We start from the raw sequence: 115343 nt of genomic DNA, 5'->3' as shown, positions 1-115343 counted from the left end.
TAAGGCTATGTTTATTCACAACGTTTTCTACGACTCTCAATGAAGTAAATGATATCCTAAAAAACTTAAAAACAAGTAGCATAATGAAGATATCCTATCAGCATCAACTGGAATCTATTCCAATGCTGGGCACAGGAAAGCCTGATTACCGAGCTTTAAATTCTCTAGCTCTTTCTCTGTTTCATGGGGACTAAAAAGACACTTGAATAGTTAAAGATTCTAGATTTCAAGGAAAAGATCTTTAATGAGCGAATGCCCAATAGATTTTGTAACTAATGATTTCTTAGGTTTCTCCCGTTCTATAACATTGGTCAATGAAGTTGAGAGACGTTACCGTGTATATTGCGATGAATTCCCTCAAGCACAACTGGGAGCACGCGGTTCTCGAGCTATTGTCGGCTCTTCTCCAATTCTACAGAATTTAGAAAAGAAAATAATGGATTTCCATAATGCTGAAGCAGCATTTGTTGTTCATAGCGGCTATATGGCGAATCTAGGATTTTGTTATCACGTCTCTAAAGATACCGATATGGTATTTTGGGATGAGTCTGTGCACGTATCTGTTGTGCAAAGTTTAAAGATGATCTCCGGGAAACAGCAATCATTTCAACATAATGATTTGAATACATTAGAATCTTTACTCATCTCTCAGAGAACAATTTCATCGGGAAGAATCTTTATTTTCGTCTGTTCTGTATATTCTTTTTCGGGAACACTAGCTCCTCTTGAAGAACTTATAATCCTTTCAAGAAAATATAACGCTCACCTAATTGTAGATGAAGCTCATGCTATGGGAATTTTCGGAGAAGAGGGTCGTGGATTATGTTATGAATGGGGATATGAGAGTTTTTACTCTGTACTTGTGACTTATAGTAAGGCTATGGGAGCTATGGGGGCAGCAATTCTTTCCTCTTCAGAAGTGAAAACAGAATTGATGTTGAATTCCCCGCCCTTACGTTACACTACAGCATTAGCTCCTCACGCGTTGATTACGATAGATGCGGCTTATGATCATCTATCTTCAGAGGGCAAATATTTTAGGGAACAGATCTTTAGCTTGAAGGCATATTTTCAGAAACATTTTGGATTACATTCACAATGTTGTGGCCAGCCTATATTTTTAAGAGATTTTAATAAGGATCTTCTTATTTCAATGTTGGATGAGGTTAATTTACGTATTGGATTAATGACTTTTGTAAATAAGCCTTTTATACGAGTAAATTTCCATGCGTATAATACTCATGACGAGGTCGATATCTTAATTGCTATGTTACGTAGCTATTTAGAAAAATGTTGTTGTGGGATCGACATCGATCATGAACTTCACTTTGGGTGATAGTTTCGCTGATAATAAAACTTCATGAAGCTTTTTATTTACTGGTAGAACTTGTTTACTCTTTATCAAAAATTGATATCGAAACACGTCTTTGATTTTAAAATGTCCACAAGGAGTGATTTGCATGAGTTGAGTGTGGATATCTAACTGTTTTCCAAGTAATAAGTGAATGCGATGAGCTTCTTTCCAAGTCAGCTTGGGGCATTTTCCTATGAATATACAGCGTACAAGACGAATAAATGGTGGATAACTACATAATTCCCTTCCAGGGATCTCTTGGTTATAAAAAGCAGGATAGTTTTGTTGCATAGCACAACGAATCGTATTGTGATCCGGAAGAAAAGATTGAATGAGTACCTCTCCAGGAAGATGGCTTCTACCTGATCTTCCTGTTACTTGAGTAATGAGTTGGAATACCTGTTCAGAAGCTCGGAAATCAGGAATATAGAGGCCCGAGTCTCCATTTAAAATTATTGCTAGAGTGACTGCGGGGAAATGCATGCCCTTAGCAATCATTTGTGTGCCGATCAAAATATCAGCTTTTCCTGTAGCGAATTGTTTTAATAAGGATTCATGGCTTCCTTTAAATTTCGTGGTATCAGAATCAATACGTATCGTGCGAACTTGTGGGAAGATACTATGAAGTACCTTTTCTATTTTTTCAGTCCCTGATCCACGATATTGTAAAGTCATGACACCATGACATTTGGGGCAGGATGTCTGAGGATCTTTAGGAGAGGAGTTACAAAGATGACAGAGAAGAACATTAGCGTATTTATGAAAAGTCAATACCATGTCGCAGTGAGGACATTTTAATGTATGTTTACATGAGGAGCATGAAACATTTGTATGGTAGCCACGACGATTAAAGAAAACAAGAACTTGCTCACCAACAGTAAGACGCTTCTCAATACTTGTAATTGCTGCTTGTGAAAATAATATTTTTGTTTTTGTCTTTTCTCTCTCCATATTCATATCAATAAGGGAGACTTTAGCAGGACAGGCCGCAGCAGCGCGTGTTGATAATTCTGAAAGGATATATTTTCCTGATAGTGCATTGGAATAGCTTTCTAGACTCGGGGTGGCGCTTCCTAGTATCACAGTAGCGTTAGCAAGTTTCCCTCGCATAACAGCAACATCACGGGCGTGATAACAGGGATGGCTTTCACTTTGTTTATATGCAGGATCGTGCTCTTCATCAACGATAATTAATCCTAATTTCTGTACAGGACAAAATAGGGCAGATCTTGGACCTATGATGATACTAATGTTTCCTTTTGAGGCTTCTCTCCAGGTCTTATTTCTATCACTGTCACTGAGCTTGTGATGGAGAATACCAACTTCTTTTCCAAAATGTGCTTTAAATAAGGTGACTGTTTGTATGGTAAGAGCGATTTCAGGAACTAAAAGGATAGCGCTTTTCCCTAGTTTTCTTGCCTCACGAATAGCTTGGAAATATACCTCTGTTTTTCCACTTCCTGTTACACCAAAAAGAAGATGGGTTTGAAATTTTCCCAAGGATAAAGATAAAGAAATCTTATCTACAGCAGATTGTTGCTGAGGATATAAAGGATAGGGATCAGGTAGGAAAAATGTTAAACTATCTTCTTGAATTTCGAGATCTGCAGCATTAACGATTTCAATAACACCGAGTTTTTCTAGGGAATGGATAGGAGATTGGGAAATCTTAGCTTTATCCATAAGTTCAGAGAGGCCAGGAGGAGAATTATAAGATAGTAATATTTTTAGAGCTGCTGCTTGCGAAGGAGATTCCTTTTGAATGGTGAGAATCATTGCTTTTGTCTTCGCTTTGCTTTGTTTGAGTATAACTCGGTAATGTTGTTTTGGTTGTATAATGCTTGAGGATATTCCTGGGAGTACTAAACGTAGTATCTTTCCTAAAGGAGCAAAGTAGTACCGACTCATCCAAAACATAAGTTCTAAAAGGTCTTGGGGGAGTACAATTCCAGAACCAATAACACCTAGGATTGGGAGAACTCGTTTACATTCCGTTGTTGTTTTAATTTGATGGACGATCCCATACTTTTTTGTGCCTCGTAGAGAGACACTAACACCAGTACCTTTAGTAATGTGTTCAAGATTTTCAGGGAGTCCGTAGTCTAATACCTTATTGATATTAGAGTTTACTATGACTTCTGCGTATAGGCGAAAGGTAGTTGATTCAATATTACCCATAGATCTCGTTTCAATTGCGGATCATTTTCATAGTATACTGAAGAATAAATAGGAATCCAAGTACACCCATCCTTAGTGAACGATTGATGATAACGTGTATTGGGCATTTTATAACGTATCATTGTTAAAGGTGCTAGACATAAAGAGAAGCTCTTATTCTTGTGAAAAATATCTTTATGACCTGTTAGTAAGATGAGCCGTGAGGGAAAAATTTGTTGGGTGAGAATTTTCGTTAGTCTGTTGAAAAATAAAACTTCCTCATCTTTTTCTTCATCTACAAAAATACCGCATGGAATACTCAAAGGAGTTTTTACACACTGTGATTGTAAAGCAGTATAACGAAATTTGAGAATTTCTTCTTTGGACAGATCTGGAGGAGGCGGAATACATTCCCATGAAGATTTTTTTATACGCTCATGAATAATGGGTAAAGGAGGTTCTTCATTATTTTGGAGTGGATTGACCGGAGAATTTTCTAATTTTTTATCTACTATGGTAGGTTGTACAATAGTTTTTGGTTTAATAGATGCAGAAGTTTTTATAGGAATTCTGTTTATTTCTTCCTTAAGATTTAAGGGGATAAGCTTTGCTAAGGATGGATAACACGGCTCTAAGTAACGCTTAATGATTTCTTGTAAAATCAAAGGAATTGAGGGATTCGGATGTGTCATACGAATATAAAAATGGCGAAGATATCTATGGATTCACTATAGATATAGATGGTTTATTCATCCATGCTCTTTGTCTCCGAATGTAAAAATCCCCTTGCTTTTTACGCACAACAGGATAATACACTACGGTAAATAAGGGAAAATTCTACACTATTTTTTTAAGAGGATTTGCATGAAACGTTGGTTGCAAGGAAGTTTAATAACTCTCTGTTTATTACTCACATTGCCTTGTTGTGCAGCAAAAAGACGTTCTCATTATCAAAAGGACTCCGGGAAACCCGCCATTCAACAAGTGAGCACTTCGGGAGTTAAATGGGAAAGTTATAACCATGCTGTTGAACAATCGAAAAAAGATAAAAGACCTATAGGTCTATTTTTCACAGGTTCCGATTGGTGTATCTGGTGTATAAAAATGCAGGATCAGATTTTAAATACTCCTGAATTTCAAAATTATGCTAATGAAAATTTACATATGGTGGAATTAGATTTTCCACAGTCTAATAGTCAACCTTCAGATGTAAAACAGCAAAACCAAGCTTTAAAATCCAAGTACGGTGTAAACGGATTCCCAACATTAATCTTTATTGATGCTAGTGGAGCCGAGAAAGCTAGAATGGGATTTGAGTATGGTGGTGGTGAGAATTACGTTAAGAAAATCAAAGCCGCTTTGCATAAAAAGTAGTAAATCTCTTCTTAAAGAATTTTAGAGAGGAGATCTTCCTCTCTGAAGTTCTCTTTTTCTCTTAATTAAACATTCATCTTTTTTGTTATTTTTGAGAAAATCTCTATCTTATAGTGAACTTTTAATACCCACTTTCTTCGGATAGCATCGAATTTCTTGCATTGTAGATTATGTTTTCGAAAATAGAGCAATCTTTGGAGAATAAGAAATAGGCAAAAGGATTTAGAAAAAATGTCAGAAGCTGAATACCTAACACAAGAAGATTTTCTCCAAAGAAGTAATAAACTCCAGGAAATATCTGACCTAGGTATCAATCCTTATCCTTATGAATTTCCAGGAACAACTAGTGTTGAGGAGATTAAAAAAGAATATTCGTCGCAGACTCTTGGTAATAGCGAAGATGCTACAAATAGGACGACTCCTAAGGTGAAAGTCTCAGGGCGCATGGTACTTTTTCGTTCTATGGGGAAGAATGCTTTTGCTCAAATTCTAGATAATGATCAAAAAATCCAAGTCATGTTCAACAGAGATTTCTCTTTGGTTGATGGGCTTACTAAAGATGTAGAGATTACCCCGATAAAGTTCATAGAGAAGAAACTAGATCTTGGAGATATTTTAGGAATCGAAGGTTACCTATTTTTCACGCATTCCGGAGAACTTACTATTCTTGTAGAGACTGTCACTTTGCTATGCAAAGCATTAATTTCTCTTCCCGATAAACATGCAGGATTAAGTGATAAAGAAATTCGCTATAGAAAGCGTTGGTTAGACCTGATTTCTTCTGATGAAGTACGTCAAACTTTTTTAAAGAGAAGTCGTATTATTAAATTAATCCGTCAGTACATGGATGCTCAGGGATTTATAGAAGTAGAAACTCCTATATTACAAAATGTTTATGGTGGTGCTGAAGCCACACCTTTTATAACCACTTTGAATGCTTTGCATTCAGAAGTGTTCTTAAGGATTTCTCCTGAGATTTCTTTGAAAAAAATCCTTGTTGGAGGAACCCCACGTATTTATGAAATCGGTAAAGTATTTAGGAATGAAGGGATTGATAGAACTCATAATCCTGAATTTACTATGATTGAGGCCTACGCAACTAACGTGGATTATCATAGCGTTATGACATACGTAGAGAATCTTGTTGAATACTTAGTCTGCGCGTTAAATGACGGCAGTACTATTTTAACCTACTCACATTTGAAACAAGGACCGCAATCTGTTGATTTTAAAGCTCCTTGGATTCGTATGACTATGAAAGATAGTATCAAGACATATGGAGATGTAGATGTCGATCTCCATGCAGATCATGAATTACGCAATATTTTAAAAGAGCGTACTTCATTACCAGAAGAATCTTATGCAACGGCACCAAGAGGTTTATTAATCGCAGCATTATTTGATGAGTTGGTATGTGATAAATTGATTGCTCCTCACCATATTACTGATCATCCTGTAGAAACAACACCTTTGTGCAAGTCTTTGCGTTCAGGAGAGACAGATTTTGTAGAGCGTTTTGAAAGTTTTTGTTTAGGAAAGGAACTTTGCAATGCCTATTCAGAATTGAATGATCCGTTGCGTCAAAGAATGCTTTTAGAAAAGCAAATGGAGAAAAAAGCCTTAGATCCCGATAGTGAATATCATCCTATTGATGAGGAGTTTTTAGAAGCCTTATGTCAAGGAGTGCCCCCTGCAGGAGGATTTGGAATAGGAATTGATCGTTTGGTGATGATCCTTACTGATTCGGCCTCCATTCGTGATGTTTTATATTTCCCAGCTATGCGTCGTTTAGAATCAGAAAATGACTAAAGTTTTTTTACTTTAGGTCCTGATTTAGCATCCTCAATAACATAGCCAAAGGAAATAACCTGATCTCGTAGAATATCCGCCTGTTTCCAATTTTTTTCTCTACGAGCAATTTCTCGTTTTTCGATAAGTTGCATGACTTCATTAGGGATTTCTAGATCAGCAGAGGAAGGGATCACACCAAGTACGGTATTGATTTTCTTCATAATATCTAAAACATAATTGGCATCAGCTTGTGTGAAGTTCACTTTATCGATGGTTGAGTTGATTTGATGGATAAAATCAAATAAAGCTGCAAGAGCTACTGCTATGTTTAAATCGTTGGCAATAGCCTCTGAGAATGTGTGTAGAAATACTTTCCCTTGCTCATTTATATTTTCTGAAACTTTTGAATGTTCAGGATAGGGGTTTTCTAATCGGGAAATAAAATCACGTAGACGTTTTAGTGCTTGCCGACACGCAATTAATCCCTCTTCCGTGAAGTTTAATTGCATTCTATAATGGCTCTGTAAGAGCATATAACGAATTTCTTCTCCAGAAAATCCACGATCCAATAAATTTCTTAATGTGAAAAAATTACCTAAACTTTTCGACATTTTTTTCCCATCAACAAGAAGGTGCTCTGAATGGAGCCAATAACGAGAAAAAGGTTCATGAGATAAAGATTCTGATTGAGCGATTTCATTTTCATGATGAGGAAAGATATTATCTACACCACCTGCATGAATATCAATAGAAGTACCAAGAAGTTCCATAGCCATGATCGAGCATTCGAGATGCCACCCTGGACGCCCTTTGCCAAAAGGACTTTCCCAGTAAATATGACCATCTCTCTTTTCATCGTATGCTTTCCATAATACGAAATCAGAAAGATTTTCTTTGTCATATTCATCAGAGTTTACTCTAGAACAACATTGTAAGTCTTGTAATTTCAATTGAGATAACTTCCCATATGTCGGAAATTTTCCTATGGAAAAATATACAGAACCGTCCTGAACCACATAAGCAATCCCATCATTTAAAAGCTTTTTAATAGCTTCAATCATTTGAGGAATATAGTGCGTAGCATGGGGATAGATATCTGCGGGGAGGATATTTAATGAGGCGATATCTTCAAAAAAGGCTTGTGTATACGGAGCAGTATAAACGTCCAGGGAGACATTTTTCTTACAAGCTCCTGCTAAAGTCTTATCATCTACGTCTGTAATATTCATAATGTGCTTTACAGAGTATCCGAAGAATAAAAGAGTTCGTTTTAATAAATCTTCGAATACATATGTGCGAAAATTTCCAATATGCGCGTAGTCATAGACTGTAGGACCACACGTATATAATTTCACAGTATCGTTTAAAGAAGAAAAAAGTTCTTTCGTCCTCGATGATGTATTATACAAATAAATTTTCTGTTTATTTTCAGATGATTGTCTCATGTATAGACTCTCAGAGGTTCTAGATTGTTTGCCGATGAGAGCGTCGACTTAAGCTTGTGACAAGGTGCTATACTAACGCCTCAATATGAAAGAAGAGTATATTTTCTTGTGACTTTAACATAAGATCGTTTCCTGATCCACGGTTTTTCTAAGGAACACATTAGAGGAATTAATAATACAAGATTATTTAAAAGAAGAATTAATCTAAGGATTTTACGCATAAATATTCCTAAGAAATACATGATTATCTAATCCAATAGACAATTGTGTTTGATTGTAGAAAAGATCAAAACTTTTAAGTGGTGTTTTTTATTTCGTTTTAATAAAAAAAAGACTATACAACAAGGATGGTTGATAGAATGCCTTGAGAGCATTCTGTGACGCCTAAATAGAACGAGTTGCGTCCTATTCACTCGGAGAAGGAGAGGAAGCCCATGATCCTGTTACAGATTATGAAGAAATATTCTTTGAAGCAACTGAAGATATTAACAACGTTTCTATTAGGTGCAAGTTCTCTAAGTTTGCATGGCGTTGTTCATGACAATTCTTCTAAGCTTGTTTGGCATGTAGATTATAATGAGGCTGTGAAAAAAAGCCGCGATTCTGAACTGCCAATGTTAATCTTTTTTTCTGGTTCCGATTGGAATGGTTCATGCATGAAAATTCGTAAAGAGGTTCTTACTTCTTCAGAATTTTCCAAAAAGGTAAATGGTAATTTCATATGTTTAGAAGTAGATTTCCCTCGACATTCTTCACAAAGTGAAACACTACGTACACAGAATGCTTATCTAAAAACTAAGTTCAAAATTGACGAGTTCCCATGTCTTCTTCTACTTTCTCATGAGGGAAGAGAGATTTATAAAATCGGTTCTTTTGGTAATGAGACGGGAGAAAATTTAGGCGAGAGTCTATGTCATATCATCGAGAGTGATTTCTTAATAAATAATGCCTATCCAATTATTCATACACTGTCTATGGAAGAGCTTCAGAAGTATTATCGACTTTCTGAAGAGCTTTCACGAAAAGATTTCATGGCAAAAGCCTTGGAATTAGGTGTACGTAATGATGATTACTTCTTTTTATCAGAAAAGTATCGTCTTCTTGTTGAAGGCGGAAAAATGGATTCTGAAGAATGTCAGAGAGTAAAACGCAAGTTACTCAATAAAGATCCGAGAAATGAAAAACATACTCACTTTACTGTCGCTTTGATTGAGTTTCAGGAGTTAGCAAAGAGATCTCAAGAGGGCATACACCAAGATCCAAGTCAAGTAATTGCTCCTTTAGAATCTTATTTAGCAGAATTCGGTCAGCAAGATCAGGAAAATGTTTGGAGAATTGAGATGATGATAGCTCAATTTTACTTAGATTCTGACCAATGGAAAAGTGCTTTGCAGCATGCCGAGGTTGCTTTTGAAACAGCACCTAAGGAAGTGCGGTCTCACATTTCTCATTCTTTGGATTACATTCGACACCAGTCGTAGGCTTGTTTTTTGCTGACTTGTTGTTGAGTGCTTCCGGAATTTGTTGAGTAAAATCTTGAAGCAGATCTTTAAATCTAGGCTGTTGTTTATTTTTAGGCATAACAACAACTTGACAAGCTGGAAGAGAATGACGTTTTTGACGAAAAGCTTCACGAACAAGTCGTTTAAAATAATTCCTTTTATGTGCTTTACCAAACTTTTTTGATACGGTTATTCCTAACTTGCAGCATCCAGAGTATTTAGATGGAGCAACGTGAAAAATAACCTGACTACCTTGACAATGAGATCCTGCTCTAGAAATATAGAGAAATTGCCTTCTCTTTAGCACACGAGCATATTTGGGTAAGGTTGATCGATGCACAAAACAAAATATTTTATAGGTCGACTAGATTGTGTCTGCCATGACGGCGACGGCGGTTTAGTAAGTTTCTTCCGTTTTTTGTAGCCATACGGGTGCGGAAACCCACAGAGTTTCGACGCTTTCTTTTGCTAGGTTGATAAGTTCGTTTCACAGTACCTTCCTATGGTTTCTCAAGTTTTCCTAGTCTATTGAATGAGTGCACTAGAAAAAACTCTCCGTAAGTTTATAAAATTGGATTAATAAGATCAAGAGAACTAAAGAGATTCTTGCTTTAGATGATGGAACTTATCGTCTAGTTAAGTCTGCTGTTGTCAAAAAGTGCCAAAGGGATTAAATTAGTTCCTTTTAGCGATATTCCATAATTTAGAGCGTCTTTCTCTCTATTAGAGAGAGGCCATCAGGGTATAGTTTTCATGAAAGTGAGTTCATCTATCAAAGCAGATCCTTCAAAAGGAGATAAGCTTGTTCGTCGTAAAGGGCGCCTTTATGTTATTAATAAAAAGGACCCTAATCGTAAACAACGTCAAACGGGCCCTGCGCGTAAAAAATAATTTAATAAGTTTTAGGTAAGAACGCATGGCGAAAAAGTCAGCAGTAGCGAGAGAAAATAAGCGCCGACGATTAGTAGAGGCGAACTACAAAAAAAGAAGTGAGCTTCGCAACATTGCAAAAAGCTTAACTGCTAGCGAAGAAGAGAAGGAAAATGCACGTGTGGCATTGAATAAGATGAGAAGAGACACGGCTCCTATTCGTTTACACAACAGATGTTTGTTAACAGGTCGTCCTCGTGGTTATCTAAGAAAATTCGCTATTTCTAGAATTTGTTTTAGAGAGATGGCTTCCATGGGAGAGATTCCTGGAGTTGTCAAAGCAAGTTGGTAAGATTTCTAGAATCATATATCTACCACTAGAAACGATGCGTTAAATTTTTTTAAAGTTATTTAAGAATTTTTAACGCTTCGTTGAGTTCTGGGATGTTCCTTACTCTTTCCCAATTTTCCATTCCTTTTTTCCAAACCCAGATGTCCTCAGGATTTGTATTTTCTGTAGTATGCTTTTCCTTATCTCTAAGGAATAGAAGAAGATCCTCTAGAAACATGGGGCCAACATTCTGTTTCTCTTTATTTAGATAAAACCATTTTTCTGTATCTCTAGGCACCTGGTCAATGGGAGGCGGGGATGAAATAACAGAAGAATCTTCTAAAATAGAATGCAAAATATTATTGGATGGTTCGTTATCATCAGAAGATGGGGTGGAATTACCATTCTTAGGGGGAAGGTCCGGGAGGATAAGAAGTATAATGATTCCGAAGAACCCGAAGCACATACCCGCGAGAAACCAACCAATCGGGTTACGATTTTTTTTAACAGCCAGGTAAGCGGCTAAAAACCCTAACAGAATGTAAATCAAAAAAAAAGAAATAGGAAGCATTGAGGGTAGCATATTAACCGCTTGACCATTAGACTAATCACTAGCGCTTATTATTTCTATAGAGTACATTTCTCGCTAGCGAAATAGGCACATAGGAGGAATATGGATAAGCAGAATTTAAAACTAGATGTAAAAGAAATTGAATTTCCAGAGACTGTATTCAGCCGCGATATAGAGACTCGTGTAATTCAAGTAATAATTTTACATTGTTTAGCTAAAATCAATGGGGTTTCTCTTTTAGGGGGAAATTTAATTGATACTTTATTCGGTAGAGATATCGAGAGAATGAAGGGAATCTACGTAGAACAAGATTCTAAAAATCATCTAGTAAAAGTTCGTGTCGAAGTAAACGTTGACTACGGTGTTTCTATACCAGAAAAAACCGAAGAAATTCAGGGCTGTATAGTTTCTGAGATATCTGAATATACAGGTCTTCATGTAGCTTCTGTTCATGTGATCATTAAGGGGTTAACTCAGCCTAAGGATCGCTCTGAATCGGAATCAGAAGATGAGTTAGAAGAGTTGTGTGTTGCAGATCTGCCCTCAGCAGAGGACTTTCTAGAGGAGATAAAGGAAGAAGTTGAAGAGTAATATTCTTTTCAGTCTTCAGCAGACTTTAACTTCTCAGCTTGCTTAGCCAGCAATTGTTTAATGTCTTTTTTCGTTAGCCCAGGGATGGTTTCAAGCTCTCCCTGGGAAGCTTTCATAACTTGTTTCCAGCTTTTAAATTTTTGTAGTAAACGCTTCCTCTTTACCTCTCCAATTCCTGGAATTTTCTCTTGAGGTAATAAGAGATCTTTATTTCGTTTTTTGCGATGTCTACCGATTGCAAATCTATGCGCTTCATCTCGAAGTCTTTGAAAAAATTGTAAAAGCTTTGATGTTGGAGATAAATGGAGTCCTTGAGGGAAAGTATCACAGAATAATTTTTCATTTTTTAATGAGCCGCTATGGTTGCTCGCTTCTTTAGCTATGGAGACAACCTGGATTCCTGTGAGATTAAGTTCTTTTAATGTTTTTTTTGCCTGAGAATATTGCGCGCGTCCTCCATCTATGACAATCATGTCAGGAAGAGAAGAGGTGAGAGAATTAAATCTACGGGATAATACTTCATGGAAAGCTGCTAGGTCATTATGCGCAGAAGTTGAGATAGAGAATGTTCTGTAATTTTTGGGAGATAGAGCATCGTTTTCGTAGACGATATATACCCCAACAGCATGAGAACCTTGTAGATGAGCATTATCATAGCATTCTATGCGGTAAGGATAGTCCGGAGATTTTAGAATTTTTTTCATCTCTTCATAGGGTAGTCCTGAAGATTCTATAGTTGTTTCGGCATGTACTTTAGCATTGTTTTTAGCTAAGTTTAGTAGTTCTTTCCCGTAACCTGTTTTCGGAGAGCGTAACTGTGGGGGCGCATCTTTGTTTAATAGATATGGAAGATCAGGGATATCTAGAGAAATAGGAGTAAGAATTTCTTTTGGTGTCTGCGGTTGACTTGTATAGTATTGTAAAATAAAAGAGGAAAGCAAATCAGTATCTTCTTGAGCATTTTCTGAAAATGGAAAATGACGAGCTCCAAGTAATTTTCCTGAACGCACTGTTAGAACAGTAATGACTGTTTCTCGGTGTTTTCTATACAGACCAATAGCATCAAGGTTTTGAAAATGAAACTTCTCTACATGCTGTTTTACCATAGCCTGTTGAATAAGCTTTAACGTACGATAATAGACTCCTGCTTGTTCGAACTTCTGTTCTTGAGAGGACTTCTCGATGGATTTCTCTAAATCTTGAATGATTTTTGAGACCTTGCCTTTTAAAAATAGTATAGCTTTTTCCAAAGTCTCCTCGTATTCTTCGTGAGAACATAAATTTACACAAGGTGCTAAGCACCGTTTCATCTCATAAAGGATACAAGGACGTTTTCTCGAAGAGAATTCCTGATTAGAACAAGTGCGTAGGGGAAACCATTGACTGATAACTTCTAAAAGGGTTCGACAGGCTTCAGCACTTACATATGGGCCAAAAATTATCTGTTTTTTTGAAGATATAACTGCCTTGGTGCGGATAGCATCTATTTTCGGCCAGGGGTGTGTTAGAGATATCGCTAGACAGAAAAAGGTTTTATCATCTTTTAAAAGTACGTTGTATTTCGGACGATATTTTTTTATTAAGTTATTTTCTAAAAGAAGAGCTTCAGTTTCATTAGAGACTAAAATTGTTTCTATATTGGTTGTTTTCTTCATTAAGAAAGGGATTCTTTCTCTAGAATCCCTTTGTTTCTGAAAATACGTTGTTATGCGATTGCGTAAATTTTTTGCCTTTCCGATATACAATACCTCTCCAGAACTATCTTTCATGAGATAAACACCCGGAGATGTGGGAATCAGTTTCGGAGTAAAATCCTTTACATGCATATTTAAAATAACGTGAGCTGCTGTACTTTTTCTTGGGTTTGTTTAGAAGTTAATTCCGGACCTTCTAATTGACGTAAGATCTGTTGTGCTCTCGATATCACACAAAGAGGAAAGCCAGCAAGTTTTGCAACATGTATTCCAAAACTTTTCTGGGAATACCCTTTAAGAATTTCATATAAAAATACAGGTTGTCCACCGCTTTCTCTCACACCTGCATGGAAATTTTCTACATGTGGGCAATGATTTTCTAAATCGGTTAATTCTTTATAATGCGTTGCAAATAGGGTTTTAGCTTTTTTCCCTTCAGTAAATAAGAGATATTCTACAACAGATTTTGCAATTGCTAATCCATCATAGGTACTCGTTCCCCGACCGACCTCATCAAGAATGACCAAAGAACGATCAGTAGTATTGTGTAGGATATTGGCGGTTTCTGCCATTTCAACCATAAATGTTGACATTCCTTTAGATAAATTATCTCCAGCTCCTATACGCGTGAAGATCTTGTCGATCATTCCGATGTGTGCTGACCTTGCAGGGATGAATGAGCCCATTTGTGCCATGATGACAAGCAGAGCGATTTGTCGGATATATGTGGATTTCCCAGCCATATTTGGCCCGGTGATTAAAATCATCCGGGTTTGTGTGCTATGCATTTTTATATCATTGGGGATAAAAGTTCCCCTATCTAATAGAGTTTGTGCAACAGGATGAATTCCTCCCGATATAGATAGTGAATCACTAGTATCTACAACAGGACGACAATAGCTATACTCTGCGGCAAGATCAGAAAGAGAAAGAATGTAATCAGTGTCTGCTATTACCCGGGATAAAGCAAGAATAGCATCGCGTTGTTCCAGAATTTGTGAACACAAATCTTTGAATAATTGAGTTTCTAGTGTTTGTAATTTGTCAGAGACATTGAGCATGTCATCTTGAAATTCTTGTAATTTTTCTGTTGTAAAACGCTCAGCATGGAGGCGTGATTGTCGCCGAATAAATTCTTTAGGCAATAGAGGAGCAAAGTCACTGCTCACCTCTATGTAATAGCCTAAAACTTGGGAATAGCAGACTTTTAGTTTTTTCACTCCCGTTTGTTTACGAATGGTTTCTTGATATTGCCACAGCCATTCTTTGGAATTCTCACGAGTATAGCGCAGGCGTTTAAGATCAGGGTGATGATTATCAGAGAAAATATTTCCTTCAGAGATTCTTAAAGGTAGTTCTCCTAAAAGTGCTTCGGAAAGCAATTCTAAAAGGGAAGCTATACCAATAACAGGTATAAATTTCCCCTGGAAGAATTCTGGCAAAGATAAGGGAGACAGTATTTCACAAACACGCATACTTGCATTTAATGAATCGCGAAGCATGCCTACATCTTTAGGACCTGCTAATGCAGTAGTGATCTTCGTAATTAAACGTTCTAAATCGCGTACTTGAGAGAGGAAAGATCTTAGATTTCTCCTCAATTCCGAACGATTCAAGAGAAACTCTACAGCATCTTGACGTAGTAGGATTTCATTTTGATCATAAAAAGGATTTACTAGAGTATTGCGTAACAATCTGCCTCCCATAGGAGTACAGGTGCGTTCCATAACATGTAAAAGAGAGCTCTTCCCCTGAGGATCATGAATTGGAGTTAAAAGCTCAAGATTTACCTGAGACGCAGTATCTATGAGAAGGTGTTTTTGATGTCGATGTGTTTTAGGTACGGAAATATGTTCAACAGGTAAAAGAAGTTTGTCTTGAAGGTAGGAAAGTAGCGCCCCGGCAGCATTAATAGCGGGAACTAAACCTTTGAGTCCAAAACCATCTAGGGACGATACATTGAAATGAGAGGATAATTTTTGTGTGGCAAATTGATGTTCGAAAGCCCAATCAGAATAGGTGGACAAGGTAAGTTTTAAATGTTGTTGGATTTGCTCTACAATATCAGAATGTTTTTTATAGAATTTATCACAGCTTAAAATTTCTGTAGGAGCTAGGCGACAGATTTCATCAATCAGATCCTTCATATTGTCGTATTCTTGTAATAGAAACGATCCTGTGGAAAAATCCAGACATGAAAATCCAAATAGGGCGCCAACACGATTAATAGAGACAATGTAGTTGTTTGCTTTTTCTGGAAGTAGGGAAGAGGAGAGTAACGTTCCTGGTGTCACAAATCTTTGCAGTTCTCTAGATAGGGGTTCAGATTTTCCCTTATTGTTTTGTGCTTCATCAATCTGTTCCGCAACAGCGACTTTAAATCCTTTGCTTACTAAACGATCTATATACCCATTTATTGTAGATACAGGAATACCACTCATAGGGATTCCTTGCCTTTGTGTAAGGGTGAGATCTAAATTTTGGGAGAGCAAAATCGCATCGTCATAGAAAGCCTCGTAAAAATCCCCCATGCGAAAGAGAAGGAGAGATTCCCCAGCTTGCTCCTTACATTGATGCCATTGCTTCATCATAGGTGTAGGTTTTTTTGATGTCATAGTTCTTCTTCTGAGGAAAAATATTATCTAGAGATTAACCTAGTCGAGTGGAAGACAACCCTTAGAAATGTTACATTCCATAAATCCAATAACTGTTGGTTAGATTAGCAAACTCATGTAAAAGACCATAGAGATTTTGCCGAATTTTCCTATGCGTTAGTCAGGTAGACTACTACATTTATTCTTCAGGATCAAGATGGGTTTCGTCTGAAGTTTGATTGGTTGCTAATTCATAAAATGAGCCATCTTTCATTTAAAGCAGTGAATATGGCATAACCAAGGAACAGCCAAGCTTATAACTTATGTATACAGAAGAAAGTTTAGATAATCTTAGACACAGCATTGACATTATCGAAGTGCTTTCGGAACATCTCCATTTAAAAAGAAGCGGAGCTACCTATAAAGCATGTTGTCCTTTTCATGTAGAGAAAACGCCTTCTTTTATTATTAATCCGACAGGAGCCTACTACCATTGTTTTGGTTGTGGAGCTCACGGGGATGCTATTAGTTTTTTAATGAACCATCTTGGATATACATTTAGTGAGGCTGTTCTTACTTTATCAAAAAAATTTCATGTAGACCTTGTTATCAAAATTAAGGACACGCAATCCCCATTTCCTACGGGAGCCAAAGATGAATTGCGTCAAATTAATAGTGAGGCAGAAAAATTTTTTCGTTTTTGCTTATATGAACTTGCTGAGGGTAGAGATGCCTTGCAGTATTTATACCGTCGTGGGTTTTCTCCAGATACTATAGATCGTTTTCACCTGGGCTATGCTCCAGAACAAACCTTGTTTACCCAAGCGATGCGGGAAAGAGATATTTCTGAACAACAACTCGAAAATGCAGGTTTTATAGGAAATAAATGGTTTTTATTTTCCCGAAGAATCATTTTCCCTGTCCACGATTCTCTAGGACATACTATAGGGTTTTCATCAAGAAAATTTTTGGAAAATACCCGAGGGAGTAAGTATGTCAATACTCCTGAAACTATTATTTTTAAAAAATCTCGAGCTCTTTTTGGATTGCATTTATCTCGACGAAGAATAGCAAAAGAAAAGCGTGTCATTTTAGTTGAAGGTCAAGCTGATTGCTTGCAGATGATAGATTCGGGATTTAATTGTACTCTCGCAGCTCAAGGAACTTCTTTTACTGAAGATCACATAAAAGAATTAAGCAAATTAGGCGTTCTTAAAGCCTATTTACTTTTTGATGGCGATGATGCTGGGATAAAAGCTGCTGTTCGTGTTGGAGACATGTGCCAGACGGTAGGTATAGCTGTTATGGTTTGTCGTCTTCCTAAAGGTGAAGATCCTGATTCCTTTCTAATGCATAAAGGAGCTCAACCTCTTGGAGAGTTATTGGATCAAAGTGAGGACTATCTTACTTTCCTTATTAGTGAAAAAATTCGTATTTATCCAAATTTTTCCCCTAGAGAAAAAGCCCAGGTAATTGAAGAGAGCATTACGCAAATTAAAAAATGGGGGAATCCTATTGTTGTATATGAACATCTCAAGCAATTAGCTTCTTTGATGATGATTCCAGAGAGTATGGTATTTTCCTTGGCAAAATTAGAATCGGGAATTACACCAGCTAAAACTCCCATAGCTAATAAAGAGAAATTACCAAAAATTCATTCCGATATAATTATCGAAACCGATGTTTTGAGATGCATGCTATTTTGCAAAACCTATAATGTTAGTATTCCTCATACGGCGAAAAATTATTTCACACCTATAGATTTCAAACATCCTGAATGCAGGAAACTATTTTCCCATATGGTTGAATATTACGAAAAACATCATAGTAATCTTCCATTTGATGAAGCTTTATCATTGTTAGAAGATAAAGTAATTATAGAGCTTTTAATAAAACGACGTATGAATACCGATTGTCTTGAGACTGTATTTGTACAATCTTTACAAAAGTTAGCGGATCGTCAGTGGAAGGAACAACGTCATCCTCTCTCTGGACAGTCAAAAAATTCTCAGGAACAAAAACTCTCTATTCTCGAAGATTATGTCCGTCTACGGAAAGACAGGATTATAGTGACTCTCCTAGATCCCCAGGATTGATTGTTAGTTATGCAGAGGCCATCTAAGATATTTATATGAATAATAACAATTATTAACTCTTTGTAAAGATTGAAAAATTAATAAGTTTAATATAAAATATTGCCTTGTTAGTTTGTTAATTTTCTGGTTTTTATGAGAACTTTCAGGTTTCTTTTGCCAATACTTGCCTGGGCTCTATGCTTCGGAGGCATGATAACAGAGTCGAATCATACACGAGGCATCATTGTCTCAGAAGCCGTGGGATTAGCGGCTGCGCGTTATGGTTCTTTAGCGGGCTGGGCTGGAGAGTTCACCAAAGCCGCCGGCTTTGGTTATGGAGCTTCTGTTTTGCTTCAAGAGTGGCAAAATCAACAGGCTGTAGAATTAGAGACATTGATAGCAAGAAATAGCATAATCTAGAGTCTCTTCTCGTATTTTGTAATATTATTTTTACAAGTAGTGATTTTATATTCCCGTTATTCTATCTTTGCTTGCGCGATATCGGAGAGGCTAATCATTGATTAGAAATCCTTGTCTGATGTGTTTTTTGAATTTTGAGCGGGAAATAGATTTATGCGTTTTTGTTGCTTTGTTCTTTTTTTATTAGCATCTCTACCTACTTGGGGGAAAGAGTTGCCCTTAAGAGGTCAGGAAGATACTGTTTCTGATAAGTTCTCTCCTCCACAGTACGTAGAACTTCCTAATGGCCAAAGAGTATATTATTCATATTCCGACGCTTTAGGAAACGCTATAGATAGCGGTAAGTTCTGTATATTCGTGTACTTCAATCCGACTTCTAGAAAAGTATGGACTAATATCACTGAAAAAGATTTTTGTTTCCCAGCTGATTTGGCAAATGTGTGTAATATTGTTGTTATGCAACCGGGTTTGATTAGCTCTAAGGATTTCTATCCTAAAATGGATCCCATGGTCTTATACATGGCTGATTTTCAGGATCATTTCTGGGAATTGGATCTTCAAGGTCCTTGTGTGATCCTTGTTACTATAGATACTAAAGGCCACGATAGGGCGCAGAGAGTTCTTAATATTCCCACCCCAATTTCTATAGATTCAAAATCGTAAAGTTCTATGTTCTAGTGTTATCAGGCGTACAATTTTTCATGCGCCTGATAATTAATAACATATGATTGATCTTTATTTATTTTAATTATATAACCTAAGTCGTTACTATTTTAAAATTAGAATGCACTATCCTTAAAACTAAGGCTTTGATATCCTTCCCTCCAATGTTTCCAAAAAACTAGCAATGGAGGTGCCTTATGCACATCTTGTTATCTATACTCTCACTGTTGTTAGCCCTGCCAGCCATTGGAGGAGAAACTTCCACATCATTGAAAGAAGAGGAAAGCGACCAGCAGGTTGAAGACCTTTCAATGAAGCATCCTTCTATATTTTATTCTTACAATGATTGTCTAATGTCGATAAGACAAGACAGCAAAAATACTATGATTGTCCTATATAGCGATGAAAAAACGATAGCGTTTCAACCGTTATACGCCATGGCTATAAACATGGAAGAATCTGTTCTCAGTAAATACGCAAAGTTTGTTGTATTGAGTCCTACGGGCATTAATTTATTAATCTATCCACCGGTTCCTGATCCAATGCTTGCTGAAATTGCAGAATTTAAAAAGCAATTTTCAGAAGTTGAACATCTCAAAGGAACATACCTGGTGACTATTTCTGTCACTGATAATGATGAAAAAATTATGGATATAGCACCAATTGATGTACCTCTGGAAAATTCTATAAAACCTATTATTTCTGTGCGTTAGTAATAAAATAACTCTTTTCTTACCGGTATCCCGACATTTCAATTTTAAAATCGGGATATCTTTTTTCTATGTCTCGTGATATTGTAGCAGGCATTTTAATTAGGAAAAGTAGTTTTATGCGTATCTTATTAGCTTTATTATCATGTTTGTTACTGCCATGTCAGCTTATTCAAGCTACTGAAGAAACAAGTTGTCCTATAATTTCAGAAAGTTCCACTTGTCATGTTTTCCAAAACTATGACGAAGCTTTAACACACGCCCAACAAGAAGGTATTCCTTTAATTATCGTTTTGATGAGCAATACTCACAAACAAGTATTGGATGAACTTATTCAGGATGGGTTGGATCTTGGGGATTTCTTTGGCTTCTCATTAGAAGGTATGGCGACTATAGTCGTTTTGCAACCTGAGGATAGTGATGTAGGAGATTCTTCAAAACTTGAAGATTTCAAGAGCAAATTCCCTAGTTCAGAATTTCCTGAGAATTCTGGAATCCTTATGGTGACTATCGTAGTTGATGGAGATCAAGCAACACTTCTAGACATCACTCAAATTAATCTTTAAGATCTATTTATTGAGATGACGAAAGTGAGAAAAGTGGCCGTAGATACAATCTATAGAGCCACTTTTTTTATCCCTAAAAATAGTTTTATATTTTTAGTGCTTCCCAATGATAAAAAGAAAATTTCTCCATAGCTGTCAGCAATAGATGAATACGTAAGTTTTTCAACTCTTCATCTCCACTAGTAACATGCACTTCATTTAAGAATGTATTGATGCTATCAGTAAGTTCTCCAAGACTTAGGAAGTAGTCTTTTTTATTATCCTTTATTTTTATAGACACATCAAAGTGATCGAGGTCTGCTTTGAGGCGAGATTCTTGCAGATCAAGTTGAGCCTGGGTATGTGGGGTTATAGAAAATTTTAAAGAGGCTAAGATTTTCTTCAAACGATTATGAGTGGTTATAATTTTTTCAAGAACAGTGCTTTGGCTATTTTTTATACTCTGAATTGCTTTTGCTGATTTTATGATCTCAATAGGATTCTTCTCAGAAGTATCAGAAAATACAGTGGCAATTTCATCTTTGCTAAATCCTAAAGAAACCATGAAGGTTTTTAATCTTCCCCAGATGAACGTCAAGATATCACGGATAATCGTGGGTTTATCCCAGGTAGTTTCCTGAATAGTGGATGGGAAATTATCTGCCAAATGGTGTAAGAGATTTTCAAGATTTAAAGACGCTTCTGAAGCGTGTAACAATGTAAGAATCTCTAAGGATTGACGACGCAAAGCGTAAGGATCATGAGATGAAGTAGGCCGTAGATCTAAAATGAAACAAGAGAGTAAATTATCAAAACGATCTATTATGCTTAATAACGTTCCTGTAGAGGAGATAGTTTGACCATCGGTAATATGGCGTAAATGTTCTCCTATAGCTATTGCAGCTGCATGGGATAACCCGGCATGTTTTAGGTAGTATTCCCCCATGATTCCTTGTAATTCTGCAAATTCATTAACAACAGCGGACACTAGGTCTGCTTTACAAAACTCTATTGCTGTTGTTATATCTTCTTGAGAAGATAAAGGCATGAGTGGATAAACAATTTCTTTATGAGCTTTTAGTCTTTCTACTTTATCGTAAAGGGAACCGAGAGCTTCAAAGTAGGTAACAGCTTTGAGTTTATCCACGAAGGTGGCTAATGATGTTTTTAGATCCTGAGAAAAAAGAAAATCTCCGTCAGTAAGGCGGGGAGTTAGGGCTTTTTCATTTCCTTCAATTATGATGTCGTTAGGACAATTATCGCATACTAAAATAAACTGATTAGTAATCTCTCCCAAAGTGTTTTGTGTGGGAAAGTATTTTTGATGATTTACCATTTCAGCAATTAATAATTCCTTAGGTAGAGCACAAAACTTTTGATCAAACTCCGCGCATGTAACAAAAGGATGTTCTGTAAGGAAAACTGTTTCTTCAAGTAAACGAGGATTCGCAATCGGAGAGACGTTGTCAGAACTGTGTAATTTTAATCCTTGTTCGATAATCTCTCGACGTTCTTTATGCGAAACTATTACACAAGCATCACGTAAAGTGTCAACATAACGTTCACAAGAAGGAATAGGAACTTCTCTAGGATCTAATTGTCGATGACCACAAGAGGTATCTGAAGCTGTTACTTTCCCAAAAGAGAAAGGAAGGATAGATGTTCCATATAGAGATACTATCCAACGGATAGGTCGTGCGTATTCTACACCACTATCATCATAGACCATCTTCTTGGGGAATTTCATAGAATGAATTAGTCTGGGTAATTCATTAGCTAAGATTGTTGCGGTATCTTTACTCTCTTCAGGATGTAGAAGGAATAGATAGTTTACAGAATTAATCTCACGGATTTCGAATAGAGGGTGTAGAGAGAGATCATTGTAATGACGGATAGGCACATTATGAGAAGCAAAAAATTGTTGCCCCTGTACAGTAACCTCACCGGAACTATTAAATAATGAAGAGATTGCGGGGCCTTTTTTCTCAATAGCCTTTTGCACAGCTGTAGGTTCTAGCTTGTAAACTAATAGAGCAAGTCTTCTCGGAGATCCTAGGACCTCTAAACTTTCGTAACCAATATTATAATCAGACAAAAGCTTTTTGGCTAAAGACTCTAATTGTTGAATTCCAATGGGGACAAAAGTCGCTGGCAATTCTTCAGAGCCGATTTCTAATAAAAAATTTTCTGCTGTTGCAATTTTGGGGCAGGGAAGAGTCTGCGGGGTCATATCTTGATGACCATCCCACTTATGCAACAACGGGTAATTTAAAGAAGCTCGCCAATCTACATAACCATCAGCAACAGCACGAGCTAATTGGCGAATTCTAGTAATGTAACGTGTACGTTCTGTAACAGAAATTACACCCCGGGCATCAAGAATATTAAAAGCATGAGATGCTTTGATGACAAAGTCATAAGCAGGAGCTGGTAGACCTTGATCTAAAGTGGCGAGTGCTTCTTGAGCAAAATCTTCAAAATGTTTTAACCACATTTGTGTATTAGCAACATCGAAATTATACTTACTCCATGCTTTTTCAGAAGCTTGAGTAATGTCCCCATAGGTGAGCACGTCATTCCATAATACATCAAAAATAGAATTTTTCTTTTGTAAATACATGGCGATTCTCTCAATACCATACGTAATTTCCCCGCTAATCGTATCGAGAGGCTTACTTCCTATAGCTTGGAAATAAGTTAGCTGGGTAATCTCCATGCCATTTAACCATACTTCCCAACCTAAACCCCATGCACCAATCGTAGGATTTTCCCAATCATCATGAACAAAACGAATATCATGTTCACGAAGATCCAATCCGATAATCTGCAAAGATTTTTTATACAAAGAGAGAAAATCTGTTGGGACAGGTTTAAGAATCACTTGAAGTTGGTGATAGTTTTGTAAGCGGTTAGGATGCATACCATAACGACCGTCTTGAGGGCGTCTTGAGGGCTCAACATATGCAGTTTTATAGGGCTCAGGTCCTAAAGCGCGTAAAAAAGTTGCTGGATTAAATGTCCCCGCACCTACTTCTAGATCATAACCTTGATGAATCACACACCCTTGTTCGCTCCAGAACTGCAAAATTTTAGCAATCATAGCTTGTAAAGTAAGAGGTTGTGACATCATAAAACTCCGATAAAAAATAAGGTTAGAAAAAAATCTATTTATCCAAATGTTAGACAGCACCTGAAATATAGATTTTTTCTAGGAATAAAGGCAAAGATACCACTACAAATAAAAACAAACAATACTAAGAGAAGAACTAGTGAGTATCCTACTAGAAAAAATACGGTCTTCAAAAAATAGGTTTTTTCATCATTATAACATTCGGTACTTGCGCTCTAATTCTTATCTATTTAATTTGTTTTTTAGGCATTCGTTTAGTGCTGAGGTTCCGGTTTAAGTAATTTTTTGATAGAGGTATGGGGTGGGACTGCCTAATTATCTAACTTTTTCCCGGCTATTTATAACGCCAATTTTCATGCTACTCTATCTTAAAGGAAAGTGGCTCGGAATTACTCCTATAGTTCTTCCATACGTTTTGCTCGCTCTTTTAGGTCTCTCAGAGCTTACTGATGCTATTGACGGCTACATAGCTAGGAAATTTTCTCAAGTCACAGATTTGGGAAAGCTTCTTGATCCAATGGCGGATAGTATTTATAGAATTTCTCTCTATCTAACGTTCACTCAGCCTCCTGTGAATCTCCCTCTAATTCTTGTTTTTATATTTTTAGCTAGAGATTCCGTAATTAGTACATTACGCACAGTATGTGCTTTCCGAGGAGTTGTTCTTGCAGCTAGAGCGAGCGGGAAATTAAAAGCTATTTTACAAGGTATAAGCTTTTTATTGATTTTACTTGCTATGATTCCTCACTCACTAGGAATGATTTCTGAAGGTGATCTGGAATTATTCGCTTCAGTAGTGGGTTCTATCGTTGCTATTTATTCTGTATGCTCAGGAGTAGAATACTTCTGGGTGAATAAAAATCATGTACTACAAAGAGGGAAATCTAAAGATCATAATAGAGAATTATAGATTCCTAAATAATGCATACCCATTATTGCTAGTCCCGAAGACCGCAACATACCTTCTTCTACAATTTGGAACCATACATCGGGTTCGTGCCTGTAGGTAGTAACTGCGAGAGTTAGCATGTGAAGAAAATCGTTGAAGTTATCTGTCTGGGAAAATGTAAAACCATTAATTCCTGTAACAACAGTATCAGCAAGCCCTCCGGTAGATCTAACTAAGGGTACTGTTGCGTAACGCATTCCAATGAGTTGAGTGAGACCGCAAGGTTCAAAATGAGAGGGAATACAGATCATATCCGCGGCCCCGTAAACTAATCGAGCTAGAGGATCATTGTAATCTAAGATAATTCGGATATTTGGAGAAGTTGTTAAAGATTCTTGTAGATTTGTAAATTGGCGTTGAATTTCTTCATCATAACATGTTCCTAAGATAATTAAGGAATAGCTATTTTCCATGGCATGAAGAATAGCCATTTTCATAAACTCAGGGCCTTTTTGTTCTACGATACGGGAGATTACACACATCAAAGGAGAATATTCAGAAGAAAGTCCTAATTTTTTATACAACGCTGTTTTATTTTCTTCTTTCTTTGAGAACAATATATCAGGAGCATCAAGTAGATCCTTACCATAATTCACAACCAAAGAAGAATCTGTTTCGGGATTCCAGATATCTTCATCTATACCATTTAAAATCCCGCAGAAAACTTGACGTTTAGCCATCAAAGCATCGTGCATTTCATAATCAGAATAATCATTAAGAATATCCTGAGCGTATGTAGGAGACACTGTTGTAATGAAATCAGAACAATATATAGCGCCTTTGAGTAATATACTTGTCTGCGGGTCTCTATATAATTGATAGTTACTTAGTCCAAAATCACTAATTCCAGATGCTCCTAGTAATTGTGTACTGCAATAACCTCGGTAACTAAAATTATGAATGGTAAAGATTCTTTTTGGATAGTGTGGGAGATTAGGTTCTTTTAAAAGTCCTGCTAAGAGCCCCATATGCCAATCATGCATATGCACGATATCGACATGCTCTAATTTTTGAATATAGGTTGCGGCAGCAGCCGAAAAAGCACTGAAACGTAATGTATCGTCCTCAGTATAGATAGTCGATGTTGAGAAGAGATCTAATTGAGAATCTAATTTAATTACTGTGAGAATCATTCTTTCATAGGAATAGGAAATAGAAGAGGCATTCTGTCTTCCTAAAAATTCATAAGAAAAAACTTTCTCATCAATCACTTGAGAGGAAAAATTGGGTGTAATGAGAGGGAAAAAGGGAAGTAATATTTCAATATCATGATTTTCAGATAATGCTTTTGATAAACCATAGACAGCATCACCTAAACCACCAGCTTTAATAAAAGGGGCAAACTCGACTGCAGCTTGTATGATTTTCATGATTTTCTCTTTTCACAGCTTATCTATGTGTCATACCAAGCAAAGAACAAAAATCACAAGACGAAAAGGCCTATTTTTTGACGCAATAGTTTGACGTTATGGTAAAATTCTTAATGACTTTGTAATTTTCCTATTTTCAAAAACTGAAGATTAGATAAACTATGGCCTGATGTTGGGGTGTAGCCAAGCGGTAAGGCAGCGGTTTTTGGTACCGTGCATCGGAGGTTCGAATCCTTTCACCCCAAGGTTTCTTGTTATTTCTTTTTTTTACTACCCGCCTCGTTTCTTATTGTTTTGTTAAGGAAAATCTCATTTTAGGGAAAAGATTGACTTTTTCCGAGATAGAGCTATAATTTTGCCTCGAAAACTGTTCAGATATATGTTCTAGACATGACAGTCGACGGTCCCTAGTAAAACACATTTTAGCTCTAGGAGTCAGTGTTTGTCAGAGGGTTCTTTTAGCTCAAGATTATGGAGAATAGCACATTATGGAGCTCGTAGTTACAAGTCGCGAGACTGATAAAAAATCTTTGCTTAAAAAAATTCGTCAAACAGGAGGAATCCCTGCTGTTATTTATTCAGGCGGAAAGAGCTTAGATAATATTGTTGTTGACGCTCACGTATTTAGTAAATTTTTATCTGGCCTAGAAAGCGGTGCGCTATCTTCTACAATTTTTTCTTTATCTTACGAAGGTCGTACGATTAAGGCCCTAGTTAAAGATATTCAATATCAAGTTACCTCATACAGAGTAATTCACTTAGATTTTGAAGAACTTATAGAAGATCGTGATGTGAAATTAAATATTCCAATTCGCTGTATTAATGCTGTGGATTGTGTTGGCGTTAAATTAGGTGGATCCTTAAGACAGGTTATCCGTGCTTTACGCGTCGTGTGTAAACCTAAAGATATTGTACCTTGCTTAGAACTGGATGTTCGGTCATTGGGATTATCTCAGACAAGGAAATTAGCTGATATTAATATCCCTGCAGGACTTCGTCCGGTTACTTCTTTGAAGGAAGTCGTTGTAACAGTATCTAGAAGATAATTTTAATTATGACGATGCTGATTGTTGCTATAGGGAATCCGGGGCGTCAATATACATGGACGCGGCATAATATAGGGTTCCTCTTTGCGGACAAGCTGCTTCAAGGATTTTCAGGAGCTCAATTTAAAGAAGCTCATAAATTATTTTCTGATATTGCCAAAGTGGAATCGCCTAAAGGCCCCATGGTTTTTATTAAGCCTAAAACTTATGTTAACCTAAGCGGTAAGGCTGTTTCAGCAGTTAAGGAATATTACAATATTGCCACGGACCATATTTTGGTTCTTGCCGATGACGTCAATCAACCTTTCGGTCACGTGCGTCTCCGTCAGAATGCAGGCGGTGGTGGTCACAAGGGTGTAAGAAGTATCACGCAAAGCTTAGGTTCGAATGATTACTGGCAAATGCGTTTAGGTATAGGTCGACCTCAAAGAGAAGATATGGAGTTGTCAGACTTCGTTCTCGGACAGTTTACTGAAGAAGAGCAGATTGGAATACAATCTTTATTTATCGAGGCCAGTGCGTTATTTTCTCAATGGTGTTCTGGGACTCAAACTGCTTAAGAGATCCTAATAAGTAATTTTTATGGACTAGGATATCTTAGGGGAATAAACTACTCTAGCTATGTTTAGGAGTTTTTAATGAAAGAAAAAAGAGCCCAACTTTACGAAGGGGCATATGTATTTAGCGTTACTCTGAGTGAGGAAGCTAGACGCAAAGCTTTGGAGAAGGTAACTTCAGGTATCACAAATTATGGTGGTGAAATTCTAAAAATTCATGATCAAGGACGCAAAAAATTAGCGTATACTATTCGTGGGGCTAGAGAAGGTTACTACTATCTTATCTACTTTACAGTAGTTCCTGGAGTAATAGCCGAATTATGGAAAGAATATCACCTTAATGAAGATCTTCTCAGATTCTTAACCCTTAAAACTGATGCGGTTAAAGAAGTTTTAGAGTTCGCGTCATTACCAGAATAATTTTTTAAGGAGAAAACATGAATAAGCCTGTTCATAATAATGAACACAGAAGGAAGCGTTTTAATAAAAAATGCCCTTTTGTTTCCGCAGGTTGGAAAACAATCGATTATAAAGATACGGAAACTTTAAAAAAATTTATTACGGAAAGAGGTAAGATCTTACCTAGAAGAATTACAGGTGTCTCTTCCCGCTTCCAAGGTACCCTTACCCTAGCTATTAAGAGAGCACGTCATATAGGGTTACTACCTTTTGTAGCAGAAGATTAATTTAGAGGAAGAGAGACAACATGAAACAACAACTACTTTTACTCGAGGATGTTGATGGTTTAGGCCGTAGTGGCGATATCGTAACTGCACGTCCTGGATATATCCGTAACTATCTTATGCCTAAAAGAAAAGCCGTTATAGCCGGAGCCGGAACCTTGCGATTGCAGGCGAAGCTAAAAGAGGAACGGTTACTACGTGCTGCAGAAGATAGAGCAGAGTCTGAGAAATTAGCAGAAGCCCTCAGAGATGTTACTCTTGAGTTTCAGGTTCGCGTAGACCCAGATAACAACATGTATGGTTCTGTCACAATTAGTGATATTATTGATGAGGCAGCTAAGAAAAATATCATTCTTACACGTAAGAATTTCCCACATTCTCATTATGCAATTAAGAATCTCGGGAAGAAAAGTGTGCCTTTGAAACTTAAAGAAGATGTTACTGCGACTTTATTTGTTGAAGTGTCTTCTGAAAGTTCATATGTCGCTGTTCTTAACCAACAGCCAGCTCAAGAAGAGACAGCTGCTGAAGAATCAAACTAAGCATGTAAGGTGAGGGGAGAATACTTCTCACCTATAAAAAAAGCAGTTTTATGGATCTTTTTTCTCCAGCAAAGCTAAATCTTTTTTTAAAGCTTCACGACAAGACTTCTCGTGGTTTCCATGAGATAACTACGCAATATCAAGTTATTGATTTCGGAGATAACCTGCATTTAGAGAGTAGCAATGAAGATACTCTTATTTGTAATCTACCGGAATTAAATAATCCACAGAACCTCATATGGAAAAGTCTTCAGATTTTTAGAAACTACACTCAGGTAAATGATCCTGTAGCCTGGAAATTGCATAAGCGTATTCCTATAGGAGCTGGTGTGGGTGGTGGTAGTAGCAATGCTGCAACAGCACTTTATGCTTTAAATAAGCATTTCCAGACACAATTATCTGACGGAATACTTCAAGAATTGGGGAAAAAGATAGGTATGGATGTACCTCTATTTTTTTCATCAGGATCTGCTATAGGCGTAGGTTGTGGTGAAGAGATTCTCTCCTATGACGATTACAATTGTGAAGAGAGATATGTATTATATTTTTCTGATCAAGGAGTACTTACTAAAGATGCTTTTTCTTATGTCTACCCTGATGATTTTTCCCCCAGGAAAGAAGATATAGCTTTGTACACGAGAGAAAATGATTTAGAGAAGTCCGTATTTCGTTTTCGTAAAGATCTCGAAGAGAAAAAACAAATGCTAAAAAGGATGTGGAGTCCTTTTCATGCTCATGTCAGTATGTCTGGAGCTGGGGCAACTTTGTTTGTAAGCTATCCCAGAGAAATGGAAACAGATCCTTCTGTAGCCAAAGCTATCCACACTATTATTCAAGATAGTCATGGTTTGCTTGTAAATAGCCTGCGCAAATACAGCGGTGAATGGTTTCTGAATCCCAATAGTTTATTTACAGCAACAAGATAATAAGGTGCCTTCGGCAACGGAAGCTATCTTACTTGCTTCTACAGAAAGGGCACTTTCAGCTTGGCAAACTTCATATGGCTGATCAGCGTTTTCCTGCTCAGGTGAAGACCTAAGAACACACGAAGAAGCAGCGGTAATGCGTTGAAGAGCTTTTTCAATCTCGTCAGTATTGTTATCGGTAGTCAATAATGTAATTGTATGCGACATAGTTAGACCCTCATCTCTTTCTTTTACTTATAGAAATAAAAAATTTTTTACAATTTCTTTCCTACATTCTATTCCCAATAGAGAGAAAATTCTCAATTGTTTACCTTGCTTTCAGGAAAAGGTTTTTGAGTCTTTATTTTTACTCAAAATATCTCTATTGCTAATTATAAGAATTAGCGTCTCCTAGGTTGTTTATGATTTTACCTCAATATTCTTCATCCTTGAAGACAGGAGCGGCTCTACTTTTTTTCTTTTCGATATTACATACGTTTCTTACGCCTTGGCTGTTCAGTCAGTGTCAATTATATCAGCATAAGAAAATGGTATTTCCTGAAAGATGGAAGAAATATCTTTGGCTAAGTGAATTCTATCGATTGATAAGTAGGGTAGAGCTAGTTTTCGTGCTCTGGGCAGCTCCTCTGTTTCTATGGTTTCTCTATTCTGAGGGCTATAGAGTGACTATGAGTTATTTCAATAGCAGAAATTACGTGTTCTCTCTCTTTATTGTTATCATGCTCATTCTTCTTGAATCGCGACCTATTGTCTATTTCTCAGAACGCATTTTTTCAAATATTGCAAAAATAGGTCGACAATCTCCGCGATGTTGGTGGTGGACTCTAATGATAGCCTCACCGCTATCCGCAGTGCTTCTTAAAGAAACAGGGGCTATGATTATTGCTGCGACGTTGCTTGTTAGGAATTTTTATAAGTTTTCTCCGTCCCCACGTTTTGCTTACGCAACAATGGGATTACTATTTTCTAATATCTCTATGGGAGGATTAACATCCGCACTATCTTCTAGAGCTTTATTTATTATTCTCCCCTCTGTGAAATGGGGGAATAGCTTCATTTTAAAATATTTCTGTTGGAAATCTGTGATTTCTATCTTATTGTCGACAACTATTTACTATCTTATTTTCAGAAAGGAATTTAATAATTTTCCTAAGGTAGTGACCAATCCTTCTATGATGAATGAACGAGTCCCGAAATGGATTATTTTTGTTCATATTGTTCTTGTTGGCTCTGTGATCCTAGCTAGATCCGTACCATTATTAATGGCCGCTATTTTAATATTTTATTTAGGGTTTCAGAAATTTACGATTTTCTATCAGCATGCAATCAATATCTCGAAAGTTTGCTTTGTAGGGCTATTTTATGCGGGTCTTGTGATTTTTGGAGAACTTCAAGAGTGGTGGGTTTTAGAGCTGATGCATAGAATGTCAGATTTTGGTTATATGATTACTTCATATACTCTGTCTATATTCTTAGATAATGCTTTGGTGAATTATCTTGTTCATAACCTTCCTGTGGCTACAGATTGTTTCCTATATCTCGTTATAGCTGGATGTATGTCTGCAGGAGGGCTTACAATTATTTCGAATATGCCAAATATTGTAGGCTATCTCATTTTAAGGCCGTCGTTCCCATCTTCATCATTATCGTTAGGATGGTTATTCTTATTTGCTTTAGGACCATCGATAATATCTCTGATGACATTTTGGTTTCTCAGAGATATTCCTGAATTCATTTATTGTTTCTTTAGATAGGAAAAACCTAATGATCTTTCCCATGGATATATACAGGAATTTCAGATCCTAATTTTTGATTAAGAAATTCTTGGCAATAAGTTTTGAAAGTCGCGTAATCCATAGCTTTAGCAGCAATAATCTTTTCATTAGGAAGGGAGAATTGGACAGAAGGTTTTTCAAAAGCTAGGGAAAATAAAGCTGATCCCATAGACTCTAAGGAATATGTAGGGTCAGTGATATTTTTTATATAAGCATCCTTTAAATCAGAAAAATATTGCTCAGACATTCCAAATTTCTCTGGAGATAAAGCAACTTCTTCAATGAATGTTTTTGTTTTTATTACAAGCTCTTGAGGTGTGTAGGCATTAGAACGGATATAAAATAGGCCTGAAGGACACAATAAAGGTTCGTGATAGCACGCTCCTATGACATAACCTAATTGTTGTTCTGTTCGTAAATGAGCAAAGGCTATGTGATGTAACCATTTAAACATCATTTCTGTAGCAACAATATGCTCAATAGAAGAGGAGTGTTGATCCTGAAGAACTAACAGCATAGCATTCCCAGATAGAGGGTAATCTATTTTTATATTTGAGATTTCTTTGTCTTGTCTTTGATAATAGAAAGAATCTGCTTCATAAGTAGGATAGGAGGAAACGAAGTCTTTGATGATGGCTACTAATTCTTGTTCTTGCTTCTTTGAGGGAGGCCCAAGAGCCATAGTCTCAACATGCAGTTGTTCAAATATGATTTTTGAAAAATTTTCTACTTCTTCAAAATCCATAGTTTGAAGTGCGGCCAATTTATCATGATAGGAGTAGACATCGTTTAGGGTATAAGACCAAAGCCTATCCATACCTGCTCTTATAGGGCATTCTGAGATTTTTCTTTGATAGGTTTCCATAAGTTGTTGCTTATATATATCGAATCTCTCTTGATTTATAGAAGGTTTTAGGGAAGATAAAATAGATTTTAATAGGATAGGTGCTGTCGCATTGTATCCAGTGATTTCTAAATTCAACCCATCTCCACGTAAAGAGGTTGAGAAGAAAAGACCAGCTTGAGCTGCTAGATAGTACCGCTTAAGAAGATTTTCATTAATGGCTAGGGAGCATAGATCTGTAGCTATTAATGAACGGATGTCTTTCCTAGAGATATTAGGGGAACGCATGCGTAAATTTATAGCGAGCTTGGGCATTGTATAGAAATGATCTTCACAATAGTAGAAGGTAAGACCAGTATCTTCATAGGCTAGCTGAGGTTTGAAAGGGAATTCCTTGCTATCTATTTTAGATACGTCTGAAACTTCAATATTTTTTGGAATATAGATATTCGGTTGGGGTAGAGCCATGCGCTCTTGTACGGAAGCTTGTTTGTAGGATTCTAAATCTGGTAGGGATTTTTCATAATAATCCATTTTAAAAATACTGTCATAATGCTTCGTTGCATTTTGCCAATTTTCAGGATTTTTTGTTGATAACACATAACGGGCTCGATAGGGATCAGAAAGAATCATTAGGATATCTTGTTCTTCTTCGATAGAGTATTGTGGATAAACAAGTGATTGGTATGGGTAAGTAGTTAAATCCTCGTCTATAAGATCTGTGATTTGTTCTTGAAGAGTTCTAAAGAGATCTGTTTTTGAGCTGTAACAGTATTCTAGGGCGTTGATTGTAGAAATATCTTTTAAACAATATTCAGGAATTCCTTGTTTTTGGATTTGATGTAGGTATTTAAAGGTATGGAGTAATACCTTTGAGTATTCTTTTTCACCTTTTTCAGTGAGCTGGTAGTAGATAGTGAAATTTCCTGTGCTTTCTGAAGTTTTGTAAAATCCAGAATCAAACTCTGTAATAAGTTTTTCTTCTTTTAATAAAGAGACGAGACTGCCTGTTGCTTCGTGATTTAACACATAAGCAAGGGCCGCATAACAACCGAGAGGAGCTTGAGATGTGTTATAGAGATGCCAGTAAATCTTTATACTTGCTGTAGGCTCTACAGCAGAATTAATATAAAGTTTTCCTGATGAGAGACCTTCTTCAGAGGGAGAGAACGCTTTTTTATGAAGATTATTTTTCTTAGAAGGAATCTTAGAAAAGATTTTTGGGAAAACTTTTATAGCCTTTTCCATGGGTTCTGTTGTGTGGACAACAGCAATCATATTGTCAGGGTGGTAATGCTGATCAAACCACGCGTGCATATCCTGGGATCTTACTTGTGCTAAAGTAGAGGCATTTCCGCAGCCGAATCTTTGAATAGGATGGCCTTTAGGGGCAATAAGTTGTTGAATACGATGTACACGACGAAGATCTTTATTCGGATGCATAGCGAATTCTTGGTGTACAGCATTTTTCTCCCTGTCAATGTCTTCCTGATCGAAAAGAGGTTGAATAAATAAGTGGACAAATTGATCAATAGCTTCAGAAAATGCTGAGTTCTTTATAGAGAATAGATAGCTTGTTGTATAAGAGCTTGTATAAGCGTTGTACGTACCGTTATTATTACTTAAAAAATGAGAAAACCCATCGCTATTTGGATATTTCTCATTTCCTAAAAAGACGCAATGTTCTGTTAAATGTGCTAATCCAGGGAATTCTTTAGGATCTGAGGAATTTCCTGTTTTTACTGCTAGAGCTGCTCCTGAAGTTGAGATCCCTGGATTAGAAATTATTAGCAATTGGAGGCCATTTGCACAGATGACCTTGGCAGTTTTTTGATTTGCTATAGATGGGGTAAGAACTTTTAGGGGGCACTGATCGGGGATTGTCCGGGTGTGTTGCTTGCATGATGTTACTAGTAGAGATAGCAGTAAAGTAACAGACAGTGCTTTCCACTTCATTCTTATAATTCCTCATATAGTTGTGTTAAAATGGAAAATGCTTTTTTTGATCTTAGTGCTCGTTGACTATGCTTATCACATTCTGAAAGTTCTTCTTCTGAGCATAGATGTTCTAGTAAAATCTCCTCTCCAAAACTGAAGAAAAGGGGAGCAAAGAAAATAGCTCGATATTCTCCAATAGCATCTTCTACTGTTGGTGGGGGTGGGAGAATGTCATAAGTTTTTAATGCGAATGGATAGAAATGAGCAGGTCTTCCCGATGCCTTCGTTAATAAACGAAACATCTCTATACTTTCTGGTTGAAATTCTGCGGGATAAAGAAGATTTTCATATGTTTTTCTATCTCTACCTCCTGCTGGAGCTACATAAATAAACTTACCCCCTTCATTAAGTAGAGTTTTCAATGTTTTCATACTCTTTTGATTATGATGTAGCTTCTCTTCTTTTTGTTCTGGAGGATTATTAATATGACGTCTTGAATAGATACATAATAAATCACAGCCCATACTGAATGGACGTGCTAGGGGATCGGAAGTTACACGATCTCCTGCTACGAAAATCATATTTTCCACTAGCTTGGGATGGGTTTTCCCTAAAGCGTAGTACATCAACTGGGGATCACATTCTGTTTGATGGTTTGCAAGTAAAATAACGTTATCTTTGTGATCTATAAATTCTTGAATATGATCTAGTTGATGAAGGTTATAAATTTTGGAATTCTCATCATCTACAAGGACTGAGAAGAATTGCTTACCAAAATTAAATAAATCTATCGGGGAGCGAATTTTCTTATGGTAAGGGGGGAAGATGAAAGGATCTTTCAGATCTTCAATCACAATCTTCAGCCATTGTAGACATAGTTCCTCTGCTTTTTCCAAAGAACATTTTTTTGTCGCTGCATCAAGGTAGTTTTGATGATATATCTGAAACTTTTGATACAAAGGCTCGGGCAGGGATTGATTGCCAAAGGCCTGTAGTAAATATGTAGAAAAATGCATAACCATGCCTATAACTCAATACTCTCTCCCGTAACTAATGAGAAGAATTGGTAATGATTGAGATGAAGCGAGTCTGAAGTATTAATTTGTAGTTTAGCTTTCAAGTGTTTAGCCAGGCGAATGAGTTCATCATCGTCTTTTTCCTGTTTCATATAACCAGCAATTTCTGGGTGAACAACTAAACATAGGTGAGTATATTCTTTATGGTTGATCACTTTTTTGAGATCTCTTTCAATTTCAATAACTACACTTTCCGGAGTTTTGATAATTGCATTACCACTACAGTAAGGACATGTTGTAAATAGTGTTTGCATTAGAGATTCGCGATTCCTTTGACGGGTCATTTCTACGAGACCGAATTCGCTCATACTTAAAATAGTGCATCGTGCAGCATCATACTTCATATGTTCTTTTAGACGCTCTAAAACACGACGCTGATTTTTACGTGATTTCATATCTATGAAATCAATAATAACCAAACCACCAACATTGCGTAGGCGGAGTTGTCTAGCGATCTCTTCAGCCGCTTCCAGGTTGATTTGAACCAATGTCTCTTCAACGCCGCTTTCTAATTGTGTGCTTCTCCCAGAATTTACATCAATAGTATGCATTGCTTCTGTTTTATCGAAAAATAGGTAACCACCGCTGGAGAGCCAAATCTTTCGCTTTGTTGCTTTATCAATTTCTTTTTCGATATTGAATCGCTCAAACATAGGAATTGAATCACGATAGTATTCAATCTTTACAGCTGAGTCTGGGGAATATTTTTTCAGCATCCGCTTACACTTTTGATAGGTAGAATAATCATCAATTAGTAGGCGTTTATAATTCTTATCTATGCAGGTGATCACAGCTTTTTTTAAGATATCGGTCTCTTCATAAAGTAGACAAGGTTGATCTGTGGAGTGAAATTTTTCTAAGATGCTTTTCCAAGTTGTAAGTAGGTCGTGAGCTTCATTTATTAATGCATCAGTAGAAGCAAGTACGCTGGCTGTTCGACAAATCAGACCCATATCCTGAGGCATTTCAAAAGAACGAATAAGTTGTTTTAACTGATCTCTCATATGGGGATCTTCGATTTTTCTAGACACACCACGATGAGGAGAATTGGGCAGTAGAACTAAATAGCGTCCAGGAATAGAAATATTTGAAGTTAAACGTGCACCCTTAGTTCCTATAGGTTCTTTAACTACTTGAACTAATACAGGACTGTCTAATTTTAATAACTCTTCTATGGGGGCTTCGGGTTTTTCACTGTTTTCTTTGGGGAGAACATCGAAATCCATATCGAACATTTGTTCAAACTTTTTAGAATTCTCTAATACATCTGAAATGTGAATGAAGCCATTTTCTCTTTCATCAATATTAATGAAAGCAGATTGAATATTTCTTAAGATATTAGTTACGCGACCTCGATAGATGTTGCCTTTGAGTTGACGAATTTTTTTTCTTTCAATGATGAGATCAAAAAGCTGACCGTTTTTTAGATGAGCGTAGCGAATTTCTTTAGACTCTATATTTAATAAGATGTCGTTTTCCATGGTCTTCCTTGATGCCTAATCCGTCTTTCCTGCTATTGCTCGGATACGATTCGGGAATAGGTTTGTTTGTAGAAGCGGTCCTAAACTTCCCAGATATTTGTCTACTGACTGCGGAAGAAATTATAAAAAAAATAGGTAAAAAATTCTACAGAAATGGTTTATTGATTCTTTTAAATTAAAAATGATAGTTTTATTTATTGTCTCAATAGATTTAAAGTATGTCTTTGTTTTCTATAATTATCTTGTTTGGTAAACTCTTGTCTTCAAACTCACAGCAGCTTTGACTATAGCTTTGAGATTTTCTTATGGGAAACATTGATGATTTAAAATTATATATTTGCCGACTAAAGTTTCCTGGGGAAAAAGAGGTAATAAGATATTCTTTAAACCCAGAGAATATTCGTGAGTCAGGTGAAGAGGAACTTTTCTCTACTCCTATCGAAGTTTCGGGAAGTTTAGAAAAGATAGACAATGAGCAATGGATATTGTCCTTAAGTGTATCTACACAATTAGGATTGGATTGTTGTATTTGTGATAAAAAATTTTTATACTCTGTAGATTCAATAGAAATTTCACATTTGATTTGTCACGAAGATGTCAAATCAGGTGTATTTGATTGTAAAGATTTAATTAGACAAGAACTTCTCTTAGAGAGCGATCATTTTCAAGAATGCAAGAAAGATGGCTGTCCTGAAAGAGTAAATATCGTACAATTTTTAGAAGATAGAAAAAGAATCAAAGGGGAAACCCCTTTTGACAATTTATAGAAGGTGAGAGATATGGCAGTACCACGCAATCGACATAGCAATGCGCGAAAAAATATCCGAAGAAGTCATCATGCGAAAAAAGCTCGTCACGCGGCTGTCTGCAACAACTGCAAGCAAGCTTTTATTCCTCATACGATTTGTACTTCTTGTGGTTTTTATAATGGGAAAGCCGTTATGACTGTAGAAAAGAAATAACAGTATATTTGTATTATGAACGTGCAAATTGGCATAGATCTGATGGGAGGAGATCACTCTCCTCTCATTATTTGGGAAGTGCTAATCGATGTACTCAATTCTCGAGCTTCGAACTCGCGCATTTCTTTTACTGCTTTTGCCTCTGATGAGGTAAAGGAGCAGATACTCAATAATTATACACATAAAGAATGTCCCGAGATCATTGCTTCGGAAAGCTTTATTACTATGGATGATTCTCCGTTATCCGCTATTCGTAAAAAATCTTCATCCATGGCTCTAGGTTTAGATTATCTTAAAGAAGGTAAAATAGATGCATTTATTTCTACGGGAAATACTGCGGCATTGATTACCTTATCTCGAGCTAAAATCCCTGTATTTCCCACCGTTCGTCGTCCAGCTTTACTTGTTCGCGTGCCCACTATGCGTGGTTGTGCAGTCATATTGGATGTCGGTGCTAATGTTTCTGTGAATCCAGACGAGATGTTAGGTTTTGCTCGCATGGGTTTAGCCTATAGACAATGTCTTGGAAAGATAGAGTGTCCTACTATAGGTTTGTTAAACATTGGTTCTGAAGAGCGTAAAGGGACAGAAGCCCATCGACAAACATTTCGTATTCTTAGAGACACTTTTCAAGACGCTTTTTTGGGTAATATTGAAAGTGGGGACGTCTTTAGTGGTAGTGTGGATGTTGTTGTTTCTGATGGATTCACAGGAAACATCTTCTTGAAAACAGCAGAGGGTGTTTTTGATTTCCTGCGTCATATTTTAGGTGATAAATTAGAGTCTGATGTGAAACGGCAGTTAGATTATACAATTTATCCTGGCTCAATGGTGTGTGGGCTTTCTAAACTTGTAATAAAGTGTCATGGGAAAGCATGTGGAAGGTCTTTATTTAATGGAATTTCTGGATCTATAGATTTAGCTCGGGCACGTGTTTGTGAGCAGATTTTATCTAGCCTATCTTAGTCTTTAAGTTTGTCTACTTACTATCTTTCTCTATTGACGGGATCGTATTGATAGTGATAAACCTTTTGAAAACGAATACTGAAACATCTCTGAATTAGGTTTACGATGGTCGCAAAAAAGGTATCAAGATTTCCAAAATCTACATTTTCCCATTCCGTAGTTTTAGCAATATTAGTTTCCACTGGGATGATCTCTAATAATCACAGATTATATGGTTATGAACCAGCTTCAGAGGTATTTCTCAATAACCCTCCTTTAAAAACACAATTAGAAACGACTTCAGCGGGTATTTTTAAAAAAGAGAAATCTTCAGACACACAAGAGCCCAAGAAGGAAAATAAAGAAGCAGAAGTACATGTGGAAACTTCAGTTATAAATGGTGCCTCCTCATGTGTTACTAAGATTTTAGGTGCAGAAGCAGATCAGGGACAACATTTAGTAGACGTAAGTACTCTATTCGAGACGTTGGAGCTTTTATCATGGAAGAACGTAGATACAAAGTTGCCTAAAGGCTCTGAAAATATTTCCACTGTTGAAGGTGAAGGCCCTCAAATAAATCGAAAATATAGTGTAGATGATCCTAAGCAAGGCTTAGCCTTTTGCTATAGAAATCCATCAGGTTATCCTGCAGATGAAACTACTCCTGGATTTTTAGGTATTGCTTTTGTAGGGACTGGACCTAAGTCAGGGTTATCTTTTGCTAATTTAAAATCTATAGGCGCAGGAGCTGCAGTATACTCTGATGAAGATGTTGTTTTTGAACATCTTAAAGAAAGACTCCTTTTTGATGGTTGTGAATCTCAAGCTGGTGGTGGTGCTGTTTCAGGCCGCAGTATTGCTGTGAACGGTTGTCATGATGTTACTATAGTTAGCTGCGATACAGATTTGGATCTTATATATTCTGGAGAGATTACGGATTTTTCCAAAGGTGGAGGAGCTTTTAATGCTCATAAGGTACATGGTGAATCTCATAAATCTAGATTTTCCAGCGGAGAAATTATTTTCTTGGATAATTCTGGAAGTCTTTTGATAGATGGTAACCATGCAGATAAAGCGAACGGTGGAGCTATAGCTTGTAGCAATTTTGTTTGTTCTGTAAATCGTGGAGATGTGCACTACGTTGGGAATCATGCCCTATCCGGAGGAGCAGTATCTTCTCTCAAATCAATGGATTTTGTTGGAAATATAGGATCCATAGAGTTTTTAGATAATCATGCTTTAATTTCTCCTCAAGATTCCACCTTTTTAGGTGGAGGAGCTTTAGCTTCTGGGGAGAGGATTAGTTTTTTAAACAATGGAGGAATCCATTGTTTCAAAAATACTTCTAAGTCTTCTGGTGGAGCTTTTTTATCTAGAAATATAAGGATAGTAGAAAACGTTGGAAATTCTTGGTTCAAGGAAAACTCTGCTGAAATTACAGGTGGAGCGATCAGTTCTCAAAATCAAGTAGAGATCGGTCAGAATTTTGGAAATATTACTTTTGAAGGGAATACTTCTAAGTTCGGTGGAGGTGCTATTCATTGCTTACTTTCTGGGAAATCCTATACAAATTCTGAAGAGCCTCCATATGGACCAGGAGATATTAGGATTATAGATAATTCAGGGGCTATAAATTTTGAGTCCAATGAGAATTTATTGGAATCTCAGGAGACCCACAGTCATGTTGGTGGAGGAGCTCTGTACGGGTCGAATGTTTTAATCTCAGGAAATATTGGGGATATTACATTTTCTAAGAATACCGCAGGTCAATGTGAATCCGATAGTACATATATTGGTGGAGGCGCTATTTTTGCTGATGAGAGTGTTAAGATTACAGATAACTCTGGAGCAATTACATTCTCTTACAATAAAGGCAAAATTCTTCCTCTTCCTATAGTCCCTGCGAGTTCTGAAGAAGAAAATACTTCAAGTGTGCCGTTAGAATCTTCACCCGTAGATTTAGGAATTCGTGGTGGAGGCGCTATTTTTGCTAAGCATATAGAGATTGAAGATAATGCTGCCGCTTTATCTTTCTCAGATAATTTCATGGAAATTAGGGATAGTAAAACACAAAAAGAACAACCCTTAGGTGGTGGTGCTTTATTTGGAGTAGATAGAGTTAGTTTGCAAAATAACACAGAACTTGCATTCACTAATAACCACGTCTCTGGTGAGAATAGTAGTGGCGGGGCTATCTTGTCTAAAATAGTAACTATCTCTGATAACGGAAAAGTTCAATTTATCCGTAACTATTCAAAATTCCTCGGAGGCGCTGTTTGTGCTTTAGGAGACACCTTAAGCATTAAAAATAATGAATCTTCGGTATCATTTATTGGTAATAGGACTGTGAGTGCTGGTGGAGCCATTGCCAGTGCTGAGGGTGATGTTTTGATCTCTAAAAACCTTGGCAAGGTGGAATTTAAAGATAACCTAGTTTTTGGAGATCCCTATGTAGATAATCTTGAAGAAGGACAAATTAATGCTGCAGGACATCATAGTGGTGGTGGTGCTGTTTTTGCTAAAACTTCTGTAATAATTCGTGAAAATGAAAATAAGGTGCTTTTCTCTGGGAATTCCTCGGGATGTTTTGGTGGTGCGATTTTAACAGGTTCTTTAACCCCAGAATATCAAGAGCCTTTTGCTTCTAAAGTAGTGAGTAATAATACTAAAGTCGTCATTACAGAAAACATTGGAGATGTAATCTTTTCAGGAAATAGTACAACAGCTTCAAAACATCCTGAGCATAATTTTTTCGGTGGTGGTGCTATCTACACTCAGGATTTAGTCATCAATAAAAATGCGGGTTCTGTAGCTTTTTACAATAATTATGCCCCTGCAGGCGGTGCTGTACATATTAGTGAAAAGGGAACAGTAATTTTAGAAGCCTTGGGAGGGGATATTGTTTTCCAAGGAAATAGAAATTCAGAAGATGTTTCTAATGGACTTTACTTTTCAGGTAAAGAATCGAAACTAGTTGAAGTATCTGCTGCTGGAGAGAATACCGTCAATTTCGCAGATGCTATTATTTTCGAAGATCTAACTTTGAGAAAAAGCTCAGCACATGATGAGGATATTTTAAATAATCCGACGCTGATACTTAACTCTAAAGCTAAAGATGATTCAGAAGTTTCTCATTCTGGAAATATTCGCTTTGCTTACGCAACATCTAAAATCCCTCAAGTAGCTTTATTGGAGTCAGGAACCCTTATCTTATCCGATAAGGCTCAGTTATGGCTATGTGGTTTGAAGCAAGAAAGAGGTAGCGAGATCTTGCTTTCAGCAGGAACTGTATTACGTATTTTCGATCCTAATGCTAAACCTACAGAAAAACCTGATATTCCTTCTGCAATATCTTACTATAGTGCTTATGATTCTGGTAGAAATCCTGATGAGAAGACCTTGGCAGATATTAGTGTTCTTGGTGTAGATTTAGCTTCTTTTGTTGCTAGTGACGATGAAATAACTCCTCAACCACCTCAAATTATCGTTCCCAAGGGAACGACAATTGGTTCAGGATCTTTAGATTTGAATCTCGTGGATTCTGCAGGTATTGGTTATGAAAATCACGCTTTATTGAATAAAGAGGCTGATATCACTTTACTTTCGTTTAGAAGTGCTTCTGCAGTTTCAGATGTTCCTGATTTGGATCGTTCTTTGGAAGAGCTACATGTTAAAGTTTCCGTACCCACAATTACAGAAGACACTTACGGACATATAGGCAAATGGTCTGATCCTCAAGTCATTAACGGTAAATTAATGATCAACTGGAAGCCAACCAGTTATAAGTTAAATCCTGAAAAGGATGGGTCCATTGTATTGAATACTTTATGGGGACAATACGGAGATTTGAGAGCTTTAAAACAACAGCAATTAGCTCATAATATTACTGCACAAAGAATGGAGTTAGATTTCTCGACGAATATTTGGGGATCTGGAATGGGAACATTCTCCAACTGTGCAACAATTGCTAAAATAGATGGCTTTACTCACCGTGCGGGTGGCTATGCCTTAGGTTTGGATACACAGTTGATAGAAGATTTCTTAATAGGAGGAAGTTTCGCACAGTTCTTTGGTTATACAGATAGCCAGTCATATTCATCGCGCAGTGATCAAAGTGGTTACTTAGGTTCTGGATATGTAGGTATCTTTGCAGGTTCTTGGTTATTTAAAGGGATGTTTATCTACAGTGATATGCATAACGATTTGAATACAACATATCCTACACCAAACATAGGTAGATCTAAAGGATCTTGGAATAGTAGGGGAATTTTAGCAGATGCTCATGTGGATTATCGTCATATCGTGAATTCACGTAGATTTATTTCATCGATTGTTTCTGCAGTTGTACCTTTTGTAGAAGCTGAATATGTCTACATTGATCTTCCGACATTTACAGAGATGGGTAGTGAAGCCAGAACCTTTGCTGAAGGACATTTGCAGAACGTAGCAATTCCTTTTGGTATCACTTTGGAGCATAGTTATTCTCGAGGACAGCGTTCTGAAGTGAATAGCTTAAGTTTTTCTTATGCTCTTGATGTCTATCGTCAGGCTCCTGCGGTTCTTATCAATTTGCCAGCAGCTTCTTATTCTTGGGAGGGGACTGGCTCAGATCTATCTAGAAAATCTATGAAAGCGCAATTTAGTAATGATACCGAATGGAATTCCTATTTCTCTACTTTCTTAGGGTTTACCTATGAGTGGAGAGAACATACGGTATCTTATGATTTAAATGGTGGTATACGTTTGATCTTCTAAGAAGTGTTGAATACGTTCGAAGATTAAAAAGGCGTTGTGTATCTTACATAACGCCTTTTTTTACAGTTTAAAACTCTAAGTGTTTGTTTTGGAAACTATAATACCCATAATGTAGAGGAGATAGGTAATTCCTTCTGGTTTGAGTTCATAATTATCATCATAGAAGCAATCTACTACTAAATCGATATGTGCTGCCGTTTCAGGCAGATTGATGACATTTGCAACTTCTTCGATTAGGAAATTATAAATACGTGCTTGTATTTCAGCTTCTGATGTTAAGAAGGCATTATGGATATATTTTATCAAATCAGCGTACGATCTTCTGTAAGCTTGCATAAAGCTGTTCTTGAGCTCTGTATATTTTACTATATTTTGAGGCAGAGTTGAAGTTTGGCGTAAGGTGAGAGGTGAGAGATTCTCATTTAAATGATCAGTGATTAAACCGAGTTGTTCACCACACAGACGTTTTAAACCATTAATTTGATGCCATTCTTCTTCGTGAGCAACGAGTTGTTGTTGAGAAAGCAAATGTTCTTTAAACATTTGTGACCATAATAGTATCTGCTCTCTTCCAGAGTTTCGTGTGTTGTAAAGATTGTTAATAGATCTGAAAATGGTCTCTGCCCAAGTGGGTTTACATGTATTTGCATAGGAGGAAATTTCTTTAAGGATTGTGCTTTTATTTTCTTGAGAAATTTGAGGGTCTTCTAGGGCTAAGGTCAGATGATACATCATGATGGGAAATGTTTGAGTATCAGGATGGGATTGATCTTCTTTTAATAAGGAAGTAAGGTAATTCATAATAATCTCCCAACCAGAATTCCAACAATTTAAGTTTTTAATCAGTCTTCTGAGTTTTTTATAATCGCATAACTTCTTTGAGTAGGATGTTTTTGCTAATGAGTTTAAAAATGCTGAAGGTGAGGGGACTAGACGTAAGACTTCTGGTGACATATTGATTTCAAATCCTCCAGATACTTTTTGGAGTATTGCTCTTTTTACCTCTGCAAGAAATGCTTCTTCAGTTTCTGTTAGGGGTTTGAAAACTTTTTGAGTTTCTGGAAGAAGAGGGATTTCATCAGTTTTCCTTTGATGGACACAAGAAATTGCTGAGGTGAATAGTTTAATAGGGAGGAGTAGAATGTAAAGCACAAGAGAAAGAAGAAGGGAAACAATGCACACTAGAGCGATAAGTAGATGATCTAGACAAGATTTTGGATGTTGCAGTCTTAAAGTAGAGCCTATTTCTCGAAAAAGTTTGGAGAACAGAGAGTAACGGTTAATCTGTTTTATGAGAGTAGTGATATGCTTATAACATGAGGAAGTTGGGGAATCAGGAGATGTTGGTGGATAAAAATTATTTGGATTAAGGGAGACGCTCATTGTCAGTGGACTCTCTAAGGGTTCAATCAATCTATTATTTTAATATTCTATCATTATAAAGGTTTGATTCTAATTCAAAAGTTCTTTTTATTAAGTTATTGTAGTATAGTTTTTTATATTAACTTTAGCTATAGAGTCTGAAAATTAAGATGGTTCTCAGTAGGAGAGAAGATTCCAGTAAGGAATAGAATCATTTTGTGTTTGAGACACAAAAGACTAAGGCGACATAATTAGATATTATGTCGCCTCAGCATCGGTGGGAGATAGATACAGGTGGTTGAAGGTTTATTGGTTATTGTTTTGAGTAATAATTCCTTCTTTTAAGAGAAGGTAGACAATTGCCTCTCTAGATGGTTTATAGTCATTTTCTTCAGGGAAGAAGACTTCCATCATAATATCCGCACGATGTTCTTCAGGAATGCCTGCGGTTGTTAAGTCAGCGAGGACAATATCCCTAAGAGATTGAATTTGATCTTCAGATCCTCCAAGAGCTTGTTCTAAAGCAGAATCTACAATGGCATTACCGCTACCTCTGTATCTGTTGCGGAATGTACGCAGGTAGTTTTGATGCGTATTTGCATATTGCCTGCCTGCTAATGCTAGTGTGTATTCATCTAAAATGATACCTGCATTATCCAAACCTAACTCACCACCATGATTTTGCTTAAAGGCTGTCATCATGTGCCATTCACTTCGGTCTCTAAAGACCTCTGAGAGAAGGTTTTCTTTGAAGACTTGTGTCCAAGTAAATACAGTGTTTGTTGAAGTGTCATTAGAGTTAAACATAGCTTGTAGCTCTTGACCTGCAGCTCTTACCCATGTAGGAGGACATCTGTCACTATAAGAGGCGACGTTATTGATAATTGATAATTTTTTATCAGTAGGTATAGCCGGATCATTTAAGAGTTTAAGCAATTGGAACATGGTCGCTCGTGCGAGAGCTTGAGCTTCTTCTGAGTGAACAGATCTCTGCCTTCCATTTGATAAGAGCCGTAAGATTTCTGTCCATTGATTGCGTGTAGTTCTGTTTGATGTGATTTGTGCAATACAATTTTCCAATGGATCACGGATTGGTGTCCAACTACTAGGAACATCTCTCATTAATGATTCTAAATACTCATCATTAGTAGGGGCCAGGTGGATATTATCCATATTTGAAAACACAGGACGAGATAATGAGTTTCTTAACAGTTGTGAGTATCCTTGTACTTCTTGAGCAGTTGCCTGAGGATTAAATGGAGGGAAAAGTTGAGTGATTGGTGCGATACTTGCGGCTGCACCTGCACCTGCACCTGCAGAATCTTCAATTATAGCAACTGTCTCTGGATCAAGACTACGTTGTAATGCTAATTCTTGCTGCATTGCCTCTATCCACATAGTTGGAGAATCATTTTGATAAGAAGCTATATATTTTAAAATCTCTTCTTTTCTCTCACTAGAGACGTTAGTATTCTTCAAGATAGAGTTAATTTTGAACAGACACGCGCGAGCACGATCTTGTATTTGCTGATCTGCAATTTCTGGATTCGTTTTTTTAGATATTACGTCTAACATTGTGAACCATTCTCTACGCAAGGTTAAACTTGGTGTTGCCTCGGTGATGTTATTTCTTAATCTATTTAAGAAGGTCCAACGTCTTGGTGAATTTTCTATAAGATTACGGATAAACTCATCATTTCTTCTCGTGTACTCTTCAGTAGAGAGATCTCCGAATCTTCCTTGAGCTTCTTGTATAGAAATAGGCTCGTAGTCAGGTGCAGGAGCTGGTGTTGCAATAAATACCTCTAGAGGCAATTGAAGAAGATCAAAATTTTCTATCTCTATTCCAGCTAACGAAGCAAGTAGATTGACATGTTGGTTATAGTATTCGGGAGATATTTCTGGGAAGTTGTTTTGTAGAAACATATATCTAGGATCATTCGGGGACATTACTTCTTCTGCAGTAGGAGGAGGAGGTGCAGGTTCTACTTGCGGCGGAGAAGCAAGGGATCTTGGTTCGTCAGAGAGATTTAATGATGTAGGTCTTGCGGGTTGCCCAGCAACTAAATCAGGAAAAGCAATAAGTGCGGGGAGATTGAGAATATCTTCATCGCTTTCACCTACAGCAATACCTTGAAGACCTACATTCACACGAGCTCCGTGGATAAGTACTCTGTGATCTGTATTTGGATAAACCCTGTTTAAAAAATCTCGGGTAGTCAAGGCTTGATCAACTTCTTGCCCAAGAGAAACAGCGGCTGCGGATGTATCAACAACCAGGGATGCTGGTTGACTTGCTATGTCTTGTTGTTGAGGAAGTGTTTGATCTCCTGCTAGAGAAGTAATAGAAGCTGGTTGAGATGCAATAATTGAGGGTTGAGGAGATCTAGCTGGTGACGGAGCCTCTTCTGGGAAAAACATCGAGGCAGGAAGATTGAGTATATCTATTCCCTGAGGTAGATCCTCGGCTTGTAGGAAAGTAACCCCTAAATTCTCTAGGGTAATATCGGATAAGTCTCTTTCAGGATAGTTCGCTTGTAGATACTGTCTAAGTGTAATGCCTTCAGGTGCTATTCCAATCGAAGGAGCGGGGAACTGACTAGGGATGCTTACTTGATCTTCTACAGAGGGACGACGTATTGGAGATTGTGGGGGAATAGGTGCGAAGGATTCGGGAGCAAATCTGCTTGGATCTAATCCTACGGAAATACCGGAATCAGAACCCCGTCTACTTAGCGGAGGTGTTTGTGGGGGCAATTGAGGTATTACGCGAATTTCTTCTCCTGTTACAGTGGGTCTAGAGATACAGGGGCAGCAGCTTAATCCTAGTAGGATTAACTTTATCGGAAGAAGAAGAATAGAGAGGAGAACTGTGATAATGGCAGACAAAACAAAAGTAAAAACCCATCCCGCGCCTGAACGGAATTCTGGATTTAAACAAAGACATGATCCAAGTTTAGTACTTAATGCGTTGAATATGGATCTAAAAGAAATCTTTTGATTTGCGGTTTTTATAAAAGAAGTTTCGTGTAATGCAGAGGCGGGTGGCGGTGCAAAAGCAGCACGAAAATTATTGTGTTCCAGTGACATAAAAATTTACCTAAATAAGAAATATGCCAAAAATTCTCCCTAAAAGGGTTGTTTTTGCGGCTTTTAAAAAAAGCTAAAAAAGTTTAAAAGAACACAAGATTATTTGCAACTTTTTTATTTCTATGTAGTTACCGCTAAGTAGTTTTATTTTGCATAGATTATAAAAATTTCTTTACATATTTGTTGAATCTTTAAAGGAATAATCTCTGAAACCTGTGCGTAATTTTTTCGATAGTTGTTTGCGCTTCCGTGGTTAGAATTCCTTGCTGGAGGAGAATAAAGACAACACCCCTAGTATTTAATTCAAACTGTTCATCATAAAATAAAGAAGATAAAACCGAGGCAATTTCATGTTCGGGAACTTCTAATTTTCTCATTGTTTCGCATAGATATCCCGATAGGGAATTCTTCAGTTCCTGAGAGGAATCGGTGATTTGATAACGAATATATTCGATAAGGTTCCTTATAGAAGCTCTATAGCTAGAAAGAAATCGTTTATAAACACGATTATAGAGAGCTTGCTTTTTTAGGATTAGGTAACCGGTGAATTGAATGCGCACTAGAGAATCCATATTCAAACCTAAAGCGTGTCCATGATAATGCTTGAAACTTGATATGTGGTGCCACTCTTCAGAAGCTCGATTAGCAAGGGATTGTAAAAGGTTTTCTTTAAACATCTGTACGCAAAGTAGTACGTAATTAATGCTTGTGTCTTGTTTGTTATAGATCGCGGATAATTCTCTGAATATGACTTCGATCCAAGTAGGGGGGCAAGCGTTTACATAGGTTCCAATATAGTGTAGGAGTTGTTGTTTTTTATCTTTAGGAATGGTTGGGTCTTGCAATGCTATTGTTAGCTTTTGTAAGACTGTATAGTATAGCGATCCCTCGTACGATATCTCTTGTTTGGAAGAAGTTCCCTGATTTTTAAGGTGTTTGGCATAGACGTAGTTAAGTATTTTTTTCCATGGTTCAGGTAAGGTAGAACATAATGAGTATATCTCATTTTCTAGATTATATAATTCCCAAGGACGAGTTTCAGGAATTAAGAAGGACTGTAGGAAAGGAGAAGATTCTGGAATAACACTGAGATTATTGCAATCGATATAGAGTTGTTGATTTGTTATATGCTTGATTTTGTCTACGAAGGTTTCTAGAGGAGATAATGTGGTTATTGCAGGATCTTTTAAACACAAGCTAATTGCTAAGATTGTGAGTTTTACGGGATAGAGAAACAATAAGAGAATAGCGCTAACAATTGCTGCTAGAATCGAAATAAAAAGAGTTTTACAAGACTCTTGAGTATTAGTAGTCTGTGAGTATTTCAACAAGTTAGTTTTTATAAATGTGTAGAGGACATGAATGTGAATACTTTTTGCATATACTTGTAGAGTTTGTTTTAAAGATTTTTGGGGAATGACATTTATCGAGTAAATGGGGAAACCATTAGAAAGAATGTGTGTCATAAAGTGCGTCTCAGTCTAAAAGAATTAATTCATCACCAAATGCAATGTCATAAGCGCATATTGGGAATAGATCTGCGTTTCTACAAATCTTTGATGTGAGGTTATTGATATAAACAAAGCTTATGAGATGTCGTGTTTAACTATATTTGCTCCTAAAATTAAGAGAGAGCATCTATGGTAATACGCGGTGTAGATAGTGGATTCTTATAAGTTATAAAGGAGATAATTCTAATCAAAAGATAGTCTTAATGACAAATGCTGAAAATAAAAGGAGATGTATGAAGAGTAAGAGATTCCTTTAAATTTAAAAGGGATAATTGCTCAAAAAGTGTTTCTAAAGGTCTTTTTTTTCTTAGCTTGTATTTTTGTATCGATCCCAGATAGGTGATTTTGCACTTCGGATAATTTTTTTCATATAATTTTCCTTTTTCTTTTTTTTTGATTTTAAATGGTTTAGGTTAAAATCATCTAATAATTAAATGTGCCATTCTTAATAAGAACTTGAAATAAAACAGAGTAGAAAATACTATATTTCAGCCGTTTATAATTTGGATTGATTTTCTTATGAAGTGTGCTTCTCCCTGTTTCTATTTGAAATCGGAGAACTCTGATGATCGTTGTTGTAATTTTCTTGATTCTCGAGTTCGTTTAGTCGCGACTATTTTATCAATAATAGCGAGTTTATTGATTGTCACCGGAGCTATAGCTGCGGTAGTTCTTTTTGGATTACAGTTAGGTTTGTTGTACTCTACCATAATCATTGGTTTATCTGTAGCCATTGGAGTTTTGCTTTTCAGTGCGAGTTTGAGATGTTTTACTTGTTGCGCTTTAGTATCTCGATCCCAACATATCTCAGAAAATATTGCGCGACCTTATGTCCACGATTCAGGATTCCCTCAGCGTTCTTCAACATCCTGTGAAAATGCAGAAAAAATAGAACAACATCTGAGAGATGTGGTTTCAGAATGTGCTCAAGCGCGTGTTGCCTATCAAGATCTTATAAATCAAAGAGACGAGTCAATTACTAGCTTGCGTATTGCTAGAGAAGCATATGAGAGTGCTGATGCAGATTATCAGAGATTGTCAGGTCAGTTTGTAAATATGGAGGGTAATCGAAGTATAAACCAGGAATGTCAAGAGTGTTTTATTACATTAAGAGAAAGATGCCTGGATTACATTCAATCTGTACATGCCTATGAAGCGATCCTTGAGCAGATTAGTTCTATGCATAATCTTTTAGATTTTCAGAAGATAGCCTCTGCTTATGAGCAGGTAAATATTTTACTAAGAGAAAGAGAGGAAAACTCTCAAGAGCGTATTTGTGCTTTGGAAAACCAACTAAGTTTGCGTAATAGAGACCTTGAACAGCTATCTCAGATGGAAAATGAATTGCAGATTTCAATACGAGAACTACAGCGTACACATGAAGCAAATCAGGGAACCATACGGGCTTTGCAAATACGTTTAGAAGAAGTAGGTAAAAGTAGAGGAATCCTTGATAATACTCCATTTTTAGAAGTGGGAGATGAATCAAGACAGCATATTGAACAAACGTTATCGAGGCATGAATCAAGTCGAGATCAAGGTCTTCAAGAGGAAAATCGTAGACTTAAGCTTACATTAGGCCTCTATCATAAGATGTTTGAAAATATAGAGACTCGTTTAGGTCCTCAATATTATGAGAGTCGTATAGCTAGTTCGGATAGTGAGGGGCTTTTAAGAGAGTTTCTAGGTAATTCTGAGCAGTATACCAGAGGAGAAGTTGATACCATGGTATCTCAATATTTTGAGAATGAAAGAGGAAATCAGCAAAAAGAAGTTTCTAGTTTAAGAGAGCAGGTTGCTCAACAAGATCGCGAGATTCATAATCTGAGAATGCAAATTGTAGAAGGCTCGGAAAGAAATGCAGGAATACGTAGAGATCTCAATACAACAAGCCTAGATATTATTGATATGACCCTAGAGGAAAATACAATTCAGGACATAATAATAATTGATGGCGATGAATTTATGGATGCGAGTGAAAATCCTATAAATCCTAAGTGATCGATAATTTTATGTCTTACAATATAAACAAATAATTAAGGAGAAATTAGTACTTATCATAAACGAGCGTGTTAGAGTTTAACAAAGCACAATTATTCCAATTTTCAAACGATGTTTTTCAAGGTCTACACAGGGGGATGAATTCTCGATGATGAATACTCAGACGCATTGAATGAGAATAAATTTATGGATTAGAGAAATTCGTAATTTCCATTTTTTGAACTTTCTGTGCTGTCATTCTTCCCCAACGCTTGACATTATCCATATTTTACACAGATGAGCGTATGCAAGTTATCTATTTTATCATAGGTTTTCTTTATGAAATGTATGCAGACGAACTTGTCTTCTAGACCAGAGAGGCAGGTTGTATCTACAAATGTAGACCGAACATATTCTCATACCGCTATCAATGCTCTTGCGATAGTATCGGGAATTTTAGTTATCACTTCCAGCATTGCAGGATGCGTATTTTTAGGTGCTGATTTAGGCTTGTTAAGCGCTATTCTTTTAAGCTTTGCAATTATTTCTGGGCTGATACTTATTGCGGTTGGAACATATTTTTGTTGTCAAGGTGCTGCTTTTGGGCAGGTTATCTCTAGGAGAGTTTTAATAGAACAGGCCAGGGTTGCTGAATTAACAACGCAGCTAACCGCTGCGCAGAAGGAGTTGATTACTTTACGTTCTCTACAGTTAGAAAATCAAGAAGGATCAGAACAACTCCAAGGGGATTCTATATCTCAAGAGCAACAGACGCTTTTGCAGGAAAGGAGTGAACGTATAGTAAACTTAGAAAGTGTAATTCAGAGATTAAGAAAAGAGCATGCTGATCTTTTAGAAGAGAAAGACAAAGAATGTTACGCGGAAATGATAAGACAAACATCTCTACGTACTCAGATTCAAAATAGCCATCAACAAGAGATGGAGTCTAAGGAAAAATCTGTTCGAGAGCGCCTGCAATTTTTAGAAGATGAGATGACTAAACAAATGGCGTTGCATGCCGATGAATTAACAACAATTCGAAAAACTCTATTGCAAAACCAAGAGAAATTCAATCAGGAGCTACAGGAGAAAGAACAACAGATTTCTGATTTGCAGGATTCTCTAAGTCAGCAGCGTGATGTGGATCTTGATCAGATTCATGAGCTAGAAGCTTTAGTAAGGGAAAAAGAAGAAAGTATAGCATCCTTACAATCTAGTTTAGAACACTATAGAGATTTAGAATTAGATAGTAATATAGACTCTCTCCCAAGTGCTTTAGTTCGTATCCGACAGCAAGAAGAACGCATTACTTTGTTAGAAACTATAAATTTACAACTGACCCCAAGAACACGTAACCGATCATCGAGTATATAGACAATTATCACTATGTTCTAAATGGGCTTCACATTTTGTTGTGAAGCCTATCCTATTCCATACCTATTTAATTTTAATTACGAAGAAATTTCAAAAAGTCTTCTTTATCTGAATAAGAGATCTGAAAATAACAAATCAGAAGATCTTAGTTTTTAAATCGTCGTTATTGTTTGTGAGATAATTATGAGATGTATCCCTGCGTGTTTAACGCCAACTTCAGAAGGAATAAATCAATGTTTGATTGAGACCAATTCATCCAAGGTTTGCTTGGTGATTAATTTATTTTCTATATTTTTATCCTTATTGGTTTTTGTTGCTGGTATAACTGCATTAGTTTTTTTTAGTGTTGAACTAGGAGTAATTCACAGTTTCATTTTAGTCATGTGTGTTTTAGCTGCAGTATTTTTCCTTGTAATGAGCTCTTATCACCTAGCGAATAGGAAACATACTATTGGTTTATCTGATCTACACGATCAAAGGCTAGAGCAAGATAGAGGACAAGCTCTAGCGAAAGTCCGAGGATTAGATTTAGAAAATACTCGGGTAGTTGATGAAATTCAAGGAGAGCTACGTTCAAAGCAGCAACAGATCGAGGAAATGGAAGTAGAACGTCAGAGAATGTTCACAAGACATCAAGAGGATGCGATAAGAATTCGTGGGTTTGAAGAACAAGGGCGTCTTTCAGAGATATCAAACGAAAATGAGCGTCGTGCTTTTGAATCGAGAATTCGGGATTTAGAACAGGCCGTTTCTGACGCTGAATCTCAATCTAAAAATCGTACATCTAATTTAGAGAGTGCTTTGGGGGAGTTACAAGAAGAACGTATACAACTACAAAGTCGCATAACCGAATTGGAAACAGCGATAGGAATTAGCGCTGATCAATTATACTCAACATCTACCGAATCACAAAGACAGTTGGCAATGAAAGATGAGGAGATACAGAAACTACAAGATCTGAAATTACGAGTCTATGAAGAGCTTCAATTAGTGAAAACATCCTTGGATGTAGAAGAGAAAAATAACGGTAGAATTGCTAAAAAATTTGAAAAACTTCGAGTGCAATTGGAAGGTGAAAGAGATGAGCTGCGTATCAAATGTTTGAATTTAGAGGCTAAACTTGTGCAATTAGAAATATCTGTGTCTAAAGAACCCAATTCTTCTGAAAATATTGCTCAGTATCAGTCTAGGATAGAAGAACTCAGTGAAGTACATAGAAATGCTGAGGAGAAGATCAATGAATTACAAGGTAAACTGCAATTTAAAATAGAAGAAATCTCTACTATCGAAAAAGAAATTCAGCAAGAGAGACAACGTCATGAAGAAGAAAGCTCACAGTTGAGACAGCGTTTGTTTGAGGCAACTTCGAGAATTCATGGATTAGAACGGGATCTTGCGGATGCTGCTAGTGAGAGAGATTCGCGTATTCAAGCTTTCAGAGATAAACGTAGCGAATATGAGAAAGAAATAGTTGCACTTGAGAAGAGATGTTCTAATTTTGAAAATACCATCTGCGATTTGCAAAGAGAGCATATATTATCTTCAGATGAGGATGGAGATCGAATTGGGACCTATCGAGCTTTGCGAGCAGAGTTGAAAGATGAAGTTGCCAAACTACAAAAAGAAAATAAAGAAAAAGACGAGAAGGTTTCACAGCTACAGAAACAAGTAATTCTTTTATCAGATGACAAAACTCGGGTTCAGAGAGTTGCTAGGGAGCAAATAGCCTTGCAGGTAGGTAGAAAAAAAGCAGTGGCTTCAGAATTAGAAGATAGTAAAGTAGAGATTCGAAGATTAGAAGAGGAAGTTCAAAGATTAGAAGGGGGAAATGGCGGAACGATTGCTGATTTGCAAGAAGAGATTCAGGATTTGAATCAGAGAATACTTAAGGGTAATACCACTATTGCAAAATTGGAAAATAGAAATAAACAATTAGAAAAAACGGTTCAAGTCTATACGAATGAAAAAACAATGAATCTTAGATCAGATCCTCAGAGATCGAGTAGCCTAGCCTACCTAGAGCAGGAAAGAAAAAAAATAAGAACGCTAATGAGTAGAGACGCCAAAGAACGGGTAAGCATGGCACGTCGAAGAATCGAGAGATTGGAAAACTTAAGTAAGGGTTCCTCATTAGAACGGGACGTTTGTGTGCTTAGTGAATATTCTGAGAGAAGAATCTGTTATCAAAGGATTTTTGAATTGGAAAGTGCCTTATTTGATCTTTCTCGTTCTACTAACAGTTCCGCAACAGGAAGAAATAGAATAGAAAGCATGAGAGCTTTAAGATTACAGCAATATTGTGATGGTGACGCAGAACTGGAAGCAAGGGTACGAGAATTTAATTTTCCTCCAAATGCCCCGATTAATTCAACAGCCCTTTATGAATTAGAACAAGAGATCTTTGATTCTAGAGAGGCTAAGCTGTTTTCATTGCGTGAGTCTTTGGAAAAATCTACCGAACGTATATTTGTGTTAGAAGGCAAGATCAAAGAACTTACAGAACTTTTGAGGGTTTATGAAGAGACTATGAGTCCTGATTCTATCGAAAAACGATCTCTAACAGAGCAACAAGAAGCGCAACAAGTTATTCAAGGTCTCCATCATCAGTTAGAAGATTCGCGTGTTCAATTAGAGGACTACAAAACAAGGTTAGTTGAAACTCAGAATGAACTTTTGAAGATGTCCGCGAAGATGCAATCTAAAGATTTGGCTCTCCAAATTGCTGAAGATAAGTTGAAACAATTTGAAGATAAATAATTATCTTAAATTTGTTGATCCAAAGATCCCCTGAGGGAGGGGATCTTTAATTTCTCATTACTATGTAATAGTATCTCTTCAATATTTACAAAGATGCTTTTTGAAAAATAAAAGACTTACCTATCTAAAGCATATAAAAAAAGAATCGCCTACTTTTAAGTGTTTAGATTATAAAAATTAAGAAAATCTTTGAATGTCCCTAACCATTTGTCCCTGGCTTATTTCCACTTGATTTTCTATTTAAATCTTTTACTTGTCATTTCGCATAAAGTTCTTGCATTTAAAACATTACGACCGTTTCAATATTCTAAGTTTATTTTATTTAAAGTGAGCGGTTTATGACAACTAACTCAGTGAACACTACTACTACTACGACACTTACACCTACAACACAAAAACAACCATTCTGTAGCATACAAGCAAGTAAATATCAACGAATTGCTGCTGCTATCACATTATTAGCAGGCTTAGTTCTTATCGGAGCTTTGGTAGGGGCTTTGGTTTTCTTTGCTTTACCTACATCCACAACTCTTGCTGCTATTGTTGGAGTTGCGCTATTTGCTAGCGTGATTCTTTTATCTATGGCTATGTATCAGCTAGTTTCGAGATGCCGACAGGTCCCTGGAGATGCGAGACTTGTAGAGGAAAACACACGCCTACAAAATGAAATTACAGAAATAAAAGCTAAACTCACACGTAATGGAGTTCAATTATTTGAAGAGCAAGAGCGAAATACCGTTTTATCAGGACAGTTGATAGCTGTCACAGGTGATTTAGAAACCGCACAACAAGAGAAAGCAGCTTTAGAAGCTAAAGTTCGACTATTACAAGAACAAAACGAATCCACCCTCAAATTATTGCAAGAAGGACATCCAGAAGTCATTGCAGAATTCGAAAGAATACAAAAAGATCTTCTTGAAAAAACCGCACAAGTTGCTAGCGCTACAGACCGAACAATACGGTTAGAACAGAAAGTTCAAAACTTGCAAGTTGAATTAGAAGCTTCACAAGCAGAAGTTGTTATACTTACGGAAAGAAATCGTGAGCTAGAAACACAGCTCAGAGAATTGCAAGAGGGTTCTACTCAAGAAATCGCCGGTTTACAATCTAGAATTGAAGAGCTCCAAGCACAAATTACCAGCAAGAATCAAGAGATAGAGAATTTACAAGCTAGAATTGAAGAGCTTCAAGTTGCAAGAGGTACTGGTAGCGAGGAAGAACAACGTCTACAAGCTAGAATTACCGAACTTCAATCGCAATTGACAGGAGCACAGAATCAAGTTCAAGAGCTTGAACTAACTGTAACAGCTAATACTGAATTAGCAACACAAGAGTCTGCACGTTTAGCAGAGCAGATTGCAACTTTACAGAATCAAGTGACTGAAAAAGAGCAAGAGATAACTAATCTAAACACTCGCATTACAGAACTTGAAGCTCGTGGTGATACTGGAGAAGAGGTAACAACTCTACGTAATAGAATTCAAGAGTTGGAAGCTCAGATTACTGAGAAAAATCAACAGATAGAGAATCTTCAAGCTCAAATCACAGAAAGAAATCAAGAGATAGCAAATCTTCAAGCTCAAAACCGAGATCTCCAAGTTCAGCTTGAGGCTAGAGCCCAAGAATTAACAGCCGTACAAGGTCAAGTTGCAGATCTTCAAGCTCAGATTAATGAGAAAGATCAAGAGTTAACAAATCTTCAAGCTCAAAACCGAGATCTCCAAGTTCAGCTTGAAGCGAGGGCTCAAGAATTAGCAGCTGCACAAGGTCAGGTACAAAATTTACAGACTCAGGTAACAGATCTTCAAACTCAATTGAATGAGATCAACGAAGTTAATTTAGAATTAGATGAAGAGGATCCATTTGAAGATGCCGGAGAACAGCCTGTAAACGCCCCAGAGAATAACGTTGTAAATGAAGATGTTCATGTTAATGACGGAGTGAATGAAAATCAGAATGAGCCTGTGAATGATCCTAACGATGACAATGCAGACGACCCAGAACTTGATTAATTCGAAACGATAATTATGTAATAAAGGGCTGAAAATCTATATTTTACATCTCTTTAAATTAATACTTATAATGAACATCAGTTTATTGACCCTATTGAATAAGTAGGGTCAATTGTTTTTTATAATCATTGGTAAAAATTCTTTTAATCTTTAACAACCAAAACGGCCTATGACAATTAATTTAGATAATATTAGTATTGAGAATCAAATAAAGCCTGCGTCTGTTAGCGTAAACAAGTCTAGGCTTGTTCATATTGCTCATATAGTTGCTGGCTTATCTGGTGTAGCATTATTTGGTATTCAGATAGCTTTGCTGATCCTTTTTTATACTAATCCTAGTTCTATACTGCTTGTTTTATTAGTTGTGTCTATGGTAGCGAGTTTGCTGCTTTTATATGTGGCTATAGATTACTTTATGAGTAAGTATTCTCTTCCAATCGAATTGCAAAATAACACAGTAAATCAGTAGATCAAAGACGGCTAATCAGTTATAGAGGATATAAAGATTTTTTAAAGAATCTAAAAAAATATCCCTAGTTTTAGTGATCAAAAAAATAGTTTAATAGCTACTCATTTCTTGAGTTGCTTCATAGGGAACTTTGTTCTCTTTTTCTCCTTCTCAGATAGCTGGACGCGCATAAATTACGTTGTTTCCCTATATCCGAATATATTATTAATTTTTAATTCTTTAACCAATTAATTCTTTTAGAATTTGCATTGGTTAATTATTTAGAATTTTTCTCAATTATCGCATTTAATTTGTTTATCTTTTTATTGCGTATTAATTAAACTTGTTACTGTAAATTGCTAAGACAATGCAATTCATTTAAGGAGAGTGGCTTATGTTAGTTGAAACACCCGCCCCTATTGGTATAGGGACTAAGAATGTTTCTTGTTGTGATGTGCGTAATACAAAAGTCAACCGTGTTGCTAGCTTGATTACCATGTTTACAAGTTTAGCACTTATTGGAGGCCTATTTACTTTACTAATTCATTTTGGTGAGGGTGCTCCTGTACAATTTCTTGCTGCCCTTGGTGTAGCTATAGTTGCAGGACTTTTGCTCATTTGTATGATGGGATACTATTTGATACGTCATGCTACGAGTTTAAAATTACTCAATCGTCAAGAAGAAATTCTTAATCAAGCAACAAAAAAAGTAGAAGAATTAGAAACTAAAGTGCAGTCTCATTAACGCTTGTATCCATTCCCAGCGGTCATTTTAGGATAGAAGTCAACAATCGAGATATTCAGGAATTATTCTGAGTATTTTCGCATCACCTATACACGAAACTTTTATGTTTCTTGATACGTATGTGTTTCTCATTTTATCCTAGAGGAAGTTGTGGATGGAGTTTCTAACCACAAGCACGAATTTAAACAGACTTCCTGTTTGTTTTACTATACGTGGACCTCAAGGCCATCGCGTTGTAAATATCACAGCGATAGCCTTGAGTCTCATTGTTTTTGGGGCACAGGTTGCTGTGCGTATCGCCTCTCATGCGAAATTAGGGTCTCTTCATGTTATTTTTGTGACCCTAACGATAATCGTATCTATTTTACTTATCTGTATAGCTGTTTATAACCTTTTTCATCTTTGTGTTTCCGTGCGGCAACATCGAGATGAAAAAGGATTACTACACCGAAGAGTACGTGATTTAGAAATCGTGGAGCGAGAGTTAAATAGACAATTACAAGAACAAAGGCTTGAATTGGATTGCCTTAGGGAAGAAATTATCGCTCAATTTAATAGAGCAGAACATAGTGAGGGTAGGTTTAGCGAAGATCTACATCAACTTGGTATGGATAAAGCGAAACTAGAACAACAATTACAATCTGCAAAAGAAGAAATTGTTAATCTATCCCGAGAATTAGAGTCTCGATTGGAGGATGTAAGTATGGAAATAGAACTACCTTCTAGTGATGAAGAGGAGGACGAGGATACGCACTGGTTCGAAGCAAATAATATTTTAGGCTCTCCAGTGAACCAACGAAATATCGACTACATGGTTATGCAAGAAGATAATGCGGATGATGAGGCAAGCACCTCTTCAGAACATGAAGCTTCCAAGTAACTAGTCAACATGATGATCTCAAAAAGGCTGCTTATCATCGTAAGGAGCCTTTTTTATGTTATTGATAGAAGTCGAGATTAAGTTGTTAAATTTCATAAGTTTAAGAATAAATAACTTGCTATTAAATACATTAGATGTATTGAATATTTGCAGCTTATTCTATTTAGAATTAGTTATTTATTACACTATTATGTTTAGGCGAGCAACTTATGATACCTTCACTTCCCTTAGGGTTTGCTCATACGCAGCAATTAGCTTCCCGTCGTTATCACATCAATAAACCGCGGATTGTTCTCATTACTTCTATCATTGCAGGAATTTTAGGATTGACTGTGATAGCAGCTAGTGTAGCTTTACTTGTTTTATTTGGTGCTTTCGCATCAACAGCATTCAATGGGATTATTGCTGGGATCATTATTGGAGTTATATTGCTCCTTTTCATAGGTGGAATGCATACTGCGAACATCTTTAAATTAGCGCGTGCTCGTCGGGCAGAGATTTCCGGTTCTGAAAATGTTTTGCAAAATTTTCAGAAACGGCTGCAAGATCTGCAGAACCGTTTATCTGAGAAAGAAACCGCTATTGCTACATTGCAATCTCAATTAGATGAAGAATCTTCTGGGATCCAGAAATTATTAAAGCTCAAGCAAGAGGAACTAGAAAATTTAACACGCAGATATGCTGCTATGGCTAAAGAAAGCTCAGACTTAGGACAATTAGTTACCCGCTTACGAGCTGAATTAGTTGAGCTGAGGAGAATTTTAGAAGAGAATAAAGAGACTTCAAATGTCGTTATAGAAAGGTTCCGAATCAATAGTGAATTGCTGTATTCCGAATCAGTACTTGCACGGCAGTCTCAGCAGGCAGAAAAGATTATAGCTGAGAGTTTGAGAACTTATTGTGAGGAGTTACAGTCTCAGCTTCGTGAAAAAGCACAAGCCCTCCGTAATAAAGATCAAATGATTGAAAAGTCAACGAGGAAAGTATCTGAATTAAAACAGGAGATTTCTGAACTTCAGATATTTATTACTGATAATGTAGCAAATAGAGAACAAAAACGTGATGTTATTGCAGAATTGAATGAAAAACTTACGGCATTGAAATCTAATATAGAAAATCTTCAGGGATACATCACTGAGAGCACAAATAGAAATGAAATAGAAATCCCTACGGGAGGTATTCTGACTCAAAGAGCGAATACTCTGCACGCTAATGTTTCTGATATTCAAGAATTTATAACTAATAATATAGTGATTCAGCCTAGCGATGATACTGAAGATTAACGCTGAGGCTTTTCTACATTTTTATTGAGAGTATTTGCATGCTATGAACGGTGTAACTTCCCCTATTAATCCTGATCAAATTTTTACAAATAAAGTTTCTATACATCGTTTTGAGAAGTGTTTGCTATCTCATACCACAGCTGTTGCTGTTGGTATTGTGCTGATCCTTGCAAATGTTGTTGGTTTGGCTGCTTATGCTTCTTCCTTACCTATATTTTGTTCTATTCTTTTGTTTGCTTCTATTCTTATAGGAATAGTTTTAATTACTGTAGGAGCAAAGTATATTCATACCTATCTTTCCAAAACAGACTTTGTAGATAGCTCTGAAAGAGTAGGCTATCGTATTACAATGAAGAATTTGCTTTTAGAAATTCAGCGATTACAAAATACAATTCGTGAACAGGAAAGCTACATAAATGAAGTAGAAAATGATTTCGAGATCATTTTACAGACACGGTTAGAAGATAAGGAAAGCTACATTGAAAGAATTGAGTTATTACAATTTGAAATGGATGAGCAAAATGCAGAATTTGATGAGCATATCAAAAATCTCAATGCTCATATATCCGCTTTAGAAACAGTAAGAGAAGAGTATGAAAATCAACAACAAGAAATGGTAAGTGCTCATTTTGAAAGTAGCCTAGCTTATGAAGAAGAAGTTCAAAAAATATCGAAAAAACTTTACGAAGCTAATAAAAAGATAGAGCAGCAACGATTACAAATACAAGGGCTACGCGAAGAACTGCAACAAGCCAAAGAACGTGCTAAACTCATGGAGTACGTCCAACTACGTCTTGCTAGAGAATTGCGAGGAGCAAGAAATCATATAGAACATCTTCGGGAAGCATTAGAACAAGCACCGCCAAAACCTAGAAGGCCGCGATCTATGTCGATTTAGATAATTTCTGAGAAAATGCCTCAACAGGCTAGTCTCAAAACGATTATTTTTCAAATTATTTCTCACAATCTTTTACGTTGTAAGTAACTGCTTATAAAACGGTTGCAATAAATGAAAGTCAACGGCTTCAATTATCTGCGATTTTTAATATTTAACAGTGAGTTACTTATGAAGACTGTGCCTTTGCACACTCCTAACTCTTCACAGGGAACGTGCATACAACGTAATTGTATTAGTGAGTCAAGGACTCATAAAGTTGCCAATATTATTGCTATTATAGTTGGCATACTTATTTTAGCTGCTGGCTTAGCCTGTTCAGTTCTTTTTGGGGCGGAACTGGGTATGCTCTACACTATGGTAGCCTTAGGGGCTTCTGTGGCTGTCGGTGTTTTGCTTTTATCTTTAGGAGCAAGTTGTTTAACTTGCCGTTCTTTAACTTCAAAGACAATCAGAATCGAGAAGAAAGACGAGCCTAAACGTCGCTACATTGATGACGCGCAAATCTCTAACTTAAAACAAAACATTGTTTCTACTTCTGGTGGTATCGAGGAAGCACATAGGAATTTAGATAAGGTACTTGAAGATTATGAAAAAGCTAGATCTGAGCACAAAGAGTTAGTCAAGAAGCGAGACGATGCTAATAAAGAGATGCTTGATGCTAGTAAGAGATATGCGAAAGCAAGAATCAAGCTCGGCACTGTTAGTGAAAAGATCAAACAGCAAACTCTTGTGGATGCGGATCTTTCCCGTCGTTCGGGGGTTGCTTCTTCAAAAGGTTGGGATTCTCTTCAAAGAGACGTCACTGTTTGTAAGAATGACCTAGAAGCAGCTGAAGCAGCTTATCAGGGAGCCGTATCTGCTTTCGAGGTTGCAAATCAAGCAGTAATTGAGAAAGAGAAATCCTTAGAAGTTCAGCTGCTCGTTCCAGCATATACGACTTTACAAGGGCTATTAACGAAACAAGTTAGAGACTACTCTGTTCTTATTGATTCTCTAGAAGAGAAAATTCTTGGGCTTCAAACACGAATTCTTGACCTTACAAATCAAGAAGTAGAGCTGAAAGCACGTATTCGAGAATTAGAAGCTAAGAATGCAGCTGATGTAGCAGCAAAAGAAGATTTGGAAAAAGCTCTTGCAGACCTTCGACAATCAAAAGATGATCTTCAAAGAGAGCTAGAAGCTAAAATTGCTCAACTTGTTCAAGAGAAAATAGAGGTTTCTGAACAATTAAATGATGAGATTAGAAAGCTTAAAGAAGATAGAGCTCGTGGTATTCTTGAAAGTAAAGTAGACGATTTGGAAAAAGAAATTCGTACATGGCGAGAAAATGTAGATTCTAAGAGTAAGGAAATTGAAGAACTACGCGAAGCATTAAGAAATGCTAATGCTAAATCTGAGCAGGAAAGATCTGCATCGCAGGCGGAGATTGAAAAATTACTTGCACAGCTAAGAGAAGCTAATCAAAAGATTCTACAGTTAACTGAGATTAGTAATCAGGTTAACATTGTTAAGGATAAGAATCGGATTCTTCAACAACAGTTAAAAGAAGCTCAAGAGAAAAACAAACAAGATGCCGCATTACATCAGCAGCATCTAAATAGTTTGAAACAACTTCATTCTCAAGAGAAAGATGAGATCAAAGCTGATTATGAGAAGAAGATCAACGACTTAAAAGTTAAATATGAAGCTATTGTTAATGAGTTGAAACAAGCTCGTGATAGAGATCGGTTTGAGTATGATACTCAGAAGTCGAACTTAGAGAAAGAGCATAAACAAGAAAAACTTGATTATGAAACTAAGATCACGAATTTGAAATCTAATTATGAAATTAAACTCAGTGATCTGAAAAAAACACAAAAAGAAGAAAAAACGCAATTAGAGACGGATAAGTCTGATTTTGAAAAAAAGTGTGGCGTTGCTAATAATGACTTGGAACAAAAGAAACAGGAACTAAATACGAAAGAACAGGAAATTATCAGACTGAAGAATACATTAGTTCTCTATCAAGCAATGGTAAGTTCGTATGAGGAAAAAATTACAAAACTAAAAGCCACTGAGTTGGATAAATTTAAAAAAGATAAAACGACTCTGCAGAATGTAACTGAAGGAGCAATACATTATACTAAAGCAGAAGTTTCAGGGTTCCAAAAAATTCTAACACAAGTGCAATTAGATGATGCTAATAAACAGATCGTTGACCTTAAAGCTTCTATATCGAATCTAGAAGAAGATAAGAAAAAATTAGAAAGAGATCTTGAAAGTGCTAGAAACACTAACGATTTGACTAGATCTTTAATAAAATCTGAAAGAGAAGTAGAAAAATTGAAGGCAACCTGTCAATTGATGAAGAGTTCTTTATCTACTGAAGATCAGAAGAAAATTCAAGACATCCTCGATGGTAAAAACTAGATATCCTTTTTAACTTTAATTTAGAGTTTTGCTTTATGCGAGGCTCTTTTTAGTTATTCCATTCATTTCTGGGTGGAATAACTTCATTTTTTAATCTCACACTCACTTTCAGATTAGCAATAACTCTTCCAAGGTTGTTTGGGGTCATTTTTTGATCTAAAACATATATTCATTTTATTTTAATTTAAATTTTTTTTGATTAAGCCATTAAATATAAAATAGTTGCAATGAAAGAAGGTTGGAGTTTTTAATTGTTAGGATTTTATTATTTTGATGGTTAATGATTTATGAATAGCGTGCCTGCATGTAATTCTAATTCTTTAGATATAGTCCATACGCGATCTAATTCTTTTGTTGATTCTCGAGTTTATAAAGTGGCCAATCTAGTTGCTATGATTTTTGGTCTGCTTATTTTAGCGGCGGGGATAGCTTGTACTATTATTTTTGGAGTTGAGTTGGGACCGCTTTACACTATGGTGACTTTAGGGGTTTCTATAGCTGTGGGTAGTATACTTTTGACTATAGGAGCCAGTTGCCTAGGTTTTCGTTCTTTATTTAATAAGACACATAGAATAGATAGGACAGCTGAAGATGCAAAAATTGTTAAGTTAAAGCAAGAGATCTTTAAGAGTACTTCTCAAATAGAAGAGGAGGAAAAAAAGTTGCTTAAGTTGTCTGAAGAATACAAGAAGGTGCATCTTGAACTCAAGACATTACTTAAGAAGAAAGATCAAGCTTCTAAGAAATTAGAAGAGGTCAATGAAAAATATACAGAGGCACGTGCTGATCTGGATTCCCTATTAGAAAAGATCCAAAAGGATAGCTCTTCGTCTGGGGGGGGGGTGACCTTTTTGGGCTTAAAAGAGCCTTAATTACAAGCAAGAAAACACTAGAGGACGCATTTTCTACTTATCAAAAAACACTAGCCACTGTTGAAAATATCAACAAAGATATCCATCAAAAAGAACAATCTTTAGAAGATTTACATTTAGTTTCCTCTTACCAGCATTTCCAATCCCTATTAAAAAAACAAATTTCTTCCTATTCCTCACTTATCGAGATTTTGGAATATAGAGTTTATGATCTACAGACGCGTCTCAGCAAAATTCAAGAAGAAGAACTGAAGCTGAAACAACGTCTTCAACAAATTCAATCAGGAGGTTCTGATTTTAGCGATCCTTCCGATAAAGCAGCTATTGAGAAATTAAAGAAAGAAATAGATCTATTAAACCGAGAGAAGAAAGAGTCTCAGAAAGAGCTTCAAGAGAGATTAGAACAGTTGCGCAAGGGAAAATGGGATACAGATAAGCTAGTCGATGATGCTAGAGGTCGAATAGATAATCAGGAACTACACTATATTGTAATAGAGTTAGAGCAGCAGTTGCACTACACACAATTGGGGATGAAAGATAAAGAAAAGTGTATTCAGGAATTAGAGAAAGAGCTTTCTAATTTGCAAAGTTTATCGAAATTGGAACGTGAAAATTTGCAAGATGAAATAAGAAAATTAATGGAATTTTCTGAGATGGATAATCATAAGATGACCGATTTGATAAAGCAGGGACAGAGCTTAATGGTTTTAATGGAGAAAAATTCCATTCTTCGACATAGGTTGGAGCAACTTGAGAAGCGTCATGTTCAAGAAGAAGCTAATTATGAAGATGGGTTGTTGAAGATTCGTAGGCTACATGAGGAAGAACAGAATAGATTAGCTCAGGATTATCAAATCCAAATCGATCAGATGAAATTGAATCATAGCCATGATCTACAGCAACTACAAATAAGACAGGAAGAACTCAGAAGAAGATTTGAGAAGGCGGATCAAGAAAAAAACGAACAGATTAATAAGTTAAAATTAGAAATCTCAAAATTACAAAACACATCGATTCTATATAATCGGATGATTGATCGTTATCGAGGGATATTTAAGGAAGAAGCTCCTTCAGATATTTTGGCGGACTTTATCGAAGAAAATGAGAATATTCGAGAGCAAGAACTCAAAAAACATTTTACTAGAGATGAGATACGCAGTCTAGATGTAGCAGCGCAGCTATTGCTGGAGGATGCGCAGCAACAAATTGTTGAACTTGAGGAGCAGATAGTAGCCTTAAGAAAAGAGTTAAATGAGCCAAAAAAATCTAAGAAGAAGTAACCGCAGGCTCATTGAGAATAACTAAATTTCATTGACAGACAGAGTTCTTTGTCTTCACGGAATTCCGCAACAATCTCGTCTCGTTCCAGAGTAAATGTTATCTTTTCAATTACAATTCAAAATATTTACTTAAAGCTCTAAAGATAAAGTAGTTGCAATGAAAGAGGTCGGAAGTTTTTAATTGTTAGGATTTTATTGTTTTGATGGTGAATGAGTTATGAAGAATGTGCCTTCATGCCGCTCTGATGTAGAGTTAACATGTGTGCAGCGTTGTTGTTTCAGTGAATCTCGAGTTCATAAAGTTGCTAATGTAGTCGCTATTGTCGTAGGACTGCTTATCCTTGCAGGAGGCTTAGTTTGCTCGGTTCTTTTTGGCGCTGAGCTTGGCATGTTCTATACTATGATAGTTTTGGGGATTTCTGTGGCTGTGGGTATTTTACTTTTAACCTCAGGCGTCTGTTTAAGCTGTCGTGCTTTAGCTTCTAAAACGCGTAAAATAGATAGGAAGGACCTGCCTAAATATGATTCGCAGATTTCAAAGATTAAGCAAGAAATAACAGAAACTACAAAGATTATCAGCAAGGCTGAAGAAGATATTTCTCGTCTTTTTGATGAATATAATAAAGTTAAGCTTGAGCATAAGAGTTTAGTGGGAAGTAAGAATCAAGCTTCCAAGAAATTAGAAATAGCCAGCAAGAAATGCTCAGAGGCGCGTACTGATCTAAATTCTCTATTAGAAAAGCTGCAGAAGGATAGCTCTTCATCTGGGGGGGGGGGGGTGACCTCTCTGGTCTTAAAAAAGCCTTAACTGATAGTAAAAAGATGTTAGAAGAGGCTGAAAAAGCTTATCAGAAAGCTTTTGCTGTGGTTGAAGATCTCAATAAAAACCTTCATCAAAAAGAAAAGGCCTTAGAAGCGTTAAATTTAGTTTCCTCCTATCAAGACTTCCAAATTTTATTAAAAAAACAAATTTCTTCTCAATCCCTCATTATCGATCTTTTAGAACAGCTTATAGGCGAATTACAAATACGTCTTTTTAAAATTCAAGAGGAAGAAGAGCGATTGCAAAAACGCCTTCAAGAGCTGCAATCAGTAGGTTCTTTTGATAAACAAGCTGTTGAGAAATTAGAAAAAGAAATTGAGAAACTACGTAAAGAAAAAAGTAGTTCAAGAGACGAGTTAAGAATACGTCTCGAGCAGCTTCACAAAGAAACAACAGAAGCCGGAGAAGTTGCTGGGAAAAACAAACTGAATTCTGAGCAGATCCAGTGGATCATAAAAGAGCTAGAGCAGCAGCTAAAAGAAGCTCAAACAGAAATAGAAAATAAAGAACAGCGTATTCAGGATTTAGAGAAGGAGCTTGCTGACTTAAAGAATTTATCCACAGGAGATCAGGAGTCTTTACAGGATGAAATTCAGAGATTACATCAGCTCTCTTCAAAAGATAATCAGAAGATAACCAATTTAGTCGATCAAAGTAAGAGATTAGCAGTTTTGACAGAAAGAAATGCTATTCTTGAACAAAGGTTAGAGCAGCTTGAAAGAAGGTGTAAGCAAGAAGCTTTTGTTTACGAGGATAGATTAATAGAGATACGACAAATTTATCAGGAAGAACTAGAGAAATTAAATGATAAACATACGTTGGAGATTGAAGAGATAAAATCAAGATATAAAGAAGAAATAAACGGCTTAGAGAATAGTCTTTTTATACTTAAAGATGATCTTCTGAGGGTTCACGAAACATTTGATCAGACAGTAAACGTCAAGGATTTAAGATTAAAAAAACTTCAAACTACCCTTGTTCTATACGATCACGTAATTGAGCATTATGAAGGCTTACTTCAAGTAGAACCTCTATTGTTGGAACAATTTATAAAAGACAAAGCTGTTCTTAAGGGAATTGAACTTGGAAATGAAGTTTATTCTCGAGAGGATATTGTATACATGTATGCTACATTTGAAGAAAAGTTATGTGATGCTCAATATGAAATCATGCATCTTAAGCATCGTATACTAACCTTAGAGAAAGAGCTCAAGAATTTTAAAAGTTCTAAGCAACTCCAAGAAAAACTGCAACAACTTACCGAAGATATACAAAAATTGCAAGCTTCTTTAAAAGAAACGATGCGCTTCTTAACCCCGGAACAGCAAAAGATGGTTCAAATGATCCTGGATGATATGGATTAAAACACTCTCTACTCATGGGTTTTTTCAATATTCTTAATCATATAATTAGATGTTCTTCAATTAGAACTATTTACTTAACCTGTTTAAGATAAAATAGTTGCAAAGAAAAAAAGCGAGACGCTTTTAATTATTAGGATTTTATTATTTTAACGGTGAATATTTTATGAGAAGTGTGCCTTCACGTGATTTTAATCTTATAGATGTAGTTCGTGTGCAGCATTGTTGTTTTAATGAATCTCGAGTCCACAAAGTAGCTAACATAGTTATTATTGTTATTGGTCTACTTATTTTAGCTGCAGGCTTGGTTTGCTCTGTTCTTTTTGGAGCTGAGCTTGGGACTCTTTATACTATGACGACTCTAGGAGTTTCTGTATGCATAGGTGTTTTACTTTTGACTATAGGTGCTGGTTGTTTGAGTTGTCGTACTTTAGTGTCTAAAACTCGAGCAATTGTCACAAATAGATCAACTAAATATAACCCAGAAATTTCCAAGATCAAACAGGAAATTTCTGAGACAGCTACTTTAATTGGTCTAGAGGAAAAGAAATTACTGGAGTTAATTAAAGAGTACAATAGGAACAAATTTGAGCATACGAGATTGCTTGGCGATAGGAATCAAGCTTCTGAGGAATTAGAAATAGCTAGAAAGAAGTGCTCAGAGGTACGTGCTGATTTGAATTCCCTATTAGAGAATTTCCATAAGGATAGCTCTTCATCTGGGGGGGGGGGGGTGACCTCTCTGGTCTTAAAAAAGCCTTAACTGATAGTAAAAAGATGTTAGAAGAGGCTGAAAAAGCTTATCAGAAAGCTTTTGCTATGGTTGAAGATCTCAATAAAGAAATCGATCAAAAAGAAAAAATCTTAGATTCTCTAAATCTCATTCCTACGTACCAGACTTTCCAACTTCTACTAAAAAAGCATGTATCTTTATCTGACTCTCTCATTGGTATGTTGGAACAACTTGTGAGTGAGTTGCAAATCTATCTCCTTAAACTTTGCGCAGAAGAGGAGCGATTGCAAAAACGCCTTCAGAAGGTGCAATCAGGAGGTTCTTCTGATAGACGAGCTATTGAGAAATTAGAAAAGGAAATGGAGAAACTACATAAAGAAAAAGGTAGTTCTCAAGATACATTAAAATTACAACTAGAAGAGTTATGTAAGGAGACTCGGGACTCTGATAAATCGATCAGTGAAGCTAAAGATAAACTAAATAACCTACAGATACGATGTATTGTAGAGGGATTGGAGGAACGGTTAAATAATGCACTTTTGGAGATAGAAAATAGGGGACAGTGTATTCAGGAATTAGAGAAAGAACTTTCTGAATTGAAGAATTTATCTATCGCAGATCAAGAGTCTATGAAGGAAGAGATTAATAGATTGCGCCAATTTTTATCGGATGACGATTATAAAAAGGCTGATGTGACAAACCAGATTAAACAGTTAGCAATTTTAACTGAGCAAAATTCTATTCTTCAACAAAAGTTGAAACAGCTAGAGGTAGAGCGTAAAGAAGAAAGGACGAATTTTGAAAATGATTTACGGGCAGCCAAAGAAGTAAATCGCGATCAACTAGACGAGATAATTACAAAGTATGAAAGTAAAATCAAGAACATGCAATCAGAACACGATCTCTTCAAAGAAAACGCTAAAAGAGAGATCAATAAGAAATCTGAGACAATTAGAAAAATAGAAAAAGAACTTGTAAAATCAAGAAACACTCTACTGCTTTTCAATCAAATGCTGAATGATTACTATAATGAACTTGCAGCAGCAGTTTATAGTGAGGTTATTCCTTCTAGCATATTAGATAAATACGTTGCACTTAGAGAGGTCCTAGCTAAAAAATTGGAATCCGAAAATTGTTACAGTGAGGATTATGTTAATCATATAGAAGACCCAACTAGGAGACAATTAGATGCTGCTGATTGGAAAATTCTTCATCTTGAATCCGAGATAGAGGAAATACAAGAAAGACTTGGGGGCATAAAGGAATCGGAAGAAAGAAATGAGAAACTAGAAAAACTTGTTGAGAAGGTAAAGAAACTGGAAGTCTGTTTGCAGGTGATGATGAAGGCATTACCCGAGGAAAATATTCAATAGATTCTTAAGCCGTTTTTTTATAATAGATTTTTAGAATTGCACCAGTCATTTTGGAGCAATTCTTTTATAGTTTTCCAAATGTATTTACACTTACTTTAATAATATCCCACAATTGTTTAGATTATTTTTTAAAAATATATCTAGAAATATTCTTATTTTCTGATTCTATAATTTAATTTTTCATTAAGTTATTCTATATAATACGATTGCAATGAAAGAAGTCAGAAGTTTTTAATTGTTGGGATTTTGTTATTTTAATGATTTATGAAGAGCGTGCCTTCATCTAGTTCTACTTTTGTAGAGCTGACTCATGTAAAGCGTTGTTGCCGCAGTGAATCTTGAGGACCATAAAGTTGTGAATATCATTGATATGCTTATCCTAGCGGGTGGTGTAGTCTCCGTAGTTCTTTATGATAGTTTTTAAAGCGTCTATAGCGGTAGGTATTTTACTTTTAACAGTAGGGGCAAGCTGCTTGAGTTGTCGTGCTTTGGCTCCATGACAAAGCTACTCTATTGGCTATCTCTGGTAAGGATGGTGAAGAATAGCTCTCACTAAGTCATTAATCTAAGATTGTCTTTCTTAGAAGATCTTAATCACTCAAGTTGCTTCACCTGGTTAGGAGGTGAAGCAACACTTGTTTTAATCAAAAATTACATTCTTGAATAGATTATAAAATTAAGCTCGAGAGCCTTCAGGATTAAATTTCTTGATAAAGTCATTCTCTAATTGAAAACGATTTTTTTGTGAGTATATGGCTTGTAGACACTCTTTAGGAGTTACTATGTTTTCTGTCATAGTCTTGAGAAGTTGCTGACAGGCATATTTTTGTTTTTCTTTGGCTGTAGGGTTGGCGAGGATGTCAATTGCTGCTGCCACTTCTTCTGGAGTGAAGTCATGTTTGCCACCTATGAATTCTGGAAAGATGATAGACCCTGTAATGATATTTGGTAGGGAATATGCAGGAATCAGAATCTTAAAGATATACTTTGCTAAGAAGGTATCAAAAGGTCCTAGAAGGCAGGTAACAATCGTTGGGGTTTGATTTAATGCAGTTTCAAGAACAATAGTCCCACACTTTGCCAAAGCACAATCACAATCTCTCATAAGTTGATAACGAAATTCTGAGGGAACGATTTTACTATTATGACAACCTTCTTTCTCTAGAAGCTCTAGAATTTTCTTATCATATTTAGGATTGCAAGAAGATACAAGCAGTTGATGTGATTGTGCTAGTGATGAAGATAGGAACGCTCGAGCTTGTATTTGTAAATTTCTAAATATATCCCCTGGTCGGCTACCTGGAAATACTGCGACACTAGGTTGGTCAGAAATCTCTAATTTTTGTTTCCATGAGTTACAATCTTGGAAATTAGAGACTGTTTTTACTAAAGGATGTCCCAGATAGATAGTTTTTAGGGGAGAGTTTTTAAAGATCTCTTTTTCAAAGGGAAGTATTAGCAAAAGAGTATCAAGATACTTTTCTAAGACTTTTTTCCTTTTAGGTCTCCATGCCCAAATACTAGGACAGACATAATGAATAATTTTCCCCCTATATCCACATTTTCTTAACTTCTTAATTAGGAAAAAATGGAAATCAGGGAAATCTATACAGAAAACAGTTTCAGGATTTTCTTTAAGAATAGCTTTATAGAGTTTTCTATACTTCTTAAATAAACTAAAAATAGCACCAAAAACTTCTAAAAATCCTGATACCTGAAATTCTTCCATGCGAATGAGCGGTTCGAGACCCTCCTCGCGCATTAAAGGTCCTCCAACACCGAAACAGCGTATATCAGGATTCAGAGCTTTGATATTACGAATAAGATCACTTCCTAGGGTATCTCCGCTGGGCTCTCCTGCGGATAAGAAGCAGCTATGGTTATGAAACTCTGGTAAGCGTGATTTTTTATACATGATACGTAAATTTGCCAGTGAGGGAAGTAATCCACACCCATAGCTGAGGATATTTACAGGATCTCCAGTACGTATGAAATATATAAATGCTAAGAAACCACCAACGAAACCTACCTGCCAAAATAATGCTGGTAAAGTAGAGCGATTATTCATCTCTAAATGGCACCATTGGATAAAAAATCTTGAGGAAAAGGTAAACAATCCTAAACAGCCAACAATATGCCAGTAAATATTTGGTGGAGGCAGAGGAAGATGAAAGATATTGGGAGAGGCCATCCATTCCATATGGGGATGGTAGTATGCTTCTAGAGCGAATGGTAATGTTGTAAACAATAAGGTTAAAACAAGAATGACTAATGTTGTTCTCAATGAAAGCTTCCGAGGGGAAGCAACGTTGAGATTCCTGAAATAGATAACAAGATTTGCCCCATGAAGTAAAGCTATGGGAAATTGACTTTGGATAAAACCGTGAGCGATCATCATAATCGCTCCTATAGAGGATAAAATCCAAAAAGCCTTGGGAACATAGGCTTTCTTTCGTCTTTCACTTAAAAACCACTGGATGGTAAACGCACTACCAAAAAATAAGTTGGCGATCAATCCTATAGGATACAGTACATGAACCAGATAAAGAGGAAACATGGCTAATTTAAACTCAAGAAGGAAGTTCCTTTTTATATTGTAGAGCTTGGTAATGACGAATCCAAGCAGCAAGTATTTTATCTAGTTTAGGATAAACTAAGCTACGGATTTCTAATAGAGAAAGAGCCTCTGAAAAACGTACGTGGTTTAAAAACTTACGGTTAAAGAAGTGAATTTTCTTTGTCGGCACTAGCGGAGTTAGCCGGTACTGCATTTGCAACACGAGAGCTGTTAAAATAAAATTCTTTTTAGAACAGCTGGTGAAGGAATCTGCAAAGAACTTCCCTAAAAAGTTTTTAATATAATCAAAAACAGCGGTTAAAGACAAACTTGGATGTTGTCGATGTTTATAGCGGACATTGAAATTTACAATGGGGAATAAAAATACCGCCATAAGCTGATGACGATCATAATTATATTTTTTACTTAATACATTTTCATCTAAAACATCTAAACAGGCAAAAGTTTGCTCTTCTAGAATTTTATTTAAACGAAAAGCCTTGTCCATATAGGGAAACAGAATTTCTAATATCTGATATTTAACTGTTAACTTGAAAAATTCAGAAGAGACCCCAGAGCCTAACATTTTAATGAGCTCTTCAAAAACACGTGCCTGAGAACTCTTAATTAACTCATAACGGCATTCCTGAAGCGCTTCCAAAGTTTTAGGGTCTATCGTGAAAGAAGCTCGTGCAAGAATTTTTAACAAACGCAACATCCGAACGGGATCTTGTTTAAAACGTACAAAGGGATCTCCTATAGTGCGTAGGTACCGATTTTGTAAGTCACCAACCCCGCCAGTATAATCTATGATTGTTTCTTCTGTGGGATCATAGAAAAGACCGTTGATTGTGAAATCTCTTCTTAAAACGTCTTCCTCAGCTGTCCCCCAAAGGTTATCTTTAGTAATGAGACAGTCTTCATCAGCGCTTCCTGAACGGAAGGTAGAAACTTCAATAATTTGATTCGAAAAGCGTATGTGGGCTAGTCGAAAGCGTTTCCCAACAAGTATACAATTTTTGAAAACAGCCTTGATTTCTTCAGGTTTGGCTGATGTCGAGATATCGAAATCTTTAGGAGTTGTGTTGAGTAGCAAATCGCGGATACATCCGCCAACAATATATGCTTTGTGACCAGCTTTTCGTAGAGTTTTTACTACGGAGAGCGCGTGTGGGGAAAAGTCTTTAAGTTTTATGTTGTGGTCGGCAGCAGAATAGATAATGGGAGCGGGTGCAGATTTAGAAATTTTTCTAAACAATTCTAAGCCTCTACGCAAGAGAGTTTTGTTGTCACAGACCATTTATTATAGATATCAAGTGTTAAAAAGTCTTGGAAGAAAAAGGGTTTATAAAAGCACTCTTTTTTCTAGGGGAATTTCACCATAGCAAAAATATCGAAGTTTGCAAGAACAAAATGCCTAGCCGAAAGACATTCCTTTATACCCTATACAAGGATTTTTTTTTATTATTTATCTATGTTTTTCAGAGAATTTTTATTTTAATTTCCCACAAATTCTTAATCCGACTGTTATCGCGATCTTCATAGATGTTTATACTCTAAGTGGAAAAATATTTTATTTTTGAATCAAGATGATTTTAAAAAATTTATATAGGGAATGCTTAGGATTTTGACAGACCACCTAATCCTTAGAAATTTCTAAATGGATTTTTTTATATGCATATGTCAGAAACGCATATCTAAGAATATGATTTCTCTAATAACAATTTTAATTTTGTGTTAGAAGATTTAAAAGGGATTAGTAAAATGGCAGGGATTTCAAATTCAGTAAACGCAAATAGTTACTCTTTCTGGAACAATTTAAGTTAGAATTTCTAGCTTGTCTTGCGCACTAATAAATCCACGCCAATGCTATTTTAAATCAGAATCTCATGGCTTAATCAACTCTTCAATCTATTGATGAATCTTTAAGGGAATAAATGACAAAGGAAGTAAAACAACTTTTTGGTACGGATGGGGTTCGAGGAAGAGCCAATTATGAGCCTATGACTGTAGAACTTTCTGTATTGCTTGGTAAGGCTGTTGCAGGTGTTTTACAGGAGAGTAAACCTGGGAAACATCGTGTTGTTGTAGGCAAGGATACCCGTTTGTCAGGATATATGTTTGAGAATGCACTTGTTGCAGGTTTGACTTCTATGGGAATAGAAACTCTAGTATTAGGCCCTATTCCTACTCCAGGAGTAGCTTTTATTACTCGTGCCTATCGTGCAGATGCTGGAATTATGATTTCTGCATCCCATAACCCCTATTGGGATAATGGGATAAAGATATTTTCCTCAGAAGGATTTAAAATTAGCGATGTTATAGAACGGCGTATTGAGCAGATGGTAGCTCATAGAGATTTCGGAAATTTGCCTGAAGATTATGCTGTGGGAAAGAATAAGCGTGTTGTAGATGCTATGGGTCGTTACATAGAATTTGCGAAAGCTACTTTCCCTAAAGGAAGAACATTAAAGGGATTAAAGATAGTTTTAGATTGTGCACACGGTGCTGCTTATAAGGTTGCTCCTTCTGTATTTGAAGAACTTGATGCTGAAGTGATCTGTTGTGGTTGTGAACCTACAGGAAGTAATATCAATGATAACTGTGGGGCTCTTTTCCCATCAGTAATTCAGAAAGCCGTAATAGAGCATAAGGCTGATGTCGGAATAGCTTTAGATGGTGATGGCGATCGTATCATCATGGTAAATGAAAAAGGCCATATTGTTGACGGCGATATGATTCTGAGTATTTGCGCTAATGATTTAAAGAAAAAGGATCTTTTAAAAGGCAACCGTGTTGTTGCTACTGTGATGACTAATTTCGGTGTGTTAAAATATCTAGAAAGTTTAGGAATAGAGACATTGATTTCTCCTGTAGGAGATCGTCATGTTCTACAGAATATGTTGGAGCATGAGGCAAATCTAGGGGGAGAGCAAAGTGGTCATATGATCTTTTTGGATTATAATACTACTGGGGATGGTATTGTTTCTGCTTTGCAAGTATTACGCATTATGATTGAAAGTGAATCTACACTTTCAGATTTAACATCCCCAATTGTGAAAAGTCCTCAAGCACTTATCAACGTATCTGTAAAGGAGAAAATTCCTTTAGATGCTTTGCCTTTAGTTCAAGAAGCTCTTAGAGATGTGAGATCGTCTTTAGGTGATTCTGGTCGTGTTTTATTAAGATATTCTGGAACTGAAAATATTTGCAGGGTTATGGTTGAAGGTTTAAAGAAGCATCAAGTTGACTCCCTAGCTAAGACTATAGCTGATATTGTTGATTCTGAGTTGGGAGCGGGCATTATAGAATAGGGTAATGTATGTGCGGAATATTTGGATATCTAGGCTCTAAACTAGCTGTTCCTCTAGTTTTGGATGGATTAGCTAAGCTAGAATATCGGGGCTATGATTCCGCAGGTCTTGCAGCTGTTATACCGGGCCAGTTGTTTATAAAAAAAACAATAGGGCGTGTCGATGAACTTAGGAACTCCTTAGAACAAGATAGTGTACCATCTTCATTAGCTATAGGTCATACTCGTTGGGCAACGCATGGTATCCCCACAGTGAAGAATGCTCATCCTCATGTTGATGAACACTTTACTTGTGCTATTGTTCACAATGGGATTATCGAAAATTTTAAAGAATTAAAATCCCTACTTCTTTCTGAAGGCATCGCCTTTGCTTCGGATACAGATTCTGAAGTTATAGCTCAGCTGTTTGCTTTTCGTTATCAATCTACAGGAGATTTAGTCCATAGTTTCTCTTGGACTCTATCACAACTTCAGGGAAGTTTTTCCTGTGGTCTTATTCATAAAGATCATCCTAATATTTTGCTTTGTGCAGCACAGGAAAGTCCATTAATTATTGGATTAGGAGAACAGGAGAATTTTATAGCTTCTGATACGCGTGCGTTTTTAAAATACACAAAAAGTGTTCAAGCTTTGGCTTCTGGAGAATTAGCTGTTGTAGGTCTTGGAAGTGAAGTTGAGACGTATAACTTTGCTTTAAAGCGCATTCACAAGGAAGTGCGTCAAGTCGCTTATACTGATGCGGGTTCGGATAAGCAGGGCTATAGTTATTACATGCTTAAAGAGATTTATGAGCAGCCGGAAGTTTTAGAACGTCTCATTCACAAATATTTAGATTCTCAGGGATGTATCAATGAAAAATTCTTATATGGTTTTTCGATAGAAGAGTTTGATGAGATTTCTATTGTCGCTTGTGGTTCTTCCTATCACGCAGGCTTTTTAGCAAAGTATATTATAGAGTCTTTAGTTTCTATTCCTGTTCATGTGGAAGTTGCTTCAGAATTTCGCTATCGACAGGCGTATATTGGGAAAAAGACTCTAGCAATTTTAATTAGTCAATCTGGAGAAACTGCTGATACATTGGCAGCTTTAAAAGAATTTCGTCGTAGACAAGTTGCTTGTGTTTTAGGAATTTGTAATGTCGAGGAATCCGCATTAGCTATAGGTGTGGATCATTGTTTATTTTTAGAAGCGGGTATTGAAATTGGTGTCGCTTCTACAAAAGCTTTTACTGCACAATTACTTTTGCTGATTTTATTAGGATTAAAGTTAGCTACTTCAAAACAGACACTAAGTTTAGAAGAACATCGTGTCTGTGGAAAAGGTTTGCTTGAGCTTCCAGAATTGTGTAATCGATTATTAGCGAACGAAGGTCTGCATTCATGGGCGAATGATTATTGCAATGAAGATAGATTCATATTTTTAGGACGTCGCTTGATGTATCCTATTTGTATGGAAGCTGCTTTGAAATTGAAAGAAATTGCATATGTTGAAGCTAACTGTTATCCTGCTGGAGAAATGAAACACGGACCTATTGCTTTAATTAGTAAAGGATCTCCGGTGATTACTTTTTGTGGCGACCCCTTGGTCTATGAAAAGATGGTGGGTTGTATTATGGAGGTAAAAGCTCGGCAAGCCCATGTGATTGCCATAGCTTCAGAATCACAAGAAGATGTTGCTGCTGTTTCAGATTCCCAGATATATGTTCCTAATAGTCATCCCTTAGTATCTCCTATCCTTTATACAATAGTGGGACAGATTATGGCCTATACCATGGCTTTACAGAAAGGCAATGAAATAGATCGTCCTAGGAATCTGGCAAAGTCTGTAACTGTTGAATAAAGTAAAAGCTTAGTGTTTTTATTTTTAATTATCTTTAATTCTAAAATATAAGACAAAATTCGAAAGGTTTTTTATGTCTAGCAAGGTTTTAGGGGGTTCCCTCATTATTGCGGGGACAGCTATAGGTGCTGGTGTGCTAGCAGTTCCTGTGTTAACAGCGTATGCAGGTTTTCTTCCCACGACTCTCCTTTATGTATTATCCTGGCTTTTTTCTATGGGATCTGGACTTTGCCTTCTCGAAGTTATGACTTGGTTTAAGGATAAGCAACAAGTTAACATGTTATCAATGGCCCAATATACCTTAGGGGATATGGGTAAGATCTTCATGTGGCTCCTTTATCTATTTCTATTTTACTCTCTACTTATTGCTTATTTTTGTGAGGGAGGAAATATCCTATTTCGTATTTTTGGTTGTCAGGGATTGGATATCCCTTGGATACGTCACGCAGCCCCTTTGGCATTCGCAGTTTTGATTTGCCCTACATTAATGATGGGGACAAAAGTCGTAGATTATTGTAATCGCTTTTTTGTTTTCGGATTAGCTATTGCTTTTGCGGTATTTTGTATCTTAGGAGTTTTAGCTTTACAACCCGAACTACTTTTGCGTGCTTCGTGGATGCGTTCTATGGATGGTTTATCCATTCTGTTTCTTTCCTTTGGTTTTCAAAGTGTGGTTCCCTCACTTTATTACTACATGGATAAGAAAGTTAAAGATGTTAAAAAAGCTATCGTTATAGGTAGTTTAATTCCGTTAATTTTATACGTAATTTGGGAAGCCCTTGTTCTAGGAGTAATTCCTTTAGACTTTCTTATGAAAGCTCAAGAAAATGGCTATACGGCAGTAGAGGCTATGAAAAATTCATTGCAATGTTCAATGTTTTATATTGCTGGAGAATTTTTTGGTTTTTTTGCTTTAGTTTCTTCATTTTTAGGCGTGGCTTTAGGTGTTATGGACTTCCTAGTTGATGCTTTTCAGTGGAACAAAAAGAAACACAGTTTTTCTATTTTCTTTTTAACTTTTATTGTCCCTCTAGCTTGGTCAATGTGCTATCCTGAGATTGTCCTTAAATGTCTTAATTATGCTGGAGGCATAGGTGCTGCTTTAATTATTGGAGTTTTCCCCGTATTAATGGTCTGGCAAGGTCGTTATGGTAAAAAACATTATCAAGAAAAACATTTAATCCCTGGTGGGAAATTTGTTTTATTATTAATGCTCTTGGTAATAGTAATTAATTTAGCTAGCCTTTATTATAAGTTTTAAATAAAACAAGAGCACGTTTATTAATTTTAATTATATGTGAGTATAGGAGGTTACATGGGACTATACGATCGTGATTACGCACAAGAATCTCGTTTACCGGGAACATTTACATCTAGAGTTTATGGCTGGATGACTGCAGGTCTTGCTGTAACGACTTTTGTATCATTAGGATTATACTTTTCTGGGATGTATAAAAGTTTATTTGCATTCTGGTGGATTTGGTGTATTGCTACTTTAGGAGTATCTTTTTACATCAATGCTAAGATTCATAAGCTTTCTGTTCCTGCAGTTATGGGATTGTTTTTAGCCTATTCTGCTTTAGAGGGGTTGTTCTTTGGAACACTAGTTCCTGTTTATGCTGCTCAGTATGGCGGAGGAATCGTTTGGGCTGCCTTCGGATCTGCAGGATTGATTTTTGGTTTGTCGGCTGCTTATGGAGCTTTTACCAAAAGCGATCTTACACAGATGAGTAGCATATTGATGTTTGCTCTGATTGGTTTAATGGTAGTATCGGTCATATTCGCATTGGTATCTATATTTGTTTACATGCCCATTTTCTACTTATTGATTTGCTATCTAGGATTAGCAATTTTTGTAGGATTGACTGTTGTGGATGCTCAAGCAATCCGTAAGGTAGCTCAGAATGTAGGTAACGATGGCGATTTAAGCTACAAGCTATCTTTAATCATGGCATTAAAGATGTATTGCAACGTCATTATGATATTTTGGTATCTTCTACAGATTTTCTCTTCCTCAGGAAAAAGAAACTAAAAATATAAGTTTAAGAAGAAGGGAAAAGTTTTTCCAAGAACCTATCTATATGAAATTCTTCAAGATCCCCAATAAGTTCGCCGTAACCGACGAATTTTGTAGGGATCTTCAATTGTTTCGCTACGCGAAACAAAGTTCCACCCTTAGCAGAACCATCAACTTTAGTAAGGATTAGTCCAGATAGAGGAATAGTATCGTGGAAAACACGAACTTGCTCAATAATGTTTCCCCCTAAAGTTGCATCTATAGTCATGAGCCTTTCGTGGGGAGATCCTGGATGCACTTTATCGCAAACGGAAACAATTTTTGATAGCTCATTCAATAAATTGGTATGAGTATGTAAACGACCTGAAGTGTCTATAAGTACACGATCGTAATCTCGGGATATAGCAGAAGCAATGCCATCGTAAGCAATAGCGGCAGGATCGCCACCAGGTTTTCCAGATACAAATCCACAACCTAATTTTTCAGCCCAACAACGCATCTGATCCATGCCCGCACTACGAAAAGTGTCGGTAGCGACAATCATGACTTTTTCTGATCGAGATTGATAATGGTGTGCTAGCTTAGCCACTGTTGTGGTTTTCCCAGATCCATTTGTTCCTAACATTAAGGATACAAAGGGTTCTTGTATGTTAGAGGGCTCTATACGAGGAAGATTGGCTACTGTTTCACGAAGTAACGCGCAGACAAGATCTTTAACGGTAGATTCATCGGGCTTGCGGCACTTACGTAATCGAGAACACAGCTCTTCAGTTAGATCTGAACCAAAATCTGCTTCATAAAATAAACTTTCTGTAAATTCTAGAAGATCTGTAGAGAGGGATTTTTTAAATAAAGACTGAATCTTGCTACTAAAGAACTTGAACACAGATTAGAGCAAAGTTAGTTGAAGTAAAAGAAATGATACAAGATAAGGAGGAAAATTCAAAGGGTTATTTATGCACCTTCATGAATACCAAGCTAAGGATCTTTTAATTTCTTACGATATTGCTATTCCTCCTTATCGTGTAGCCTCTTCTCTTGAAGAAGGGCAACAGATACTTAAGGAGTTGGGTATAAGCGCAGGCGTTGTTAAAGTACAAGTACATGCGGGAGGTCGAGGGAAAAATGGTGGTGTAATCGTTGCTAAATCTTCTTCTGATATTTTGGCAGCTATTGAGAAGTTATTACATATGCGTTTCGTAAGCAACCAAACTTCTGGAGAAGCCCTTCCCGTAGAGAAAGTTCTTATTACCCCTTTGGTAAATATTGCTACTGAGTATTACCTCGCAGTGATTATGGATAGGAAAAACCGTTGTCCAGCGATTATGTTATCAAAAGCAGGCGGTGTTGATATCGAAGAAGTTGCCCAGAAATATCCTGATCAGCTGCTTACGGTACCTCTAACGCCTTTTGCTCGTATATACAATTATCAACTTCGACAGATTATTAAATTTATGAATTGGGAGGGGGATATAGGGAAACAAGGTGTACAGCTAATTAAAAAGCTTGTGCAATGTTTCTATGATAATGATGCTTTTCTTCTTGAAATCAATCCTTTAGTACTTACTCAAGAAGGAGATCTTCTCGTTTTAGATGCTAAAGTAACTATTGATGACAATGCTCTATATCGTCATCCGAAACTTGAAGTATTATACGATCCTTCTCAAGAAAATGTCCGCGATGTACTTGCTAAACAGATAGGACTTTCCTACATTGCTCTAGAGGGCAATATCGGCTGTTTAGTAAACGGTGCAGGATTAGCTATGAGCACGTTAGATATTCTTAAAATTCATGGTGGATCTGCAGCGAATTTTCTTGATGTAGGAGGAAGTGCTACAGAGCAGCAAATCCAAGAAGCTGTTTCTTTAGTGCTCTCAGATGAAAATGTAGAAGTTCTTTTTATCAATATCTTTGGTGGAATTATGGATTGTTCTGCGGTTGCCTCAGGACTGATTGCTGTTATGCAAACCAGAGAAAACATCATTCCTACAGTAGTGCGTTTAGAAGGAACAAATGTAGAATTAGGAAAAGATATTGTACAACGTTCAGGAATCCCCTGCCAATTCACAGATTCCTTAAATGAAGGTGCACAGCTTGCTGTAGCATTAAGTAAACAAGTTTAAGGAGCTCTATGTTTTGCTCATTAAGTAAACAAATACCGATAATCACTCAAGGAATTACAGGTAAAGCAGGTTCATTTCATACTGAGCAATGTTTAGCTTATGGATCTAATTTCGTTGCTGGAGTGACTCCAGGAAAGGGAGGAACTGAGCATTTAAATCTTCCTGTTTATGATTCTGTATTAGAAGCAAAACAAGCTACTAATTGCCAGGTAACAATGATTTTTGTTCCTCCTGCTTATGCTGCAGAAGCTATTCTAGAGGCTGAGGATGCGGGGATTGATCTAATTGTCTGCATTACGGAAGGTATTCCAGTAAAAGATATGCTCGAAGTAAGCCATGTTATGCAATATAGTGCTTCTCGACTTATAGGTCCTAATTGTCCAGGAATTATTAAACCTGGAGCATGTAAAATTGGTATTATGCCAGGATATATCCATCTTCCTGGAAATGTAGGTGTGGTTTCTAGATCAGGTACTTTAACGTATGAAGCTGTTTGGCAGCTTACACAACGGAGCATAGGACAAAGTGTATGCATTGGCATAGGGGGAGATCCTCTAAATGGAACTTCATTTATTGATGTCCTTGAAGAATTTCAAAATGATTCTCAAACAGAGCTTATCTTGATGATTGGAGAAATCGGAGGTAGCGCTGAGGAAGAAGCTGCAGAATGGATCCAAACCTACTGCACGAAACCCGTTGTAGCCTTTATTGCAGGGGAAACTGCTCCTAAAGGGAAACGCATGGGACATGCCGGAGCTATCATCTCAGGAAATTCTGGAGATGCAAAAAGTAAGAAAGAAGCTTTAAGAAGAGCGGGAGTCTCTGTGGTTGAATCTCCAGCCCTCATCGGAGAAACTGTAGAAGCTGTATTTCGTTCGCTGTAGTGTTTGTAAGCTATTTATCTATAATTGCTTACATATGTAATTACAGTATATTTTTTATAATCATAGGAGTTTATAAATTTAGGAAAATAGCTCACTATTTCTTCTTTTTTCCAGATTCTTTTTAAGAAGATATAAATTCACATCCTGAAACTTCTTAAGATAAAAATTCTTTGTAGTAATATCTTGCTACAATATAATTCGCTTTTCGTGATTATATTCGAAAAGGCATGTGACTTGCTATACTTTATAAAGTACGCATTTAAAAAGTATTAGGATTTACAGTCTTTCAAAAACATGAGCACGAAATCTAGAAAGAATCTAGAGCCTACCTATAGGGAAAAAGGTATGACGAAGAAGCCAATATATTTACTATTAGCCACAGCAATGTTTTTAAGTATTCCGACGCTTTCTCTTTCAGGATTCGCTGCTGTGAAAAAAGATACGCGGATAGCAGAAGTGCCTCAAGAGGTTCTTCTAAAGGAGATTTCCGGAGGATTTTCTAAGGTTGCCGAGCAGGCAACTCCGGGTGTTGTTTATATTGAGAGTTTTCCTAAATGTAATCGTCCTGTAAATCCTGCACCAGGACGTCGTGGACCTTATGACAATCCTTTTGATTATTTTAATGACGAGTTTTTTAATCGTTTTTTCGGTCTGCCTACGCAGAAAGAACGTCCCATGTCCAAAGAGGCTGTTCGTGGTACAGGATTTATAGTTTCTTCAGATGGTTACGTGGTTACCAATAATCACGTTGTTGAAGATGCAGGTAAAATTCATGTTACCTTGCATGACGGTCAAAAATATCCTGCTAAGGTTATAGGCTTAGACCCTAAAACAGATTTAGCCGTTATTAAAATTAACGCTGATAAGCTCCCTCATCTTACTTTTGGGAATTCTGATAATTTAAAAGTAGGAGATTGGGCTATAGCTATTGGCAATCCTTTTGGTCTACAAGCTACGGTAACCGTAGGAGTAATTAGTGCAAAAGGTAGAAATCAGCTGCATATTGCAGATTTTGAGGACTTTATACAAACGGATGCTGCTATCAATCCAGGAAACTCTGGAGGACCTCTTCTTAACATCGATGGAAAAGTTATAGGTGTTAACACTGCAATTGTAAGTGGTAGCGGGGGCTATATTGGTATTGGTTTTGCTATTCCTAGTTTGATGGCTAAGAGAATTATTGATCAGTTAATCAGCGATGGTCAAGTAATTCGTGGATTTTTAGGAGTTACTCTACAACCTATAGATGCTGAGCTAGCAGCCTGTTATAAACTAGATAAAGTTTATGGAGCTTTAGTTACAGATGTTGTTAAGGGATCCCCAGCACATAAAGCTGGATTAAAGCAAGAGGATGTGATTATCGCTTACAACGGTAGAGAAGTAGAATCTCTCAGTGCATTCCGTAATGCGATTTCCTTAATGAATCCCGATACACGTGTATTACTTAAAGTGGTCCGTGAAGGACAGGTTATAGAAATTCCTGTTATTGTTTCTCAGGCTCCTCAAGATGATGGCGTTTCCGCTTTAAATCGTGTAGGCATTCGTGTACAAAATCTTAATCCAGAAACAGCTAAGAAATTAGGTATGGCTCCTGATAGTAAAGGTGTGCTTATTGTTGCTGTTGAAGCTGGTTCGGTAGCAGGATCTTCAGGAGTTACTCCAGGACAACTTATTTTAGCTGTAAATAGACAAAAGGTTTCTACAGTAGAAGAATTGAATTCTGTTTTAAAAGATGGAAATAACGAAAGTATTCTTCTTATGGTCTCGCAAGGAGAAGTGATTCGCTTTATTGTGTTAAAACCAGAAGAATAAGCCTATAGTTCATAAGCTTAATCCATGAAAGCACTCTCTTAGAGAGTGCTTTTTTTTATGCTTTTCCTAATTTATCAAGAAGAAGGCAAATAGAGAGGAAACCATTTTTTATTTGTTCTAAGGAGAAGTTTTCTTCAGCAGCATGAATAGCATCACTTAAATACGATGTACCACAAATGATAGGCTCTGTTTTCGACATCTCACCAAGTAGTGAGGCAATGGGGATGGTTGCTTCCATAAATAATCTAAGACAAGGTTCGTGGTAGAGCTCAGAATAAATTTCTTGCAATGCTACAACAATAGGAAGATTCGGAGAACTTCTCCATCCTGGTGACCCTTCAAAGATCTCATAAGAAAATTTTAATGTAGGGGGAACAAGATTTTTTAAATGTTGAATAACTTGTTTTGCTGTTTTCTCTGGATTTTGATTAGGAACTAGCCTGCAAGAAAGATAGGCAGTAGCTTTATGAGGAATGACAGTTTTAAATCCTGGTCCTGTATACCCACCAGAGATTCCATTGATTTCTAAGGTAGGGTATAAACTTAAAGCTTCTTCAGCAGTTGTTGCAGGAGCATATAAAGTAGGACAAAAACCTAAAGTTTTCTCTCCATCTTTTAAAAGATTTCCTTTAGGAATATCACAGAATTCACTTTCTTTCGGGAGAGAAACATCATTGTAGAAACCTTCCACGGCAATCGAATTATCACTATGGTGTAATTTGGCAAGCATTTCTGCTAAAGCCCTGTTTACATTATAAGCTATACCACCGAAGATACCCGAATGCATATCTTTGCTACCTTCTTCTAACGTGACTTTCATTGTTACTAAGCCACGTGCTCCAATGCTAACAGAAGGAGATTTTGCAGAGGAGAACCCACCATCAACAATTAAGAAATAGTCTGCTTGCAAAGCTTCCTGTTTTTCTTTAACAAAACTTTTTAGGGCAGGGCTATCGCTTTCTTCTTCACCTTCAATAATCCATGTAATATTGACAGGGAAGCTTTTTCTAGATTGGTAATAATGTTCAAGGGCTTTCCATGTATAAAAGCACTGTCCTTTATTATCGGAAGCTCCACGAGCTATAAGCCGTTCTCCTTCCCTTCTCATGGTAAAGGGATCTGCTAACCATCCATCAGCAAGATCCGCAGGTTGCACATCATAATGATTGTAGAGAAGTAGAGTAGGAGCTGTCGAACCTGCCTTATGGTAAGTAGCGTAGATTATAGGAGGGTGACCTGGTTTTTCCCATAATTCTATTGAGAATATATCTTTAAGATTGTCAACTAGGAAATCTGCACAACTTTTGCAACTGGCGAGGCAATTAGGATCTGCAGATATAGAACGAAAATGAAGAAAATCTGAAAATTCCTTGAGCAATTTTTCATAATGACTTTCAAAATAATTGAGATCATTGTTCATAACTTTCCCTAGGAGTTATTGAAAATAATACCCAAGGTAACTTAACTTTGTTTTGCTGAAAAGTAAGAACATTATAGTGTAATTAACACTATAAATTTAAAAAATGATGGAGAACACCTAATGTATGACATTAGGGATTTGGACAGAGTATGAAAGCTGGAGATACATATAGAAATTTCATCGTTAAATTAAGTCAGGATCTCCCTGAGATAGAAAGTAGATTGCTCGAGGTAGAACATAAACCCTCAGGCGTTTCTATTATGATGATTATCAATAATGACGATGAAAATGTTTTTAATATCTGCTTCAGAACTTGCCCGCAAACTTCTAATGGTGTAGCTCACGTTTTAGAGCACATGGTCCTCTGTGGTTCTGATAATTATCCAGTGCGCGATCCATTCTTCTCCATGACGCGACGTAGTTTAAATACGTTTATGAATGCTTTCACAGGAGCTGACTTCACTTGTTATCCCGCGGCATCACAAATTCCTGAAGATTTCTACAATTTACTTAGTGTGTATATAGACGCTGTTTTTCATCCCCTACTTACAGAAAATAGCTTTTTGCAAGAAGGATGGAGATACGAACTAAATCCAGAAAATGCCTTAACTTATACTGGTGTAGTTTTCAATGAGATGAAAGGCGCAATGATGTCAGGAGAATCTCGGTTATCAGAAGCTTTAAATGCGGCCCTATTTCCTTCAGTTACTTACGGAGTAAACTCTGGAGGCGAGCCTAAGGATATTCTTACACTTTCTCATGAGAGTATAGTAGCCTTCCATCAAAGCCAATATACTCTTGGGCGTTGCTTATTTTACTTTTATGGAAATATTAAGCCTTCTAGACATTTAGATTTTCTCGAAGAAAAACTTCTTCGTCATGTAGGTAAATTAGAAAAACAAACGGTTTCAGTTCCTCTTCAAAAAAGATTTAAAGAGCCTGTTAGAAATATTCTTAAATATCCTTCGGATAGTCAAGATCAAGATAAGGTACTTTTTGGCTTGTCTTGGTTGACATGTTCAATACTGGATCAGCAAGAGTTATTAGCTTTGCATGTTCTTGATGTTGTCCTTATGGGTACAGACGCTGCTCCTCTAAAATCTCGATTATTAAAATCAGGCTTTTGTAAGCAAGCAGATATGGGAATCGATAGTGAGATCCGTGAAATTCCTATCACTATTGTTTGTAAGGGGTGTTCTCATGGAGGTGCTCAGAAATTAGAGTCCTGGATTTTTGCTTGTCTAGAAGAGATCATAAGAGAAGGAATTCCTAGTAATCTTATTGAGGCTGCGGTACATCAATTAGAGTTGTCAAGGAAGGAAATTGCTGGTTACTCTCTACCATACGGATTATCATTGTTTTTCCGTTCGGGGCTATTACGACAACATGGAGGTCATGCTGAAGATGGATTAAGAATCCATAGTCTATTTGCAGATCTTCGAGAAAAATTAAAACAACCAGATTATCTTCCAAAGCTTATTAGGAAGTATTTCTTAGATAATCCACATTTTGCTCGTGTGATCCTTCTGCCTGATTCTGATTTGATTTCTATAGAAAATCAAGAGGAGCAATCTCTTCTTAAAGAAATTCAGGAGAAGCTCTCTCCAGAAGATGTAGAAAAAATACGCCTGACTTCTAAAATTTTAGAAGAATATCAAGCACAGCATGAAGATCTGGATAAGATTCTTCCTAATTTTTCTTTGGATAAAGTTCCTAACTCAGGAAAAGAATATAATCTTGTTAAGGAAAATGTCTCTTGTGGAGAGGTTCTTCATCACGATTGTTTTACTAATGATTTAATTTTTGCAGAGTTGGTCATGGATCTTCCTCCTCTGTCTGCTGAAGAATTGCCTTGGTTGCGTTTACTTGTTTTTCTAATGCTACAATTAGGGTGTGCGGGGAGATCTTATAAAGAGCAATTAGAGTTTCTCCTAGAACATACGGGAGGCGTAGATGTTTCTTATGAATTTTCTCCACATGCAAATAAAAATGTTCTGTTATCACCTTCAATAGGTATTCGTGGAAAAGCTTTAGCTTCCAAAGCTGATAAGCTATTTCAAGTTATGGGAGACACATTAACAAGTGTCGATTTTACAGATGTCGCTAGAATCAAAGAGCTGCTTATGCAGCATAATGAAGCATTAACAAATAGCGTGCGTAATAGTCCTATGGGTTATGCTGTTAGCATGGCTTGTATGGATAAATCTATATCAGCAACTATGTCCTATTTAGCTTCAGGATTACCTTATGTAGATAAGATTCGTAGTTTAACGAGTGATTTCGATAAGGAGGTAGATAGGATTGTTGATGTTTTACAGTCTTTATATAAAAAATGTTTCTTCGGTAAGCGACAGCTAATCCTAAGTGGTAGCAATGCAAATTATCAACATTTACATGAGAATAATTTCTATGGAATTTTAGATGTAGAAGGTCAACCGCATGAGCCATGGATAAATCCTTCTATAGATATCTCTCTAGCATCACAAGGATTATATATTCCGGCTCGTGCAGCATTTAATGCTTTAGCTTTTCCTATTGGAGATTTACCTTATGATCATCCAGATGCCGCAGCTCTTACTGTAGCTGCTGAGATCCTTGATAATACCGTCTTGCATACAAAAATCCGCGAACAAGGAGGAGCGTATGGGTCAGGAGCTGCTGTAAATCTTGGTAGGGGAGCATTTTATTGTTATAGCTATCGTGATCCAGCAATTTTTGATACCCATCAGGCATTTCTTCATGGTATTGATGAAATTTCTAAAGGAAATTTTTCAAATGAAGATATTCATGAAGGAGTTCTCGGAGTTATCCAAAATTTAGATTCACCAATAGCTCCCGGAAGTCGTGCATCTACGGGGTATTACAGATTACGTTGTGGAAGGGTCCCTGCTTTACGGCAAGCATTTCGTAGAGCTGTTCTTAGTGTAACAAAAGAACATATTTGCTCTGTTATGAAGAAATATTTAAAAGATTCTATGAGTAAAACAACATTTATTTCCTTCGCCGGAAAAGAAATGCTTGAAGACAATGCAACGAATTTTGATCAAGAGTTACCCATCAAATCAGCTTTATAAGATATCAGAGTTTATCTTCTTGCAATAAGGAATCTTCCATAGGCAGTTCCTTTTCTTCGTAACTTGGTAATAAAGAGTTTGCTGGATTATCAATAGGAGATGGGTCTTCTATCTTATGTAAGGAAGAAGACACTTCTAAATCTTCAAATTTCCTTAATGTTGGTAATACCCGATGCTGTAAACTAGAGGACATATCATTGTAACTTTGCACAGCATTATTAAGATTTTTCCCAATCTTATGAAAATGATTGAAGACTATGTGTAGACGGTGGTGCAGCTCTTTTCCTAACTGACCTATTTCTTGAATTTGCTTTTGTAGATTTTCTTGTTTCCACATATGGGCAATAGTTTTTAGTAATGCCAATAGTGTTAAAGGTCCTGATAAAATAACATTAGAGGTTGCTGCAACATCGATAAGCTCAGGAGCAATACGTAGAGCGTCATTAAAAATACTCTCTCCAGGAAGAAAAAGAATCACAAATTCTGGGGAATAATGAAATTTTTCCCAATAGCTTTTGGATTTTAAAGTTTTAATATGATCTTTTATCTTTCCTACAAGATCGGATTTATCAGAAGTATCTTGAGAAAAATACGTTTCTGAAAATGGAGCTTTCGAATCTATAATCAAACAGCGCTCGTGAGGGAGGCGGATAATCATATCAGCGCGTGCTGAACCTTGAATATCAGTAGCTTGAGTTTCGTAATCACAATATTTCAGCATCCCAGAAAGTTCTAAAATTCTTTCTAATTGAATTTCTCCCCAACGACCACGTGATCCTGGATGTTTTAAAATATCTGTAAGCGCTTGTGTTTCTTTCTCAAGCTTTTTCTCAGCAGCGAGAAGATGAGTAATTTGTTCTTTTAGGGAACCGCGATCTTCAGCATGCTTAGTTTCGAAAGTTTCTAAGTTTTGCTTAAAAGCTGTCAATGTAGCCTGAACAGGAGTTAATATAGACTCAATGCTCTTAGATTTTTCAGAAAAGTAGCTTTGCGTTTCTTCTTTCATTTCTTTGATAAGAGATTGTGAAGACACCGCGAGCTTATTGCTGAAATCTTCCATGAGCTGTTCTTGACGACGTGATAGTTCTAAAGAATTTTTAAGAAGTTCATTTTCATGCTCTAAATTTCTCCTCAATGTAATCTGAGAAGCTTCTCTTCTTCGATAGTAAAGAGAAGATAAAGAAATCCCTAAGCCAAAGGCCATGAGAGCAATAGTAATATGCGTTATAGAATCCATCATTGACGTTTTTTCTTTCCTTGATATGTGATCGCAAAAATGGGGAAAACTACTAAAATATATAACCAAGAAACTAAGAAAAATACTTCAGTAAAGTGATCAACAAGACCTAGAAAGAATAAGCATGCTACTAATCCCGTAGTGACGACAAGTAAAAAAGAGGACACTTTAAAGCGTAGGTTTTTGATTCCAGGAAACTTCCATGGAGAGATCATTAAACTTCCAATAAAAAGTAACCCTAAAGAAATCAAAACAACACGTAGTTGTACTGGTAATACCGTTGAAAAATCAGAAGCTATAAATAAAGCTAAAGAGACAACGCAAGCTGCTGCTGCCGGAATAGGTAAACCAATAAAACACGAATGTCGTGTCGTATCTGCAGGCTTTTTAGAAAATAAATTATAACGAACTAATCTTAAGACGCCACATAGTGAGTAAATAATAGAAGTTACGAGAAGAAGGGAGGAAAAAAATCCTCCAGCATACACACCATCAAGGCTTTTAATTGCAATGAGCGGAGGTGCTATTCCGAATGTCACAGCGTCGGAAAGAGAGTCAAATTGTGCACCAAAAGCACTTTCTGCTTTCATAATGCGGGCAATAGCACCGTCAGAAAAATCTGCAATCATTGCACTGATTAACAAAAGCGAAAGACCTTGTAAACGATGCAATAGTTCTACAGACGATGACGTCTTTAAAACACTCTTAAAAATAATGAAAAGTCCACAACAGAGGCCAAAAGCTGTGATAGCATTAGGAGTTACTACACGGCGTTTGCCTCGGATCTCTGATTCCAATTCTGCCATGAAAATTCCAGAAGTTCGTTACGGCCTTAGCATAATATATTCATCTAAAATCAACAAGTTTTTGCCGAAAAGATCATTACATATCTAAGTTGAAAAAAGCTCCTCAGAAGCATATTTTTTTCCGGAGAATGAGAGTACTTTTCAATTGCACGAAACGCTGTCTATTCCTATATATGGTATACAAGCGCATAATGTTTCACTACATATTGGGTTTTCTAGAAGAAACACCTTCTAGGAAGGGGAGAGTTTTCTCTAAGTTTTTTGATCTTCAGCAGCGAGAGATTTCCCTGATTTTTTCCTAAGTGATTAGTCGAATTCCGTTATTGCTTACAAAATTGCTTACAAATACTTATTTGAATCGAAAATACAGCTGTTAGGGGATGACATATGGTCGAGGTAAAAGAGAAACATTATACTATTGTAAAACGTAATGGCATGTTTGTTCCCTTCAATCAGGATCGAATATCACAAGCTTTAGAAGCTGCTTTTCGTGATACACGTAGTTTAGAAAATACCTCTCCTCTACCTGAAGATTTAGAAAATTCTATTTCGGATATCACTCATCGAGTTGTTAATGAAGTAGTTCAAAAGATTAGAGATGGCCAGGTTGTTACTGTTGAACGTATTCAGGATATGGTAGAGAACCAGTTATATGTAAATGGCTTACAAGATGTTGCTAGAGATTATATTATTTATAGGGATCAACATAAAGAGCAACGTGAGGGGTCTTGGCACTGTATTTCTGTAATACGTAGGGATGGAAATAGTGTAAGATTTAATCCTATGAAAATTTCAGCAGCTTTAGAGAAAGCTTTTAGATCTACGCAAAAAATTACTGATATTCCTCTTCAAGAGATTCTTTCTGAGATAAATGAGCTGACTAATAAAATTGTTGAAGAAATTTTAGCAGTTTGTTCTCCGGAACAAACTATCGATATAGAAGCTATACAAGATATTGTTGAAAAACAATTAATGGTGGTTGGTTATTATGATGTTGCAAAAAATTATATTTTATATCGAGAAGCACGTTCTAGAATTCGTGAAAATAAACAGAATATAACTACACAAGAAGAAAGTATTGAAGAAGTCTATGATGTTGTCAAAAGTGATGGAACTACTTACCAAATAAGTAAACCTCAATTGACTAATAAATTTGTTTGGGCATGTCAAAGATTTCCTGAAACAACAGATCCTCATACGCTTGCCTCTATGGCATTTGCAAATTTCTATTCCGGAATAAAAGAATCAGAAATTGTTTTAGCATGCATTATGGCAGCACGAGCCAATATAGAAAAAGAACCAGACTATGCCTACGTAGCTGCGGAATTGCTTACTGATGTTGTTTATCAGGAAACAATGGGGAAAAGTGCTACGGATTCCAGTCTCGTTGAAGCGCAGAAGCAGTGTTTTAAAAATTATATTCTAAACGGGGAAAAGTATCGGTTAAATCCTCGTTTAAAAGAGTATGATCTTGATGCACTTGCTGAGGCTTTGGATATATCTAGGGATCGTTTATTCTCTTATATGGGCGTACAAAATCTTTATGATCGTTATTTTAATCAGCATGAAGGGCGCAGATTAGAAACAGCACAGATTTTTTGGATGCGTGTTTCTATGGGACTTGCATTAAACGAAGGTGAAGATAAAACTTCATGGGCAATTACTTTCTATAATCTATTGTCTACATTCCGCTATACACCAGCAACACCCACACTATTTAATTCTGGAATGCGTCATTCGCAATTAAGTTCTTGTTATTTATCTACCGTACAGGATGATCTCGCGCACATTTACAAAGTTATCGCAGATAATGCTATGCTTTCTAAATGGGCAGGAGGAATTGGCAATGACTGGACAGGAGTGCGTGCTACGGGTTCTTTGATTAAAGGAACTAACGGAAAAAGCCAAGGTGTCATTCCCTTCATCAAAGTAGCTAATGATACAGCAATTGCTGTGAATCAAGGTGGCAAGCGTAAAGGAGCCATGTGTGTATATCTAGAGATTTGGCACCTAGATTATGAAGATTTCTTAGAATTAAGAAAAAACACTGGTGATGAACGTCGACGAACCCATGATATCAATACTGCCAGTTGGATTCCTGATTTATTTTTCAAACGTTTAGAGCAAAAAGGTACATGGACGCTATTTAGTCCGGATGATGTCCCTGGACTGCATGAGGCATACGGTTTTGAATTTGATAAGCTTTATGAAGAATACGAAAGAAAAATAGATACTGGGGAAATCAAGTTATATAAGAAGATCCCCACCGAAGACTTGTGGCGTAAGATGCTAAGCATGCTCTATGAGACAGGGCATCCTTGGATGACATTTAAAGATCCTTCAAATATCCGTTCCGCACAAGATCATACCGGTGTTGTTCGTTGTTCGAATCTATGTACAGAAATTTTATTAAACTGCTCGGGAAGCGAGACAGCGGTTTGTAATCTAGGTTCTGTCAATTTAGTAGAACATATTGAAAATGGAGATATTAATGAGGAGAAACTCGGAGAGACTATTTCTATAGCTGTCCGTATTTTAGATAACATTATTGATCTTAACTTTTACCCAACTCAAGAAGCAGCTAATGCAAACTTAACACATAGAGCTGTGGGTTTGGGAGTCATGGGCTTTCAAGATGCTCTGTACAAACTTAATATCAGTTATGCGTCTACAGAAGCTGTAGAATTTGCTGATAAGAGTTCAGAATTAATTGCTTATTATGCATTGCTGTCCTCTAGTTTATTAGCAAAAGAACGGGGGACATACAGCTCTTATAAGGGATCTAAATGGGATCGAGGCTATCTACCACTCGATACTATAGAGTTATTAAAAGAATACCGTGGAGAAGAAAACGTTCTCATGGACACTTCGTGTCGCAAGGACTGGACACCTGTTCGCGAAGCTATCAAATCTTATGGTATGAGAAATAGCCATACTATGGCAATTGCCCCAACAGCAACTATTTCTAATATTATTGGAGTTACTCAATCAATAGAACCTACATACAAGCATTTATTTGTAAAATCCAATCTTTCTGGAGAATTTACAATTCCTAATGTGTACCTAATTGAGAAACTCAAGAAATTAGGATTATGGGATGCTGATATGTTGGATGATTTGAAATATTTTGATGGGTCCTTGTTAGAGATCGAACGCATTCCCGATGATTTGAAAAAAATCTTCCTTACAGCGTTTGAAATTGAACCCGAATGGATGATTGAATGTGCTTCTAGAAGACAGAAATGGATCGACATGGGGCAGTCTCTCAATCTATATTTGTCAGAACCTAACGGTAAAAAACTTTCTGCTATGTATCTCACAGCATGGAAAAAAGGACTGAAAACCACGTATTACTTAAGGTCCTCCGCAGCTACCTCTGTAGAGAAATCGTTTACTGATATTAATAAACGAGGAATTCAACCTCGATGGATGAAGAATAAGTCAGCTTCTACGAGCATTGTCGTAGAAAGAACTAAGGAAACACCCGTCTGTTCTCTCGAAGAAGGTTGTGAATCTTGCCAGTAATACAAAAGAGAAGGATGGAAATAATGGAAGCAGATATTTTAGACGGTAAATCAAAACGCGTTCAGTTAAATAGCAAACGCTTGGTTAATTGTAATCAGGTAGATGTGAATCAGTTAGTCCCAATTAAGTATAAGTGGGCATGGGAACATTACTTAAATGGGTGCGCGAATAACTGGCTGCCGACAGAAGTCCCAATGGCTCGTGATATCGAGTTATGGAAATCTAATGATCTTTCCGAAGATGAGCGTCGCGTAATTCTCTTGAATCTAGGATTTTTCAGTACAGCGGAAAGTTTAGTAGGGAATAATATTGTATTGGCTATTTTCAAGCACATTACAAACCCTGAAGCACGTCAATATTTATTGAGACAAGCATTTGAAGAGGCTGTACATACGCATACTTTTCTTTATATTTGTGAGTCTTTAGGGTTGGATGAGGCAGAAGTTTTCAATGCCTATAATGAACGTGCAACTATTAAGGCTAAGGATGATTTCCAAATGACCTTAACAGGGGATGTTTTAGATCCCAATTTCTCAACTGATTCTGTAGAGGGATTGCGTCAGTTTATTAAGAATTTGGTAGGCTATTACATCATTATGGAGGGAATTTTCTTCTATAGCGGTTTTGTGATGATTCTTTCTTTCCATCGCCAAAACAAAATGACAGGAATAGGAGAACAATATCAGTACATCTTACGAGACGAAACTATTCATTTGAATTTTGGTATTGATCTTATCAATGGTATTAAAGAAGAGAATCCTGAGATATGGTCGCAAGAACTTCAAGATGAAATCGTAGCTCTTATTCAGGAAGCAGTAGATCTGGAAATCGAATATGCTAGAGATTGCTTGCCACGAGGTATTCTAGGGTTAAAATCTTCAATGTTTATTGATTATGTTCGTCATATTGCCGATCGTCGTTTGGAAAGAATTGGTTTGAAACCTATTTATAATTCTAGGAATCCATTCCCTTGGATGAGTGAGACTATTGATCTTAATAAGGAGAAAAACTTTTTTGAGACTCGTGTAACGGAATACCAAACTTCTGCAAATTTGAACTGGTAATTTCTCTTTAAAATAGTTTTTTAGATGTCTTAGCGACTTTCAGGTTTCTGAAAGTCGTTTTTTTTATGTTTAGAAATCATTTTCAATCCTTTTTTCTTGAAAAGAAAATCCTTAGAGAAAACTAAGATAGCTTTTATAATTTACTGAGATATAAGTTCTTATTATTATTTCTAAATGAAGCCTCAAGATTTAAAAGTTCCTTTTCTTTGGGAAGAACGTAGTACCGAAATAAAGGATGGAATCCTCTATATTCCCGATCACTATTTTAAACATGATCAATTCATTATGCCATCATGGGAGGAGCTTTTTAAAAATAATAATCCCATTTCCTGTGAACTGTGCTCAGGGAATGGTGATTGGATAGTTTCCCAAGCTCAAAATATGCCAAATATGAATTGGATAGCTGTTGAAAGACGCTTTGATCGTGTGAGGAAAATCTGGTCGAAAATGCATAATTTTCATGTTAGTAATTTGCGGATTGTTTGTGGGGAAGCTCAAACATTCTTTCGTTACTATCTTAAAAATGAGATTCTACAACGTATAGTTGTTAACTTCCCTGATCCATGGCCCAAGTCTCGTCATCGTAAACATCGTTTATTTCAAGATGAGTTCATGAATGATGTTGTTAGAGTATTGATAGAGTCTGGAATCTTAGTTCTTGCTACAGACGATAAAAACTATCTTCTTGAAGCTATCAAGATTATGAGACAGCATTTACTTCCTGCAATGGAAGATCCTTACTATTGTAAGATGCTGGATAACTATGGAGATTCTTGGTTTGAAAGGTTGTGGAGATCAAAGGGACAAGAAATTTTTTATACAAAATTTATAAGGAAAGTTGGGATATAGCTGACTTGAACAGCTGACCTTCACGATGTCAACGTGACGCTCTAACCAACTGAGCTAATACCCCGAACTTGGGCACAATGTTATCGAGAAAAGAGTATCTTTGCAATAGGCTTATTGATGTTTAAAGGAATAGGATTACTTCAAGGAAATGTTGTTCGCTTATCTCATGAAATTTTTCAAGAGATTCTTACTCCTGGAGATACTGTTGTTGATGCTACTTGCGGTAATGGGAAAGACTGCTTGATTTTAGCTAGACTATTAAAAGGGAAAGGAAAACTTGTAGCCTATGATGTGCAAAGAGAAGCCTTGGAAAAGGCTTCTCTTTTATGTTCCAGCTCTCTCTCTTCTGAAGAAAGATCTATTATAGAATTTAAAGAGATGTCTCATGAGTATATCAATGAAGCGGGTGCCAAGTTATTTCACTATAACTTAGGCTATCTTCCAAACGGTGATAAGAGTGTTACTACTTTAGAGACATCAACTCTTGTTAGTGTTCAAAAGGCACTTGATTTAGTGGCTCCTCGCGGCATGATTACGGTCGTATGTTATCCGGGGCACGAGGAGGGAGCGAATGAGATGGTAGCTGTTGAAAGACTTGCGAGTGGATTAGACTCTAGATTTTGGGAAGTAGGATCTTTCTATATTATGAATAGAAATAAAGCTCCAAGACTCTTAATTTTCCGTTCTCTTAAGGTAGACGATAAGGAATGATACGGATTTCTTCTTCTAAACTAATTCCCTGAGATTTTAATTTATCTCGAACCATCTGAATAAGCTCTTTAACTTCATAAGAAGTGGCTCTCCCTGTATTCACAATAAAATTTGCATGCTTCGGAGATATTTGCGCTCCTCCTAAAGAAAAGCCTTTTAAACCCGCTTCATCTATTAGCTTACCAGCAGAATTCCCTGGAGGATTGCGGAAAATACACCCAGCAGAGGGTTGTTGGTAAGGTTGAGAGAGAAGTCTATTTTGAAGTAGATCTTTAGCTATTTGTACAGACGAAGTGTTTTTTGATATACGGAAGGTTGCAGATAAGATAAATTCGTTACGATTTTGAAAACGTGATTTTCGATAACCGAATTCTAATTCTTGCGCTTGGTATGAAAGGATTTCTCCGTTAGAGTTAATCACTTCTACGCTTTCAATTACTGATGCTGTATCTTGGTTACCAATACCAGCATTCATAAATACTGCACCTCCAACAGACCCAGGGATGCCTACGGCAAATTCTAATCCTGAATATCCTGATGTGGAAAGGGTTTTACCTAAAAAAGAAAAAGACATCCCTGAATATACTTTAATAGTAGTGTCTGAGAGAAATTCTTTTCCTTGAATACTATTATATAAGACAAAGCCATCAAATCCTTGATCATCGAATAAGCAATTAGAACCTTTGCCCACAATAATGAAGGGATGGTTTTGACTATGTAAAAATTGAATAACTTGTTGCGCCTCACTTGCTGAGTGAACCTCTTTGAAGTAATTCGCAGGACCTCCAATACGGAATGTAGAATACTTACTTAACCAAACACTACGACGAACTGAAAAAGGAAAATGAATGACAGTAGATTCTTTCACGTTTAGGATTCCAGGTAAGTTTAAGATACAGTTAGGTCTAACAACATACTAATGAAGTTTCTGGATGTGTTTCCGGTATAGATAAACGAAAAATATCATTTAAAACTGCGTGAATAAAAGTACAAGCCTCAATATAGCTAAATTTTTTTACCAGCCTTGTAGCCTCAGCAATTAAAATAGCGGTATTTACGGGTTGACCATGGAAATGCTCGAAAAGCGTTAAACGTAAAACATTTTTCTCCATCAAAGTCAGTTTCTCAAAAGAAGTATTTTTAACTGTTTGAGCAATTAATAAATCCAATTCAGGAGACTTTGCAAGAATTTCTTTTGAAAAATTTAAAGCTGAGGAGGCGTGTTTTTGAGTCACAGCGGTCTCAGACATTAAAAGAGGAACAAGACTTTCTTCAGATGAGGGATCCATACCTAAGGCATAAAGCATCTGCAGCACAATCTCCCGCATTTTTTGTTTGGGGAGGGGACGAGAAATCTTGACGTAAGACCCTAAGGAGCTTTCAGGGGTCAGCGTAGACATTATGACACCAAAACAACGATGATTTATTAGTTATAAAAATACACTTTCAGTTTGCCAAATTAAGAACTTAGTATAGAAAGATGCGAAATGAGAAAGCATTAAGGTTATATTTTAGAAAGTTTTAAATGCAACAAAAAAGCATGCCTTCAGATTTGGTCCTAGAGCAGTTTTTATAACAATGTTGTAAAGACAAGTTTTGAAAAGATTAAAAATTTCTAAATAAGAGATAAAAAGTTGATAGACAAAGCACCAGACAATGGGATTTCAATTGCTTTTCTTTTATGGATACTCTAAGATCTTAGCTTTCTTGTCTAGGTAAGGGGAAGATTATTTCTATAGATTTTTCCCGTGGCAAGGTACTGGCCTCTGATCATTTAAAGAATCGTGTTAACGAGTAATCGGGATAGAGTGTGGCATTAAATTTAAAAATTAATAGACAGATACGAGCTCCTAAGGTCCGTCTTATAGGTTCTTCCGGTGAACAATTAGGCATATTGAATACCAAAGATGCCCTAGATTTGGCTAGAGAAGCTGATTTAGATCTTGTGGAAGTTGCTTCAAATAGCGAGCCACCCGTATGTAAAATTATGGATTACGGCAAGTATCGCTATGATCTAACGAAGAAAGAGAAAGATTCTAAGAAAGCTCAGCATCAAGTGCGTATTAAGGAAGTCAAATTAAAGCCAAATATTGACGAAAATGACTTTTCTACAAAGCTAAAGCAGGCTAGAGCTTTTATTGAAAAGGGAAATAAAGTAAAAATTACATGTATGTTCCGAGGTCGTGAACTTGCTTACCCAGAACATGGGCACAAAGTTGTGCAAAAGATGAGTCAAGGTCTCGAAGACGTAGGATTCGTAGAATCTGAGCCAAAATTAAATGGCCGTTCCTTAATTTGCGTAATGGCTCCAGGAACGGTGAAAACTAAGAAAAAGCAGGACAAAATCAATGCCCAAGATGAAAAGCAATAAGTCCGTTGCGGCGCGTTTTAAGTTGACAGGTTCTGGTCAGTTAAAAAGAACCCGCCCAGGGAAGAGGCATAAGTTATCAAAAAAATCTTCGCAAGAAAAACGCAACCTATCTAAGCAACCTTTAGTAGATAAGGGTCAGGTAGGAATGTATAAGCGAATGATGCTTGTTTAAGGATAAAAGGATTTTATTATGGTGAGAGCAACAGGTTCAGTAGCTTCCAGACGCCGTCGTAAGCGTATATTAAAACAGGCTAAAGGTTTTTGGGGAGATAGAAAAGGCCACTTTCGTCAAAGCCGATCCTCTGTAATGAGAGCTATGGCATTCAATTACATGCATAGAAAAGATCGTAAAGGCGATTTCCGTAGTCTTTGGATAGCTCGTCTTAACGTGGCTTCTAGAATAAATGGTCTATCTTACAGCCGTTTAATTAACGGATTAAAATGTGCTGGGATCGATTTAAATAGAAAAATGCTATCCGAAATGGCTATTCATAACCCAATAGGTTTTACAGAAGTAGCCAATCAAGCGAAAAAAGCTTTAGAGGCAACTGTTTAGGAAACTAATCTCATGACGATTCAAGAGGAGCTTGAAGCTACAAAGCAACAATTTTGTACTGAATTAAATCAAGTTAACTCTTCAAGAGATCTTTTCGACCTAAGGGTTCGCTATTTAGGGAAGAAAGGGGTTTTTCGTTCTTTTGTAGATAAATTAAGGGAGTGTCCTCCGGATCAAAAAGCTCTAGTGGGTGCTTCCATAAATGACTACAAAACTTATATTGAGGATTTAATCCGAGATAAAAGTAACTCTATTCTTCTAGAAGAAGAATCTATAGAATTTCTCAAAGAAAAAATCGATGTTACATTACCAGGTGAGCCGTGGTGTCCTGGAGGCAAGCACATTGTTAAAAAAGTTTTAGACGATGTTGTGGATATCTTTGTTCATTTAGGATTTTGTGTTCGCGAGGCTCCGAATATTGAAAGTGAAGAAAACAACTTTTCTTTACTGAATTTTGAAGAGGATCATCCTGCTAGACAAATGCACGATACTTTTTATCTAGATACTAAAACAGTATTGCGCACACATACGTCTAATGTTCAAGTTAGAGAGCTTAGTAAGGGACAACCTCCTATTAAAGTTGTAGCTCCAGGTTTGTGTTTTCGTAATGAAGATATTTCGGCACGTTCACATGTTATTTTTCATCAGGTAGAGGCTTTCTATGTTGATTATAATGTAACGCTTTCTGACTTGACAAGGATGCTGACTGAGTTTTACCATACGTTTTTTGAAAGGAAAATAGAGTTGCGTTTACGCCATAGCTACTTTCCTTTTGTTGAGCCGGGAATAGAAGTTGATGTTTCTTGTGAATGTCAAGGAGTAGGATGTTCCTTATGCAAATATACTGGTTGGCTGGAAGTAGCAGGAGCTGGTATGATACATCCTCAAGTTTTGCGTAACAGCGGTGTTGATCCTGAAATCTATACAGGGTATGCTGTTGGCATGGGTATTGAAAGATTGGCCATGTTAAAATATGGAATTTCTGATATCCGTCTTTTCTGTGAAAACGATTTAAGGTTTTTACGGCAATTTTCTTAAGGAAGAATGGCAGAGCGGTTTAATGCACCTGTCTTGAAAACAGGAGACCTGAAAGGGTCCGGGGGTTCGAATCCCTCTTCTTCCGTTTCTTTTTAGATACCAATCCTTTAGCTTATTCGAGCTCTCCTTTTCTAGTTTTTATCTTCTTTTTATTGTTTGTTTTTTTTATTTGTTTTTAATTTCTTTGGTTCAGAGTTTTATTAATTATAGTTTTATTTGTCTTATAAAATTAATTGATAGTTAAATTATTTTTATAATAAACTAATAAAACGATTGTCAAATAATAATCTAATTTTTTGATTCCTTTAAGGGGAAATATGAGAAGATCTTGTTATAATTTTGAAAAAGCATTGGAGCATTTAGAGAAATTAAAAAAGATTTCTTATAGTTCTCCATCATCTTTTATAGAGAACGCTAAGTTTGATGACATGTTTTCTGTTGATCATCATGTCGATGAAATGAAGCAAGCTTTGAAGAATATAGAAGATTATCTCAAGAAAGCAGGTTCTTTACCAAAGAGAGAGGCGAATAAAGCATTACAAGAGTCTAATTTCCTTATTGCTGGCGTACAGAATGTATTTTCTTTTTTAGAGAGTCGAGAGAGAGAGTTATATCAGAGCTTAGTTCATGACTATTCTGAGTTAAGTAAGGTCTATAGTAAGACTCAAGCAAATCTTAGCCGAAAAATTATCAAGGAAGAAGAGGAAGAAGATGAGGATTTGGTAGAACGAGAATTAGAAGAAATGCATCAAGAAGAGCGTTTCTTAAATAACCTAGTAGAGGTCAAGCGAGATCGTTCTTACGAACTTTTCTATATGTCTGATGAGGAAAATAAGCGCTTCTATACTGATACGCTTACTCAGATTATTTGTAAGCAGGGAAAGATCCATGAAACAGCTCATGAGGGCGATCCTTTAACAAAAACGCTTTTATGGAATAGTGAAGAACTTCACAATCTAGCTTCTTCGTTAGTTTTTACCAATGATATGCCTATACGGCTATTTTATCAAAAAGCTCTGAGTGATTTAGAAACAGAATCTACGGAAAAGATTCATAACGCTGTTATGGGATTATTCTTTTCTAGATATGAAGCCACTGTAGTTTCTAATAATCCTAAAAAAGATAATCTCCATTATTTTAATGATTTTCTTTATTTCCTTAGGGATGCATGGAAGGCTTTGAGTAGTAATACTCATGATCAGATGCATTATCGACATTCCCATACCTTAATGTCAGCGTTAAGTAGTGGAATCTTTGAAGGTAAACTCGTATTTACAGAAGCTGCTCGGTATTTATATTTTCATATACATACGAAATTGCAATTAGAAGGGGATAAAAAACGTCTATCTTCGGGACAATATGTTTCTGAGATATATGAGGAGTTATATCGATTGCTTTCTAAGTATCCAAATGGCCCATTATTTAAAGCTATAGACAGAATGCTCGATCGGAATTCCTCAGTATTTGATCCTATTATTTTAGGCATGTTTCCTGGAATAGAAGGAACTTTGAAATTAGGAGACAAATCGATAACAGTCATACGATCTCCGAGCCCTATAACGCAAAGCTCCATATTGTATGCCAATTGTAATGAAGAATTTATAGGATTTCTTAATGCTAAAGCAGATTTAGGAGAAACTACCTTTATTTTAAATATACAAAATCGTTTATCTAGGAAAGATCGTGCGAGAAGTCGTGTGATAGAAGAGAGCTTAGATAGAATCGATAGGGCGTACATATTTTCATTTCCAGAACCCGAAGATCTTCTGAAAAGCATAGAAAGAGAGCACGGAGAGCAAGAAACCTTTTTCGGTTTCTTTTCTGTGTTGAAAGAAGAATTTAATAAATCGGGATCTTTATCTCTTTTTTCTATTCCTAATATGTCTAAAAGGCAAATTCATGAATTTCTAGACAACAGTTTATCTGTTTTAAAAGATACCTTCTTCTCTAAGAAAAAGATCTTATTTAAAAATGATAAGCTGTTGCTTTTGCATATCATTTCTTATCTTCTTGTCTTTAAGTTTATAGAAATTATAGATCCAAATAACCTTATAGTTATGTCTAAAGATGGTTTGGATTATGCATCGATATTTATCGCAGGATTTACTTTCTTTGCTGGAGAAGAGTCGTGGGATGAGCATAGACTAAAATTACTCATGGTAAAGGTTCTTGCGCCTACTTTAGTAGCTAGAGACCGTTTGATATTTGTAAATCATATAGAATTAATGAGTAAGTTTCTTAATTGTTTGAGAAAAAATAGACAAAACTTATCTAATCTCAAGTCCTTTTTTAGTTATGATTTAGAGAAATGGGATTTCTCAGGTTATCTCAACGAAATTACTGAAGCTTAGCATAAGCATAGTTTGTAAATATTGCTAAGGTAATTAGAGGGAATAACATTACAGGTAATATTGGCAAAACACTGCTGTTAGATAATACCATTCCCGCTTTTAAAAAGACGAAAAAAGTATTTATTGTACCTAGGGGAACAAGATAAGCAAGAGTTACTGTAGATACACGACTGAATCTTAGACAAAGATAAGCAGAAATAATCATCGCTGATATACAAGCTAAAGGCGAAATCAGCATATAATAAAATGTAGATAACAAAGATAAAATACGCTGAGGAATAGTTGTTGATAGTCCTAATCCTGTAGCGTTCCAAGGAATGGCCCGGAAGGATTCCGAAAGGCGATTTTTCCCTCCCGCTGTAAAAATCTTAGAAAAAGGATTATCATAAAATCCAAATTCAATCTCAGGAAATTCTTTCATATCTGAGAATTCACTGAGTTCCATATTACCAGATTCTGTTTCTGAAAAACGTATAACATCAAGACCAATAGGAAGAGATGGCGTTGTAAACGCTAGTTTTTCCATTGTATAGATAGTCTTTGGATTTTTAATCCAAAATACTTTGTTAAGAGTTAAGGCTTTTTGTTCAATAGAAGAATATAATAAGACTGTTTGATCTTTAAGATAAAGAGCAGGAACTTTATCTTGTACCTTGTCTAATGTTCCGCGATCCATATGTTCTTTGGTTGTAGATATTTTTTCACATATAGGATGCAACCATTGAAAATTTGCATATAAAAGTAAGGTGATAATGAAGCTCGAACGAATTAAAGGAGCTGTTAGAGATTTCAATGAGAGTCCTGATGCCTGCAGGAGAAGGACTTCCCGTTTGTTTTGCATTGAAAATAATGTAATCGTCGTAGCTACAGCAACGAGCTGAGGAATTAGAAATTCTGCTTTAAGAGCTATCTGGGATAGATAGTACAGGATAGAAAGTTTTAAAGAGGCACCTGAAGCTAGTGAGGTTGTATTTCCTTTGATAGCGTGCAGAGAATGATGAATTGAAGCATAAAAAACAAAGGCAAGTACTATTAAAGATATTAAAGATAGCCAAAATTTAGTTAATACATAACGTTTCCAAATATACATAATCTACGCATAGCCTCTGCTTTCTCGATACGCACGGATAGCAAAAACTATCCAAGAGATTACCTGTGGTATAATAAACAACATAAGCGCAGGGAATAATGTGGTAGTATTTTTGCCAACTATTAATAAAATCAAATCCATCACAGGAAAAATACAATAGAGAGCTATAGATTTGCGAAATCTTGGTTTATAGGTTCCTAAAACCATTCCCGAATATGTCAATGTGATGCAAAGCAAACCTATACCAATTCTTCTTAAGGTTTCCGGTAGATGTGCATGACTGAATGATTGTTTAACAAGTTGCTTCCAAGGTAAATAATCTGTTCGCGTTTTCATGTAAGACTTTCCCGCGAATAATGTTGAAGTAATTTTTGGAATTAGCATCTCATCTAAAGTTTCTATATAGTATTCCTTAGAATTTGAAGAGTGTTGGTCTGTTAACGTAGAAGGAAGTTTTGAAATCATCACAACATCCCTGGCTTGTACAGTATCATTTGCTACATCGGGGATAATAGTTTTGATAATTCCTACATTGGCAATTTCCTTATCTCTTTTTAAAGCAATGATCACATTATCAAATTTACTTTTTGCACAATGGTCAACGGTAATGAAAATACGGTTATTTTCTTTTTTCTGCAGTGTCTGAAGTAGAAGTGTTGGCGAAGTCATCGCCATATTAGCAATTTCTTTACAGGTTTGAAATCGACAAATAGAAGCGAGTTCGGAACATGTATAAAAATTTATACAACAGATAGCACAGGAGACCATGAGGACAGGGAAGGTAATAATTCCTTGAGAAGCTCCAGATGCTTTAAGGAAAGTGATTTGGTTATTATCAGAAAGACCTCGGAAAAGCGCAAAAGCTGAAATAAAACAAGAAATAGGAAGAATGAAAGGCAATAAGTAGGGAATCTGATAAGCTGTTAGCCGCAAAACTGTCGGATAAGGAACGTCTTTTGCTATATAACTGACGATTTCTTGAAGAGAACTAATGATAGAAATACAGATAAGGCTAAGCGTACAAAAAGTAACGGTTTTTAAATAACGGAAAATTAAGACTTTCCATAAAATAGGCATAGTATACCTGATATCAGGAGTTCTTTAAGGTTAAGGATAGTGTAACAGTACGTCTTCAAGTCAATAAGCCTTAACTTATTTGTAATGAATTTACACGGACATGTATTTAGATTATGTTATCCTGTCTACTCAGAAATGATAAGCGATTAGAAGTTTTTTTTTCTGCTTTAGATATTAAAAAAAGCTACTTACTTGCTTTATCAGGAGGAAGTGATTCATTATTTCTTTTATATCTCCTTAAATCTAGAGGGTTCTCTTTTACTGCAGTTCATGTAGATTATGGATGGAGAGAATCTTCCTATCGTGAGGCTGAAGAACTTAAAATTAGATGTGAGAAAGAAGAAATTCCTATTATTGTAGACCGTGTTCCTTCCGAATATAGAACTTCAAAAGATCCAGAAAATGCTGCACGTCGCTATCGTTATGGATTGTTTTATAAGATATGTAAGGAACAAAATCTATCGGGAATATTTTTAGCCCATCATGCTAATGATCAAGCCGAAACTGTATTAAAACGTTTATTAGAAGGGGCATCCCTAAGTAATTTAAAAGGTATGACTCAAGAGACATACTATGAGGGTATCCCACTTTTCAGGCCTTTGCTGCACATCCCTAAACAAGTTTTAGTGAATGCTTTAGATGAAGAAAATATTCCTTACATTCAAGATATAACCAATACTGATGAGCGTTATTTGCGCGCTAGAATGCGTAAGAAGATATTTCCTTGGTTAGAAGAGATTTTTGGTAAGAATATTACACAGCCTTTATTGACACTAGCTCAAGATTCTGAAGAACTTTCTTGTTATATGAAACTGCAAGCAAAGCCCTTTCTTGAAAATATACGAAAAGAAAACGCAACATGGTCTATTGAAATTCCTAAAGTATTGATGGAACAAGTTTTTTTAGCAAAATGGGTTTGTAAGGAATTCTTTCTTAAGGCTGGAGTGGTTGTCTCAAGGCATTTCTTGCAAATGGTTTATGATCATTTAAACCGTAATTTACCAGCGCAAATGCGACTTCGAGATAAAAGAGTGATCGTAAAAGCTGGGGTAGTAATGATAGAATAGAAAGTATATAATGATGATTCTCATTGTATATTCGAAGATGATGAGTAGTAGGTCATTGTATATACAGTGTTTCATATTTTTTTTATTTTATAACTAGGTTTTATAAACAAAATAATAAAAAATATGCTATATTAAATAATTACCTGTCTGATTGATTAGCTTAGTTGTGTAGTTTATGTCTAAAGATAAAAAAATGAAGCCCGAATCGAAAAAAAATTTTCCTACGGTATTTTTTTTCCTTCTATTTGGTGTAATCTTCGGTGTGATCGCCGTTCAAAATTTTCTAGTCGCCAAGAAAGCCCGGGTCAGTTTTAGCCATCAGCTAGAGCATTTAGTAAACTTAAAATTGATTTATCCCGAAGATAGCCGGAAGATTGCTCTGAATGATAATTTAGTTTCATTTAGTGGACGTTTTCGTGAATCTCCAACAGCTGAAAGCCAGCTACGCTATCATTATTTGGAATTAATAGATCAAAGACATCAATTAGAATTTGATCTTCAGGAAATAAATAAGAGTTTAGATAACCTTTCAAAAGAGGTTGAGAGCTCGGTTTTATGGTTTTCTGCAATTTCCGGATCGCCTATTCCTGAAACAGGATATTTAATTTCTCCTAGCGTAGAATTAGGCAAATCTTCTTTAGCAGCCCTTGTAGTTGAAGGTTCAAATAATTTCCAAATTATCAACTTACGTTCTTTGGAGCAGCGTTATCAAACTCTTCCTAGATCTAGTGAGAGCCTGCGTACATTTGGTTCAGATTTATATGAACTGATTGGAAAGTATCTATCTCCAGCTTTAGGGGTAGGTTCTGAGAGTTTGAAACGCGAATTAAAAGATCTCTATCAACAAGTAGAGCTTTCTCTAACTCAATCGATGGATGTTGAGCAGCTTGGTATTCTTTATCAGAAAGTTTTAGGTTCTTTACAGAGAATTTCTTCATCACTAGCTTTGTCCGATAATGGCGAGCGTTTTGGTCAGTTGCGTTCAGTACGTCTATATCGTGAAGAACGTAGTAAATATGAGAAACTTGTCGAAGATAGTCAAATCAATCAAGCGCAGCTCGATAAGCTTCGAGGAGAACTTAGCCAGGTAGTTTGGTATTTCAATAATCAGGAATTATCTTCTCGAGCTTTAGAGAAGCAAGATCCTGAGGTATTTGCTCATTGGTTTTCTGGAGCGAAACAAGAATGGGAAGGTTTTTCTCATAATCGGACCTTAACTTTTAAGGCACCTGATCAGCCACGTAATTTGGTATTAGAGAAAACCTTTAAAAGTGAGGAGCCTGCTCCACATTATATAGGATACCTGTTTACATTCCTACCCATTATTCTTGTGCTTGTCTTTGTCTATTTCGTCTTTTCCAGACAAGTGCGTGGTATGAATGGTTCTGCGATGTCTTTCGGCAAATCTCCGGCACGCTTGTTAATGAAGGGACAAAATAAAGTTACTTTTGCCGATGTTGCTGGTATTGAAGAGGCTAAAGAAGAATTAATAGAGATTGTAGATTTTCTAAAAAATCCTACAAAGTTTACGAGTCTAGGGGGAAGAATCCCTAAAGGTGTATTATTAATAGGACCCCCTGGAACAGGAAAAACTTTAATAGCCAAAGCGGTTTCTGGGGAAGCCGACCGACCATTCTTCTCAATAGCAGGTTCGGATTTTGTAGAGATGTTTGTCGGTGTTGGTGCTAGCCGTATTCGTGACATGTTTGAACAAGCTAAAAGAAATGCTCCTTGTATCATTTTCATTGATGAGATTGATGCTGTAGGTCGTCATAGAGGCGCAGGTATTGGTGGTGGTCATGATGAACGCGAACAAACATTAAACCAATTGCTTGTTGAGATGGATGGTTTTGGTACGAATGAGGGTGTTATCCTTATGGCTGCAACTAATCGTCCTGACGTATTGGATAAGGCGTTATTACGTCCTGGTCGTTTTGATCGCCGTGTGGTTATGAATTTACCTGACATTAAAGGTAGGTTTGAAATCCTAGCTGTACATGCTAAGAGAATCAAATTAGATCCTACTGTAGATCTTATGGCAGTAGCACGAAGTACTCCAGGGGCTTCTGGAGCTGATTTGGAGAATTTATTAAATGAAGCAGCTCTTCTTGCTGCACGTAAAGATCGTACTGCAGTGACTGCTGTAGATGTTGCCGAGGCTCGTGATAAGGTTCTCTATGGTAAAGAACGTCGTAGTTTAGAAATGGATGCTGAAGAAAGAAAAACGACGGCATACCATGAATCAGGACATGCTGTTGTAGGTCTTTGTGTACAACATGCAGATCCTGTAGATAAAGTTACGATTATTCCTAGAGGCTTATCTTTAGGAGCTACACATTTTCTTCCTGAGAAGAATAAGCTTAGCTATTGGAAAAAAGAACTTTTCGATCAGTTAGCTGTCCTCATGGGAGGTCGTGCTGCAGAAGATATCTTTTTAGGAGATATTTCTAGTGGTGCCCAGCAAGATATTTCTCAGGCTACGAAATTAGTCCGTAGTATGGTCTGTGAATGGGGAATGAGTGAACAATTAGGTACTGTAACTTATGACGAACGTTCCGATGCCTCTACAGGTTATGGATCGTATCATGAGAAAAGTTACTCAGAAGAAACAGCAAAAGCTATTGATGGTGAATTAAGAGCCTTATTGGATGCTGCCTATCAGCGTGCTTTAACAATTATCAGAGAGCATCGAGATGAAGTAGAACTTATGACTCAGATGTTAATTGAGTTTGAAACTTTAGATGCCAAAGATGTCAAAGAGATCATGGATCATACTTGGGATCCTGAAAAGAAAAGAGCGCGTCTGAAAGAAGAGGGGATGTTATTCAAGAAGGTATCTGATGATTTGCCTCCTCCTCCACCTCAAGAAGATGCTATGAAAGATGGTACATTAAAACTAAACAATACCACTACTTAAGCTAGTTTTTGAATTTAGCAATGACATTAAAAAAGCCACATAATTTATGTGGCTTTTTTATTTTCTCAAGTGACTTGTAGAAAAATTATAAGGCAGACAAGCAAAGACTACTCACTAAGAGTAGCTTTATGACTGAGTTTGTATTGGCCTTTTTCGTTAATGCTTAACAGCTTAACAGCTAGAATGTCTCCTTGCTTAACGAAATCACCAACGTTTTCTATACGTTGTTTAGAGAACTCAGAAATATGGCAAAGACCTTCCTTACCTGGGAGAATTTCCACAAAAGCTCCAAAAGGAACAATGGATGTCACACGACCTTCATAGATCTTACCAACTTCCACTTCGCCAACTAAACCTTCAATAATAGACTTAGCTTTTTCTATCGCTTGTGGAGAAGACGCTGAGATACTGACAAGACCTGAGTCATTAATATCGATTTGAACTCCAGCTTCTTCAATAATTTGACGAATCTGTTTGCCTCCAGGTCCAATGACAGTAGCGATCTTGTTTGGCTTAATCTGCATCGTTTCAATACGAGGAGCATATTGCGATAAATCTGTTTTGGGAGCAGCAAGGGATTCTTTCATGGTGTCAAGGATATGTTGACGACCAGCTTTAGCTTGAGCTAAAGCTGCTTGCATAATTGCAGGAGTAATACCCTCTACCTTGATATCCATTTGGAATGCTGTGATTCCTTCAGTGTTCCCAGCAACCTTAAAATCCATATCTCCTAAATGATCTTCTAATCCAGAAATATCTGAGAGAATAGTTACATGATCATTATCTAAGATTAATCCCATAGCAATACCCGCTATAGGGGTTTTAATAGGAACTCCAGCATCCATTAAAGCTAAACAGCCTCCACAAACAGAAGCCATAGATGAAGAACCGTTAGATTCAGTAATATTGGATTCTATACGGATAGTATAAGGAAACTTAGCGGGATCAGGTAAAGTATGGCTTAAAGCTTTTTCAGCAAGCTTGCCATGGCCAATTTCTCTTCTTCCTGGAGAGCCTATTCTTCCTACTTCTCCAACAGAGAAAGGAGGGAAGAAATATTGTAAATAAAATTTAGCTAATCCTTCTCCATTCAAGTCTTCATAGCGTTGAGCCATGGCTTCGCTACCTAAAGTACAAACGGCCATGGTTTGTGTTTCTCCACGAGTGAATAAACAACTTCCATGAGTTCTTGGTAGGAAGGATGTGTCAATGGAAATAGGGCGGATTGTTGTTACTGAACGTCCATCAGAACGAACACTTTGTTCACGTATTAAAGTACGCATGTAATCCGATTTAGCTCGTTTAAAGGCTGTTTTAATATTCAGTGCTGTGAAGATTTCATTTTCTTCTAAGAATTTCTCTATGATTTCATTTTCTAACTGTTTTGAAGCAGCCTCAAAAGCCTTCTTCTCTTTGATTTTCAAAAGATCAGAGAATTTACTTTCAACAAATGCATTTACAGAAGATTGTACTTGTTCTGGAAGAGGAACAATAACATCAGTGTTCTTTTCTTTACCTATCTTCTTTTGCCAATCTTTGATTGCTCTGCAGATTGTTGCTATATGTTTATGACCAAATTCAATAGCTTCAATAACCTGTTCTTCCGTAAAGAAATCACAATGACCCTCTATCATTAAAATAGCATTTTCAGTTCCTGCTAAAATGAGTTCCATTCTAGAAACATCCATTTCAGCTTTTGTCGGATTCACTATCCAACTGTTGTTGACAAAGCCAACACGAACACCAGCTACAATACTAATTTGAGGAATGTCAGAAATAGCTAATGCTGCAGAAACACCACAAATAGCTATAGGGTCGGGGAGAGTCACCCCATCATACGACCATACATAAGATAAAACTTGAACATCCTGCATTAACCGGTTTGGCAAAGAAGGACGCATAGAACGATCTATTAGACGAGAAGTTAAAATTTCTCTTTCAGTTGGACGGCCTTCTCTTTTAATGAACCCGCCTAAAGTTTTTCCTATAGAAGAAAATTTTTCTTGATAATCGACTCTTAAAGGAAGGAAATCTACTGGTTCTTCGAGATTGGCCGCGCAAACAGATGAAAAGATCCAAGTTTCTTGCATGCGAGCAAGAACAGCTCCGTTAGCTTGACGAGCAATTTTCCCCGTTTCAAATACTAATGTTTTGCCTTCTTCAAGGGTAACGGAAATAGTTTCAAATGTCATGAAGGTCTCCTGATTAGATCTTATGTTCGGGGAAAATCAATGAAAGATTATTTTCTTAGATTTAATCTTGTAATTAAATTTTTATATCTTTCGGTGTCTGTAGAGTTAAGATACTCTAAGAGCTTTCTTCTTTGTCCTACCAGCTTTAATAGAGCTAGTCGAGAATTTTGGTCTTTAGGAGATCTCTTGAGGTGTTCTTTTAGTTCTGTAATGTGTTCCGTTAATATAGCGATCTGCACATCTGCTGAACCGGTATCCTTTTCATGAAGTTGAAACTTTTTTGTGATTTCTTCTTTAGTTCCCTTATCCAAAGACATTGGATGTCTCCTTAAAATAAAATAATTGCCGCAAAAGCCAATTATACTTGAGAAGATTGTTAATGTACACCTTTTGGTATGGTGAGACGGGTTTTTTTGATTTGTAAATAAAAATTCCACATTCTGAATCTGATTCAAAAATGGTTGTTAAACTAATATGAGAACTTTTTACTGTTTCTTATTAGGAGTCTTTTTTTTTATAATCTGATTCAAAAAGTGGTTATGAGTTATTTAATATAAAGTCGATGGATATAGAAAAAGATATATTTTTTATGAATCAAGCTCTGAAGGAAGCTCGCCAAGCGTACGACGAAGACGAGGTTCCTGTAGGTTGTGTTATAGTTAAAGATAATAAAATAATTGCTCGTGGTCATAACACTACGGAAAAGCTACAAGATCCCACAGCTCATGCTGAAATTTTATGTATAGGGACTGCGGCACAATATTTAGAGAATTGGCGTTTGGTAGATACTGTGCTCTATTGTACTCTAGAGCCTTGTTTAATGTGTGCCGGGGCTATTCAGTTAGCTCGCATTCGTAAAATTGTCTGGGCAGCTCCAGATTTGCGTTTGGGTGCTGGAGGAAGTTGGATAAATGTTTTTACAGAAAAACACCCATTTCACCATGTGGAATGTTTTTCTGGGATCTGCCGTGAAGAATCCGAGCAATTGATGAAACAATTCTTTATAGAGAAGCGAAAAGAGAAAAATGAAAAATAAAATACACGATTTATTAAATCAGCTTTATGAAAATCAAAAATCTCGTTTACAAGGTGTGGGAGAACAAATCATTCCAAATTTGACCTCGGATGATGTATTGCAGCCAATGGATTTCTCCATACTGGAAGAAAATCCTTTCTTTAGATTTGAAGAGGGTGTTCTTTCTGGATTAGGAGAAGCGAGAGCGGCAATTTTAGCGCTATTTGCCGACGAAGTTTAAAACATTCGTGATATTCTATAAGGATTAGGAATTTTTTCTTTATAGCAAAAGAGAACCCCTAACATTATTGATAGTATTGATCCAAAGAATATCGCAAAGGCTCCTGAGAATAGAAGAATAAAAAAGTAGAAGGTTGCTAAGACAACGAACCCCCATTTACGTGATAGGGTAATGGGAAACGGGTTGAGTCCTAGGCGTTTTTCCGGATCAAGAAAAACCCAAATTAACACTAGTGTGCTAATCAAGCACTCTGGACCAAATAGAGCTTGTGAACTATGAAATAGTTTTAGGCATGCCCAAATTACGACTCCTATAATGAGAGTCTGGCTAACAATAAGAACTAGGAAAGTCATAGATCCTAGTTTTCGAATAATGTGGTTGGTTGCTTTATAAAAGAAAGTAAAACCAAGCACATTTCGAATGAGTAGGCGTTGAGTGATGTCCATACATCCTTCTTTATGGATGCACAGAGAGTCCGCTGTAATCAGGGGATAAGTAATAAACTGCCAAAATTTATGTTTATGTATTCCTGCTGTGGATAGTGCTAAAGTTTCAATAATCCCTGGAATACCAAAGAGTTTTTTCATCAGATAGGAAAGCAGAGGAGAGATACACGAGGTTATTAAGATAAACGAAGGAAGTTGTCTAAGTACCTGAGTGAGAAACGGGTTCTTGTTATGTTTATCTGGGAAGATAACCCTCATGGAGGTTTTACCTGATTCTTTTCTTTTCAGTAATGCCTTATATTAGATCATGGATTGTTTTATTAGAAGCCCTTATCTAAATAATTAATCAGACGGAGATGTCGTTAGATTTGCTTTAATAGTATATTCTTTTAATGAAGATAGGAGAGCATTAGTTGCTTGCAATAACTTCATAGACTCCGTAGACGTGGCATTTACAGCTTTTTGGTTTGCTTGAGCTCTTTGTTGTGCAGCAGAAAGCTCTTGTTGGATTAACTGTCGGTTAGCAGTAATTTGCTGATTCGATGTTTGATAAGCTTGAATTTCCGTTTGGTTTTTATACTCGGGCTTATCTTGATTGAAATTATCAGCTTTTTGAAGATCAGGAACTTTCAACAAAGGCAAGTTGATAAGTTCTTTTGTTTTCTTTTGTTGTGCCACCGTATTGTCTTGTAGCACTGCCATAATGGATTTCCCAAATTCTGTAGTTGATGTGGATAATTGTAGCATCACAGAAATACAAAAATAGATAGCCGAGGGTTTGTTAATTACAATACTATCGGGGACAACTTTTGTACTTGGAGGAACAACTGTTGGGACTTTATCAACGTTTGATGCTATAGATTGGATGCTCATTATGCTAAGTTCCTTAAGATT

Annotated in this window: 94 protein-coding genes and 3 tRNA genes (2 of these 97 only partly in view); 64 read left to right on the top strand and 33 right to left on the bottom strand. The window is 36.6% G+C overall.

The features are described 5' to 3' along the window. Positions 1–194, top strand: partial view of an AMP-binding protein gene (locus H9Q19_RS01525; protein WP_213241554.1) — the final stretch only. 1429 nt of this gene lie to the left of the window's left edge; 194 of the gene's 1623 nt are visible here — the last part of the coding sequence; its start codon lies off the left edge, out of view; its stop codon occupies positions 192–194. Positions 195–244: 50 nt separating this feature from the next. Next, on the top strand, positions 245–1336 hold the full coding sequence (locus H9Q19_RS01520) for an aminotransferase class I/II-fold pyridoxal phosphate-dependent enzyme (RefSeq protein ID WP_213241553.1): 1092 nt from the start codon (positions 245–247) through the stop codon (positions 1334–1336). Here H9Q19_RS01520 and priA read toward each other — a convergent pair. Further along, positions 1283–3532, bottom strand: a complete 2250-nt coding sequence (gene priA / locus H9Q19_RS01515; RefSeq protein ID WP_213241552.1) for a primosomal protein N' — start codon at positions 3530–3532, stop codon at positions 1283–1285. The two genes, H9Q19_RS01520 and priA, sit on opposite strands and share 54 nt — an antisense overlap. Continuing rightward, complete coding sequence (locus tag H9Q19_RS01510) at positions 3484–4203, bottom strand: hypothetical protein (protein WP_213241551.1); 720 nt, start codon at positions 4201–4203, stop codon at positions 3484–3486. Before H9Q19_RS01510 ends, priA begins: the two co-directional genes overlap by 49 nt. A gap of 172 nt (positions 4204–4375) precedes the next feature. Here H9Q19_RS01510 and dsbH point away from each other — a divergent pair, with 172 nt between their 5' ends. Beyond that, a complete protein-coding gene (gene dsbH / locus H9Q19_RS01505) occupies positions 4376–4885 on the top strand; it encodes a disulfide reductase DsbH (RefSeq protein ID WP_213241550.1) in 510 nt (169 codons plus the stop codon). Between the two features lie 231 nt (positions 4886–5116). Then, positions 5117–6694 carry a lysine--tRNA ligase gene (gene lysS, locus H9Q19_RS01500; RefSeq protein ID WP_213241549.1) on the top strand — a complete coding sequence of 526 codons (1578 nt, stop codon included), beginning with the start codon at positions 5117–5119 and terminating at the stop codon, positions 6692–6694. On the opposite strand, the gene cysS is transcribed toward lysS, so the two are convergent. Then, positions 6691–8121, bottom strand: a complete 1431-nt coding sequence (gene cysS, locus H9Q19_RS01495) for a cysteine--tRNA ligase (protein ID WP_213241547.1) — start codon at positions 8119–8121, stop codon at positions 6691–6693. The genes lysS and cysS overlap by 4 nt on opposite strands. Before the next feature lie 434 nt (positions 8122–8555). Between cysS and H9Q19_RS01490 the strand changes: the two genes are divergently transcribed. Continuing rightward, positions 8556–9602, top strand: a complete 1047-nt coding sequence (locus H9Q19_RS01490) for a thioredoxin family protein (RefSeq protein ID WP_213241545.1) — start codon at positions 8556–8558, stop codon at positions 9600–9602. Here H9Q19_RS01490 and rnpA read toward each other — a convergent pair. After that, the gene (rnpA, locus tag H9Q19_RS01485; protein ID WP_213241543.1) at positions 9544–9963 is read right to left on the bottom strand and encodes a ribonuclease P protein component; all 420 of its coding nucleotides are present in this window, start codon (positions 9961–9963) and stop codon (positions 9544–9546) included. The genes H9Q19_RS01490 and rnpA overlap by 59 nt on opposite strands. A 13-nt stretch (positions 9964–9976) precedes the next feature. Further along, complete coding sequence (rpmH, locus tag H9Q19_RS01480) at positions 9977–10114, bottom strand: 50S ribosomal protein L34 (RefSeq protein WP_020359129.1); 138 nt, start codon at positions 10112–10114, stop codon at positions 9977–9979. A gap of 262 nt (positions 10115–10376) precedes the next feature. On the opposite strand from rpmH, the gene rpmJ reads away from it, so the two are divergent. Together rpmJ and rpsN are read left to right on the top strand one after the other, a co-directional pair. Next, positions 10377–10514: a 50S ribosomal protein L36 gene (gene rpmJ / locus H9Q19_RS01475; protein ID WP_117274580.1), complete on the top strand. Its 138-nt coding sequence runs from the start codon at positions 10377–10379 to the stop codon at positions 10512–10514. Positions 10515–10539: 25 nt separating this feature from the next. Continuing rightward, complete coding sequence (gene rpsN / locus H9Q19_RS01470; RefSeq protein WP_117274579.1) at positions 10540–10845, top strand: 30S ribosomal protein S14; 306 nt, start codon at positions 10540–10542, stop codon at positions 10843–10845. 55 nt (positions 10846–10900) lie between these two features. Here the strand turns inward: rpsN and H9Q19_RS01465 are convergent, their stop codons facing one another. Continuing rightward, positions 10901–11407, bottom strand: coding sequence for a DUF4339 domain-containing protein (locus H9Q19_RS01465; protein WP_213241541.1), 507 nt, complete (start codon positions 11405–11407; stop codon positions 10901–10903). A 90-nt stretch (positions 11408–11497) separates the two neighbouring features. On the opposite strand from H9Q19_RS01465, the gene H9Q19_RS01460 reads away from it, so the two are divergent. Then, a complete protein-coding gene (locus H9Q19_RS01460; RefSeq protein WP_117274577.1) occupies positions 11498–11986 on the top strand; it encodes an Asp23/Gls24 family envelope stress response protein in 489 nt (162 codons plus the stop codon). Between the two features lie 8 nt (positions 11987–11994). On the opposite strand, the gene uvrC is transcribed toward H9Q19_RS01460, so the two are convergent. Together uvrC and mutS are read right to left on the bottom strand one after the other, a co-directional pair. Further along, positions 11995–13812: an excinuclease ABC subunit UvrC gene (gene uvrC / locus H9Q19_RS01455; protein ID WP_249324524.1), complete on the bottom strand. Its 1818-nt coding sequence runs from the start codon at positions 13810–13812 to the stop codon at positions 11995–11997. A 2-nt stretch (positions 13813–13814) separates the two neighbouring features. Next, positions 13815–16295 carry a DNA mismatch repair protein MutS gene (gene mutS / locus H9Q19_RS01450; protein WP_213241536.1) on the bottom strand — a complete coding sequence of 827 codons (2481 nt, stop codon included), beginning with the start codon at positions 16293–16295 and terminating at the stop codon, positions 13815–13817. Between the two features lie 302 nt (positions 16296–16597). On the opposite strand from mutS, the gene dnaG reads away from it, so the two are divergent. The 5 genes from dnaG (at position 16598) to H9Q19_RS01425 (ending at position 20708) form a co-directional block, all read left to right on the top strand. After that, positions 16598–18370: a DNA primase gene (gene dnaG / locus H9Q19_RS01445; RefSeq protein WP_213241535.1), complete on the top strand. Its 1773-nt coding sequence runs from the start codon at positions 16598–16600 to the stop codon at positions 18368–18370. A 132-nt stretch (positions 18371–18502) separates the two neighbouring features. Further along, the gene (locus H9Q19_RS01440) at positions 18503–18769 is read left to right on the top strand and encodes a hypothetical protein (protein ID WP_213241532.1); all 267 of its coding nucleotides are present in this window, start codon (positions 18503–18505) and stop codon (positions 18767–18769) included. 153 nt (positions 18770–18922) lie between these two features. After that, on the top strand, positions 18923–19432 hold the full coding sequence (locus H9Q19_RS01435; RefSeq protein WP_213241530.1) for a hypothetical protein: 510 nt from the start codon (positions 18923–18925) through the stop codon (positions 19430–19432). A gap of 197 nt (positions 19433–19629) precedes the next feature. Next, a complete protein-coding gene (locus H9Q19_RS01430; RefSeq protein WP_213241528.1) occupies positions 19630–20145 on the top strand; it encodes a hypothetical protein in 516 nt (171 codons plus the stop codon). 116 nt (positions 20146–20261) lie between these two features. Then, the gene (locus H9Q19_RS01425; RefSeq protein WP_213242017.1) at positions 20262–20708 is read left to right on the top strand and encodes a hypothetical protein; all 447 of its coding nucleotides are present in this window, start codon (positions 20262–20264) and stop codon (positions 20706–20708) included. An 85-nt stretch (positions 20709–20793) separates the two neighbouring features. Here H9Q19_RS01425 and H9Q19_RS01420 read toward each other — a convergent pair whose 3' ends face one another. Next, complete coding sequence (locus tag H9Q19_RS01420) at positions 20794–23817, bottom strand: glycine--tRNA ligase (RefSeq protein ID WP_213241526.1); 3024 nt, start codon at positions 23815–23817, stop codon at positions 20794–20796. 301 nt (positions 23818–24118) lie between these two features. Here H9Q19_RS01420 and pgsA point away from each other — a divergent pair, with 301 nt between their 5' ends. Then, entirely contained in the window at positions 24119–24727 is a 609-nt protein-coding gene (gene pgsA, locus H9Q19_RS01415; protein WP_213241524.1) for a CDP-diacylglycerol--glycerol-3-phosphate 3-phosphatidyltransferase, read from the top strand. On the opposite strand, the gene glgA is transcribed toward pgsA, so the two are convergent. After that, entirely contained in the window at positions 24709–26136 is a 1428-nt protein-coding gene (gene glgA / locus H9Q19_RS01410) for a glycogen synthase GlgA (RefSeq protein WP_213241522.1), read from the bottom strand. The two genes, pgsA and glgA, sit on opposite strands and share 19 nt — an antisense overlap. Before the next feature lie 173 nt (positions 26137–26309). Here glgA and H9Q19_RS01405 point away from each other — a divergent pair. From H9Q19_RS01405 to ispE, 7 genes are all read left to right on the top strand, one after another. Then, a tRNA-Gln gene (locus H9Q19_RS01405) sits at positions 26310–26381 on the top strand. A 243-nt stretch (positions 26382–26624) separates the two neighbouring features. Continuing rightward, the gene (locus H9Q19_RS01400) at positions 26625–27182 is read left to right on the top strand and encodes a 50S ribosomal protein L25/general stress protein Ctc (protein ID WP_213241520.1); all 558 of its coding nucleotides are present in this window, start codon (positions 26625–26627) and stop codon (positions 27180–27182) included. An 8-nt stretch (positions 27183–27190) separates the two neighbouring features. After that, a complete protein-coding gene (gene pth / locus H9Q19_RS01395) occupies positions 27191–27742 on the top strand; it encodes an aminoacyl-tRNA hydrolase (RefSeq protein WP_213241518.1) in 552 nt (183 codons plus the stop codon). Between the two features lie 78 nt (positions 27743–27820). Next, on the top strand, positions 27821–28159 hold the full coding sequence (gene rpsF, locus H9Q19_RS01390; RefSeq protein ID WP_117274566.1) for a 30S ribosomal protein S6: 339 nt from the start codon (positions 27821–27823) through the stop codon (positions 28157–28159). A 17-nt stretch (positions 28160–28176) separates the two neighbouring features. Continuing rightward, the gene (gene rpsR / locus H9Q19_RS01385; RefSeq protein WP_011006772.1) at positions 28177–28425 is read left to right on the top strand and encodes a 30S ribosomal protein S18; all 249 of its coding nucleotides are present in this window, start codon (positions 28177–28179) and stop codon (positions 28423–28425) included. Between the two features lie 20 nt (positions 28426–28445). Continuing rightward, entirely contained in the window at positions 28446–28964 is a 519-nt protein-coding gene (gene rplI / locus H9Q19_RS01380) for a 50S ribosomal protein L9 (protein ID WP_213241516.1), read from the top strand. Between the two features lie 50 nt (positions 28965–29014). Then, entirely contained in the window at positions 29015–29890 is an 876-nt protein-coding gene (ispE, locus tag H9Q19_RS01375) for a 4-(cytidine 5'-diphospho)-2-C-methyl-D-erythritol kinase (protein ID WP_213241515.1), read from the top strand. Here the strand turns inward: ispE and rbp7 are convergent. Next, positions 29870–30097, bottom strand: coding sequence for a reticulate body protein Rbp-7 (rbp7, locus tag H9Q19_RS01370; protein WP_213241513.1), 228 nt, complete (start codon positions 30095–30097; stop codon positions 29870–29872). The genes ispE and rbp7 overlap by 21 nt on opposite strands. 194 nt (positions 30098–30291) lie before the next feature. Between rbp7 and H9Q19_RS01365 the strand changes: the two genes are divergently transcribed. Beyond that, on the top strand, positions 30292–31644 hold the full coding sequence (locus H9Q19_RS01365) for a putative Na+/H+ antiporter (RefSeq protein ID WP_213241511.1): 1353 nt from the start codon (positions 30292–30294) through the stop codon (positions 31642–31644). Between the two features lie 7 nt (positions 31645–31651). On the opposite strand, the gene H9Q19_RS01360 is transcribed toward H9Q19_RS01365, so the two are convergent. Genes H9Q19_RS01360 through H9Q19_RS01350 form a run of 3 tightly spaced genes read right to left on the bottom strand, consistent with a single transcriptional unit; the run spans position 31652 to position 37004 of the window. After that, a complete protein-coding gene (locus tag H9Q19_RS01360) occupies positions 31652–34465 on the bottom strand; it encodes an insulinase family protein (RefSeq protein ID WP_213241509.1) in 2814 nt (937 codons plus the stop codon). 2 nt (positions 34466–34467) lie between these two features. Further along, positions 34468–35463, bottom strand: a complete 996-nt coding sequence (locus tag H9Q19_RS01355; protein WP_213241507.1) for a 1-acyl-sn-glycerol-3-phosphate acyltransferase — start codon at positions 35461–35463, stop codon at positions 34468–34470. A gap of 8 nt (positions 35464–35471) precedes the next feature. Beyond that, positions 35472–37004: an Rne/Rng family ribonuclease gene (locus tag H9Q19_RS01350; protein ID WP_213241505.1), complete on the bottom strand. Its 1533-nt coding sequence runs from the start codon at positions 37002–37004 to the stop codon at positions 35472–35474. Between the two features lie 305 nt (positions 37005–37309). Here H9Q19_RS01350 and H9Q19_RS01345 point away from each other — a divergent pair, with 305 nt between their 5' ends. The 4 genes from H9Q19_RS01345 to H9Q19_RS01330 all read left to right on the top strand — a co-directional run bounded on the left by H9Q19_RS01345 (position 37310) and on the right by H9Q19_RS01330 (position 43666). After that, positions 37310–37771 carry a DUF177 domain-containing protein gene (locus tag H9Q19_RS01345; RefSeq protein ID WP_213241503.1) on the top strand — a complete coding sequence of 154 codons (462 nt, stop codon included), beginning with the start codon at positions 37310–37312 and terminating at the stop codon, positions 37769–37771. A gap of 12 nt (positions 37772–37783) precedes the next feature. Beyond that, a complete protein-coding gene (rpmF, locus tag H9Q19_RS01340; RefSeq protein ID WP_011006763.1) occupies positions 37784–37966 on the top strand; it encodes a 50S ribosomal protein L32 in 183 nt (60 codons plus the stop codon). Positions 37967–37981: 15 nt separating this feature from the next. Then, complete coding sequence (gene plsX / locus H9Q19_RS01335) at positions 37982–38932, top strand: phosphate acyltransferase PlsX (protein ID WP_213241500.1); 951 nt, start codon at positions 37982–37984, stop codon at positions 38930–38932. Positions 38933–39037: 105 nt separating this feature from the next. Further along, entirely contained in the window at positions 39038–43666 is a 4629-nt protein-coding gene (locus H9Q19_RS01330) for an autotransporter domain-containing protein (RefSeq protein ID WP_213241498.1), read from the top strand. Positions 43667–43741: 75 nt separating this feature from the next. Here H9Q19_RS01330 and H9Q19_RS01325 read toward each other — a convergent pair whose 3' ends face one another. From H9Q19_RS01325 to H9Q19_RS01315, 3 genes are all read right to left on the bottom strand, one after another. After that, positions 43742–45049, bottom strand: coding sequence for a DUF1548 domain-containing protein (locus tag H9Q19_RS01325; protein ID WP_213241496.1), 1308 nt, complete (start codon positions 45047–45049; stop codon positions 43742–43744). Between the two features lie 285 nt (positions 45050–45334). Beyond that, on the bottom strand, positions 45335–48118 hold the full coding sequence (locus tag H9Q19_RS01320) for a DUF1539 domain-containing protein (RefSeq protein WP_213241494.1): 2784 nt from the start codon (positions 48116–48118) through the stop codon (positions 45335–45337). Between the two features lie 191 nt (positions 48119–48309). After that, on the bottom strand, positions 48310–49584 hold the full coding sequence (locus H9Q19_RS01315) for a DUF1548 domain-containing protein (protein ID WP_213241491.1): 1275 nt from the start codon (positions 49582–49584) through the stop codon (positions 48310–48312). 564 nt (positions 49585–50148) lie between these two features. On the opposite strand from H9Q19_RS01315, the gene H9Q19_RS01310 reads away from it, so the two are divergent. The 16 genes from H9Q19_RS01310 to H9Q19_RS01235 all read left to right on the top strand — a co-directional run bounded on the left by H9Q19_RS01310 (position 50149) and on the right by H9Q19_RS01235 (position 70857). Further along, a complete protein-coding gene (locus H9Q19_RS01310; RefSeq protein ID WP_213241489.1) occupies positions 50149–51630 on the top strand; it encodes a coiled-coil domain-containing protein in 1482 nt (493 codons plus the stop codon). A 318-nt stretch (positions 51631–51948) separates the two neighbouring features. Further along, positions 51949–52983, top strand: coding sequence for an IncA family protein (locus tag H9Q19_RS01305; RefSeq protein ID WP_213241487.1), 1035 nt, complete (start codon positions 51949–51951; stop codon positions 52981–52983). Between the two features lie 183 nt (positions 52984–53166). Next, entirely contained in the window at positions 53167–55740 is a 2574-nt protein-coding gene (locus tag H9Q19_RS01300) for an IncA family protein (protein WP_213241485.1), read from the top strand. Between the two features lie 338 nt (positions 55741–56078). Then, entirely contained in the window at positions 56079–57752 is a 1674-nt protein-coding gene (locus tag H9Q19_RS05365; protein ID WP_249324522.1) for a coiled-coil domain-containing protein, read from the top strand. Between the two features lie 169 nt (positions 57753–57921). Then, positions 57922–58221 (top strand): hypothetical protein, encoded by a 300-nt coding sequence (locus tag H9Q19_RS01290; protein WP_213241483.1) that lies wholly within the window; start codon positions 57922–57924, stop codon positions 58219–58221. A gap of 373 nt (positions 58222–58594) precedes the next feature. Further along, positions 58595–58945 carry a hypothetical protein gene (locus H9Q19_RS01285; protein ID WP_213241481.1) on the top strand — a complete coding sequence of 117 codons (351 nt, stop codon included), beginning with the start codon at positions 58595–58597 and terminating at the stop codon, positions 58943–58945. A gap of 154 nt (positions 58946–59099) precedes the next feature. Next, positions 59100–59825: a hypothetical protein gene (locus tag H9Q19_RS01280; RefSeq protein ID WP_213241478.1), complete on the top strand. Its 726-nt coding sequence runs from the start codon at positions 59100–59102 to the stop codon at positions 59823–59825. A gap of 209 nt (positions 59826–60034) precedes the next feature. Next, a complete protein-coding gene (locus H9Q19_RS01275) occupies positions 60035–61108 on the top strand; it encodes an IncA family protein (protein ID WP_213241476.1) in 1074 nt (357 codons plus the stop codon). Positions 61109–61151: 43 nt separating this feature from the next. Next, positions 61152–62006 carry a hypothetical protein gene (locus H9Q19_RS01270; protein WP_213241474.1) on the top strand — a complete coding sequence of 285 codons (855 nt, stop codon included), beginning with the start codon at positions 61152–61154 and terminating at the stop codon, positions 62004–62006. Positions 62007–62174: 168 nt separating this feature from the next. Beyond that, positions 62175–64415, top strand: coding sequence for a hypothetical protein (locus H9Q19_RS01265; RefSeq protein WP_213241472.1), 2241 nt, complete (start codon positions 62175–62177; stop codon positions 64413–64415). A 287-nt stretch (positions 64416–64702) separates the two neighbouring features. Then, on the top strand, positions 64703–65287 hold the full coding sequence (locus H9Q19_RS01260) for a hypothetical protein (RefSeq protein ID WP_213241470.1): 585 nt from the start codon (positions 64703–64705) through the stop codon (positions 65285–65287). A 191-nt stretch (positions 65288–65478) separates the two neighbouring features. Then, positions 65479–66567, top strand: a complete 1089-nt coding sequence (locus H9Q19_RS01255; RefSeq protein WP_213241468.1) for a coiled-coil domain-containing protein — start codon at positions 65479–65481, stop codon at positions 66565–66567. 217 nt (positions 66568–66784) lie between these two features. Then, positions 66785–67375 (top strand): hypothetical protein, encoded by a 591-nt coding sequence (locus H9Q19_RS01250; protein WP_213241466.1) that lies wholly within the window; start codon positions 66785–66787, stop codon positions 67373–67375. 14 nt (positions 67376–67389) lie between these two features. Next, positions 67390–68754 (top strand): coiled-coil domain-containing protein, encoded by a 1365-nt coding sequence (locus H9Q19_RS01245; protein ID WP_213241464.1) that lies wholly within the window; start codon positions 67390–67392, stop codon positions 68752–68754. 163 nt (positions 68755–68917) lie between these two features. Next, positions 68918–69514: a hypothetical protein gene (locus tag H9Q19_RS01240; RefSeq protein ID WP_213241462.1), complete on the top strand. Its 597-nt coding sequence runs from the start codon at positions 68918–68920 to the stop codon at positions 69512–69514. 14 nt (positions 69515–69528) lie between these two features. Continuing rightward, positions 69529–70857, top strand: a complete 1329-nt coding sequence (locus tag H9Q19_RS01235) for a hypothetical protein (RefSeq protein ID WP_213241460.1) — start codon at positions 69529–69531, stop codon at positions 70855–70857. A 676-nt stretch (positions 70858–71533) separates the two neighbouring features. Here H9Q19_RS01235 and lpxB read toward each other — a convergent pair. Further along, positions 71534–73414, bottom strand: coding sequence for a lipid-A-disaccharide synthase (lpxB, locus tag H9Q19_RS01230; protein ID WP_213241458.1), 1881 nt, complete (start codon positions 73412–73414; stop codon positions 71534–71536). Between the two features lie 13 nt (positions 73415–73427). Continuing rightward, complete coding sequence (gene pcnB / locus H9Q19_RS01225) at positions 73428–74714, bottom strand: polynucleotide adenylyltransferase PcnB (RefSeq protein ID WP_213241456.1); 1287 nt, start codon at positions 74712–74714, stop codon at positions 73428–73430. A gap of 637 nt (positions 74715–75351) precedes the next feature. On the opposite strand from pcnB, the gene glmM reads away from it, so the two are divergent. From glmM to H9Q19_RS01205, 4 genes are all read left to right on the top strand, one after another. Next, positions 75352–76728, top strand: coding sequence for a phosphoglucosamine mutase (gene glmM, locus H9Q19_RS01220; protein WP_213241454.1), 1377 nt, complete (start codon positions 75352–75354; stop codon positions 76726–76728). 8 nt (positions 76729–76736) lie between these two features. Next, positions 76737–78566: a glutamine--fructose-6-phosphate transaminase (isomerizing) gene (glmS, locus tag H9Q19_RS01215; protein ID WP_213241452.1), complete on the top strand. Its 1830-nt coding sequence runs from the start codon at positions 76737–76739 to the stop codon at positions 78564–78566. A 73-nt stretch (positions 78567–78639) separates the two neighbouring features. Beyond that, a complete protein-coding gene (locus H9Q19_RS01210; protein ID WP_213241450.1) occupies positions 78640–79827 on the top strand; it encodes an aromatic amino acid transport family protein in 1188 nt (395 codons plus the stop codon). 54 nt (positions 79828–79881) lie between these two features. Beyond that, entirely contained in the window at positions 79882–80598 is a 717-nt protein-coding gene (locus H9Q19_RS01205; RefSeq protein ID WP_213241448.1) for a Bax inhibitor-1/YccA family protein, read from the top strand. A 10-nt stretch (positions 80599–80608) separates the two neighbouring features. On the opposite strand, the gene ftsY is transcribed toward H9Q19_RS01205, so the two are convergent. Further along, positions 80609–81469 (bottom strand): signal recognition particle-docking protein FtsY, encoded by an 861-nt coding sequence (gene ftsY, locus H9Q19_RS01200; RefSeq protein ID WP_213241446.1) that lies wholly within the window; start codon positions 81467–81469, stop codon positions 80609–80611. 70 nt (positions 81470–81539) lie between these two features. On the opposite strand from ftsY, the gene sucC reads away from it, so the two are divergent. The 3 genes from sucC (at position 81540) to htrA (ending at position 85402) form a co-directional block, all read left to right on the top strand. Then, positions 81540–82706: an ADP-forming succinate--CoA ligase subunit beta gene (gene sucC / locus H9Q19_RS01195; RefSeq protein ID WP_213241444.1), complete on the top strand. Its 1167-nt coding sequence runs from the start codon at positions 81540–81542 to the stop codon at positions 82704–82706. Positions 82707–82714: 8 nt separating this feature from the next. Then, complete coding sequence (gene sucD / locus H9Q19_RS01190; RefSeq protein ID WP_213241442.1) at positions 82715–83590, top strand: succinate--CoA ligase subunit alpha; 876 nt, start codon at positions 82715–82717, stop codon at positions 83588–83590. Positions 83591–83935: 345 nt separating this feature from the next. Further along, positions 83936–85402: a serine protease HtrA gene (htrA, locus tag H9Q19_RS01185; RefSeq protein WP_213241440.1), complete on the top strand. Its 1467-nt coding sequence runs from the start codon at positions 83936–83938 to the stop codon at positions 85400–85402. Between the two features lie 55 nt (positions 85403–85457). Here htrA and H9Q19_RS01180 read toward each other — a convergent pair whose 3' ends face one another. Then, positions 85458–86822 (bottom strand): M20/M25/M40 family metallo-hydrolase, encoded by a 1365-nt coding sequence (locus H9Q19_RS01180; protein WP_213241438.1) that lies wholly within the window; start codon positions 86820–86822, stop codon positions 85458–85460. A gap of 149 nt (positions 86823–86971) precedes the next feature. Between H9Q19_RS01180 and H9Q19_RS01175 the strand changes: the two genes are divergently transcribed. Then, positions 86972–89896 (top strand): insulinase family protein, encoded by a 2925-nt coding sequence (locus H9Q19_RS01175; RefSeq protein ID WP_213241436.1) that lies wholly within the window; start codon positions 86972–86974, stop codon positions 89894–89896. 4 nt (positions 89897–89900) lie between these two features. Here the strand turns inward: H9Q19_RS01175 and rmuC are convergent, their stop codons facing one another. Together rmuC and H9Q19_RS01165 are read right to left on the bottom strand one after the other, a co-directional pair. After that, positions 89901–91136 (bottom strand): DNA recombination protein RmuC, encoded by a 1236-nt coding sequence (gene rmuC, locus H9Q19_RS01170; protein WP_213241434.1) that lies wholly within the window; start codon positions 91134–91136, stop codon positions 89901–89903. Next, positions 91133–91939, bottom strand: a complete 807-nt coding sequence (locus tag H9Q19_RS01165; RefSeq protein ID WP_213241431.1) for a CDP-alcohol phosphatidyltransferase family protein — start codon at positions 91937–91939, stop codon at positions 91133–91135. The genes rmuC and H9Q19_RS01165 overlap by 4 nt, the downstream gene beginning before the upstream one ends. 387 nt (positions 91940–92326) lie before the next feature. On the opposite strand from H9Q19_RS01165, the gene H9Q19_RS01160 reads away from it, so the two are divergent. From H9Q19_RS01160 to trmB, 3 genes are all read left to right on the top strand, one after another. Further along, on the top strand, positions 92327–95464 hold the full coding sequence (locus tag H9Q19_RS01160; RefSeq protein ID WP_213241429.1) for a ribonucleoside-diphosphate reductase subunit alpha: 3138 nt from the start codon (positions 92327–92329) through the stop codon (positions 95462–95464). A gap of 23 nt (positions 95465–95487) precedes the next feature. Continuing rightward, on the top strand, positions 95488–96528 hold the full coding sequence (locus H9Q19_RS01155) for a ribonucleotide-diphosphate reductase subunit beta (protein WP_213241427.1): 1041 nt from the start codon (positions 95488–95490) through the stop codon (positions 96526–96528). A 174-nt stretch (positions 96529–96702) separates the two neighbouring features. Beyond that, the gene (gene trmB / locus H9Q19_RS01150) at positions 96703–97377 is read left to right on the top strand and encodes a tRNA (guanosine(46)-N7)-methyltransferase TrmB (RefSeq protein WP_213241425.1); all 675 of its coding nucleotides are present in this window, start codon (positions 96703–96705) and stop codon (positions 97375–97377) included. On the opposite strand, the gene H9Q19_RS01145 is transcribed toward trmB, so the two are convergent. Continuing rightward, positions 97368–97441, bottom strand: a tRNA-Val gene (locus H9Q19_RS01145). The two genes, trmB and H9Q19_RS01145, sit on opposite strands and share 10 nt — an antisense overlap. 53 nt (positions 97442–97494) lie before the next feature. Here H9Q19_RS01145 and H9Q19_RS01140 point away from each other — a divergent pair. Next, a complete protein-coding gene (locus H9Q19_RS01140; RefSeq protein WP_213241422.1) occupies positions 97495–98088 on the top strand; it encodes a class I SAM-dependent methyltransferase in 594 nt (197 codons plus the stop codon). Here the strand turns inward: H9Q19_RS01140 and murB are convergent. Then, a complete protein-coding gene (gene murB, locus H9Q19_RS01135) occupies positions 98066–98956 on the bottom strand; it encodes a UDP-N-acetylmuramate dehydrogenase (RefSeq protein ID WP_213241420.1) in 891 nt (296 codons plus the stop codon). The genes H9Q19_RS01140 and murB overlap by 23 nt on opposite strands. A gap of 37 nt (positions 98957–98993) precedes the next feature. Continuing rightward, entirely contained in the window at positions 98994–99488 is a 495-nt protein-coding gene (gene nusB, locus H9Q19_RS01130) for a transcription antitermination factor NusB (RefSeq protein ID WP_213241418.1), read from the bottom strand. 410 nt (positions 99489–99898) lie between these two features. Here nusB and infC point away from each other — a divergent pair, with 410 nt between their 5' ends. From infC to H9Q19_RS01100, 6 genes are all read left to right on the top strand, one after another. Continuing rightward, positions 99899–100459 carry a translation initiation factor IF-3 gene (gene infC, locus H9Q19_RS01125; protein ID WP_213241415.1) on the top strand — a complete coding sequence of 187 codons (561 nt, stop codon included), beginning with the start codon at positions 99899–99901 and terminating at the stop codon, positions 100457–100459. After that, entirely contained in the window at positions 100437–100631 is a 195-nt protein-coding gene (rpmI, locus tag H9Q19_RS01120) for a 50S ribosomal protein L35 (protein ID WP_011006725.1), read from the top strand. Before infC ends, rpmI begins: the two co-directional genes overlap by 23 nt. 18 nt (positions 100632–100649) lie before the next feature. Continuing rightward, positions 100650–101015 carry a 50S ribosomal protein L20 gene (rplT, locus tag H9Q19_RS01115; protein WP_213241413.1) on the top strand — a complete coding sequence of 122 codons (366 nt, stop codon included), beginning with the start codon at positions 100650–100652 and terminating at the stop codon, positions 101013–101015. A 12-nt stretch (positions 101016–101027) separates the two neighbouring features. After that, positions 101028–102053: a phenylalanine--tRNA ligase subunit alpha gene (gene pheS / locus H9Q19_RS01110; protein WP_213241411.1), complete on the top strand. Its 1026-nt coding sequence runs from the start codon at positions 101028–101030 to the stop codon at positions 102051–102053. Further along, positions 102054–102138: transfer RNA gene (locus H9Q19_RS01105), tRNA-Ser, on the top strand. A gap of 232 nt (positions 102139–102370) precedes the next feature. Next, on the top strand, positions 102371–104404 hold the full coding sequence (locus H9Q19_RS01100; RefSeq protein WP_213241409.1) for a calcium-binding protein: 2034 nt from the start codon (positions 102371–102373) through the stop codon (positions 104402–104404). Here the strand turns inward: H9Q19_RS01100 and H9Q19_RS01095 are convergent. Both H9Q19_RS01095 and H9Q19_RS01090 read right to left on the bottom strand, forming a co-directional pair. Continuing rightward, positions 104391–105494 carry an LptF/LptG family permease gene (locus tag H9Q19_RS01095; protein ID WP_213241406.1) on the bottom strand — a complete coding sequence of 368 codons (1104 nt, stop codon included), beginning with the start codon at positions 105492–105494 and terminating at the stop codon, positions 104391–104393. The genes H9Q19_RS01100 and H9Q19_RS01095 overlap by 14 nt on opposite strands. Before the next feature lie 3 nt (positions 105495–105497). Then, entirely contained in the window at positions 105498–106571 is a 1074-nt protein-coding gene (locus H9Q19_RS01090) for an LptF/LptG family permease (protein ID WP_213241404.1), read from the bottom strand. Positions 106572–106684: 113 nt separating this feature from the next. Between H9Q19_RS01090 and tilS the strand changes: the two genes are divergently transcribed. Then, positions 106685–107638: a tRNA lysidine(34) synthetase TilS gene (tilS, locus tag H9Q19_RS01085; RefSeq protein WP_213241402.1), complete on the top strand. Its 954-nt coding sequence runs from the start codon at positions 106685–106687 to the stop codon at positions 107636–107638. Between the two features lie 175 nt (positions 107639–107813). Continuing rightward, positions 107814–110555: an ATP-dependent zinc metalloprotease FtsH gene (gene ftsH / locus H9Q19_RS01080; protein ID WP_213241400.1), complete on the top strand. Its 2742-nt coding sequence runs from the start codon at positions 107814–107816 to the stop codon at positions 110553–110555. A 107-nt stretch (positions 110556–110662) separates the two neighbouring features. On the opposite strand, the gene pnp is transcribed toward ftsH, so the two are convergent. Beyond that, entirely contained in the window at positions 110663–112747 is a 2085-nt protein-coding gene (pnp, locus tag H9Q19_RS01075; RefSeq protein WP_213241398.1) for a polyribonucleotide nucleotidyltransferase, read from the bottom strand. A gap of 47 nt (positions 112748–112794) precedes the next feature. Then, positions 112795–113064 carry a 30S ribosomal protein S15 gene (gene rpsO, locus H9Q19_RS01070; RefSeq protein ID WP_011006716.1) on the bottom strand — a complete coding sequence of 90 codons (270 nt, stop codon included), beginning with the start codon at positions 113062–113064 and terminating at the stop codon, positions 112795–112797. A 245-nt stretch (positions 113065–113309) separates the two neighbouring features. Between rpsO and tadA the strand changes: the two genes are divergently transcribed. Both tadA and H9Q19_RS01060 read left to right on the top strand, forming a co-directional pair. Then, positions 113310–113783 (top strand): tRNA adenosine(34) deaminase TadA, encoded by a 474-nt coding sequence (gene tadA, locus H9Q19_RS01065; protein WP_213241396.1) that lies wholly within the window; start codon positions 113310–113312, stop codon positions 113781–113783. Continuing rightward, complete coding sequence (locus H9Q19_RS01060; protein WP_213241395.1) at positions 113773–114003, top strand: hypothetical protein; 231 nt, start codon at positions 113773–113775, stop codon at positions 114001–114003. The genes tadA and H9Q19_RS01060 overlap by 11 nt, the downstream gene beginning before the upstream one ends. On the opposite strand, the gene H9Q19_RS01055 is transcribed toward H9Q19_RS01060, so the two are convergent. The 3 genes from H9Q19_RS01055 to H9Q19_RS01045 all read right to left on the bottom strand — a co-directional run. After that, the gene (locus H9Q19_RS01055) at positions 114000–114707 is read right to left on the bottom strand and encodes a hypothetical protein (RefSeq protein ID WP_213241393.1); all 708 of its coding nucleotides are present in this window, start codon (positions 114705–114707) and stop codon (positions 114000–114002) included. The genes H9Q19_RS01060 and H9Q19_RS01055 overlap by 4 nt on opposite strands. Before the next feature lie 84 nt (positions 114708–114791). Continuing rightward, positions 114792–115322, bottom strand: a complete 531-nt coding sequence (locus H9Q19_RS01050; protein WP_213241391.1) for a CT847 family type III secretion system effector protein — start codon at positions 115320–115322, stop codon at positions 114792–114794. Between the two features lie 19 nt (positions 115323–115341). Beyond that, positions 115342–115343 carry a 2-nt sliver of a DUF720 domain-containing protein gene (locus H9Q19_RS01045; RefSeq protein WP_213241388.1) on the bottom strand. Its footprint extends 517 nt past the window's final position, so just 2 of its 519 coding nucleotides fall inside the window; the start codon falls outside the window, past its right edge; only part of the stop codon is in view: it crosses the right edge, with 2 bases visible at positions 115342–115343.

This window comes from Chlamydia crocodili, assembly GCF_018343815.1.
Taxonomy (GTDB): Bacteria; Chlamydiota; Chlamydiia; order Chlamydiales; family Chlamydiaceae; genus Chlamydia; species Chlamydia crocodili.
Note: the sequence above shows the minus strand (reverse complement) of the source record. Positions and strands in the feature narration are given on the sequence as shown.

Coding starts and splice junctions, on each gene's coding strand:
- H9Q19_RS01520 (WP_213241553.1), top strand. CDS start 245: ATGAGCGAATGCCCAATAGATTTTGTAACTAATGATTTCTTAGGTTTC.
- priA (WP_213241552.1), bottom strand. CDS start 3,532: ATGGGTAATATTGAATCAACTACCTTTCGCCTATACGCAGAAGTCATA.
- H9Q19_RS01510 (WP_213241551.1), bottom strand. CDS start 4,203: ATGACACATCCGAATCCCTCAATTCCTTTGATTTTACAAGAAATCATT.
- dsbH (WP_213241550.1), top strand. CDS start 4,376: ATGAAACGTTGGTTGCAAGGAAGTTTAATAACTCTCTGTTTATTACTC.
- lysS (WP_213241549.1), top strand. CDS start 5,117: ATGTCAGAAGCTGAATACCTAACACAAGAAGATTTTCTCCAAAGAAGT.
- cysS (WP_213241547.1), bottom strand. CDS start 8,121: ATGAGACAATCATCTGAAAATAAACAGAAAATTTATTTGTATAATACA.
- H9Q19_RS01490 (WP_213241545.1), top strand. CDS start 8,556: ATGATCCTGTTACAGATTATGAAGAAATATTCTTTGAAGCAACTGAAG.
- rpmJ (WP_117274580.1), top strand. CDS start 10,377: ATGAAAGTGAGTTCATCTATCAAAGCAGATCCTTCAAAAGGAGATAAG.
- rpsN (WP_117274579.1), top strand. CDS start 10,540: ATGGCGAAAAAGTCAGCAGTAGCGAGAGAAAATAAGCGCCGACGATTA.
- H9Q19_RS01465 (WP_213241541.1), bottom strand. CDS start 11,407: ATGCTACCCTCAATGCTTCCTATTTCTTTTTTTTTGATTTACATTCTG.
- H9Q19_RS01460 (WP_117274577.1), top strand. CDS start 11,498: ATGGATAAGCAGAATTTAAAACTAGATGTAAAAGAAATTGAATTTCCA.
- uvrC (WP_249324524.1), bottom strand. CDS start 13,812: ATGCATGTAAAGGATTTTACTCCGAAACTGATTCCCACATCTCCGGGT.
- mutS (WP_213241536.1), bottom strand. CDS start 16,295: ATGACATCAAAAAAACCTACACCTATGATGAAGCAATGGCATCAATGT.
- dnaG (WP_213241535.1), top strand. CDS start 16,598: ATGTATACAGAAGAAAGTTTAGATAATCTTAGACACAGCATTGACATT.
- H9Q19_RS01440 (WP_213241532.1), top strand. CDS start 18,503: ATGAGAACTTTCAGGTTTCTTTTGCCAATACTTGCCTGGGCTCTATGC.
- H9Q19_RS01435 (WP_213241530.1), top strand. CDS start 18,923: ATGCGTTTTTGTTGCTTTGTTCTTTTTTTATTAGCATCTCTACCTACT.
- H9Q19_RS01430 (WP_213241528.1), top strand. CDS start 19,630: ATGCACATCTTGTTATCTATACTCTCACTGTTGTTAGCCCTGCCAGCC.
- H9Q19_RS01425 (WP_213242017.1), top strand. CDS start 20,262: ATGCGTATCTTATTAGCTTTATTATCATGTTTGTTACTGCCATGTCAG.
- H9Q19_RS01420 (WP_213241526.1), bottom strand. CDS start 23,817: ATGATGTCACAACCTCTTACTTTACAAGCTATGATTGCTAAAATTTTG.
- glgA (WP_213241522.1), bottom strand. CDS start 26,136: ATGAAAATCATACAAGCTGCAGTCGAGTTTGCCCCTTTTATTAAAGCT.
- H9Q19_RS01400 (WP_213241520.1), top strand. CDS start 26,625: ATGGAGCTCGTAGTTACAAGTCGCGAGACTGATAAAAAATCTTTGCTT.
- pth (WP_213241518.1), top strand. CDS start 27,191: ATGACGATGCTGATTGTTGCTATAGGGAATCCGGGGCGTCAATATACA.
- rpsF (WP_117274566.1), top strand. CDS start 27,821: ATGAAAGAAAAAAGAGCCCAACTTTACGAAGGGGCATATGTATTTAGC.
- rpsR (WP_011006772.1), top strand. CDS start 28,177: ATGAATAAGCCTGTTCATAATAATGAACACAGAAGGAAGCGTTTTAAT.
- rplI (WP_213241516.1), top strand. CDS start 28,446: ATGAAACAACAACTACTTTTACTCGAGGATGTTGATGGTTTAGGCCGT.
- ispE (WP_213241515.1), top strand. CDS start 29,015: ATGGATCTTTTTTCTCCAGCAAAGCTAAATCTTTTTTTAAAGCTTCAC.
- rbp7 (WP_213241513.1), bottom strand. CDS start 30,097: ATGTCGCATACAATTACATTATTGACTACCGATAACAATACTGACGAG.
- H9Q19_RS01365 (WP_213241511.1), top strand. CDS start 30,292: ATGATTTTACCTCAATATTCTTCATCCTTGAAGACAGGAGCGGCTCTA.
- H9Q19_RS01360 (WP_213241509.1), bottom strand. CDS start 34,465: ATGAAGTGGAAAGCACTGTCTGTTACTTTACTGCTATCTCTACTAGTA.
- H9Q19_RS01355 (WP_213241507.1), bottom strand. CDS start 35,463: ATGCATTTTTCTACATATTTACTACAGGCCTTTGGCAATCAATCCCTG.
- H9Q19_RS01350 (WP_213241505.1), bottom strand. CDS start 37,004: ATGGAAAACGACATCTTATTAAATATAGAGTCTAAAGAAATTCGCTAC.
- H9Q19_RS01345 (WP_213241503.1), top strand. CDS start 37,310: ATGGGAAACATTGATGATTTAAAATTATATATTTGCCGACTAAAGTTT.
- rpmF (WP_011006763.1), top strand. CDS start 37,784: ATGGCAGTACCACGCAATCGACATAGCAATGCGCGAAAAAATATCCGA.
- plsX (WP_213241500.1), top strand. CDS start 37,982: ATGAACGTGCAAATTGGCATAGATCTGATGGGAGGAGATCACTCTCCT.
- H9Q19_RS01330 (WP_213241498.1), top strand. CDS start 39,038: ATGGTCGCAAAAAAGGTATCAAGATTTCCAAAATCTACATTTTCCCAT.
- H9Q19_RS01325 (WP_213241496.1), bottom strand. CDS start 45,049: ATGAGCGTCTCCCTTAATCCAAATAATTTTTATCCACCAACATCTCCT.
- H9Q19_RS01320 (WP_213241494.1), bottom strand. CDS start 48,118: ATGTCACTGGAACACAATAATTTTCGTGCTGCTTTTGCACCGCCACCC.
- H9Q19_RS01315 (WP_213241491.1), bottom strand. CDS start 49,584: ATGACACACATTCTTTCTAATGGTTTCCCCATTTACTCGATAAATGTC.
- H9Q19_RS01310 (WP_213241489.1), top strand. CDS start 50,149: ATGAAGTGTGCTTCTCCCTGTTTCTATTTGAAATCGGAGAACTCTGAT.
- H9Q19_RS01305 (WP_213241487.1), top strand. CDS start 51,949: ATGAAATGTATGCAGACGAACTTGTCTTCTAGACCAGAGAGGCAGGTT.
- H9Q19_RS01300 (WP_213241485.1), top strand. CDS start 53,167: ATGAGATGTATCCCTGCGTGTTTAACGCCAACTTCAGAAGGAATAAAT.
- H9Q19_RS05365 (WP_249324522.1), top strand. CDS start 56,079: ATGACAACTAACTCAGTGAACACTACTACTACTACGACACTTACACCT.
- H9Q19_RS01290 (WP_213241483.1), top strand. CDS start 57,922: ATGACAATTAATTTAGATAATATTAGTATTGAGAATCAAATAAAGCCT.
- H9Q19_RS01285 (WP_213241481.1), top strand. CDS start 58,595: ATGTTAGTTGAAACACCCGCCCCTATTGGTATAGGGACTAAGAATGTT.
- H9Q19_RS01280 (WP_213241478.1), top strand. CDS start 59,100: ATGGAGTTTCTAACCACAAGCACGAATTTAAACAGACTTCCTGTTTGT.
- H9Q19_RS01275 (WP_213241476.1), top strand. CDS start 60,035: ATGATACCTTCACTTCCCTTAGGGTTTGCTCATACGCAGCAATTAGCT.
- H9Q19_RS01270 (WP_213241474.1), top strand. CDS start 61,152: ATGAACGGTGTAACTTCCCCTATTAATCCTGATCAAATTTTTACAAAT.
- H9Q19_RS01265 (WP_213241472.1), top strand. CDS start 62,175: ATGAAGACTGTGCCTTTGCACACTCCTAACTCTTCACAGGGAACGTGC.
- H9Q19_RS01260 (WP_213241470.1), top strand. CDS start 64,703: ATGAATAGCGTGCCTGCATGTAATTCTAATTCTTTAGATATAGTCCAT.
- H9Q19_RS01250 (WP_213241466.1), top strand. CDS start 66,785: ATGAAGAATGTGCCTTCATGCCGCTCTGATGTAGAGTTAACATGTGTG.
- H9Q19_RS01245 (WP_213241464.1), top strand. CDS start 67,390: ATGTTAGAAGAGGCTGAAAAAGCTTATCAGAAAGCTTTTGCTGTGGTT.
- H9Q19_RS01240 (WP_213241462.1), top strand. CDS start 68,918: ATGAGAAGTGTGCCTTCACGTGATTTTAATCTTATAGATGTAGTTCGT.
- H9Q19_RS01235 (WP_213241460.1), top strand. CDS start 69,529: ATGTTAGAAGAGGCTGAAAAAGCTTATCAGAAAGCTTTTGCTATGGTT.
- lpxB (WP_213241458.1), bottom strand. CDS start 73,414: ATGTTTCCTCTTTATCTGGTTCATGTACTGTATCCTATAGGATTGATC.
- pcnB (WP_213241456.1), bottom strand. CDS start 74,714: ATGGTCTGTGACAACAAAACTCTCTTGCGTAGAGGCTTAGAATTGTTT.
- glmM (WP_213241454.1), top strand. CDS start 75,352: ATGACAAAGGAAGTAAAACAACTTTTTGGTACGGATGGGGTTCGAGGA.
- glmS (WP_213241452.1), top strand. CDS start 76,737: ATGTGCGGAATATTTGGATATCTAGGCTCTAAACTAGCTGTTCCTCTA.
- H9Q19_RS01210 (WP_213241450.1), top strand. CDS start 78,640: ATGTCTAGCAAGGTTTTAGGGGGTTCCCTCATTATTGCGGGGACAGCT.
- H9Q19_RS01205 (WP_213241448.1), top strand. CDS start 79,882: ATGGGACTATACGATCGTGATTACGCACAAGAATCTCGTTTACCGGGA.
- sucC (WP_213241444.1), top strand. CDS start 81,540: ATGCACCTTCATGAATACCAAGCTAAGGATCTTTTAATTTCTTACGAT.
- sucD (WP_213241442.1), top strand. CDS start 82,715: ATGTTTTGCTCATTAAGTAAACAAATACCGATAATCACTCAAGGAATT.
- htrA (WP_213241440.1), top strand. CDS start 83,936: ATGACGAAGAAGCCAATATATTTACTATTAGCCACAGCAATGTTTTTA.
- H9Q19_RS01180 (WP_213241438.1), bottom strand. CDS start 86,822: ATGAACAATGATCTCAATTATTTTGAAAGTCATTATGAAAAATTGCTC.
- H9Q19_RS01175 (WP_213241436.1), top strand. CDS start 86,972: ATGAAAGCTGGAGATACATATAGAAATTTCATCGTTAAATTAAGTCAG.
- rmuC (WP_213241434.1), bottom strand. CDS start 91,136: ATGATGGATTCTATAACGCATATTACTATTGCTCTCATGGCCTTTGGC.
- H9Q19_RS01165 (WP_213241431.1), bottom strand. CDS start 91,939: ATGGCAGAATTGGAATCAGAGATCCGAGGCAAACGCCGTGTAGTAACT.
- H9Q19_RS01160 (WP_213241429.1), top strand. CDS start 92,327: ATGGTCGAGGTAAAAGAGAAACATTATACTATTGTAAAACGTAATGGC.
- H9Q19_RS01155 (WP_213241427.1), top strand. CDS start 95,488: ATGGAAGCAGATATTTTAGACGGTAAATCAAAACGCGTTCAGTTAAAT.
- trmB (WP_213241425.1), top strand. CDS start 96,703: ATGAAGCCTCAAGATTTAAAAGTTCCTTTTCTTTGGGAAGAACGTAGT.
- H9Q19_RS01140 (WP_213241422.1), top strand. CDS start 97,495: ATGTTTAAAGGAATAGGATTACTTCAAGGAAATGTTGTTCGCTTATCT.
- nusB (WP_213241418.1), bottom strand. CDS start 99,488: ATGTCTACGCTGACCCCTGAAAGCTCCTTAGGGTCTTACGTCAAGATT.
- rpmI (WP_011006725.1), top strand. CDS start 100,437: ATGCCCAAGATGAAAAGCAATAAGTCCGTTGCGGCGCGTTTTAAGTTG.
- rplT (WP_213241413.1), top strand. CDS start 100,650: ATGGTGAGAGCAACAGGTTCAGTAGCTTCCAGACGCCGTCGTAAGCGT.
- pheS (WP_213241411.1), top strand. CDS start 101,028: ATGACGATTCAAGAGGAGCTTGAAGCTACAAAGCAACAATTTTGTACT.
- H9Q19_RS01100 (WP_213241409.1), top strand. CDS start 102,371: ATGAGAAGATCTTGTTATAATTTTGAAAAAGCATTGGAGCATTTAGAG.
- H9Q19_RS01095 (WP_213241406.1), bottom strand. CDS start 105,494: ATGTATATTTGGAAACGTTATGTATTAACTAAATTTTGGCTATCTTTA.
- H9Q19_RS01090 (WP_213241404.1), bottom strand. CDS start 106,571: ATGCCTATTTTATGGAAAGTCTTAATTTTCCGTTATTTAAAAACCGTT.
- tilS (WP_213241402.1), top strand. CDS start 106,685: ATGTTATCCTGTCTACTCAGAAATGATAAGCGATTAGAAGTTTTTTTT.
- ftsH (WP_213241400.1), top strand. CDS start 107,814: ATGTCTAAAGATAAAAAAATGAAGCCCGAATCGAAAAAAAATTTTCCT.
- pnp (WP_213241398.1), bottom strand. CDS start 112,747: ATGACATTTGAAACTATTTCCGTTACCCTTGAAGAAGGCAAAACATTA.
- rpsO (WP_011006716.1), bottom strand. CDS start 113,064: ATGTCTTTGGATAAGGGAACTAAAGAAGAAATCACAAAAAAGTTTCAA.
- tadA (WP_213241396.1), top strand. CDS start 113,310: ATGGATATAGAAAAAGATATATTTTTTATGAATCAAGCTCTGAAGGAA.
- H9Q19_RS01060 (WP_213241395.1), top strand. CDS start 113,773: ATGAAAAATAAAATACACGATTTATTAAATCAGCTTTATGAAAATCAA.
- H9Q19_RS01055 (WP_213241393.1), bottom strand. CDS start 114,707: ATGAGGGTTATCTTCCCAGATAAACATAACAAGAACCCGTTTCTCACT.
- H9Q19_RS01050 (WP_213241391.1), bottom strand. CDS start 115,322: ATGAGCATCCAATCTATAGCATCAAACGTTGATAAAGTCCCAACAGTT.